The organism is Propionicimonas sp. T2.31MG-18, assembly GCF_964266745.1.
GTDB lineage: Bacteria > Actinomycetota > Actinomycetes > Propionibacteriales > Propionibacteriaceae > Propionicimonas.
The window spans coordinates 341,795-455,699 of sequence record NZ_CAXWGX010000026.1; the positions used below are offsets into that span (position 1 = coordinate 341,795).

Genomic DNA, 113,905 nt, shown 5'->3' on the forward strand with positions numbered 1-113,905 from the left:
GCACGAACACCGGCAGCACGTCGCCGTGGGTGGCCGCCGCACCGAGCGCGGGGTGGTCGGCCCGGCGCAGGTCGCGTCGCAGCCACAGGACGGCGGGGGCGCTCACCGTCCGCGCCTGCGGGGCGGACGCGAGGGAGCGGGGCATCCGGTCATCCCCGCCATGCTAGGTGAGGGCCCGGCACCCGGCCAGACCGCCGCCCGTCCCACCCGTCCCGCCATCCGGCCCGTCCCACCCGTCCCACCCATCGCGTTCGCCACCGATCGCAACCCTCGCTACCGGAATTCCGGTAGCGGGAGTTGCGATCGGCAGCAAACGGCAGCAGGGGACGGGCCGGGCGGGCGAGCGGGGCGACCCGACGGGCGGGCGCGCGGGTGGGTCAGCCGACCACGCCGAGGGACGGGGTGGTCGCGACGAGGTCGTCGGGCTCGGGCGGGGTCTGCGGCGTGCTCGGCACGGCCTCCCCGCGCACGCGTTTGGCGATCCGGCTCAGGGCCACGTCGGTGATGTTCAGGTAGCTCGCCAGGTCGCGCTGGGTGACCCGCTGCACCAGGCCGGGGTGCTCGCGCAGCAGGCTGCGGTAGCGCTGCTCCGGCGTGCTGCGCAGCCACCCGGCGTCCGCCTGGAGCGTGGTGGCGTGCATCAGCGCGATCGTCGTGGTCAGCCGGGCCCACTGGAGGTGCTGGGTGCTGAGGTGCTCGATCACCCGGTAATTCACCCTCAGCAGCAGGCTGGGCTCGATGGCGGTGATCGTGTGGGTGGACTCCGCCTCGACCGCTGCGCGCAGCGTTTCGGCGCGCGGATGGAGGCCGCGCGCGGCGACCCGGCGGACGCCGTCGCTGCCCAGCGCGGACATCGAGGCGAGCACGTCGCCCTCCTCGGGGAAGAAGACCGTGGTCATCCGGTCGCCCTCGGACGGCATCTGCGCCTTGAACAGCCCGCGCTGCACGAAGTAGATGTACGGGTGGTGCTCGCCGACCCGGAACAGCACCGCTCCGGGTTCCACGCGGAGCACACGGACGTTGGTCCCGAAGAGGTCCCACTGCGGCAATTCGCAGCCGGCGTAGGCCTCGAGCAGGAGCCGCAGGCTCCGCATCGCGTGGCCGGTGACCGCACCCTCGGCGTTCATCTGTTCCTCCTCGCCCACCCGGGATGATGGGGCACCCCGGCTACGCAGTTCTCGCTACACCCCGCGCGGAATTGATCCAGGTCAAGCCGTCGTGCGGTGGCTTTGACAAAGGTTAGTCCCTCATTGGCCCCCTCACCGCTCCTCGGGCAAGGTTTGAGCGATACCTGGAGGGGTTTGGGCTTGTCGGCCGCTGTACGAGGGGGTTTTTCGTACGGTCGCCGCCGGTCCGCGGAGCAGGCCAGGGACGGTCGATCGGACGCGTGGATGGGGCCCACGTCCGCGGGATCGCCCCTGCGAGGGCCTGCACGGGTGCAGGCACGGCGACGTGGCGCTGCCCGAACCTCGCGAGGTGTCGCAGAGGGGTAACGACAAACAGGACTGGCCGCGGTGGCGTCGCACGGCGACGGCACGCGGGCTGCGGGGTGCAGGAAGCCCACCGGGTAGGGGCCCGGACGGGCTGGTTCCGCCGGAGTTCGGCCAGAAGCCCGCGAGGGCTTCGGCGGACGCGGATAATGTGCCTGGGTTCGCACCTCCGGGTGTCGGCTGCGCCGGCTCACGGGGGAGGCGGTCCTGTCGGTCGAAAGCTCTCGGCGTCGTTTCGGCCTGGAGGGGTGGCGGCCCTTCCTCGATCGATCGGTGTCGGGTAGCGAACTGAGCTCGGCTCCCCAATTGAGCCGGTTCGCGGGTGGGCGCCCGGGCTTCGGTCCGGGCGTCCGCTTTTTGCGTCCGGACGTGTCAGGAACGGGTCGGACGGCGTCCCGGTCGGGCTGCGAATTCATCACCGCGGGCTCCGGCCGTCCCCTCCGTCGGCGCTGGGGTGGTCCGGGCCGGACGGGCCTCAGCCGAGCGGCACGAGGTTGCGGACGACGGCGAACGCCACCGCCGCGACGCCCAGCGCGGCGTACCACACGCGCTGGTCAGCCAGCCGCCCCCGCGGGCGCGGCCCACGGCCGGCGAGGAGTTCGACCACCCAGAACACGCATGCGACCGCGAGCCCGGCGAGAATCAGAAACACGAATTGATTGGCCGCCCAGGCTGCCGCGAAATCGCCCTGAAGCAGGTGCGCACCCATCGTCGTCGCTCCGCAGAATGGACACAACGTGTGGGTGAGATAGCGCCACGGACACGGAATCCCGAACCCGCTGAAGGCGTAGACAGCGCTCAGGCCGAGCCCCACCGCGCCGAAGGCTGCGGCGGATTTCAGCGCCGTGCGGGCACCGGTCGCTTCGTGGGCGCGGAAATGCGGCACGCCGTCATTATGACCCCATACCCTCTGGGGGCCCGACGGCCCTAGTATCAGGATCACCATTCCAACCAGGGAGAGAGCATGTCCGACCAGAACTCGACCACGCCGGACCCGAGCGACGCTGTTCCCGGCTACCAGCCTCCTTCGGCCTCGGAGCCCGCCGCGCCCGCCACGCCGCCCGCCTACACGCCCCCGCCGGCGTTCACCCCGCCGCCCGCCGCTGAGCCGCCGGCCTACACGCCGCCGCCCGCGCCGACGGGTGGCTACGAGCCGCCCGCCGCCGGTGGGTACGCTCCGCCGCCCACGCCCGGGTACCCCGAGCCCCCGGCCGCCTTCCCGCCGCCCCCGCCCGGGCAATTCGGCGCTCCGCAGCCGCCGTACCCCGTCGCCCCGGCCGCGGCGGCGTCCGTGACCGGCGCCCCGCTGGCCGACTGGCCCAAGCGCGCGCTCGGCGGCCTGATCGACTACGTGGCCGCAGGCGTCGTCATCGGCGTCGTCACCGGCATCCTGACCAACATCTCCTACTGGCTCGGGACCACCGTGCAGTGGGTGCTGATCCTGGGCTGGTACGCCTACCTCGGCTACAAGAGCGGCACCACCGGTGTGACCTTCGGCCGCAGCCTGGCCAAGACCAAGCTGATCAGCGCCGAGACCGGCCAGCCGATCGGCGTCACCAACGGCATCGTCCGCCAGCTGGCGCACATCGTCGACACGATCATCTGCTACATCGGCTGGCTGTTCCCGCTGTGGGACGCGCAGAAGCAGACGCTCGCTGACAAGATCATGAAGACGGTGGTCATCGACAACTCCGCCGACCCGAACGCCAGCACCTACAACTGGGGCTGATCGACAGCGCACCACAGGCAGGCCGGGACGTGATCGTCCCGGCCTGTCGCGCGTCCGGGCACGCCTGCCGCGCCGCAGTCGTGGCGTCGGCCCCCTGGGGCCGCGTCGTCCACCGAGGGCCAGCCCCCCAGCGCCGAGGGCCAGCCCCCCAGCGCCGAGGGCCAGCCCCCAGCGCCGAGGGCCAGCCTTGTCGCCGAGGGCCAGAACGCCGGTGCTGGTCCTCGGCCGTAAGGCTGGCCCTCGGAAGTCGGGCGGGTCTCGGAAGTCGGGCGGGTCTCGGAAGTCGGGCGGGTCTCGGAAGACGGGCGGCCCTCGGAAGTCGGGCGGGCCTCGGAAGGCGAGCAGGGCTCCGGGAGCAGCGACCTCGCAACCAGAGGGACGCAGGCCGTCATGGCTCGAAGCGGTACCCCACGCCGGGCTCGGTGATGAAGTGGCGCGGGTGGCTCGGGGAGTCCTCGAGCTTGCGACGCAGCTGGGCGAAGTAGACCCGCAGGTAGTTGGTCTCCTTCTCGTAGCCGGGCCCCCACACCTCCGCGAGCAGGTGGGCACCGCTGACGAGCGTCCCGGGACGCCGGACGAGGGCTTCGACGAGGTGCCACTCGGTCGGTGTCAGCCGCACCTCCGCGCCGTGCCGGACGGCCCGCTTGGCCGCGAGGTCGATGGTGAACGACGGCGTGGTCACGACCGGGCCCACCGCGAGGTCCTGGACGTCCGCTCGGCGCAGCGCCGCCCGCACCCGCGCCACCAGTTCATCCATGCCGAACGGCTTGGTGACGTAGTCGTCGGCGCCGGCGTCCAGCGCCTGCACCTTCTGCGCCTGGCTGTCGCGCGCGGACAGCACGATGATCGGGACGGTGGACCAGCCGCGCAGGCCGGCGATCACCTCGACACCGTCGAGGTCGGGCAGGCCGAGGTCGACGATCACCAGGTCGACGGGTGCGGACGCGGCAGCGCGCAGCGCGGCGGCTCCCGTCGCGACCGCGTCCACCTCGTAGTGGCGCGCCTTCAGGTTGATGGTGAGCGCGCGACGCAGGGCCGGCTCGTCCTCAACGATCAGCAGCCGTGGCATCGGCCACCTCCAGGGTCACGGTCATGGTCAGCCCCCCACCGGGCGTCCGGGACGGGGTGAGGGTACCGCCCATCGCCTCGGTGAAGCCGCGCGCGATCGCCAGGCCGAGGCCGACGCCGGTGGTGCTGCGGTCGCCGAAGTGCTGGAAGGGCGCGAAGATCTCCTCGAAACGCTCCGGGGCCACTCCCGGCCCGTGGTCGACCACCCGGACGGCGACGTGCGTCGCGGTGTGCTCCGCCGACACCTGCACCTTCTCGCCCTCGGGCAGGTGCCGGTCGGCGTTGGCCACGAGGTTGGCGAGGACGCGCTCGAGCAGGCCCGCGTCCGCCCTGATCAGCGGAAGGTCCTCGGGGATGGCCAGCTCCACGCGTCCCTCGCCCAGGCGGACGACGCCCGCCAGCACCTCCAGCAGCGCGGTGGGCCGGGGATGGACGGACAGCGCCCCGGCCTGGAGCCGGGTCATGTCGAGGAGGTTGCCGATGATGTCGTTGAGGCGCCCCGCGTGCTCCTCGATGGTCTCCAGCAGCTCGGCCTGGTCGTCCGGGTCGAGTTCGATGTCGGTCTGGCGCAGGGTCGTGGCGGCCGCGGTGATCGCGGCCAGGGGGTTGCGCAGGTCGTGGCCGACCGCGGCCAGGAGGCTCGCCCTCAGCTCGTCGATGCGACCCAGCTCCTCGGCTCGGCGGGCCTGCTCGGCGAGCTGGCGGGTGCGCCACAGGCGCCCCGCGGTCAGCGCGAGCGAGGTGAGCAGGCTCCGGTCCTCGCCGATCCGCTCCGGGCCGCTGAGCTCCAGCTGCAGGTTCTCCCCCGCCGGCACGGTGATCAGCGTGTCGTCCGGTCCCGGCGAGCCCGAACCGGCCAGCACCCGGCCGTCCTCCATCAGCCGCACCGCGTGCATGCCGTAGAGGGCGCGCGCCTCGGACAGGGCCAGCTCCACCGACTCCGGTTCGTGCTCGCGGTTGCCGAGCTCCGCCAGCCATTCGGCCTGGAGGAGGGCGCGCTCGGCGTGGCCGCGCGACCGGGCGCCGATCTCTGTGACGACGCCCACGAGCGCGGCGACCGCGAGGAAGATCACCAGGTCGATGAGTTCGGCGTTGTTCGCCACGAGGAGCGTGCCGTAGGGACGGGTGAAGAAGAAGTTCGCCAGCCCGAAGCTGATGGCGGACGCGGCCAGCGCCGGCAGGATGCCGCCCAGGGCGGACGCCCCCACCGAGGCCAGCACGAACAGCAGCAGGACGGTGTCCAGGCCGAGGTTGTCCCGTCCGGGAACCAGGGCGACCGTGAGCGCCGCCGGCCCCAGGGCGGCCACCCCGAACCCGTAGAGCTGCCGTCGCCGGGACAGGCGGGTACCCAGGCCGCTGCGCGGCCCGTCCCCCAACTCCTGGCTCACCTCACCGAGCCTGCCAGACTCCGATCGCCGGCGGCAGGCGGAACCGCGGAAGGAGTGCTCGCCGCGGCCGTCGGACCTCCGGGAGACGGTGCCGGGGGAGCGCTCCCGGCACCCGGCACGGCGGGTGCGTCCGCCGCGGTGCCGGGACGCCCGAGGGCGAACGGCTCGGCAGAGCTCAGCTGGTAGGGGACGCTCGTCACCATCACGCCCGGCATGTAGAGCAGGCGCGACTTCAGTCGCAGCGCGCTCTGGTTGTGCAGCACCTGCTCCCACCAGTGCCCCACCACGTATTCGGGGATGAACACCTGCACCACGTCCCGCGGGCCGATGTGGATCCGCGACAGGTAGCTCAGGACCGGATCGGTGAGGTCGCGATAGGCGGAGGAGACGATGGTCAGCGGAACGGGGAGGTCTCGCGCGGCCCAGTCGTCCACCAGCTTCCGGGTGCGGGCGGCGTTGGTGTCGACCCGGAGCGCCGTGATGGTGCTGGGACGGATCGCCCGCGCGAAGGCGAGCGCCTTCAGGGACGGCTCGTTCAGCTGGCTGATCAGCACCACCGCGTGGATGCGGCTGGGCAGGGTGATCCCGGCGGCGCGAGGTGCCAGCTGGCGCGAGACGCGCGTGTAGTGGCGGTGGATCCGCAGCATCAGGAAGAACAGCAGCGGGATCGCCACCACCACCAGGTAGGCGCCGTGGGTGAACTTGGTGAGCAGGACGATCACCAGGACGACGGCCGTGGCGACCGCGCCGATCGCGTTCACCAGCATCGAGCCCAGCAGTTTGGCCGACCAGCGGCTCTCGGCGGCACGGCGGCGCCAGTAGACGACCATGCCCGCCTGGCTGAGGGTGAAGGAGACGAAGACCCCGAGGATGTACAGCTGGATCAGCCGGGTCACCGAGCCGTTGAACGCCACGATCAGGCCGGCCGCGATGGAGGCGAGGATGATGATGCCGTTGCTGAAGACCAGGCGGTCGCCGCGGCGTCCCAGCTGCTTGGGCATGTAGCGGTCCTCGGCCAGGATCGAGGACAGGATCGGGAAGCCGTTGAACGCGGTGTTCGCCGCCAGCACGAGGATCAGCGTGGTGAAGCCCTGCACGGCGAAGAAGCCGAGGGAGTTGTTGCCGAAGACGGCGGCGGAGAGCTGGGCGAGCACCGTCCGCTGCTCGTAGCCGGCGGGCACGTTGGTGAGCTCGGAGAGGCTGTCGGCGATGTGCAGGTTCGACCACGTGCTCAGCACGGAGATGCCCATCATCATCGCGATGCTCAGCCCGCCCATCATCAGCAGCGTCAGCGCGGCGTTGTGCGCCTTCGGCTCACGGAAGGTCGGGACGCCGTTGCTCACCGCCTCGACCCCGGTGAGCGAGGTGCAGCCGGACGCGAACGCCCGCAGCAGCAGGATCACCAGCGCTGCTCCGGCCGGGCTGGTGCTGGCGAAGCCGAGACCCGCGGACTCCGCGACCGGGGTGTGGCCGGTGAAGGCGTTCCAGAAGCCGACCCCGAGCATCACGAAGACGCTCAGGATGAAGCCGTAGGTCGGGATGGCGAACAGGGTTCCCGATTCGCGGACGCCGCGCAGGTTCATCACCGTGAGGACGACGATGAACACCAGGCAGAGCAGGACGCTGTGCGGGCGCAGCCCGGGGAACGCGGAGACGAGGTTCTCCACGCCGGAGGCGATCGACACCGCGACGGTCATCACGTAGTCGACCATCAGCGCGGCCGCGGCGACGAGCGAGGCGTTGCGTCCGAGGTTCGCGCGGCTGACCGCGTACGCACCGCCGCCGTCGGGGTAGGCGTGGCAGGTCTGCCGGTAGCTGAGCGTCACCAGCGCCAGCAGGGACACCACCAGCAGCGCGACCCACGGAGTGAACAGCACCATGGTGGCGCCGCCGAGGGCCAGCACCAGGACGATCTCCTGGGTGGCGTAGGCGTTGGACGAGATCGGGTCGGAGCAGTAGACGGGCAGGGCGAGCCGCTTGGGCAGCAGGGTCTCGCTGAGCTGGCCGGAGTGCATCGGATTGCCGACGAGCAGCCTCTTGGGCAGCCGGAAGGACGTGGTCACCCCTCCAGCCAACGCCGTGCGGGCGGTGCCGGCGTGCGTCCTTGACGCGTCCTTGGCGCCGGGGCGGTGGACCTTGACGCGTCCTTAGCGGTCGGTCGTCTCTCACCTGCGGCCGTCCGCCTGGCCCTTCGCCCCCCGTCCCCCCGTCCCCCCGCTCTCCCCGCACATCGAGTCCCGCCTCCTTTCCCGAGGGCCGTAGGGCTGGCCCTTGACGTCGGGGGCTGGCGCTCGGGAGGCCGGAATGTCGATAGCGTTGGTGACGGAGGTAGTCATGCGTGCATTGGTGAAGACGGCGCCCGGTCCGGGACTGGAACTCGTCGACGTGCCGGAGCCGTCCTGCGGCCCCGACCAGGTGAAGATCCGGGTGATGAGGGCGGGCCTGTGCGGCACCGACCTGCACCTGGAGGGCTGGGACGACTGGGCCGCGTCCACGGTGGTCGCGCCGCTGGTGATCGGTCACGAGTTCTACGGCGAGGTGGTCGAGGTCGGTGCGGAGGTCACCGGGATCCGCCCCGGCGACCGGGCGTCCGGCGAGGGCCACATCGTCTGCGGACGCTGCCGCAACTGCCGCGCGGGACGCCGCCACGTGTGCATCCACACCGTCGGGCTGGGGGTCAACACCAACGGCGCCTTCGCCGACTACGTCGTGCTGCCCGCCTCGAACGTGTGGCTCCAGCCGGAGTCCATCGACCCGGAGCTCGGCGCGATCTTCGACCCGCTCGGCAACGCCACCCACACCGCCCTCCAGTGGCCGGTGGTCGGCGAGGACGTGCTCGTCACCGGGGCCGGGCCGATCGGGGTGATGGCTGCGGCCATCGTCCGGCACGCGGGGGCCAAGCACGTGGTGGTCACCGACGTGAGCGACTACCGCCTCGACCTGGCCAAGGTGGCCGGCGCCGACCTCTGCGTCAACGTGGCGCGGACGCGGATCGCCGACGCGCAGCGTGAGCTCGCCATGCTGGAGGGCTTCGACATCGGCCTGGAGATGTCGGGCGCGCCGTCCGCGGTCACCGAGATGCTCGCCAACCTCAACCACGGCGCCAAGGTCGCCATGCTGGGCCTGCCCAAGGACCCCTACCCGATCGACTGGGGCCGGGTGATCACCCACATGATCACCATCAAGGGCATCTACGGCCGGGAGATGTACGAGACCTGGTACCTGATGAGCTCGATGCTGGCCACCTCCCCGTCGTTCGCCGACGCCGTCCGCTCGGTCATCACGCACCGGTTCCCCGCCGCGGACTGGGCGGAGGCGTTCGCGACCGCCCGCAGCGGGGAGTGCGGCAAGGTCATCCTCGACTGGAGCTGAGCACGCGTCGCGATCCGGCCCTCGTGGGACGCGCGGCCACCCGGTGAGCGCGGACGGCGCCGCTCGAGTGGCCTGATCGCGCCACGACCCGGGATTAGGCTTCGGGTCATGTACGCCTTCCGTGATGACCTGGCAGCGACCCTCGACGAGATCCGGGACGCCGGGCTGTACAAGAGCGAACGCGAGATCACCACGCGGCAGTCGGCCCACATCGCGACACCGGCGGGGCGGGTGCTCAACTTCTGCGCGAACAACTACCTGGGGCTCGCCGACAACCCCACGGTGGTCGGCGCGGCGAAGTGGGCGCTGGACGAGTGGGGCTTCGGCATGGCCTCCGTGCGGTTCATCTGCGGCACCCAGAGCCTTCACACCCGGCTGGAGAAGCACCTCAGCGAGTTCCTCGGCACCGACGACACGATCCTGTTCTCCAGCTGCTTCGACGCCAACGGCGGCGTGTTCGAGGTGCTCTTCGACGAGCGGGACGCGATCATCTCCGACGAGCTCAACCACGCCTCGCTGATCGACGGCATCCGGCTGTCGAAGGCGCAGCGGTTCCGCTATCGCAACCGCGACCTCGCCGACCTCGAGGCGCAACTCCGGGCGGCGGCCACGGCCCGGCGGAAGGTGGTCGTCACCGACGGTGTCTTCTCGATGGACGGCTCCTTCGCCCCCCTGCCGGGGATCTGCGACCTGGCGGAGGCCTACGGCGCCCTCGTGCTGGTGGACGACTCGCACGCTGTCGGTTTCATCGGCGAGCACGGACGCGGCACCCCCGAGCTCTTCGGCGTCTCCGACCGGGTGGACATCCTCACGGGGACCCTCGGCAAGGCGCTGGGCGGCGCGTCCGGCGGCTACGTGAGCGGCCCGGCGGAGGTGGTCGCGCTCCTGAGGCAGCGGGCCCGGCCCTACCTGTTCTCGAACTCGGTGGCTCCGGCGGTGGTCGCGGGGTCGCTGGAGGCCCTCGACCTGGTCAGCTCCTCGGCCGCCGCCCGGCAGCGACTCGCCGCCAACGCCGCGCTGTTCCGTGACCTGATGTCCGCCGCGGGGTTCGAGCTCCTTCCCGGAGCGCACCCGATCGTGCCGGTGATGTTCCCCGGCGAGGACGGAGCGCGCCTCGCCGGACGTATCGCCGACCGCATGCTCGCCGCCGGCGTCTACGTGATCGCCTTCAGCTACCCGGTGGTGCCGAAGGGCCGGGCGAGGATCCGCGTCCAGCTCTCTGCGGGACACACCGACGACGACATCCGCGCCTGCGTCCGCGCCTTCACCGAGGCGAGGGATGCCGCGGCGGCCGAATCGGCGGGAAACGAGGGCGCGGGCGCGTAACCTCCGAGTGGTCGCGGACGGTTATCCGGGTGGAGAGGTGATCGATGGGTATCGACGAGGTGGACTTCGACCGGCTGGTGGCCGGCGCCGTCCCGACCGACGACCCCCAGTGGGGGAAGGTCTCGGCCTTCCTCGGTGACCTCGAGGCGAACTGCCCGCCGAGCAGCGTGTCCGCCGTCGAGGAAGACCACCTGTCCGTTGTCGCCCGTGAGGTCCGGCTCGTCGGCACCTCACGGCTGCGGGACCATCGGGAGACAGTGCCGAGCAGGGTCCGGACGAGGTTCCGCCGTGCGCTCGCCGCCACGGGCGCGGCGGCCTTGTTCGCCCTCACCGCGGGGGCGGGCGTCGCGGCCGCGTTGGGCGTCAACCCGCTCCAGTTCCTTCCCGACCTGATCCTCACGCCGAGCACGACGCCCGACGCGCCGGCGGCGACGACCGGTCCCACCGGCCCGTCCACCGCGGATCCCACCGACAGCGGGCCGGGCACGCCCACGCAGCCACCCACGACGGTTCCCGTCCGGCCGTCTGGCACCCCGACGGCGACCCACGGCGCCACCGGGAACTGCGGCAACGGCAAGGGCGAGGGCAACGCGTCCTGCACCAACGGCAATTCCGGCAAGGAGAACCCGGGCAGGGACAACACGGCGAAGGCCAACCAGGGGAAGTCGACGTCGAAGCCGACGCCCACCCCGAAGGCCACGCCGAGCAACAAGGGCAAGTCCGGCAAGAGCGAGGCGACCCCGACCCCCACCGCATGACCCCGCGTGGTGACCGCGCGGCGGGCCACTGGCGCGTGGGTGCTTGTGCGCAGGGCTGGACGGTGGGCCCGCGTCGCCCGCGCCCCCACGCCGATCCGGCGCTACCCTGTCGCTGACATGACCCGCGAGTAGAACGACTCCCGCCTTGCCGCTCGGCTCCCGCTTCTCACTGGTCCTCTCCGCCGCTGACGAGGGGGCTGACTGGGCGTGGGCGGAGCTCTACCGCGACCTGGCGCCCACCCTGCTCCGGTTCCTCACCACGCAGGGTGCCGCGGAGCCGGAGGACCTGCTGGCGGAGTGCTTCGTCCACATCGTGCGGAACCTGCACGGCTTCGAGGGCGGGGAGGCGGCCTTCCGGGCCTGGGCGTTCACCATCGCCCGAAGCCGGCTGGTCGACTCCTGGCGGGCAGCGGGACGCCGTCCCGTCTCGGCGACGGGTTCGGTGCCGGAGTCCCTGGACCGGCTCCTCCACCACGAGGCGGCCGACCGCGACATGCTCCAGCGGGCGTCCGTGCTCGAGGTGCTGGACGTGCTCACCCCCGACCAGCGCGCCGTCATCGTGCTGCGGGTGCTGGACCAGTTCTCGGTGGAGGAGACCGCCCAGATCATCGGCAAGTCGGCCGGCGCGGTCAAGGTGCTCCAGAACCGGGCCGTGAAGGCATTGCGCCGGACGCTGGGGAGCGGCGCCGGCCACGAAGGTGCCCTGTAGCGGGGACGCCCGGCTCCGTCCGCCGGCGGCCACTGCGCGGGGACGTCCGAGGGCTGGGCAAGGGCATTTGTCGACATTCGGAGCCGGCCTCTACACTTCTCGCCGAGGGGAGTACTTCCCAAGTCGTCCGGCGGTCAGTACGGGTTCGTGATCGGCCCCCGCGGATGCGCCTCGACCGAGGCGAAGGAGACCTCACGCTGAAACGCAGTGAGAGAGGCCTTTCATGACCTACCCCGTGCTCGAGATCGCCATCGGCTCCCCGGAGCTGTGGGCGATCAGCATCGCCGCCGTCCTCGTCCTCTTCGGGCTGGACTTCCTCATCACCCGCAAGCCCCACGAGGTCTCCATGAAGGAGGCCCTCGCCTGGTCGGCGTTCTACATCGCGCTCCCGCTCGCCTTCGGCGTGTGGATCTGGCAGGCGTTCGGGTCCCAGCGCGGACTGGAGTTCTACGCCGGCTACCTGGTGGAGAAGTCGCTGAGCGTCGACAACCTGTTCGTGTTCATGCTGCTGCTGGCGTCCTTCGCCGTCCCGCGTGAGCTCCAGCAGCGGGTCCTGCTGATCGGCGTCGCCGGTGCCCTGGTGCTGCGCGGCGTCTTCATCGCGCTGGGCGCAGCCATGCTCGCCAACTTCTCGTGGACGTTCCTGCTGTTCGGCGTGATCCTGCTGGCGACGGCCGTCAAGGTCCTGCGGGACACCCTCAACCCCGCCGAGCACGAGATCCACCCCAACGACCTGCGGATCGTGAAGCTCGTGCGACGCTTCTGGCCGGTCACCGACGGCTACCGCGGGAGCCGCATGACCGTGGTCGAGGCAGGACGCCGGGCCATCACCCCGCTCGCCCTCGCCACGCTGGCCATCCTCGCCACCGACGTGGTGTTCGCGGTGGACTCCGTCCCGGCCGTCTACGGCATCACCGGCGACCCGTACCTGGTGTTCGTCACGAACGCCTTCGCCCTGCTCGGCCTGCGCGCGCTGTACTTCGTCCTCGAGGGCGCGCTCGGCGCGCTCGTCCACCTCGGGTACGGGCTGGCAGCGATCCTGGCCTTCATCGGGGCGAAGCTCGTCATGCACTGGGCCCACGGCCTGTGGACCTGGGTCCCCGAGGTGGACACCCTCGTCTCCCTCGGCGTGATCGTCGGGATCCTTGCCATCGTGATCACCACCAGCCTGATCGCGACGCGCAGGGCCGAGCGGGACGCCGTGGATTCCTGACCCCGTTCCGCCGCGGCGGCGTCCACGGGTTGCTCGGGGCGGCGCCCGTCCGCCCGTCCCGTTTGCTGCCGATCGCAACTCCTGCTGCCGGAATTCCGGTGGCGAGGGTTGCACTCGGCAGCGAACGCAGCGGGTGGGACGGGTGGGACGGGGGTCGCTCGGCGGAGGCCAGCGGAAGCTCGCTGATGGAGGGGTCGTGGCGCCGTCCCAGGGACGCCGCCTGCTGCCGATCGCAACTCCTGCTGCTCAGCTACTGACGACGGCCGCGTCCCCCCGTCGTCCCGCCCGCTGTTTGCTGCCGATCGCAACTCCCGCTGCCGGAATTCCGGTGGCGAGGGTTGCGTTCGGCAGCGAACGCAGCGGGTGGGACGGGTGGGACGGGTGAGGGCGCGCGGGCAGGGCCGCGGGCCGGGGGTCGGGGGCCGGGGGTCGGCGGCGAGGGGCCGAGCGCGGGTCTTCAGGCCAGTTGCAGGGCCCGGGCGATGATCAGCACGAGCAGGACGACGGCCAGGGCGGACATCCCCACGACCTGGAAGCGCCGGCGTGACTCCCGCGGCGCGTAGGCGATCAGGGCGGTGACGAGGGCGCCGGCGAGGAGCCCGCCGATGTGTCCCTGCCACGAGATGCCGGCGCCGATGAAGCTGTAGGCGAGGTTGACGCCGAGGAGGATGAGGATCGTCCGCACGTCGCCGTGCACCTTGTACGCGATCACCCCCAGCGCGCCGAGCAGCCCGAACACGATCCCGGACGCGCCGTTGGTCTGCGACTGCGGGTTCGACAGCCACATGACCGCCGCTGATGCCCCGAGGGCGGAGAGCCCGCAGACCGCGAGGAACCGGCCGCGTCCCAGCACCTGTTCCAGGGACGGCCCGAGGAACCACAGGTTGATCAGGTTCAGGCCGATGTGGATCACGTCCACGTGGGTGAAGGCGCTGGTGAGCACCTGCCAGAACCACCCGTCGGCCACGCCGGGCAGCCAGCGCCCGTCCGCCATCGCCTCGCAGACGGCGCGACCGGCGTCGGGGTAGAACGAGTCCGGCTGCGCCACCGAGCCGCAACGCCCCGCGGGCATCAGCGCGAGCGCGTCGAAGAGCCGGCTGCTGAAGCCGCCGGTGAGCAGGATGCCCACCCACACCACCACGTTGACCGCGATCAGGGTGAGCGTCGTGGCCTGCGGGTTCCTGGATCGTGTCCCGCCGTACACGCCCTCGTTCTGCCGGGTCTGGCGTGCGCCCGTCGCCACGCACTCCGGGCACTGGAAGCCGACCGCTGCGCTGATCATGCAGTCGCCGCAGATCGGGCGTCCGCACCGCTGGCACCGGATGTACGTCGGACGATCAGGGTGGCGGTAGCAGCCGTAGGCGGGCGGCTCCTGCGGCTGGCTCATGCCCAGCACGATACCGGGGCGGCCAATGGACGCCGGCGCGGCGTCACCGCAGGCGGCCGCGCAACATAATGGACGCATGAGCGGCAAGCGGGTGGCACTGGTCCTCGGCTCGGGCGGAGCGCGAGGCTACGCCCACATCGGCGCGATCCAGGTGCTGGCGGAGCGGGGCTACGAGGTCGTCGCCGTTGCCGGCAGCTCGATGGGGGCCCTCGTCGGCGGCCTCCTCGCCGCCGGCAAGCTGGAGGAGTACACCGAGTGGGTCACCACCCTCTCCCAGCGCGACGTCCTCCGCCTGCTGGACCCGGCCCTCAGCGGGCCGGGGGCGATCCGGCTGGAACGCGTGCTCGCCCGCATGAGCGAGATCCTCGACGGCGCGCTGATCGAGGACCTGCCGATCCCCTACACGGCGGTGGCGACCGACATCGGTGCCCGCCGGGAGGTCTGGTTCACGTCCGGGCCGGTGGACGTGGCCATCCGCGCGTCCGTGGCCATCCCTGCGCTGATCACGCCGATCATGGTCAACGGCCGGCTCCTGGTGGACGGCGGCGTCCTCAACCCGGTGCCGATGGACCCGGTGATCGGCGTGGACGCGGACCTGACCGTCGCGGTCAACCTCAGCGGCGAGAAGGGACGCCCTCCCGGGACGCCGACCAGGGAGAGCTCGGCCCAACGACCCCCGACGGAGTGGCTCGACCGGTTCCTCAAGGGCGCGTCGGGGGTGTGGGAGAACGACTTCGTCGCCTCGATCCTCGCCCGGTTCGGCAAGGGTCACAACGCCGAGGACCACACGGCAGCGCCGGCCTTCGAGCCGCCGCCGCCGGGCCTGGGCATCGCCGACGTGACCGCCATGTCCCTGGACACGATGGGCGCCCTGATCACCCGCTACCGTCTCGCCGCGATGCCACCCGACGTGCTGGTCAGCGTCCCGGGGGACGCGGCCAAGGCCATGGAGTTCCACCGGGCGGAGGAGCTCATCGCGCTCGGCCGGACCCTCACCGAGGCCGCGCTCGACGAGGCGCGGCGAGACGACCTCGACGAGGCGGGAGCCATCCCCGCACTGGAGCCGGCGCCGGTGGGCGACGTGCCCTGACCTGCCAGCGCGGACGCGCAGTGCTGTGCCGTCCGAGGGCTCAGGCGGCGCCCACGTCGTGCAGGTGGTGGCGCAGGTCGTGGAGCATGTAGCGGCCGAGGGTGTCGAGGGTGAAGGCAGAACCGTTGCTTCGGGTGCCGGGACGCGACCACTCGTGCTCGGCCACGTCCGTCCAGCCGGCGGCGTTCTCCTGTGCGGCGTCGGCGATCTCCGACGACACCGTCGCCGGGTCCTGCTCCCAGTAGCGCTCCTCCAGGGCGGTCGCGTCCTGGTCCCAATTCGGGAACACAGGGTTGTCCTGGGTGCGGATGAGCGCCGCGCGCCCGGTGAAGATGCGCAGCACGTCCCGCACGTGGCACCCGTACTCCAGCGGTGACCACACCTGCGCTGCGGGGCGGGTGGCGACGTCCGGCCGCGCGAGCACCTGCGCCCAGGCCGACGTCGACTCGAGCACGAGCCGGGGCAGGTCGTGGGCGTCCACCGACGCGGCGGTGTAGCCGCACTCGGGGCACGCGCGGTCGAGGACGAACGTCCAGTCCTTGTCGTCCGGTTCGGGGGCCTTCGGCGTCTGCATCGGCTCAGGATAGGCACGCGACGGCATGCGCAACACCACCTGACCGGAGTCGAGGTCGAGGGGTTGCGGACCCGTCCCGCCCTTGTCGGCCTCGACCACGAGCATCTTCTCGAGGTCCTTCTGCTCGCGGGTGTGCCGCAGGCCGGGGTTGAACAGCTCGAAGAAGTCGCTCATGCCCGGTTCAACGCTGGACGAGCTCGGCAAACTCCGCCACGCGGTGCAGCGCGATGCCCTCGCGCTGCTCGTCCGCCAGCTGGTGGTGCGAGCTGGGCGAGATCATCAGCAGCGGCGTCATGCCGGGGTCGCGGGTGTAGATCGTGATCTGGAGGCCGCGCGTGGGCTGCTCGTAGGGCAGCTCCGTGGCCAGCCGTCCACTGAGCGGAGCCGAGGCCGCCCGGTTCGGGTCGCTCCAGGTGTGGGCGATCGCCGCCATCGAGGTCTCGTCCACCTCGACCCAGACCGACCACACGAAGACGTCCGGCTCGGGAAGGGTGACGGGCAGCTGGATGTGGCCGCGGATGAAGTGCCGCGTCTCGCCGCGGAACGGCATGATGCACACGTCGGGGGTCAGCTCGGCCTCCAGGCGCTCGCCCGCCGTGACCGACATCCAGTCGTCCGGGGCGGAGGTGCCGAGCACCCGGGACAGGTCGCGATGGACCTGTCGGCACACCTCGCAAGGCATACCCGTACCCCCAATGACCGGGACCATGGGGCCAATCCTCCACCCCGGGGAGGCGTCGCGTGGCGAAAGCCTCGAATTGTTACCCGTGGGACCGCGTGGCCTCTGGCGGGTCGGCGTGTGGGATTGCCTGCCACGTCCGGAGCGCTCCCACAGAGCCCGCCCAGGTCGCGGGCCGGATCGCGGCCGACCGCCGGCGCGGGTTAGGTTGGCAACCATGCAGCTGGGCGTCGACTTCGGAACCACCCGCACCCTGGTCGCGCGCGCCGACCGGGGCAACTACCCGGTGGTCGCCTTCCTCGACACCGACGGGGACGCCCAGGAGTACTTCCCGTCGCTGGTCGCACTGCGCGGCTCCCGGCTCGTCCACGGCTTCGAGGCCGTCGCCGCCGTGCGGGACGGAGCGCCGCACGTGCGCTCGGTCAAGCGACTGCTCGGGCAGCCGTCCGCCACCGCCACCACACCCGTGGTGATCGGGACGAAGACCTTCGGGCTCCTCGAGGTGCTCACCGGGTACCTGACCGCGTTGCGGACGGCGCTGGGCAACGCGTCCAACATCGCCGGGGAGTTCCGTGCCGCCACGAGCAAACGGACCGTGGTGTCGGTGCCCGCCCACGCGCACGGGGCGCAGCGCTTCCTGACGCTCGAGGCGTTCCGCCAGGCAGGCTTCGACGTGGCCGGGCTGGTGAACGAGCCGTCCGCCGCCGGCTTCGAGTACAGCCACCGGCAGGGGCGGACGCTGACCTCCCGACGCAACCAGGTGCTCGTCTACGACCTGGGCGGGGGCACCTTCGACGCGTCCCTGGTGGAGGTGGCCGGGACCCGGCACGACGTGGTGGGCTCGGTCGGGGTGAACCGCCTCGGCGGCGACGACTTCGACCAGGTGCTCGCCGAGCTGGCGCTGGAGGCCGCGGGACGGCCGTCCGTGCCCGCCGCGGAGCGCGCCGCCCTGCTGGAGGAGTGCCGGGAGGCGAAGGAGCGGCTCAGCCCCCAGTCCAAGCGGATCACCGTCGAGGTCGCCGGCGCCCCGGTGACGGTGTCGGTCGCGGACTTCTACGCTGCGACGGAGGGTCTCGTGCTGGCCAGCCTGGAGGCGATGGCGCCGCTGGTGTCCGAGCTGGCGGACGAGATCGACCAGCTGAGCGGCCAGGTGGCCGGCATCTACCTCGTCGGGGGTGGCAGTGGCCTGCCGCTCGTGCCGCGGCTGCTGCGCGAACGGTTCGGACGCCGGGTGCACCGCTCGCCGTACCCGGCGGCGTCCACGGCCATCGGGCTGGCGATCGCCGCGGACCCGGCGTCCGGCTACTCGCTGACCGACCGCCTCTGGCGGGGCTTCGGCGTGTTCCGCGAGCTCGACCGGGGCCGGGCCATCGGGTTCGACCAGCTCGTCGACCGCAACACCGCGCTGCCGGCGCACGGCGAGCTGGTGGTGACCCGGCGTTACCGGGCCGTCCACAACGTCGGCTGGTACCGGTTCGTCGAGTACGCGGACGTGGACGCCGCCGGCGAGCCGAGCGGTGACCTGGCGCCCATCGCCGAGGTCCGGTTCCCCTTCGACCCGTCGCTCCAGGGGCGTGCACGGCTCGACCACGTTCCGGTGGAGCGCTGGGGACACGGTCCGACCGTCGAGGAGGCCTACCGGATCGACCCGAACGGCATCGTCAGCGTCCGCATCACCGACACCTCGACGGGCTACAGCCAGGTCTACGGCCTGGGCAGCGGCAGCTGACCGCTCCGCCGGCGACCCGCTCCGCCGGCGACCCGCTCCGCCGGCGCCCCCCGCCAGACCCGCTCAGCCAACCCCGCTCACCGTCGAGGGCCAGCGTTATGGCCGAGGGCTCGTGCACAGGTGCTGGCCCTCGACGCTAAGGCTGGCCCTAGGTGCTGGAGGCTGGCCCTCGGTGCTGGAGGCTGGCGCTCGCGTGGGAAGGCTGGCGCTCGCGTGGGAAGGGCCCTCGCGTGGGAAGGCTGACCCTCGCGTGGGAAGGCTGGCTGACGGCGGCGGACGGGTCCCCGGATCAGGGGAGCTCGACGACGTGGCGGGCGCCGCGGTGGCGGAAGGTGAACTTCAGGCGGGTCCACTCCGGCGGCAGGGCGGGGTGGACCTCCCAGCCGTCGCGGGTGAGGGTGAGGCCGGCGAACCCGAAGACGACGGCCTGCCACAGGCCACCGGCTGACGCGCCGTGGATGCCGTCCGACGCGTTGCCGCGCACGTCCTCGAGGTCGGCGCGGGCTGCCCGAAGGAAGTGCGTGTACGCCGTCGCCGGCTCGCCGGCCCTGGCCGCCACCGCGGCGCTGACCGCCGGCCCCAGGCTCGAGCCGTGCTCGTGGTCGGTGCGCACGTCGTAGTACGCGACGTTCGCCCGCAGCGACTCCTGGTCGAACAGCCGTGGCAGCTGGAACGCCAGCATGAGCACGTCCGGCTGCTTGATGGTGCGCGTGTGCTGGACGCCCTCGATGCCCAGCAGCGACTGCATGGACGCCGACCGGGACGGGTTGCGCAGCCGCGCCAGGTCCACGTCCCCCAGGTCGAAGTAGCCGGCGAACTGCTCGATGACGCCCCCCTCCACGCGCCCGCGGACGATCCCCGCAGCCACGCGCGCCCACCGCTCCCGCTCCGCAGCGTCGATGCCGAGGGACGCCGCCAGGGCCGCCGCCCGCCCGGGCACCGTGCGCTCCAGCCAGACCAGCACCCGCTCGGCCGTCGACAGGTGCCAGGCGGCCACAGCGTTGGTGTAGGCGTTGTCGTCGACGTGCTCGTGGTACTCGTCGGGCCCGATCACGTCCCGGTAGTGGAAACCGCCCGCGTCGTCCGGCTCGGCGCGGGAGGCCCAGTACCGGGCACCGTCCAGCAGCAGCTCTGCACCCTCGCGGCGCAGGAACTCGTCATCGCCGGTGGCCCGCCAGTACAGCATCACCGCCAGGGCGATGTCCGCGGTGATGTGCAGTTCGAGGTCGCCGGTCCAGATGCGGACGCGGCTGGCCGGGTCGGCCGGGTCCTCCAGCCACGGAGGGGTCACCTCCTGGCCCGTCCCTGCGCTCTCCCACGGGAACTGCGCGCCGGCGAACCCCCCGGCGGCGGCCTTCGCGCGGGCGCCGGCGAGGCGCCGGTGGCGGTAGGCGAGCATGTTGCGGGCCACGTCGGGCTGGGTGAAGGTGAAGAAGGGCAGCATGAACGACTCGGTGTCCCAGAACACGTGGTGGCGGTACCCGTAGCCGGACAGGCCCTTCGCGCCGATGCTCGCGTCCTCGGTGAACCGCGGGGCCGCACACACCAGCTGGAACAGGTTGAAGCGCACGGCGAGCTGCGCCTCCGGGTCGCCGTCGATCTCGAGGTCGCTGTCCGCCCAGACCTGGCCCCATGCCGCGCCGGAGGCGGCCAGGGCCGAGGCCCAGCCCAGCCCGCCCAGGCGCTCGGACACCTCGCGGGCCAGCGCCAACGGCAGCTCGGTGTCCAGGCCGGGCACGATGCCGACCGAGCGCACGATCTCGACCGGCTCGCCGGCGCGCAGCCGCAGCCGGTAGTCCCCGGACGGCGCGCCGTCCGCGTCGCCCGGAGTGAACGCCGCGGGCTGGGACACCGTCGTCCGGACGACGACCGCCACGGGAATCCCGGTCGCCCGGGTGACCGTGACCAGCGTGATGCCGTCCTCGCTCGCCGACTGGCCGACAAGGCGCCAGTGCAGGAGGCCGGTGTTCTCGACGTGCATGCTCGCCCCGACCCGCACCCGGAGGTCGGCCTCGCCCCCGGCCAGGCGGACGGTGGTGCGCAGCATCGCGCCGTGGGGCTCGACAAGGCTGATGAACCGCTCGTGCCGGACCGCCAGCTCCGCATCCGCGTCGGCCGGCCAGGCGAACTCGCGCGCCAGCAGCCCGCTGCGCAGGTCGAGCACCTGGCGTCCTGACGCGCCCTCCTCCTCGCGCACGCGGCGGCCGTCCAGCCACAGGTCGAGGCCCCACCACCGCGGCAGGCAGGCAAGCTCGGTGGCGTGGACGGGCATGTCGTCCCACACCCGGTGCATGAACGAGCCGGCCAGCTCCTGCGGGTGCCCCTCCTCCAGCGAGCCGCGCAGGCTGAGGTTGCCGTTGCCGATCGTGAAGATGGTCTCCCGGTGGCTGAGGCGGCCGGGGTCGGTGTCGGTGGACGACACCTGCCAGCCGGCGGCGTCGGTGCCGGTCAGGGCGACGGGACGGCTACCGGTCATTGCTCACTCCCAGGGGTCGGGCCCATCGCGGGCACAGCGGGCTGGCAACGTCTCCACCGATGAAACCAGCCCCGCGGGCCCGCTTGACGAAGGACTCGCCGGGATGGTGATACTGGCGGGCGCCCGGGGTACCGGGCGCGCGAGACGGAGGGCCGGCCGATGGGGGACGGGGCGGCGCGGCTGGAGGGCCGTCCGACACTGGGCAGCCTTGCGCGCGAGCTGGGGGTGTCCCGCCAGACCGTCTCCAACGTGCTGAACAATCCCGAGCTCGTCACCGAGAGCACCCGCCGTCGCGTGCTCGCAGCCCTCGAGGGCACCGGCTACCGGCCCGCCCCGGGACGTCGCGTGCCGCACACGCAGCGCCCGATGGCCATCGCCCTGCGCCTCTACCCGGCCGGGGACGGGGTCAACGGCACCCTGATGGACCGGTTCACCCACCGCATCACCGAGTACGCGCAGCAGCGCGGCTACCGGATCAGCCTGCTCAGCGCCCGCGACGCGGCCGACGAGGTGCGGCTGCTGTCGGAGCTCCACCACGACTGGGCGATCGACGCCGCCGTCCTCACCGACACCTACGCCGGGGACCCGCGTCCGGGCCTGCTGGTGCAGCGCAGCATCCCCTTCGTCGCGTTCGGACGGCCCTGGGGTGACGAGGCGGCCACGCACTCGTGGGTGGACGTGGACGGGCGCGCGGGCACCCTCGCCGCGACGTCCCACCTGCGCGCGCTCGGGCACACCCGCATCGGCTACGTCGGGCCGGAGGCGCCCGGCGTCTGCGACGACCGGCGCAGCGGCTGGCGCGACGGGGTGGCCGGCGCCGGACCCGACCCCGAGGACCTGCAGGAGGTCGTCGCGTTCGACACCGCGCGGGTGGGCGCGGAGGCCGCCCGGCGGCTCCAGGCGCGCGGCGCGACCGCCCTCGTCTGCGGCAGCGACACGCTCGCCTTCGGTGCGGTGACCGCCCTGCGGCGGGCGGGGACGACCCTGCCGGTGATCGGCTTCGACGACACCCCGGTCGCCCGCGCGCTGGGCATCTCCAGCGTCGCCCAGCCCGTGGAGGCGGCGGCCCAGCGCCTGATCGACATCCTGCTCAGCGAGGGCCCGGCGACCAGGCCGCGCCAGGTGCTGCTCGAACCGCACCTCGTGCTGCGCAACCTGGAGCCGTTCGTCTCCTGAGGCGACGGCGCTCAGTCGGGAAGGGGGAGGGGGTCGACGTCCACCTCGACGGTGAGGCTGGAGCTCCCGGCCTCGGTGAACACCACGCCGCGCAGGGGGGAGACGTCGGAGAAGTCACGGCCCCAGGCCGTCACGATGTAGCGCGAGTCGGTGAGGTGGTCGTTCGTCGGGTCGAGGTCCACCCACGTCCCGCCGGGCACCGCGACGGCCGCCCACGCGTGCGTGGCGTCCGCGCCCTGGAGCTTCTCCCTGCCCGGCGGGGGTGCGGTCTCGAGGTAGCCGCTGACGTAGCGGGCCGGCAGCCCGGCGGCGCGCAGGCACCCGACGGCGAGGTGGGCGAAGTCCTGGCAGACGCCCTGGCGCAGGTCCAGCAGCTCGGCCAGCGTCGTGCGGACCGAGGTCGCCCCCTGCGCGTAGCGGAAGTCGTGGTGGATGCGGTGCACCAGCGCCCCGACCGCCTCGCCCAGGGGGCGTCCGGGCGCCAGCACCTCCGCGGCGTAGGCGCGCACGGCCGGCCCCAGGGCCACCAGCGGGGACGGCAGCGTGAACTCCGCCCACTCCACCGGGTCGGTGGTGCGGGCCAGCTCGTCCGCGGCGGCGGACACCGTCCACTCGTCCAGGGCGGCGAGGTCCGGGACGGCCCGGTCCACCTCCACCACGCTCGTCGCGGCCACGACGAGCTCCCGGGTGGGCGTGCGGCACTCCAGGTACACCGACGGGTTCCCGAAGTAGTCGAGGTGGGTGGTGACCACCTCAGAGGGCGGGGTGGCGACCACCTCGGAACTGATCACGACCTGGCCGGGCACCTCCCGGGGCTGGAGCAGCCCGCGGTTGTAGCACGCCTCGAGCACGTCGTCGTAGGTGTAGCGGGTGACGTGGCGCACCCGGTAGCGGCGCCGTCCGGTGACGATCATCAGCCCACCTGCCTCGGGGTCGACCAGGTGGCCTCAGCCGTGCGTCGGCTCGCCTGGCGGACGAAGTGGCGCGCCGCGATCCGCTGGCCCAGGGAGGTCAGCGCGGCGGCCAGCTGCCCCAGCCGGGCGTCGGCGTCCGCGGGTGCGGCGTCCGCGACGGCGTCGAGGCCGGCGAGCAGGGCCTCCGCCTGCCCGGCCAGCGGCTCGTCCCCGGCCAGCCGCAGGTCGGAGGCGAGCGCGGCGAGCTGGTGGGCCACCGAGCGCGGGTTGGCCGCGTCGTGCACCAGCAGCGGGCGCACCGACTCCGCAGCGGTCGCCGGGCCGGTGCCGGCTGCCGCGCGGCGGCGATGGGTGATGATGCTCTCGCAGGCCCGCAGCACGGCGTCCGCGACGAGCTCCGCGCCGGGGTCGCCGGGACGGTCCAGCAGCGTGTGCCGCAGCAGCGAGACGGTGTGCCGGGCACGCTCCAGCCTGCTGCCCGCGTCGAGGAAGGCCCAGGACGAGTCCCGCACCATGCTCTGCGCCATGATCCCCGAGTAGGCGAGCAGGGATTCCAGCACGTCCGCCAGCAGGGGTTGCAGCGCCTCGTCGTCCGCCGGGCGCGCGGCGAGCGTCCGCTCCAGCCGGCTGAACACGCTCCAGATGTCCACGCTCATCAGGTCGCGCACCTCCTGCGCCTCCGCCGCCAGCCGGCGGGCGCTGTGGTGCACCCCGCCGGACGAGGCGGGGTCGAGCGCGACCCGGGTCAGGTAGCCCAGCGCCGACTCGGCGTACCAGCGCTCGACGGAGGTGATGCGCGAGACCGTGTCGACCAGCCGGGCGGACGCCGCAGCCCCCGTGGTGCCGGGACGCGAACCGAAGTCCTCGGCGAGGTCGTCGGCCACCTTCACCAGGCGGGCCGTGCCCTCGGCCCGCTCCGCGAGCGCGCCGATCGTCATCAGGGTGCGCGCCACGCGAGGCGGGACGGCAGACTCCCGGGGGGCGACCGCCAGGCGGCGCCGGACGCGCTCCGGCTCGGCCTTCTCCGTGGCCGCCGCCGGTACCCAGACGTCCTTCGCCAGCGTCCCGGCGGCGCTCGAGACCGTGCGCTCCCCCACCGCGGACGCGACCCGGCCCAGCCCCCCGGGGAGGAAGTGGTAGGAGTCGGCGGACGCCGCCCCGAACGCGCGCAGCACGAAGCGGCGCGGCTCCAGGCCCGACGGGGTGACCACCGGGGCCGTCGACAGCTGGACGGGCTCCTGCCCGCACCACGCCCACGGCTCCTCCCGGATCCGGGCGGCCAGCTCCTCCCGCTCGGCGGCCGTCAGCCGCCACCCGTAGCGCACCGCGGCGGCGCCGCTGCGGGCGACCGGCTTGACCACGAGGTGGTCCAGGCCGGACAGCACATGGCTGAGCTCCGCGGGCGTGCCGCACCACCACGTGCGCGGGGAGTCGAGCAGCAGGTCCTCGCCCAGCAGGGCGCGGGCCACGGGCTGCAGGTGGGCGATCAGGGCGGGGTTGTCCAGCACGCCGGCGCCGACCGGGTTCACCACGGTCACCGCCCGCTGCCGCGCGGTCTCGATCATGCCGGGAAGGCCCACCTCCGAGTTGCCGCGGAACTCGAGCGGGTCGGACAGCAGGGCGTCGACCCGGCGCAGCACCACGTCCACGGGTTCCAGGTCGTCGCCGGCGCGCAGCCACACCCGTCCCCTGCTCACCACGAGGTCGTCGGCCTCGGCGAGGGGGAAACCGAGCATGGTGGCCAGCAGGCCGTGGTCGTAGGCGATCTCGCTGCCGGACCCGGGCGACAGCAGGACCACCCGCGGCGTCTCCGAGCCGCCGGGGGCCGCGTCGAGCAGCGCGCCGGTCATCGCGTGGAAGAAGCCGCGCAGCCGCGCGAGGTCGCTGGTGCGGTGCAGCCCGGCCAGGACGCGGCTGACGATCCGTCGGGTCGCCATGGCGTAGCCGGCGCCCGCCGGCGCCTGCGTCCGGTCGGAGATCACCCGCCAGGCGCCGTCGGCGTTCCGCCCGAGGTCGGTGGCGGTGAGCACGAGCTGGCGGCGCTGCGCGGGGTCGAGGTGGTCGGCGGGACGGATGAACCCCGGGTGCGACAGCACGGCTGCCGGTGGCAGGACGCCGCTGCGCAGCAGCGTCCGCGTCGAGTACAGGTCGGTGAGCACGGCGTCCAGGAGCACAGCTCGCTGCACCAACCCGCGCTCCAGGGCGGCCCACTCGCCCGCGTCCAGCGGCAGCGGCAGGGGGTCGACCAGCCACGGCTCACGGACGCCGGAGTGGGCGGCGCCGTAGGTGATGCCCTCGTCCTCGACCAGCCCGGACGCCTCCGCGCGCGCCGCGAGCAGGCCGCCCAGCCCCATGGCCTCAATGGTCGCGGCGAGCGCTTCTGCGTGGGGGCGTGGGCCGGCGTCGGTGATCAGCTCGTCGACCCCGGCGCGGGCGGGATGGCGCCGGTACGCGTCCAGCAGCGCGCTGCTGGTCTCGGACAACGGCACGGACATGGCCGACACCATACCCACGCGATGGGCCGCGGCGAGGGCGTCCGTCCACGCCTGCGGCGGCGCCCATGCGCCGAGGTCCGCGGACGGGTCAGGAGATGAAGGTGACCCCCGCCAGGGCGACCCGGAACCCGTTGCCGGTCTTGGTGTTGGCGCAGGTGACGCCGACCTTCTCGCTGGCGCAGACGTAGTTGCCCTTGCGCAGCGCGCGGCCGTAGGGCAGCACGGCCATCTTCTGGCCGTCGTAGGTGACCGACGGCAGGCCCTTGCCCTTCCACCAGCCGACGTACATCCCGTTGGTCTGCGGCAGGGCCTCTGCGCCGCCGCTGCAGAAGTAGTCGGCCTTGGAGATCACCGAGACGCCGGTCACGTCGAGGTCGGCACCGGGGCACACCTCCTCCGACGGTGGCACCTTCGACATGTCCATGCCGAAGGGGAAGTGGCACAGGGCGTTGTCGGCGTAGATCGCGCACCAGATGCGGCCGGTGGGGCTGGCGAAGTGGGCGCTCTCGTAGGCGTTGGCGTTGATCGCACCCGACACCGACGGCACGGTCGGCGCGGTCGACGACGGCGTCGCGCTCGGCGTCCCGCTCTCCGACGCGCTGGTGGTCGGGGTCGCGCCCGTCGGGGTGGCCGACTCCACGACGATCGGGCCGGGCGACCACGCCGGCGCCGGGGTGCACCCGGCCAGGAGCAGCAGCGACAGCCACACGAGGGCACCGCGTCGCATCGGGAACCTCACTTCCGAGGGGGCCTGCCGACAGTGTGCCGCGCCGGGCGGCCCGGCGGCCACCGATCGGCCCCGACGCGCCGCGGCGGCGCACCCGGCCGGGCCGGGGCAGAATCGTGGGGTGGGCGAGGGAGGACAGCGGGCGCTCGTGCTGGGCAGCGGCGGCGCCACCGGCATCGCGTGGCAGGCCGGGGTGCTGGCCGGGCTGCGGGACGCCGGCGTGGAGCTCGACGCCGGGCTGGTGGTCGGCACCTCCGCCGGCGCCGTCGTGGCCGCGTGGCTGACCGCGACCGGCGACCTCCCGCCGCTGGACGTGCTCGGGACGGGACGCGCCGGGCGGCTCGGGCTCGCCCCGCTCGCCCTCGCCGGCGCCCAGGTGTTCCCCAGCCGCCGGCATGCGCTGGCCTGGCTGGGCGAGCGCGCGCGGCGCGCGTGGACGGCCCGGGCGGAGCGGGACTGGGTCGGCCGCTTCTCCGCCCTGGCCGGACGCCCCTGGCCCGCCGGGCTCGTCGTCGTCGCCACCGACGCGGCCACCGGTCGTCCCGCCTACCTCACCGGGCGTGCGCCGGTCGACCTCGCCCGCGCGGTCGCGGCGAGCTGCGCGGTGCCGGGGGTCTTCCCCGCGGTCACCGTCGCCGGACGGCTGCTGTTCGACGGCGGCCTGCGCTCGCCGGCGAACCTCGACCTCGCCGACGGGGCGGACGCGGCCGTCGCCCTCGCCCCGCTGGCGCCCTCGGTGCGGGCGCACCGGCGCCCGGCGAACCAGGCCGCGGCGCTGGCAGCGTCCGGCACGCAGGTGCTGCTGCTCGAACCCGACGCGGCCGGACGGCGGGCGATCGGCCTCGACGTCCTCGACACGTCCCGGGGACGGGAGGCGCTGGAGGCGGGCCGTGCGCTCGGGCTGCGACGCGCCCGGGACGTCCCCCGGCGCTGGTCGCGCGGCGACTGAGACCCGGGCTGCCCGCGCCGTGCCGCCAGCGAATAGAGTTCCAGAACGCCCATGCACGACAGGGAGGCTCGATGTTCCGCAAGATCCTGGTCGCGAACCGGGGTGAGATCGCCGTCCGCGCGTTCCGCGCCGCCACAGAACTCGGGGTGGCCACCGTGGCGGTGTTCCCCTACGAGGATCGGCACGCCGAGTACCGCCTGAAGGCCGACGAGTCCTACGAGATCGGCGAGCACGGGCACCCCGTCCGCGCCTACCTGGACGTGGCCGGCATCATCGAGGCCGCGCGCCACGCGGGCGCGGACGCGATCTACCCCGGGTACGGCTTCCTTTCGGAGAACCCCGACCTCGCCCAGGCCTGCGCCGCAGCGCGCATCACGTTCATCGGCCCCAGCCAGGGCGTCCTCGAACTCACCGGCAACAAGGCGCGCGCCATCCAGGCCGCCCGCGAGTCGGGGCTGCCGACCCTGCGCGGGTCGGAGCCGAGCAAGGACGTCGACACCCTCGTCGCCGCGGCCGGGGAGATCGGCTTCCCGCTGTTCGTGAAGGCGGTCAGCGGCGGTGGCGGACGCGGCATGCGCCGGGTCGACGACCCCGAGCTGCTGCCGGCAGCGCTGGCCGAGGCCATGCGCGAAGCCGAGTCGGCCTTCGGCGACTCCCGGATGTACCTGGAGCAGGCGGTGATCCGCCCCCGGCACATCGAGGTGCAGGTGCTGGCCGACGGCACGGGCGAGGTGATCCACCTGTTCGAGCGGGACTGCTCGGTGCAGCGGCGCCACCAGAAGGTCGTCGAGATCGCGCCGGCGCCGAACCTCGACCCGGGTCTGCGCCGCCGGATCTGCTCCGACGCCGTCCGCTTCGCCCGGCACATCGGCTACGTCAACGCCGGCACCGTCGAGTTCCTGCTCGGCGAGGACGGCAGCTACGTCTTCATCGAGATGAACCCGCGGATCCAGGTGGAGCACACCGTCACCGAGGAGGTGACGAACGTCGACCTGGTCAGCTCGCAGATCCGGATCGCGGCCGGCGAGACCCTCGTCGGCATGGGCCTCACCCAGGACGCGATCCAGGTGCGCGGCGTGGCCCTCCAGTGCCGCGTGACCACCGAGGACCCGGCGAACGGCTTCCGTCCCGACACCGGGACGATCTCGGTCTATCGCACCCCCGGCGGCGCCGGCGTCCGGCTGGACGGTGGCGTCGTGTTCGCCGGCTCCGCGGTGAGCGCGCACTTCGACTCGATGCTGGTGAAGGTCACCTGTCGGGGCAGCGACCTGCGCAGCGCGGCCCGCAGGGCCTACCGGGCACTGACCGAGTTCCGGGTGCGGGGGGTGTCGACGAACATCCCGTTCCTCGAGGCCGTCATCTCCGATCCCGACTTCCTCGCCGGCAACACGTCCACGTCCTTCATCGACGAGCGCCCCCACCTGCTGCACTACCACATCCCCGCCGACCGCGGCACGAAGCTGCTGACCTACCTGGCGGAGGTGAGCGTGAACCGCCCGCACGGCGAGGCGCGGACGCGCCTGCGCCCGCAGGTGAAGCTCCCCGTCCTGGGGAAGGACCTCGCCGCCGCGCCGCCGCCGTCCGGCTCGCGCCAGCACCTGCTCGAGGTGGGGCCCGCCCAGTGGGCGGCCGACCTCCGCGCCCAGGTGCCGGTGGCGGTCACCGACACCACCTTCCGCGACGCCCACCAGTCGCTGCTGGCCACGCGGGTGCGCACCCGCGACCTGCTGCACGTCGCCCCGGTGATCGCCCGGACGCTGCCGCAACTGCTCAGCGTCGAGGCGTGGGGCGGGGCCACCTACGACGTCGCGCTGCGGTTCCTCAAGGAGGACCCGTGGGACCGTCTCGACGCGCTGCACAAGGCCATGCCCAACCTGCCGCTGCAGATGCTGCTCCGCGGCCGCAACACGGTGGGCTACACGCCGTACCCGCTCGCGGTGACGAAGGCGTTCGTGCACGAGGCGGCGGCGTCCGGGCTGGACGTGTTCCGCATCTTCGACGCGCTGAACAACGTCGACCAGATCCGTCCGGCGATCGAGGCCGTGCTCGAGACCGACCACGCCGTCGCGGAGGCGGCGCTGTGCTACACGGGCAACATGACCTCGCCGGGCGAGACGCTCTACACCCTCGACTACTACCTGCGGCTCGCCGAACAGCTGGTCGAGGCGGGGGCGCACGTGCTCGCGATCAAGGACATGGCGGGCCTCCTCCGGGCGCCGGCCGCGGCGAAGCTGGTGACCGCGCTGCGGTCGAACTTCGACCTGCCGGTGCACCTGCACACCCACGACACCGCGGGCGGCCAGCTCGGCACGCTCCTCGCCGCTGTCGACGCCGGGGTGGACGCGGTGGACGTCGCGGCGGCGTCCATGGCCGGGACGACGTCCCAGGTGTCGATGTCCGCCCTGGTGGCCGCACTGGAGGACACCGAGCGGGACACGGGGCTGAACCTGCGCGCGGTCACCGCGCTGGAGCCCTACTTCGAGGCGGTCCGCAAGCTGTACGGGCCGTTCGAGTCCGGCCTGCCCGGCCCAACCGGGCGGGTCTACGTCCACGAGATCCCGGGCGGCCAGCTCTCGAACCTGCGCCAGCAGGCCATGGCTCTCGGCCTGGGTGACCGGTTCGAGGCGATCGAGGACATGTACGCCGCCGCGAACCGGATCCTCGGCAACATCGTGAAGGTCACGCCGTCCTCGAAGGTCGTCGGCGACCTGGCCCTGGCGCTGGTCGGACGCAAGGCCGACCCGGCCGACTTCGAGGCGCACCCGGAGAAGTACGACATCCCCGACTCGGTGATCGGCTTCCTCAACGGCGACCTCGGCGACCCGCCCGGGGGGTGGCCGGAGCCGTTCCGCACGAAGGCGCTCGCCGGGAGGGCGACGAAGCCGGTGGTGACCGAGTTGTCGGACGAGGACGCGGCCGAGCTGGCGTCCACCCCCCGCCGGACGCTGAACCGGCTGCTCTTCCCTGGCCCGCTGCGCGACTACGAGGAGGCCGTCGAGGCGTACTCGGAGCTGTCGGTGGTGCCGACCGTGGAGTTCCTGCACGGCCTTCGCCAGGGCGAGGAGGTCGAGGTCGAGCTCGAGCGCGGCAAGTCGCTGCTGCTGGGCATCTCGGCGATCGGCGACCCGGACGACCGCGGCATGCGCCAGGTGATGTGCACGGTGAACGGCCAGATGCGGGTGGTCACCGTCCGCGACGAGTCGGTGACCTCGACCGTCGCGGTGGCCGAGCGGGCGAACCCGTCGGTTCCCGGCCAGGTGCCCGCACCGTTCGCCGGCGTGGTGACGCTCACGGTGGACGTCGGAGACGAGGTGTCGGCCGGGCAGCAGGTGGCCACGATCGAGGCGATGAAGATGGAGGCCTCGATCACCACCCCGGTGTCGGGCGTCGTCCGGCGTGTCGCGATCGGCCACGCCCAGGCCGTGGAGGGCGGCGACCTCCTGGTCGAGATCGGCTGACGCGGGGGGCCCATACGGGCCCGCGCGCGGGTCCGCGCCCCCGCGGCGTCCCACCCGTCCCACCCGTCGCCCGCGCCCCCGACTGCAACTCCCGCTACCGGAATTCCGGTAGCGGGAGTTGCAGTCGGGGGCAAACGGCGGTCTGGGGGCGGGACGGGGGTCAGGCCGTGGCGGGCTTGCAGTAGGTCGCGCTGCCGAACCCGAGGATCAGGAGGCCGATCACGGAGAAGATCACCAGCAGGAAGAACGACCACCCGCCGCCCTTGCCGAAGGCCGCGCCCAGCTTTGATGGCCACGACGATCGCGATCACGAGGTTGACCACGGGGATCAGCAGCAGCAGGAACAGCCACCGGTTGAGCCCGGCGATCCGGAACAGGACAGAGGTGTCGTGGAACGGGACGATCGACGCCCAGCCGGGTTCGCCGGCCTTGGTGAGGATCTTCCAGAGGGCGACGACCGTCAGCACCGCGAGGATGAAGCTGGTGATGGCGGCGGGCAGGCCCGCGAGCGCGGCGTGGAGTCGGGTCCGGGTGGGACGCGCCGTCCCACCCGTTGCTCCCGCCCCCGAGCGCAACTCTCGCTACCGGAATTCCGGTAGCGAGAGTTGCACTCGGCAGCAAACGCGGGTTGAGGGGGCGGCGGGTTGAGGGGGGCGGGGGTGCGGGTGGCGTGTGGCCGCTCTCGATCAGCCGGGACGGAAGGCGGAGCCCATGTGGGCGTCGTCCGACATCGGGAGCTTGCCGGACCGGGCGGCGGCGAGCAGGGCGGCGTGGTCGGCCTCGGTCTGGTCGGCGTAGCGGCGGGCGAAGGTCGCGAGCGCGTCTCCCGCGGCAGCACCGTCCCCGAGGTAGCCGGCGATCATCGAGGCGCCGGACGTCCGGGCGTGGCCCTTCGCGAGCAGGTGGCCGACGATGCCGGCGTAGTCGGTCAGCGCCTCCTCCCGGATGGCGTTGAGCGGCACGGTGCCCTTCATGTTCCGGAACTGGCGGACGTAGTACTCGCGCCCCTCGATCGTCGTCCAGCCCAGCAGCGGATCGCTCACGGTCTGCAGCGCCTGCTGGTACTCCACCACCCGCTGGCCCTGATGGGCGTGCCACGCGTCGTCGCCGTGGACGAAACGGGCCAGCACCGAGCGGCGGGCCTCCTTCAGCTGGAGGAAGAGCACGTCGTCCGGCGTCGACCCGACCAGCAGCACCACGTAGGCACGCAGCCCGACCGACCCGACGCCGACCACGCGGTGCGCGACGTCCTCCACGGTGTAGCCGGCGACGACCCGTCGCCAGTGGGGCGCGAGGGTGGCCAGGTAGTCGTCCAGGCCGGCCGCGATCGCCGCCGCCTCCGCCTCGTCCACCGAGGTCGTGATCGGGGGCTCGGGGATGATCCGGCGGTGACCGTCCACCTCCCCGGTCAGCTTGGGCAGCACCCGGTCGCTGGTGCGCTTCCGCGCGGTCCGGGCCGCACGCTTGATCTCCGCCCGGAGGGTGGCGTCGGCCACCGAGGAGTGGAGGCTCGAGACGTCCAGCCGGTTGTAGGAGCGGGCGAGCAGCGGTTGCGTGGCCAGGCCGGCCACCTCGGCCGCGTACGCCACCACGCACGAGCGCACGGACGCGCCGCAGGAGTCCTCGCTGTAGCCGTTCTCGCGCCCGGCCACCCAGACGCTCGCCACCAGCCGACGCAGGTCCCACTCCCAGCCGCCGGGGTGCGCCTCGTCGAAGTCGTTGAGGTCGATCACCTGCGCGCCCTCGGGCGACCGGTAGAAGCCGAAGTTGCCCAGGTGCGCGTCCCCGCAGACCACGGGGTGGATGCCGGTCGACGGCAGGGACGCCACGTCCGCGGCCATCACGACCGCCGACCCGCGCAGGAACCCGTACGGCGAGGTGGCCATCCGGGCCACCCGGATGCCGACCAGGTCGGGGACGCGGCCCACGTGGCTCATCGCGATCAGGGCGATCGGGTCGAAGCGCGCCGAGCTCTCGGCCCACTCGCCGAGCCGCTGGTAGGGCACCTGCTCGCGCAGCGCCCGCCCGAGGGCGAACCGCTCCTCCCTGCTGGGCGGGGCCTGGCGGACGGACCGGAAGCCGGTGGCCGTGGTGGCGGGCAGCACGCTGTGGGACATGGTTCCTCCTGCTCGGCCATCTTGGCCTCCGGCGGGCTCCGCGGCCAGCCCCTCGCGGCGGCGCGGGACGGCGTGGGTCGGATGCGCGCGACAGACGGCCCGTCACCGGGACGGCCTTGCCGCGTGCGGCACAGTGGTGGCGTGAGCGAAACCTGGCCGAGCCCGCCGATCCCCACCCCGTCCCTGGTGCTGCGCGGACGCCGGTTCGACGCCGGGCACCCGGCGGTGATGGGCATCGTCAACCGGACTCCCGATTCCTTCTACGCCGCCGCGCGCTACACCGACCTCGGCCCCGGCCTCGCCGCGGTCGACCGGCTGGTGGCCGAGGGCGCCGACCTGATCGACGTGGGCGGGGTGCGGGCAGGGCAGGAGGGCGAGGAGGTCGGTCCGGCGCAGGAGATCGAGCGCGTGCGCCCGTTCCTGCTCGCGGTCCGCGAGCGCCACCCGTCCCTGCTGCTCAGCCTGGACACCTGGCGGGCCGAGGTCGCCACGGCCTGCGCGGACGCGGGCATCGACCTGGTCAACGACACGTGGGCGGGAGCGGACCCCGAACTCGTGGCGGTCGCCGCGGAGCTGGGCGCCGGCTATGTCGTCTCGCACACCGGCGGGCTCCCGCCGCGCACCGATCCGGTCGACATCAGTTACGGCACCGACCCCGACGACGTCGTCCGTGACGTGCTCGCCGTGCTGGCCGACGGCGCGGCCCGCGCGGTCGCGGCCGGCGTCCCGGCGGAGCGGGTGCTGGTGGATCCGACCCTCGACTTCGGCAAGACCACCCGCAACTCGCTGCGGGTGCTCGCTGCGACGGGGGCGATCGCCGCGTTGGGCTACCCGGTGCTGCAGGCGCTCAGCCGCAAGGACTTCGTCGGAGAGACCCTCGACCTGCCGGTCGACCAGCGGCTGTTCGGCACGCTCGCCGCGACCGCCGTCGCCGGCTGGCTGGGCACGGTCGTGTTCCGGGCACACGACGTCGCGGCCACCCGCCAGGTGGCCGACATGGTGGCCTCCCTCCGGGGGGACCGCCCGCCGGTGGTCGCCGTCCGCGGCGAACCGCGAGCCTGACCGCTGCGCGGTGGCCGGCGCGGGCGGCATAGGCTGCCCGCGTGGACCTCAAGGACCTGCGCAAGAGCTACGAGCACGGCAGCCTGGACGAGGCGGACGCCGGCGGCGCACCGCTGGCGCTCTTCCAGCGCTGGCTCGCCGACGCCGTCGCCGCCGGCGTGCCCGAGCCGAGCGCGATGACGCTGGCGACCGTCGGCGAGGACGGTCGGCCGTCCACCCGCGTCGTGCTGCTCAAGGGCGCGGACGAGCGCGGCCTGGTGTTCTTCACCAACTACGGCAGCAGGAAGGGACGCGAGCTCGCGGCCAACCCGCACGCCGCGCTGCAGTTCCACTGGCCGGAGCGGGAACGGGTGGTGCGCGTCGAGGGCGTGGCCGAACGGACGACCGCGGAGGAGTCCGACGCCTACTTCGTGACCCGCCCGCTCGACTCGCGGATCGGCGCGTGGGCGTCCCCGCAGAGCGAGGTGATCGCGAGTCGCGGCGTGCTGCTGTCCAACGCGGCGAAGGCGTCGGCGCGGTACGGGCTGAACCCGCCGCGCCCGGAGCACTGGGGCGGGTTCCGGGTGGTGCCCGACACCTGGGAGTTCTGGCAGGGACGCCGCAGCCGCCTGCACGACCGCGTCCGCTTCCGCCTCGCGGACGGTTCGTGGCTGAAGGAGCGACTCGCGCCCTGAGCACGTTCGGCGGCTGGCCGGACCGAGGGCCGGACGGCGCGGCCGGCCGCTGCCGGCGGCGTGGCACGATCCGGGCATGAGCAGGGGATTCCAGCTGGCCGAGCGGTTCTCGGGCGTCACGACGTCACCGGTGCGCGACATCCTCGCGGTGGTCAACCGCGGGGACGTGATCTCGTTCGCCGGCGGCATCCCGGACGGCTCGCTGTTCGCCCTCGACGACTTCCGTGCGGCGTTCGACCACGTGCTGTCCACCCAGGGTCGCCGCGCGCTGCAGTACGCGTCCACCCAGGGTGAGCCCGAGCTGCTGGAGCAGGTCGCCGCCCGGATGGCCCGGCAGCTGCCGACCACCCCCGACCAGGTGCAGGTGACCAGCGGTTCGCAGGAGGGTATCTTCCTCGTCGGCCAGGCGCTGCTCGACCCGGGCGATGTCGTGCTGGTCGAGCAGCCCACCTACCTGGCGGCCGTCCAGGCGTTCAGCCTCGCCGGCGCGCGGCTGGTGGCCGTCGCCTCCGACGACCACGGGATGCTGCCGGACGCCCTGGACGCGGCCATCGCCGCGCACCGTCCGCGGTTCGTCTACCTGATCCCGACCTTCCAGAACCCGACCGGCCGCTCGATGCCCGCCGCGCGCCGGCGGGAGGTGGCCGACGTGCTGCTGCGCACCGGCGTCCCGCTGCTCGAGGACGACCCGTACGGCGAGCTGCGGTTCGAGGGCGAGGCGGCCGCGCCGCTGGCCGCGCTGCCCGGCATGGGCGCCCAGACGGTCCTGCTCAACTCGGCCTCGAAGGTGATGGCCCCCGGGGTGCGGATCGGGTGGCTCCGGGCGGAGGGCCCCGTCCTGCGCGCGGTCGAGGTCGCCAAGCAGGCCGTCGGGCTCCAGTCGGCGGTCACCGACCAGCTGGCCGTCGCCCGCTACCTCGCCACCTGCGACCTCGATGCCCACATCGCTCGCGTCGTGGACGTCTACCGCGAGCGCAGGGACGCGATGGCCTCCGGCCTGGCGTCCCGGCTCCCCGCGGGCGCGGAGGTGACCAGGCCCGAGGGCGGCATGTTCCTGTGGGCCCGGCTGGGTGGTGGCGCCGACACCGCCGTCACGCTGCCGGCGGCGGTCGACGCGGGTGTCGCCTACGTGCCGGGCTGGCCGTTCTTCGCCGCCGAGCCCGACCGCTCGACGATGCGGCTGTCGTACGTCACGAACGCCCCGGACGTGATCGAGCGCGGCCTGGACCGGCTGGCGGGCGCGCTGGGCTGGTGACGCCGGGCCTAGGGCCGGCGGCGGAAGAAGCGGGGGCGACGCTCAGGCCAGGCGGGAGCGCAACGTCGCGACGAGGTCGGTGACCGCTCCGCCCGCCCGTCGCGGGATGACGTGCGCGGCGTCCGGGCCGGTGTAGACGAACACGTGGTCGTCGGTCTCCACGACCCGGGAGATGCGTGACCAGGGGACGTGGGTGCTGCGCCGGCCGGCGAGGATCGTGAGGCCGTCCTCGTCGAGTTCGAGCCGGCGGGTCGTCCCGGTCTGCTCCAGCGCCACGCGGGCCTTCGTGCGATAGCGGCGGGCCAGCAGCCACTCGCCCGCCCGTCCGCGCTGCCACTCCCACCAGCCCACCGCGGCGCCGACGAGGACAGAGACCAGCTCGGCCGCCCCGGCGAGCTCCAGCAGCCGGGACAGCAGGAACGGCAGGGTCGCCACCGCGAACATGGCCAGGTACGCCGCACCGCCGACGAGCCACGCGCCCACCAGGCGCATCCGGGCACGCCGCGGATCCTCCTCGCCGGACGCCTTCGCCTGCCAGGCGGCGAACGCGACGAGGTCGTCCACGGTCAGGGTGAACTCGACCACGCGCAGAGGCTACCCGCTCGTCCGGGCGCGCTCACACCCCGGGGACGCCGAGCGCGCGCAGCCGGGAGCGCAGGTGGCCGTAGGTGTCCGTGCCGGCGAAGTGGACGGCCTGGAGGCCCGCGCGACGGGCCCCGCGGACGTTGACGGCCATGTCGTCGACGAAGACCGCCTCCGACGGTGCGATGCCGAGTGTCTCGACGATGTGGGTGAAGAACGCAGGGTCCGGCTTGGCCAGGCCCACCTGGAAGGAGTGGAACTGGTGGTCGAAGTGCTCGTCGTAGGGCAGGTTCGCGAGCATGAAGCCGCCCCGGTAGCTCTGCTGGTTGGTCGCCAGCGCCGTCGTCACCCCGGCCGCCCGGACCCGGTCGACGAGGTCGAGCATCCGCTCGTCGAGTTCCACCCGGTACCAGACCTGGAGGATGTCGTCTGCGGTGCAGTCCCGGCCGTCACGCTCGAGCAGGGCGGTGAGGAGCTCGCGCAGGTCGGCCTGCCCGGTCAGGGTGGTCTTCTCGTGGCGGAAGGCGTCCGCGACGAACCGGGGCCCGCCGAGGCGAGCCATCTCCGTCAGCCAGCCCGCGTGGGGGTACTGGGTGACGCCGTCGGCGTCCATCAGCAGCGCACGGACCCTCGGGCGGTCGCCCACCGAGGGATCGTGCGTCCTGGCGTCGTCCCGGTCCACCTCAGCCGACGGCGGTCGGGGCGGGACGCGGAGCCGGGTTCTCGATCTGTTCGACCGAGCGGGCCGCGCCCTTGTCCGCGCTGAGGGCCATCGCGGCGTAGACCCGCAGCGCCGGCGACACGTGGCGCTCGCGGTGGGCGGGCTTCCAGCCGAGCTCGTCACGCCGCGCCCGTCGCTCGGCGAGCGTGGTGTCGTCCACCAGCAGCGTCACCGAGCGGTCGGGGATCGAGATCTCGATCAGGTCGCCGTCCTCGACCAGGCCGATCGTGCCCCCGGCAGCGGCCTCGGGCGAGACGTGGCCGATCGACAGGCCGGACGACCCTCCGGAGAAGCGGCCGTCGGTGATCAGCGCGCACTGCGGGCCCAGCCCCAGCCCCTTCAGGTAGGACGTCGGGTACAGCATCTCCTGCATTCCCGGGCCGCCCTTGGGCCCCTCGTAGCGAACCACCACCACGTGGCCGGGCTTGACCCGCTTGCCGAGGATCGCCTCGACGGCCTCCTCCTGGCTCTCGGTGACGATCGCGGTACCCCGGAACGTCCACTGGTCGGCCGGCACGCCCGCGGTCTTCACGATCGCGCCGTCCTCGGCCAGGTTGCCCTTGAGGATCGCCAGCCCGCCCTCGACGGTGTACGGGGTCGCGACCGACCGGATGCAGCCGTTCTCCGCGTCGGTGTCGAGGGTGTCCCAGCGGACGGTCGAGGAGAACGGCTCTGTCGTGCGCACGCCGCCGGGGGCGGCGTGGAACAGCTCGACGGCTTCGGGCAGCGGGCTGCCGCCGCGGATGTCCCAGTTCGCCAGCCAGGTGGCCACGTCGGGGGAGTGCACGGCGTGGACGCCGCGGTCGAACAGGCCGCCACGGTCGAGCTCGCCCATGATCGCGACGATGCCGCCGGCGCGGTGGACGTCCTCCATGTAGTACGACGTCGTATTCGGCGCGACCTTGCACAGGCACGGGGTGGTGCGCGACAGCGCGTCGATGTCGTCGGAGTCGAAGTCGACGCCGGCCTCGTGCGCAGCGGCCAGCAGGTGGAGGACGGTGTTGGTGGAGCCGCCCATCGCGATGTCGACCCGCATCGCGTTCTCGAACGCGGGCTTGGTGGCGATCGCCTTCGGCAGCACCGAGGCGTCCTCCTCGTCGTACCAGCGCTTGGCCAGCTCCACCACGAGCTTCCCTGCGGTGGTGAACAGGTCCTTGCGGGCGGCGGAGGTCGCCAGCGTCGAGCCGTTGCCCGGCAGGGCCAGCCCGATCACCTCGAGCAGGCAGTTCATCGAGTTCGCGGTGAACATGCCCGAGCACGACCCGCAGGTCGGGCAGGCGTTCTGCTCGATCTCGAGCAGCTGGGCGTCGGAGACGCTGTCGTCGACGGCCTTGTACATCGCGTCGATCAGGTCGAGGCGGGTCGTCGCCACCCCGTCCACGATGTGCGCCTTGCCTGCCTCCATCGCGCCACCCGAGACGAAAACGGTCGGGATGTTCAGCCGCAGCGCGGCCAGCAGCATGCCGGGGGTGATCTTGTCGCAGTTGGAGATGCACACCAGCGCGTCCGCGCAGTGCGCGTTCACCATGTACTCCACAGAGTCGGCGATCAGCTCACGGCTCGGCAGCGAGTAGAGCATGCCGGCGTGGCCCATCGCGATGCCGTCGTCCACGGCGATGGTGTTGAACTCCCGTCCCACACCGCCGGCCTCCGCGACGGCCCCGGCGACGAGCGCACCCATCTCCTTCAGGTGCACGTGCCCGGGGACGAACTGGGTGAACGAGTTGGCGATCGCGACGATCGGCTTGCCGAAGTCGGAGTCGACCAGGCCGGTGGCACGCCACAGGGCGCGGGCTCCGGCCATGTTGCGGCCGTGGGTGACGGTGCGGGAACGCAGTGCGGGCATGGGCCTACCTCGATTCAGGGAACGCAACCAGCGTAGTCCGCGGGATATTCCGGGTGAACGCTCCGGCCGGGGGCCGAGACCCGGGGCGTCAGGGGCGGAGCCGGGGCCGCCAGTTGCCTCCGAGCGGAATAGCATTGATCCAACCGGTGAGAGCCTACGCACGGAGGCTGGCGATGACGCTACGACGGGTTGATGCGGTCCTTGGGACGGGGATCGCGTTCGGACTGGCGGCCGCAATCCTCGCCGTAGGCGTGCCGGCCGCCTCCGGGGCAGAGCCGGGCGTGGAGCGGCGCCTCACGACGAATACCTCCCAACAGACGTGGCCGGAGGTGTCGGGCACGTACGTCGTGTTCTCCGACGACCGCAACGAGCGCCTCGTGGGCGACCCGAACGACCCGGAGTCGCCCTACGACATCCGCGTGCTCAACCTGAGCACGGGCAGGAGCCGCGTGCTCACCCCGAAGCACACGGCCATGGGGCGGGCGGCGATCTCGGGCAACCGGGTGGTCTGGGTCGACTACGGGAACGGGCGCAACAGCGGTGTCTGGTACCACAACCTGGCCACCGGCACCCACAAGCGGATCAGCAGCGCGGGCGGCGTCGAGGTCGAGATCAGCGGACGCAATGTCTGCTACGAGCGGAGCAACCGCGTGTGGGTCTACAACCTGCGGACGAAGAAGGAACGCGCGGTGTCGCCGAAGACGTCCTCGGCCGCATCGTGCGACATCTCCGGGTCGGTGGTCGTCTGGCAGGACTTCCGTCACGGCAACCACGACATCTACAGCTACAACCTGACCACGAGGAAGGAGCGCCGGCTGACCACGGACCCCGGCGGCCAGACCATCCCGAAGGTCTCCGGCAACCGCGTGGTGTGGACCGACGACCGCAACGGCGGGCTGGACCTCGACGTCTACGCCTTCAACCTGGCGACCGGGGTGGAGACGCGGCTCACCACCGCGTCGGGGAACCAGTGGTTCCCGAACATCTCCGGCACGCGCGTCGTGTGGATGGACGAGCGCAACGGGACCGACAACACCGAGGTCTACGCCTACGACTTCGCCACCGGCACCGAGACCCGGGTGACCGACCACGCGGGCTGGAGCGGCAACCCGGTCGTCGCCGGGACGCGCGTCGTCTGGTCGGACGACCGCGCGGGCAACCTCGACCTGTAGCTCCGGACGCTGGGCTGATCCCTCCGGGCCCGGCTGCCGGGCTCCGGACGGACGGGCCCTCGGCCCCGGGCCGGCGGTTCCCGGCCGCGTGACTACAGGTCGACGCGGCCGTCGACAACCGTCCGCGCCCGGCCACCGATCCAGACGTCGGTGCCGTCGTCGTCGACGAAGACCTCGCCGTGGCGACCGACCTGGGAGCCCTGGGTGGCCACGTAGGTGGCGGGCACGTTTCCGCGGCCGCGCAGCCACTGGGCGACCGCGGCGTTCAGGCTGCCGGTGACCGGGTCCTCGAACCCGGCGAGCACCCCGCGCACCTCGTAGGCGTAGCCGTCCGCGGCGAGGCCGACGAGCCCGAGGTGGTCGTGGACGCCGAGCTGGGTGCGATCCACCCACGCCCGCCGCACGGCGCCGGCGTCCTCGAGCTGGACCATCATCCACGGCGGGCCGTTGTCGCCCCACTCGTGCGCCACCCAGTCGGTGCGGGGGATCCCCAGGGCCGCCTCGGCGATCGCGAGGTGGGCCTCGTCGAGCGGGCCGGTCCGGCGGCGCGGCGGCGCGGCGAAGGAGAGGCGGTCGGCGTCCCTGCGCACCCGGACCAGGCCGACACCGCACTCCTGCACGATCTCGCCCTGCGCCCGTGGCACGCCACCGGCGGACAGCCACGCGTGCGCGCTGCCCAGTGTCGGGTGCCCGGCGAACGGCAGCTCCCCGGTGGGCGTGAAGATCCGCACCCGGTAGTCCGCCCCCGCCGCTGTCGGGGGCAGCAGGAACGCCGTCTCGGACAGGTTCATCCACTCCGCGAACGCCTGCATCGCTGCGTCGTCCAGACCGGTGGCGTCGTGCACCACCGCCAGCGGGTTGCCCGACGGGCCCGGCCCCGCGCCGAACACGTCCACCTGCGAGAAGCGCCTGTCCATGGGGACTCCCGGCTCAGTCGCCGAGCCCGGTGCCCAGCTTGCGGGCCGTCTGCACCCACTCGTGGTCGATGGGGACGAGCTTGAGCTGCCCGGCCACCTCCTCCAGCGGCACGAGTTCGGTGCCCTCGCCGCGTGCGGCCACCATCACGCCGTACTGCTCCTTGCCGACCGCCCAGGCGGCGGCCGTCCCCAGGCGCGACGCGAGCAGGCGGTCCGCGGCGCACGGCGTCCCGCCGCGCTGCACGTAGCCGAGGATCGACACCCGCGACTCCAGGCCGGTGGCCGCCTCCAGCTCGCGGGCCAGCTTGAAGGTGTGCTCGCGCTGGGTGTCCTCGACGTTGGCCAGGTGCGCCTTCGCCGCGCGGACGGCCTCCGGCGTCTTCGCCGCCTTGACCAGCAGCTGCGCGGCCTCGTAGTCGGCCCAGTCCTGCGTGTCCCGCGCACCCTCCGCGACCGCGACCACGCTGAAGGTGCTGCCCCTGTTCAGGCGCTCCTTGATCGTCGCGGCCACGCTCTCGACCGAGTACGGGATCTCGGGCAGCAGGATGATGTCGGCGCCGCCGGCGATGCCGGCACCCAGCGTCAGCCAGCCCGCGCGGTGGCCCATGATCTCGGTGAGGATGATGCGGTGGTGGCTGTGCGCGGTGCTGTGCAGCCGGTCGACCGCCTCGGTCGCGATCTCCATCGCGGTGGCGAAGCCGAAGCTGGTGTCGGTGCGGGCGATGTCGTTGTCGATCGTCTTCGGCAGGGTGATCACGTTCAGGCCGGCCTCGGCCAGGCGCATCGCGTTCTTCGCCGTCCCCCCGCCGCCGAGGAGCACGAGGGCGGAGAGGCCCTCCTTCTCGTAGTTTTCGACCACCTGGGGACGCATGTCGCGCACCTCGCCGTCGATGGTCATGCGGTGCACCTTGTCGCGGCTGGTGCCCAGGATCGTGCCGCCGACGGTGAGGATGCCCGACAGGGCCTTCGAGTCCAGCGGCGTGTGCCGGTTCTCGACAAGGCCGCGGATGCCGTCGCGGAAGCCGATCAGCTGCCAGCCGTTGTTGATGGCCGCCTTCCCGAAGCCGCGGATGGCCGCGTTGAGGCCGGGGCTGTCCCCGCCCGCGGTGAGGATGCCGATCCGTCTGGTCGCCTGTGCCATGGCCGTCCCTTCGGTGGGTGGGGCTTCAGGCTAGTGCGTGGAGGGCGTGGCGGCGCCGATCCCGGGGGACGGGGGTGTTTCACTTGTGCTGACCCGTCCGCCGAGGAGGCCACGATGTCCCGCCGGTTGTCCCTGCTGCTCGCTCCCCTGCTCGTGGTCGGCCTGGCTGCCTGCGCCACGACGTCCCCCGTGCCCGCGGCCACCCCCAGCGCGACGGCGACGCCGTCCGTCACCCCGACGCCCACCGTCACTCCGACCGTGACCCCGACGCCCACGCCCACGCCCACCGACGATCCGGGCACGGCGCTCGAGCTGCGCGGCGACGGCCTCGGCGCATATTCCTTCGGCGCGAAGCAGGTGGACGTCACCGCCCTGCTCGAGGCGCAGCTGGGCGAGCCGGACGAGAGCTACCAGGGCATCCGCTGCCAGCTCGACGAGGGCAGCCCGTGGTCCCAGACGGTGAGCTGGGGCAAATTCTGGGTGGAGTACGACGCGGCGGACGGCTCGAAGAAGTCGCCGCGGACACTCGCGGCGTGGGGCTTCGACCCCACCAAGACCCTCCCGGCGCCGCTGGTGATGCAGGACGACGTGCCGCTCACGCTGACCTTCTCCCAGCTCAAGGCTGCCTACCCGAAGGGGAAGCTGGAGGACCTCGGCCTCGGTGACGGCAGCAAGCGCTTCATCCTGCCGAACAAGATCTTCTTCGTCGGGGCCGGCAACAAGCCGCTGCACGTCCAGGCCGGGGCTTTCGGGCTCTGCGAGTAGGCGGACGCCGCTGCCGGTCCGCGCCCGGCCCGCTCCCGTCCGCGCCTCTCGTCCGAGAGCGGGCGGTCAGGCGGTCGCGCCCCACACCGCCGTGGCGCCGGCATGTCCCACGACGACGATGACGGCGATGCTCGCCAGTGCCGCCACCACGGTGAACAGCGCGGCCGTCATGAGGAGCGGGCGGTTGCCGCCCCGTCCGGCGAGCACGAGCAGGAGCGTGGCCACCACCAGCGCTGCGGCCGGCCAGGGCGCGAGCAGGCCCCAGGTGATGTGCGTGGTCATGACGGGGGTACCGGCGGCGGTGCCCCCGTTGAGCGTCTCGCCGGTGAGCCGTGCCCCGACCACCGCACCGAGCGCCACGACCGCACCGGCCGCCACGAGGGACCCGTAGCGCTTCCGGGCACGCGCGGAGGTCGCGATCAGCAGGGCGCCCAGCGCGGCCAGCGGCAGCAGCACCACGGCGGCGTGGACGACGAGCGGGTGGAGCGGCAGTCCGAAGAGATCCATGGTTGATTGTTCAACTTCCCCGGGGTGCTGCTCAAGGGCGTAGTTGCAGCACCAGCCCGTCCGGGCCCTCGGTGAAGCCGACGCGCAGCAGGTAGGCGCGGTGGGACTCCGTCCCCGGGTCGGCGACGAGGCGGTCGAACCCCGCGTCGGTGAACACCTTGGAGCCCGCGCCGTAGAGCCACTTCCCGATCCGCGAGTCGCGGTAGGCCTGCATCACGTAGTCGAGCCGGACCCGGAGGGTGCGGTCGTCCGGCGTCCCCACCAGCGCGCCGGCCGGCAGGCCGTCCCGGGTGAGCAGCAGCACGACGTCCCCGTCCGAAGGCGCATCGAAACCCGGGTGGAAGCTGCCGATGTCGGCGGCGTGGGATCGCAGGAAGTCGAGCAGGAACGGGGCGTCCGGCCCGATCGGCACGGCGCCGAGGTCGCGGTTGGGCGCGAACTCCTTGCGCAGGAACCAGATGTTCAGGCCCGCGACCGCGGCGTTGGTGAGGATGATCGGAACCGACGGCAGCAGCACGCCGTAGGCCACGAACACCACCGAGCCGATGAGCGACACGATGCGCAGGCGCACCACGGAGGTCATCGCGAGGGAGGCCACCACCAGGGCCGAGGCCAGGTAGCCGACGAGTTCGACGGGCGAGAGTCCCATCGGCCCAGACTAGGGCCCGCCCGGTGACGGCGTGGCCGTTCGGGGCTCGAACGGTGGCGGCTCCGGGCAGGGCGCGCCGCCGTCGGCGCTGCACGGAGTGCCGGCGTGGGTTGCGAGGCTCACGGGGTGTGCAGGGTGGACGGCGCGACGCGCTAGCGTTGGCCCGTGCCCGCACCGTCCGCCCCTCCGCGACCCGCCGCGAACGGCGGACCGGGTTCACTGCGAGCCCGTCTGCGTCTCGGCGCGGCGCTGGCGCTGGGACTCCTCGCCGCGCTCTCGCTGGCGCTGGCGGTCTGGCTCTACTTCTTCGCCCCCGGCTCGCAGGTGGCCGCGGGGATCGTCGGTGTCGGCTTCGGCGTTGCTGCGCTGGTGTACGGGCTGCTCACGCGCGCGGTGGTCGCCCGGTCGCGGGTCGGTCACTTGATCGCCGGCGCCGTGTGCCTGGCCGGTGCGGTGTTCTCCGTGTCGGCCTCGATGGGATGGCAGGAGTGGACCCTGCTCCTGGTGAACCTCGCCGCGTTCGCCATGATCGCCGGCTCCGTCCCCCGCAGGGCGTCCGCCTGATCGCCGGCTCCGTCCCCGCAAGGGCGTCCGAAGGATCGCTGGGCGTGCGGGCGTCACCCGGCCTCGGGTCCGCCGTCGGCGCCGGAGGTTCGCTGACGTCCTCTTCCTGTCCGCCGTCCACCGTCCGCGCGGAGGGGCCAGCCTTGTGCCCGGCACCGTCCGCCGTCCGCGCGGAGGGCCAGCCTTGTGCCCGTCCGCCGTCCGCCGCCCGTGCCGAGGGCCAGCCTTGTGGCCGAGGGCTAGGACGGGGGTGCTGGCCCTCGGCCTTAGGGCTGGCCCTCGGCACGGTGGCTGGTCCTCGATTGCCGGGCTGGTTCTGAGGGGACCGGAGGGCCGTGACCAGCTGGCGCCACGTGGCCGCAGATCCAGAGCCCTCGGGGGTGGCTGCCGTCCCCTTCCCCTTCGGTGAGGGCCAGCCTTGTTGCCGAGGGCTAGGACGGGGGTGCTGGCCCTCGGCGTTAGGGCTGGCCCTCGATCACGTGGCTGGTCCTCGATCACGGAGGCTGGTCCTCGATGACGGGGGTGCTGGCCCTCGGCGTTAGGGCTGGCCCTCGGGCACGGAGGCTGGCCCTCGGGCACGGAGGCTGGCCCACGGTAAGGCGGCTGGTCGTCCGACGGGGAGGCCGGAGCCGGGGGCGGGGCGAGCGTCGGGGCGGGGATCACGGCGCGCCGCGCGCGGGCTCGCCTCGGACGCCGTCGCTGGGTAAGGATGGCGACATGCCGCTTGCCACTGACAACCCGTTCGCCGCGCCGTCCGTCCTGCCGTACGAACTGCCCGACTTCGCGGCGATCCGCGACGAGCACTACCAGCCGGCCGCGGAGGCGGGCATGGCCGAGCACCTGGCGGAACTGGCGGCCATCGCGGCCGACACCTCGGAGCCGACCGTGGCGTCGGTGATCGAGGCGTGGGAGTCGTCCGGACGCCTGCTCACCCGCACGCTGAACGCCTTCTACGCCAAGCAGGCCGCGGACACCAACGACGTCCTCGACGCCGTGGAGGCGGCCATCGCCCCGCAGCTGGCCGCGCACTCGGACGCCATCTACCTCGACCGGGGCCTCTACCAGCGGGTCGCGGCGCTGGCCCGCCGGGTCGAGGCGGGCGAGGTCGAGCTCGACCCGCAGTCGGCCTACTGGCTGGAGCGCCGCCTGCTGGCGTTCGAGCGGTCCGGCGTCAACCTGCCCGAGGCCGACCAGGAGCGGTTGCGCGCGCTCAACCACCGGATCGCCGAGGTGCAGTCCGAGTTCGGACGCCGGGCGCTCGCCGGGCTGAACGCCGCCGCGGTGCTGGTCACCGACCCGGCCGAGCTGGACGGCCTCAGCGAGGCCGAGATCGACGGGGCGCGCGAGCGCGCGTCCGAGCAGGGCCACGACCAGGGCTGGCTGATCGAGCTCGACCACACCTCGGGCCAGCGCCCGCTGGACGTGCTCCGCCACCGCGGGCTGCGCGAGCGCCTCCACCGGGCTGCCGTCGGCCGTGGCCTGGGAGGCGAGCACGACACCCGTCCGCTCGTCGTCGAACTGGCCCGGCTGCGCGCCGAGCGCGCCAACCTGCTGGGGTTCGCCAACCACGCGGCCTACATCGCGGCGGACGCCTGCGCCCGCACCGGCGAGGCCGTCTGGGACCTGCTCACGCGTCTCGCCCCGGCAGCCGCGGCCAACGCCCGCGCCGAGGCGGCGGACATGGAGCCGGTGTGGCGCCGCATCGAGCCGTCCGAGCCGCTCGCCGCCTGGGACTGGCAGTACGTCGCCGAGCTGCTGCGCACCGAGCGCTACAGCCTGGACGCGGGCCTGCTGAGGCCCTACCTGGAGCTCGAGCGCGTGCTGCACGACGGCGTCTTCGCCGCGGCGAACGGCCTGTACGGGATCACCTTCACCGAGCGGGACGACCTCCACGGATACACCGACGAGGCGCGCGTGTTCGAGGTGGCCGAGGCCGACGGCACGCCGATCGGGCTGTTCGTCGCCGACTTCTACACCCGTCCCGGCAAGCAGGGCGGCGCCTGGATGAACAACCTCGTCGACCAGAACCACCTGCTCGGCCAGTTCCCGGTGGTGACCAACAACTCCAACCTCGTGAAGCCGCCCACGGGACAGCCCACGCTGATGACGTGGGACGACGTGATCACGCTCTTCCACGAGTTCGGGCACGCGCTGCACGGGCTGCTCTCCGACACCCGCTACCCGTCCCAGTCGGGCACGGAGACCCCGCGTGACTTCGTCGAGTATCCGTCCCAGGTGAACGAGATGTGGGCGCTCGACCCGCAGATCCTTCGCCGGTACGCCGTCCACCACGAGACCGGCGAGCCCATGCCGGCCGAATGGGTGGAGACGCTGCGCGGGTCGACCCTGTTCCAGCAGGGGTTCAAGACCACCGAGTACCTGGGGGCAGCACTGCTCGACCAGGTGTGGCACCGGACGCCGCTCGAGGAACTCCCGACCGACCCCGCGCAGGTGGAGGAGTTCGAGAAGGCCGCCCTCGCCTCGGTCGGGCTCGACGACGACCTCGTCCCGCCCCGCTACCGCTCGAGCTACTTCCGGCACACCTTCGAGGGCGGGTACGACGCCGGCTACTACTCCTACATCTGGTCCGAGGTGCTGGACGCGGACACCGCGGCCTTCATGCTCGCCAACGGTGGCCTGACCAGGGAGAACGGAGAGCGTTTCCGCCGCCGCCTGCTCGCCAGGGGCGGCTCGATCGACGCCATGGACGCGTTTCGCGACTACCGCGGCGCCGATCCCGACCTGGCGCACCTGTTGGAGCGCCGCGGCCTGGCGCTGTAGCGGCCCCGGCCTCCGCGCGGCGCGGCAGGCTCAGGCGGGGACGCGCTCCGCGATCAGGGTCTTCAGGGCCCGGACGTCGTTGGGCAGCGGGACGACGACGCGGGGTAGGTCCTCGATCCCGGCGAACCGGGGCGGACGCTCGGGCTCGCGGCCGATCGCCTCGGCGATGGTCTCTGCGAACTTCACCGGCAACGCCGTCTCGGTGACGATCATCGGGACGCCGGGCTCGGCGAAGGAGGCGGCCACTCCCACCCCGTCCGCGGTGTGCGGGTCGATCAGCACACCGTCACGCGCCCACACGGCGGCGATGGTGGCCAGCCGGTCGGCGTGGGTGGACGACCCGGAGACGAATCCGAACCGTTCCCGCAGCGAGGCGAACTCGGGGGTCCCGGACAGGTCGAAGAACCCGTCGCGCGGCAGCCGGACGCCGAACAGCTCGCGCACCCGCGCGGCGTCGCGTCCCAGCAGGTCGAAGACGAACCGCTCGACGTTGGACGCCTTCGAGATGTCCATCGAGGGCGAGGACGTGGCGTGGGTCTCCGATGCCCCCCGCACCCGGTAGACCCCGGTGCGGAAGAACTCGTCGAGCACGTTGTTCTCGTTCGTTGCCAGCACGAGGGTGTCGATCGGCACCCCCATCATCCGGGCGATGTGCCCGGCCATGATGTTTCCGAAGTTGCCGGTGGGCACGCAGAAGGAGACCCGCTCGTCGTCGGCGGACGTCACCCGCAGCCAGGCGGCCACGTAGTAGACGACCTGGGCGACCAGGCGCGCCCAGTTGATCGAGTTCACCGCTCCCAGGGAGTAGCGGCGCTTGAAGTCGAGGTCACCGGCCACCGCCTTGACCAGGTCCTGGCAGTCGTCGAAGACCCCGTCGACCGCGACGTTGACGATGGACTCCTCGTCGAGGCTGAACATCTGCGCCTGCTGGAACGGGGTCATCCGGCCCGCCGGCGTGAGCATGAAGACCCGCACCCGGGGCAGCCCGCGCATCGCGTACTCCGCGGCCGAGCCGGTGTCCCCGCTGGTCGCGCCGAGGATGTTCAGCTCCTGATCGCGGCGCTCCAGCTCGTACTCGAAGAGCTGGCCGAGCAGCTGCATGGCCAGGTCCTTGAACGCTGCCGTCGGGCCTCCGGAGAGGTGGGCCAGCCACAGCCCGCCCGAAAGCGGGCTGACGGGCACGATCTCGGGGCTGGAGAACACCGTGTCGTTGTAGGCACGCTCGCAGATGCCGCGGAGGTCGTCCGATCCGATGTCGTCGACGAACAGCGAGAGGACGGCGTGGGCGAGCGCGGCGTACCCGCCGGTCTCCAGCAGCGTCCGCCAGGACGCCAGCGTCGCCGCGTCCAGTCGCGGGTACGACTCGGGCAGGTACAGCCCGCCGTCGGGCGCGAGACCCTCCAGCAGGATGTCGCTGAAGGTCGGCCGGGGGTCGTCCGGAAGGCCGCGGGTGGACAGGTAACGCACGGAGAAGAACTGTACCGACCCCGTTCCGCGGGGCCCCCGGCGAGTCTCACCGGACCCTGCCCGACGGGCGTTCCGGGAGCTGGGAAACACACAGGAACCGGCAAGGCTTGACCTCTCCCTCAGAGAGTCGCCGCGACACTCCGTGCCGGGTTGCCTTTTGCCTTGTCGGCCTTGGATCATGACTGCGTGCTCGATCCTGCCGTGCGTCCCCCCGCCCAGCCGGCCGGTAACGAGCTGACCAGGCAGGCCACCGAAATCCTGACCCAGGCGCAGAACCTGGCTGATCAGCTCCGCACCGAGGCCCAGGCTGAGGCGGATGCCGTGCGCGCCGAAACGGCCCGGAACCGCGAACTGAACGACCAGCTCGCCCGCGAGGTGGCCGAGCACAAGGCCGCCGCGGAGGAGGCGATGGTCTCCGCCGCCGCCCGGCTGGACGAGGCCCGCCAGGACGCGATCACCCTGCTCTCCGACGCCACCGAGCAGTCGGCCCTGATCACCCAGACCGCGGAGCGCACCGCAGCCGAGGTGATCGCCGCCGCGCGCGCGGAGGCCGAGCGGATCGTGCAGGACGGGCAGGTCAAGGCCGCCACCGTGATGAACACCGCCCGGCGCACGGAGGACGAGGTGCGCCAGCGCCTGGACGCCCGGGTGAGCGCGGTGGACGCCGAGCTGTCCGACCGTCGCCGCGCCCAGGAGTCTGAGGAGGCCCAGCGCAGGGACATGCTCGAGGCCGAGCTCTCCGCGATGCGCGGCCACGTCATGGACGAGCTCGCCGCACGCAGGGCGGAACTGGACGAGGAGGTGGCCCACCTCCAGGCGCAGCTGGTGGCCGACCGCAACGAGTTCGAGACCGAGTCGGCCCGCGCGCACGCCCAGGCTCAGGCCGAGCGCGAGGCCCTGGCCGCAGAAGCGCAGGCCAAGGCGGACGAGCAGCTGGCCGCGGCCGCAGCGCACGTGGCCTGGACGGAACAGGCGATGGCGGAGCTGCGCGCCAGCGTGGCCGCAGAGGCCGAGGCCGCCCGCCGCCAGACGCACAACGAGCTCGCCGAGCACGCCCGGCAGGTGCGAGAGCGCGTGGAGCTGGCGCTCACGACCACGACCCACCGCAACCAGGCGATGCTGGCCGAGGCCACCGCCGTGGCCGAGGACCTCCAGGCCCGCGCCCGCGCCGTCCTCGACGCCGCCGAGCGGGACGCCGCCCACACCCGGCGGCAGGTACAGGAGGAGTGCGACCGGCTGCTGAGCAGCGCCCGCTCCGAGGCCCGTGCACAGGTGGAGCGGGCCGAGCGCCGCCTGGCCGAGGCCGAGGCCGGCGCGAAGCTCATCCGCGAGCGCGCCGCCGCCGACCTCGAGAAGCTCCAGCGCGACACCTTCGAGGCCGCCCGCGCCTCGCGCGACGAGGCGGTCTCGCTGCTCAGCCAGGCACGGATCGACGCGGACGCCGTGCGCGCGGAGGCACGCGCCCTGATGGACCGCGCCCGCGCAGAGGTGGCGCAGCTGGCCCGCCGCCGTGACGACATCAACGCCCAACTCGGGCACCTGTCCGGGGTCATCGAGGCGCTCGCCGTCCCCGAACGTCCCCACCAGAATCCCCGGCAAGAAATGGAAGAAGGATCATGACCCAGCAGAACCCGGCCTTCCGGACGGTCATGCGCGGCTACGAGCCGGGCGAGGTCGACAAGGCCTTCGCCGACCTCCACCGCGCGCTCGACCAGGCTCGTGCTGAGTCCGGCAACACGGCCGTCGCGGTCACCAAGCTCACCTCCCAGGTGGCGCAGCTGGAGGAGCAGGCGAACGCGTACCGGAGCCGGATCGCCGCCCTGGAGCAGGAGGAGAAGGAGGCCGCTCCGCCGTCCTTCAGCGACCTCGGCGCGCGCATCGGCAAGATGCTGAAGCTCGCCGAGGACGAGGCCGCCGAGATGCGGGCGAAGGCGAAGGCGGACGCGGACAAGCTGGTCGCCGACGCTGAGGCCGCGGCCGAGCAGGCACGCAGTTCCGCCGACCGGTACGCCGCCGACGTGACGAGCCGCACCGACGCCGAGGCCACCCGGGTGCTGGAGGCCGCGAAGCGGCAGTCCGACGAGATCCTCGACTACGCCGACCGCGAGGCCACCGCCCGCCGCGAGGAGGCCGAGGCGGTCTACGAGCACCAGCGTGCGCGCGCCGCTGCCGCTGCCGCGGACTTCGAGAAGACGCTCGCCGAGCGCCGCGACAAGGCCGCGGAGGAGTTCGCCGCGCAGATGGCGGCCAACGAGCAGGCGATCGCCCGCTCCCTGGAGCGCCAGGCCGCGATCGAGGCCGAGGCCGACCGGACGCTCGCAGAGGCGAAGGCGCAGGCCGAGGCCCACGTCAAGGCAGCCCGCGAGGAGGCCGGCCAGCACGTCGACGCCGCCCGCCTGGCCGCGGAGAAGATCCGTCGCGAGTCCGAGCGCGAGCTCCAGGCCGCCACGTCCCGTCGCGACGCGATCACCGCGCAGCTGACCAACGTCCGCCAGATGCTGGCGACCCTCGGCGGGGCGGCGATCGTCAACCCGCTGGCCGACCCCGAGCCCGCGGACGCCCCGGCGGAGGAGCCGGCCGCGGAAGCGGTGCCCGAGGAGGAGCCGGTGGAGGCCGGGGAGGACCTGGTCGAGGGCGACACCGACGAGGCCGAGGTCGACGCCGCCGGCGACGACGACAAGGTCGAGCAGGAGACCCGCGCGTGAAGTTCCGCTTCCTCGGCAACTCCGGGCTGAAGGTCTCCGAGATCTGCTACGGCAACTGGATCACCCACGGGTCCCAGGTCGAGAACGAGATCGCCGAGCGCTGCGTCCACGCCGCCCTCGAGGCCGGCATCACCAGCTTCGACACCGCCGACGTCTACGCCAACACGGTCGCGGAGTCGGTGCTCGGGCAGGCGCTGAAGGGCCAGCGGCGCGAGTCGCTGGAGATCTTCACGAAGGTGTACTGGCCGACCGGCCCCAAGGGCCCGAACGACTGCGGGCTGTCGCGCAAGCACATCATGGAGTCGATCAACGGGTCGCTGCGCCGGCTCGGCACCGACTACGTCGACCTGTACCAGGCCCACCGCTACGACCACGAGACGCCGCTGGAGGAGACCATGCAGGCGTTCGCCGACGTGGTCCGCTCGGGCAAGGCGCTCTACATCGGGGTCAGCGAGTGGGACGCCAACCAGATCCGGTCCGCCCACGACCTGGCGAAGGACCTCGGCTTCCAGCTCGTGTCGAACCAGCCCCAGTACTCGATGCTGTGGCGGGTCATCGAGGAGTGGATCGTCCCGACCTCCGCCGAGCTGGGCGTCTCCCAGATCTGCTGGTCGCCGGTCGCGCAGGGTGTGCTCAGCGGCAAGTACCTGCCCGGCGAGGCGCCGCCCAAGAACTCCCGTGCGACGGACGAGAAGGGCGGCTCGACGTTCATCCAGCGCCTGATGGGCGAGGACGTCCTCGTCGCCGTCCAGCGGCTGAGGCCGATCGCGGACGAGCTCGAACTCACCATGGCCCAGCTCGCCGTGGCGTGGGTGCTCCAGAACCCGAACGTCGCCTGCGCGATCATCGGGGCCTCGCGGCCGCGGCAGATCCGCGAGAACGTGGCGGCGTCCGGCGTGGTGCTCAGCCCCGAGATCATGTCGCGCATCGACGACGCCCTCGGCGACGTGGTCGTACGCAACCCGATGCTGACCGCGGAGAACTCGCCCAAGGAACGCCCCTGCTGACCGACTTCGTCGCCGCGGCCGCCGCGCTCCCGGAGCTGGAGCTCCACGCGCTGGTGGTGCTGCGCGAAGGCGTCGTGGCCGGCCGCTGCCAGTGGGAGCCGTACGTCCCCGGCGACCTCGCCCTCGTGTACTCGGTCAGCAAGACCGTCACCGCGACCGCCGTCGGCCTCGCCGTGGCCGAGGGGCGGTTCGCCCTCGACGACCGCGTGGGTGACCTGGTGGGGGGCGCGCCGGACGGATCGCCGCTCGACGACCGGGTGGCCTCGATCACCGTCCACGACCTGCTGTCGATGTCGACCGGCCACACCGCCGACACGCTCGAGGCGATGCAGGCCCGTCCCGCCGCGGAGTGGGTGCCGGCCTTCCTCGCACAGCGTCCGCAGGAGCCGGTCGGCTCGGTGCACGTCTACAACAACGGCGCCTCGTTCCTCCTGGGCGAGCTCGTCCGCCGGCACACCGGCCAGGACCTGCTGGACTACGTGCGTCCGCGCCTGCTGGAGCCGCTCGGCATCGAGGCGACGTGGGACACCGACGCCCTGGGCCGGTGCCTGGGCTGGACGGGGCTGCACCTGTCCATCGACGGGCTGGCCACCCTGGGCGAGCTGCTGCGCTGTGACGGCGTGTGGCACGGACGCCGGTTGCTGCCCGAGGGCTGGGTCGCGCAGGCGACGGCCCGGCACGTCGACACCACCGACCCGCACCCCGACTGGGGGCTGGGTTACGGCTACCAGGTGTGGATGGGCCGGGAGGGCTACCGGCTCGACGGCGCCTACGGCCAGTTCGCCTTCGTGCTGCCGGCCCGCGGGCTGGTCGTGGCGATCCAGTCGGCCCAGTCGTGCACGCAGCTGCTCGTCGACCTGGTCTGGGAGCACCTGGTCGTCCCCGACCTCCCGGACGGGCCGGTCGGGGCGACCGCGCGCGTGGCGGTGCCGACGGACACCGGTCGCGGCACCGCATGGCTGGCGTCGGGCGCCGTCCCCCTCGACCCGGCGATGGTCGACCCGGGCGAGGAGCCCGGGCGCGCGCCGGACATCGCCGACGTGCGTGCCGAGCGGGACGGCGGCGAGCTGCGCCTGACCCTCCTCGCCGAGGGCCACCCGGTGGAGTTGGTGGCACAACCAGGGTCGTGGCGCCGCCAGCACCTGCAGCTGGGCGACGTGCGCGTCCCGGTCGCGGCCGCGGCCGGTGCGGATGAGCAGGGCGACCTGCACGTGCGACTCGTCCTCACCGACACCCCGCACACGCTGCGCCTGCGCCTGGGCCGGGACGGGCAGGCGGGCCTGGCCTGGCGCGTCGCGCCCCTCCAGGGTCCGTGCCTGTCGAGGATGCGCGCGCACTGAGCGCCCTGCCGCGGGGGCAGTGGTGACACTCCACGACCGACGCCGGCGGCCCTAGGTTGGGGGCATGGATGAACCGAAGGTCGACCTGCTGCCCGACGAGGACTTCCGGCGGGTGCTCTGCGTCGTGGCGCATCCCGACGACGTCGAGTACGGCACGTCCGCGGCCGTGGCCCGGTGGACGTCGCGGGGCGTCGAGGTGGCGTACCTCCTGCTGACCGGCGGCGAGGCGGGCATGCAGCGTCCGCCGGCGGAGACTCGCGTCCTGCGCGCCGGCGAGCAGCGCGCGGCCTGCGACGCGGCCGGCGTCCGCGCGCTCACGGTGCTCGACCACCCCGACGGCATGCTGGTGTACTCCCTGGACCTGCGTCGCGACATCGCCCGCGAGATCCGCCGGTTCCGTCCGGACGTCGTCGTCACCGGCTCGTGGGACGTCGAGTTCGTGGCCGGTCTCAACCAGGCCGACCACCGGGCGGCCGGCCTGGCCTGCGCGGACGCCGTGCGGGACGCGGACAACACCTGGGTCTTCCCCGAGCTCGCCGCGCAGGAGGGGTTGGCCAAGTGGGGGGCGACCTGGCTGCTGGTCTCCGGCGACAACCGTCCCACCCACGGGGTGGACGTGTCGGGCGAGCCCGTCGAGCGGGGGATCGCCTCCCTCGAGGCCCACGCCGGCTACCTGGGCGACCTGAGCGGCCACCCGTCCCCCAGGGAGCTGATCGGCGGGGTCACCGCTGCGGGGGGACGGGCGCTCGGCGTGGCGAACGCCGTCCTGTTCCGCGCCTACCGCCTGCGCTGAGTGCCGGGAGGGACGGGCTCAGCGCGCGTACCGTCCCACGAAGTTGCGCAGCACGAGGTGCTGCTGGCCGTCGACGCTGCTGGCGTAGGCCATCGCGATCAGCTCGTCGAGTTCTGCGGGGTCGAAGTAGCCGGCGTGCTGGTAGATCCGCATGCGCGCGGCCAGGTCGTCGGCGTCCAGTTCGGGATGGAACTGCGTGACGTACACGTTGGCGCCCACCCGGTACATCTGGAGGGGGCAGTCCTGGCCGGTGGCGAGCACCGCCACTCCGGGCGGGGTTCCGTTGGCGGCCTCCTTGTGGCCGACGAACGCGTGGAAGCGCGGGCTGATGCCGGCCGTCAGCGGGTCCCGCACGCCCTCGTCGGTGAGCGTGATCTCGGTGGCGCCGACCGGCTCGCCGTACGTGCGGTCCACCGTCCCGCCGAGGTGGGTGGTGACCGCGCCCACCCCGTAGCACATGCCCAGGAACGGGTAGTCGGTGTCGACGATCTCGTCCAGCAGCGCCAGCAGGTCGGCCTCGACCCGCTCCTGGATCGCGGTCTTCTGCGCGTCGGAGATGTTGAACGAGCTCCCGCCCAGGATCACGCCGGAGTACTCCGACAGCTCGAGGGCGGGGAGGGGCTCGGACTCCACCCGGATGTGCTGGAGCTGGCCGGGCTCGAGCCCCGCGTGGCGCAGGACGGAGCGGTACTCGGCCGCCGCGGCCTCGTTGTGGTCGCGGGTGGCCAGCAGCAGGAACGGTTTCACGGAAGAGAGGTTAACGGCGAAACGGCGTGCGGCGTCCGGTTTCGTCCAGCAGCAGGCGTAGCGCCTCCTGCGGCCCGCCCGCCGCCCGCTGCCGCTCGTAGCTCGCCCCGTGCGCGGACAGCTCCGCGGCGAAGCGCAGCTCGTCCTCGCAGCCGAGGTCGCGGGCGACCGGCGTGAGCCGTTCCAGCCACTGGGCCAGCCCCTCGCGCAGCGGCACCTCGCGGCGCAGCCGGTTCGGCGTGATCACGTGGGCGTCGAGCCCGTAGCGGGCCGCGCGCCACTTGTTCTCGCGCACCAGCCACGGCGGGAGCGACTCGTAGGTCTGGTCGCGGGAGTAGGTGCGGGACACGTGCTCGGCGAAGCACTGCGTGAGCGCCGCCACGCACGCCAGTTCCGCCAGGGTGGGGACGGCGTCGCCGGTGCGGTTCTCCACCGTGCCGAACCTCGGCGACGGGCGGACGTCCCAGCGGATCTCACCGGGGACGCTGATCATGCCGCACTCGAGCAGCTCCTCCGCGTACGCCTCGAACTCGGTCCAGCGTGACATCGGATAGGGCAGGCCGTTGGTGGGCAGCTGCTGGAACAGCATGGTGCGCTGGGACGCGTAGCCGGTGTCCTCGCCCTCCCAGAACGGTGAGGAGCAGGTGATGGCCAGCAGGTACGGGTAGAACCGGGCCAGGCCCGTGGTGACCGGCAGCGCCTTGTCCTTGTGGTCGATGCCGACGTGGACGTGCGTGCCGCAGATCGCCATCCGGCGTCCCCAGTAGCCGGTGCGCTCGGCCACCACGTCGTAGCGCGGGCCCTCGAACCGCGGCTGGGCGGAGGCCGGGCTGAACGGGTGCGTGCCGGCGCCCACCACGCCCAGGCCGAGCGGGGCCGCGACCCGCTGCACCTCGCGCAGGTGGTGGGCGACGTCCTCGACCGCCGCGGCCACGGTGCGGTGCACGCCGGAGACGATCTCCACCATGTCCTGGAGGTACTCCTTGCGGATCGGTGCGTCCTCGCCCCCGCCGCACGCCTGGAGCACCGTCGGTGCCGCCGGCGTCAGCTCGCCGCTCGCGAGGTCGACGATGGCCAGCTCCCACTCGATGCCGACCGTGGACTGCTCGGACGGGGCGAAGTCGACCTGCATCTGGCGGCTCCTCACTCGGATGGCCCCGATTCTAGGCACCCCCACCTCTCCCCACCCCTCCGCGTTTGCTGCCGATCGCAACGCTCGCCGCCGGAATTCCGGCAGCGAGCGTTGCGATCGGTGGCGGGAACAGGGCGAGGACGGGGTGGGGCGAGGACGGGGTGGGAGGGCGCAAGGTTGCGCGCTGACAGGTCGGGGACGGGGGCGTAATGTTTGTCGGCTATGCATGACTTCCCACCGCACGTCGACGCGTACACCCCCGCGGAGACGTCCCGGCCCGACACCCGTAGCCCGGCCAGGTTCCTGGCCTGGCTGCTGCGCGCGCAGTGGGACGTCGTCGCGGCCATGGCCGTGGCGGGGCTCGTCTGGTTCCTGCCCGGGGCGCTGAGCCCACTGCTGCTCGGCAAGGCCATCGACTCCGGTGTGCTGAGCGGTGACATGGTTGCCACGCTGGGGTGGGCGTCCCTGCTGACGGTGGTGATCCTGCTGGGGGCAGCGGCCGGCATCACCCAGCACACCCTCGCGGTCCGCGGCTGGCTGATCGCGCTGTACGGCACGCAGAAGCTGGTCACCCGGAAGGCCGTCCAGCTGGGCCACGTGCTGAGCCGCCGGCTCCCCACCGGCGAAGTGCTGAGCATCTCGTCATCGGACTCCAACACCTTCGGCCAGACGGTCGAGGTGGTCTCGCGCGGGCTGGGCTCGCTGGCGGCGTTCGCCCTGGTCTGCACGCTGATGTTCACCACGTCCCCGCCGCTGGGCTGGGTGGTGCTCATCGCCGCGCCCCTGCTCGTCGGGGCCGCGTCGCCGGTGCTGCGTCCGCTCAACCAGGCGCAGACCGCCGAGCGCACGCAGACCGGCGAGCTCACGTCGATGGCCACCGACATCGTGTCCGGGCTGCGCATCCTGCGCGGCATCGGCGGCGAGCGGACGTTCGGCGCCAACTACGCCGTCCAGTCGCAGAAGGTGCGCCGGCTCGGCGTCGCCACCGGCACCTGGCAGGCGGTGACCGAGACGATCAGCGTGCTGCTGTCCGGGCTCATGCTGGTGGCGCTCGTCTGGCTGGGCTCGCACGAGATGCTCGCCGGGCGGCTGAGCGTGGGCCAGCTGATCAGCTTCGTCGGCTACGCGCTGTTCCTGGTGTGGCCCCTCCAGACCTTCTTCGAGTTCGCCCAGAAGTGGGTACAGGGCCTGGTCTCCGCGCGCAAGACGATCGCCCTGCTCGCTCCGGAGGTGCCCTTCGCCGAGGGGACGCAGCCGCTGCCGCCGCGCCCGAGGCTCGTGGACGCCGCCTCCGGCGTGGCCGTGGAGCCGGGACGGTTCCTCGCGGTCGTCAGCGCCGTCCCCGAGGACTCGGCCGCCCTGGCCGACCGGCTGGGACGGTACCTGCCGACCCAGCAGTCCGCCCCCGACGCGGAGGAGGACGACGAACTGACCGGACGCGCCGCGCGCCGCGCGCAGCGGGACCGGGACGTCCGCCGGGCACGCGCCGCCGCGGCGGACGCCGAGGTCGCCGGTGCCGAGTGGGGCGTCTCCGCGGACGGCGTCGACTACAGCCGGGTGCCACTCGCTGCGCTGCGGCGGACCGTCGTGGTGAGCGACACGGCGAGCCAGTTGTTCGCCGGCACGCTGCAGGAGGCGCTCGACCCGTGGGGGACCCACTCGCGGGTGGAGGCCGAGGCTGTGCTCCACACGGCCGCTGCGGAGGACGTGTTCGCCGGCCTGCCCGGCGGCTGGGAGGGCCGGATCGACGAGTTGGGACGCGGGCTGTCCGGGGGGCAGCGCCAACGGGTGGTGCTGGCGCGCGCCCTGCTGCTCGACCCGGAGGTCCTCGTCCTCGTCGAACCCACGTCGGCGGTCGACGCCCACACCGAGGCCGCGATCGCCGAGCGTCTCGTGCCGCACCGGCGCGGGCGCACCACCGTGGTGATGACCGCGTCCCCGTTGCTGCTGCACCACGCCGACGAGGTGTCCCTGCTGGTCGACGGGCGCGAGGTCGCGCGCGGTCGGCACGCCGACCTGATGGCCGACCTGCGCTACCGCGCGATCGTCGGCAGAGGCATGGAGGACGACGAATGACCCCGCCGATCACCGGCATTCTCCCCGAGCCGGGGGAGGGCCGGCCGGACGCCACCGACCTGCCCGGACCCGCTGCCGCCGTCCGGGACGACCACCCGGCCGACACCTGGGTGATCCCGGGCGACGACCGGATCCCGCCGGCGCTGCTGGTCACCCCCGGCCTGCCCTGGGGACGGCGGCTGGCGGCGCTGCGCGAACGCCACCGGCTGCGCGGCGAGCGGGCGCGGGCCTTCTACGCCGACTCCCGCAACCCGGAGCGGGGGCTGCCGGTCGCCGGCAACGCGGCGGCCTGGGCGTTCGTCAAACGCCTGCTCAGCACCCGCAAGGGCCTGTTCGCCGTCACCGTCGGCGCCAACCTCGCCGCGGCCGTCGCCGGACTGGTCGTCCCCCGGCTCCTGGGCGACCTCGTGGACGCCGTCACCGGCGGCTCCGCCGCGCTGGCACAGGTCGACGCGATCATCTCCGGCGTGGTCGTGGTGGTCGTCGTCCAGGCCGCCCTCGTGTTCGCCGGGCGCCGCGCGTCCGCCGTCCTGGGCTACGACCTGCTGGCCGCTGCCCGCGAGGAGATCGTCGGCACGGTGCTCCGGCTCCCGCTGAGCCGGGTCGAGTCGGCGTCCAGCGGTGACCTGCTGACCCGAATCACCTCCGACGTGTCGAAGATGAGCCAGTCGGTGCGCTGGGCCTTCCCGCAACTGGTGATGTCGTCGGTGCTGGTGGTGGCGAGCCTGGTGGCGCTGGTGCTCAACTCGCCGTTCCTGGCGATCTCGATCGCCGGGTCGCTGGTCGTCCTCGTCCTGGCCACCCGGCACTACCTGAAGCACGCCGGCGCCGGCTACATCACCGAGTCGGGCACGTACAGCCGCATCAACTCGACGACGACCGAGACGGTCGAGGGTGCGCGGACGGTGGAGGCGCTCGGCATCGGAGAGCGCCGGATCGCCGTCGGCGACGCCGACATCGCCGAGTCGAACCAGGCCGAGCGCTACACGATGACGCTGCGGAACCTCTTCTTCATCTTCCTCGACGTCTCCTACCAGTTGCCGCTGGTCGGGGTCGTGCTGCTCGGCACCTGGGGCTACTCGCAGGGGTGGGTCACGCTCGGCCAGATCACCACCGCGGCCATCTACGTCCAGGGCCTGGTCGAGCCGATGGATCGCCTGATCCAGGTCTTCGACACCCTCCAGGTGGGACTGGCCGCCACCACGCGACTGCTGGGCGTGGCCGAGGTGCCGGAGGACCGCGTCCCCGGGGACGCCCGTCCCGACGGCACCGAGGTAGTCGGCACCGACCTGCGCTTCGCGTACCGCCCCGGGACGGACGTGCTGCACGGGATCGATCTCGACCTGAAGCCGGGCGAGCGGCTGGCGATCGTCGGTCCGTCCGGTTCGGGGAAGTCGACGCTGGGACGGCTGCTCGCCGGCATCAACGGCCCGCGGACCGGCGAGGTCGACATCGGCGGCGTGGACGTGATGGACCTCCCGCTCGACGTGCTGCGCACCGAGGTGGCACTGGTGACCCAGGAGCACCACGTGTTCGTGGGCACGGTGCGTGACAACATCGTGCTGGCCAGGGACAGGCAGCTCGCCGGTGCGGAGGTCGACCGCGCGGTCACCGAGGCGCTGCGGGCCGTCGACGCCCTCGACTGGGTCGAGCGACTGCCCCAGGGCCTGGACACGGTGCTGGGCCACGGGCGGGTGCACCTCACGCCCGCGCAGGCGCAGCAGGTGGCCCTCGCCCGGCTGATGGTCGCCGACCCGCACACCCTGGTGCTGGACGAGGCCACCTCACTGATCGACCCGCGCACCGCCCGCCACCTGGAAGGGTCGATGGCGGCGCTGCTCGCCGACCGGACGGTGATCGCCATCGCCCACCGCCTGCACACCGCCCACGACGCCGACCGCATCGCCGTGGTGATCGACGGACGCGTGGCAGAGCTCGGCTCCCACTCCGAGCTGTTGTCCCGCGACGGCGAGTACGCCCGCCTCTGGCGCACCTGGCGCAGCTGATCCATCCGCTGACCCCCGTCCGCGCCGCCGCTCCCTCCGCCGCTCCCCGCCCGCCGATCTCCGCGTTTGCCCCCGACTGCAACTCCCGCTGCCGGAATTCCGGCAGCGGGAGTTGCAGTCGGTAGCAGGAACGGGGTGGGGGGACGGCGTCAGAGGGTGAGGATCACCTTGCCGGTGTTGTCGCCGGACTCGAGGTGGCGATGGGCGTCGGCGACCTGCTCGAGCGGGAACCGGGTCTCGGGCGCGAGCCGGATCCGGCCGTCGGCGACCAGGGGCCACACGCGTTCGACGACGGCGGCACAGATGGCCGCCTTCTGGTCGGCCGGACGGAACCGAAGGCTCGTCGCCGTCACGGTCGCCCGCCGGGTCAGCAGCCGGTTGAGGTCGAGCGTGCCCTTGCGTCCGCCCTGGAGACCGATGACGACCAGCCGGCCGTCCATCGCCAGGGACGCGACGTTCGGCTCGAGGTACTTCGCGCCCATGACGTCGAGAATCACGTCCGCGCCGCGACGGTCGGTGGCCTCCGCCACGCCGGCGACCCAGTCGTCGTGGTAGTCGAGGGCGACGTCCGCGCCGAGGATGCGGCACAGCTCGAGCTTGGCCGGGGAGCCGGCGGTGACCAGCACCCGGGCGCCGAGGGCCTTCGCGTACTGGATCGCAAAGGTGCCGATGCCCCCTGCGCCGCCGTGGATGAGGACGGTCTCCCCCGCGGCCAGGTGCACGTGGTCGAAGTTGGACGCGACCGTGGCAGCCACCTCGACGAGTCCCGCAGCGCTGACCGGGTCGACGCCCGGCGGCGGGGCGAACACCTGCCCGGCCGGCACGAGGACGTACTCGGCGTACCCGCCGCCGGCCAGGAGGGCGACGCACGCGTCGCCGGGGGCCCAGCCGTCCACGCCGTCCCCGAGCTCGTGGACGGTGCCGGAGACCTCAAGCCCGATCACCTCGCTCGTTCCGGGGGGCGGCGGGTAGTGGCCCTGCCGCTGGAGCAGGTCCGCCCGGTTCACCCCCGCGGCGAGCACGCGGACGACGATCTCGCCCGGCCCCGCGACGGGGAGGGGGGCGTCGGCGACCACCAGGTTCTCGGGGCCGCCCGGCTCGGTGACGGTGACGATGCGCATGCGTCCAGCCTCCCATCCCGCGACGGGCCCGCGCACGGACGGGACGCCGGGTGGCGGCCACAGGGCGCGTCAGTAAGATGGGCCGCCGCGGGCGAGGTCGCATAGTGGACTAGTGCAGCCGCCTTGAAAGCGGCCGAGCTTCACGGCTCCGTGGGTTCGAATCCCACCCTCGCCGCGCCTGCCGACGGACGGGGGACAAGTGGCGGCAACAACCCACCAGGTGCGCCAGCGACCGGCGCTGCGCGCGCTCGCGCTGTCGGCGTTGCTGATGCTGGTCGGCCTGGTGCTGGTGCTGATGGCCGAACTGCTCGACCGTAACCTCGCACTCACCGTCGGGGGACTGCTGGCGCTCGTGCTGGGCGCCGGGCTCTTCGGGGCATCGTGGTGGGTGGCCCGTGCGGCCCGCATGCAGGTGGTCCTGGACGAGGACGGCTACGCGATCCGGGGACGCGACTCCGCACAGTCGGGACGGTGGGCCGACGTCCGCCGGGTCACCAGCGCTTCCGGCCGGCTCAGCCTCTTCCTTGCCGACGGCACCCGTGTGCTGCTGGCCGTGCCCCGTGGGCGGCGCGACGACTTCGACGCGCTGGGTGCCGACATCGCCCGCCGGCTCGACCAGAGTCGCGGCTACCGCGCCTGACGCCGAGCGGGGGGCGGCCAGCGGGATCAGCCCTTCTCCGGGTGGTACCCGCACACCTCTTCGAGGTCGTCGCTCTTGGCCTTCGCCGTGCTGCTCTTGGTGGGCGAGGCCGTCGAGGTGGGCGTGGCGCTGCCGGACGCGGTCGGCGTCCCGCTGGCGCTCGCCGTGGGCGTGGGCTCGACCCCGGCCGCGGTCTCCTTCAGCGCCTTCTTGACGCGCGCCTGGACCTTGGCCCAGTCGGGGTCGTAGGACTTGAAGCCGGCCACCCCGGGGGTGAAGGTGACGCTGCGCAGCTTGGTGTTCTTCACCTTCAGGCCGAGCGTGGCCAGGTTGGACAGCATGTTGCGGGGCACGTCGGTGGTGATGGTGTTCTCGCCCGCCGCGGCGATGGCCTGGAAGTTGGCGAGCACCTTGTCCGGCGTGGTCTGCTGCACCACGGCATTGATCACGCAGCGCTGGCGCTCCATGCGCTTGTAGTCGTCGAGGCCGTAGCGACCGCGGGCGTACCACAGGGCCTCGCGGCCGTTCATGTGCTGGTTCGGCCCGGGCTCGATGTAGTCGGTGGGCTTGATGTGCGCGTCGGTCTGGCCACCGATCGGGATGCGGTAGTTCACGTTCAGCGTGATCCCGCCCATCGCGTTGATGAAGTCCTTGAACCCGTCCATGTTCACCTTGACGAAGTAGTCGACCTGGAGGCCGAGCGCCTCGCCGACCGACACCTTCATGACGCTGGCGCCGAAGTCCTTGGTCTTGCCCAGCACGTCGTGGGGCACCTTCGTCGGCACCACCCGGTACATCGCGTTGAGCAGGAACTGCGAGCGGGTGTAGAGGTCGGTGCTGCCGGAGGTGAAGCCGTTCGGGTAGTACTTGTGGAGCGGCGAGTCCTTCGGGAAGGGCATCTTCTCGGTGTTGCGGGGCAGCGTGAACAGGGTGGTCGCGCCGGAGTGGGTGTCGATGGACGCCACGATCACCGTGTCGGTGCGGTCACCCTGGGACGCCGACCGTCCGGTGCCGGAGTCGCCCCCGATGATCAGGATGTTGAGGCGGTCCTTGTCCTTCCAGGGGTCCTCGACGTTGATCGTCGGCTGGGTCGAGTTCGGGGTGTCGTCGGTGCCGATGATGGTGTCGAGGGCATTGCCGGCGGTCCAGGCCAGGTTGGCGCCGAACGCCATCGGGGCGGCCACGACGAACGACAGCAGGCCCACGACGGCGGCACCGGCGACCCGCTGCCCGATGCCCGGGTTGGCCGGGCGCAACGAGAGATGGGTGAAGCCGATCACCAGCACCCAGGCGAGGGCGCCGACGCCCAGCCCGATCGCCACTCCCTGGAGGACGCCCGGGGCCACCGCGAGCCGGGTGGCGAGGTCCCGGTTGAGCGCGAGGTACACGCCACCGCCGATGAGCAGGAGAAAGGCACCGAGGACGAGGCTGCCGGCGACCCGGCGTCCCGCCTTCAGCAGGCCCAGCCCGGGGATCATCGTGCCCAGCACCGTCCAGCCGAGCGCGCCCGAGAACGACCGGCCGGGCGCCACGCGCCTCGCGGGTCCGGCGGGTTCGCCGGGGGTGTCGTCGACGGCGCGACGTGCGGACACGCCGTCGGGCGCGGGGGAGTCCTGGCTCATGGCAGGTGGCGTCCTTACTACAGATGGTGGGCCGGATCAAGGGTACCGGCTGCGCCAAACTGCCCGGTTACGGTTCACTTTGCCGCTGCGGAGCGCGGCCTTGTAGGCTGGCGTGCGGTCTGGAGGTGTCGCCTAGTCCGGTCTATGGCGCCCGCCTGCTAAGCGGGTTGAGGGCTTCAACCCTCTCCGGGGTTCAAATCCCCGCACCTCCGCCAGTGCCGGACGGAAACGCCCCTCCCGAGGGTCACTCGGGAGGGGCGTTTCCGCGTCCGTGCCTCCCCGGGCACAGGTCAGCAGGGGCCTCAGGACGACGCCCCTGCTCCGGCTCCCAGCGGCCGCGGCACCCCGCAGCTCCGCTCGACGAAGAGCGGCGGCCAGGTGCTGGTCGTGCTGCCGGGATTGGTCACCCGGAAGTCGCAGCGGTCGCAGCCCCAGGCCAGCGTCCCGGTGCGGGTGAGGCCCAGGCCGAGGGCCTCGAACACGACGTAGTCGAGGTCGCACAGGTACGGGGTGAGCTCGTCGGCGGACTGGGCGTGCAGGTAGGTGACGATGGCGCACTGCGTCGCGTCGAGCCCGAAGTCGAACGGCTGGCCGTCGCCGTCGACGAAGGCGTAGACCCAGTTGCCGGGGTATCGGTGTTCGGCGAACCAGCGGGCCTTCCGCCGGGCCCTCTCCCCTGTGGTGGAGCGGCCCATCGACCGGCGCACGCGTTGCGGCAGCCGGCCGTACAGCGACCGGACGGCGTGGTGGATCGCCTCCCCTGCGTCCTCGACGGAGCCGCCGTGCCGCAGGACCACCCGGTACAGCGCCAGTGCCCACGGGGCCAGGACCATGGACATCGCCTCCGGGTTGCGGCGACCTCCGAGGTCGGGCAGTCCGGGAACGAGGGACCGGTACTCCTGGAGCATCTCGTGCCGGATCGTGCGCGCGGTCGCGGCACCGAACCGTCGGGTGAGGACATCGGTGTGGGCCGTCGCGAGCCGGAACAGGAGTTCCCCCGGGAGGTTGCGCAGGTCGACGGGCCGGCGGCCCTTCCCGGGCCCGGCCACCGACGGGTCGCCGTGCTCGACGCCGTTCCGGATCGCTGACAGCATGCCCTGCATGGTCTTCGCCATCACCGCCGCGCTCACCGACTCCAGCGCGCTCTCCCACCGGGGGAGGCCCTCCTCGAGGACGACGAGGGTGAGCCTCGTGCCGGCCCCCTCTGCCGCGAACAGCCAGGTGAAGACGGGGCCGTTGGCGACCTCCCTCGTCCGTCCCGCGAAGTCAACCGTCGCGTGCGCCCGGCTGACGATCCGCTCCCCGGGAACCACCTCGGTGAACTCCCGCTCGATCCGCTCGACCATCAGCCCGTTGAGGAACCTGCCCGTGATGCGCGCGGTGGTGCCCACGCCGTCCGGCGTGATCACGACCTCGGTGACCTCGAGCTGCGGCCATCCGGCGAAGAGGTGCCGCGGATCGCGGCAGTACTCGAAGACGTCGGGGACGGGAGCGTGGATCACGACATCGAAACGACGAGTGAAATCGGTCATCGCCTGGCCTCCCTCGGACCCGCGGGGCGACAACAACTCCGCACTTCCAGCCTACGACCGGCGGGGCCGGCCGCGGACCCGGGACGGCGATCAAGGGACGCCGATCACGGACCCGCGGGCGGCGTCCCGTCAGCCCACCCGGAAGCCGTCCCCGGTGACCACCACCGGCAGGGGATCGATGATGGTCCCGCCGAAGCTTCCGTCGCCGGCTTTGTTGACGAACGCGAGGAACCTCCATTCGTCGGTGCCGCGGAGCCGGACGAGCCGGCCGACGTACAGGCCCGGTGGCGACACCACGGTCGCGCCGGCGATGTCGTAGGGCCCGAGCGGGGAGTCCGCCCTCGCCGCCCAGGTGCCGCCCGCCACAGAGCCCTTGCGGGCCTCGGCCAGGTCGCCGTCCAGGCAGCTGAAGAGCAGGTAGCGCCGTCCCCCGATCTCGACGTCGAACATCACCTCGAGCTGGCCGAAGCCCTGGCCGACCTCGGTCAGCGGTGCGCGGACCTCCCAGGTCCGCAGATCGGGGCTCCAGGCGTGCCCGACGACGCCGCGGTCGTCGAAGGGCCCGGTGTTCCCCCGTGCCGTGACCAGCATGTGCCAGCCGTCGCCGTCCGGGTCGGCCATCACCCACGGGTCGCGGAACGCCTCGTCGTGCCACCCGTTGTCCTCGAGCCGCTCGTACCAGCGCGGGTCGGCCCGGGCGACCTGGCCGTGCTTGGTCCAGGTGAACAGGTCGTCGGACGTGGCGTAGCCGATGGACTGGATGTTGCTGCCGCCGGGGGCCGGGCGCGACCCGGTGTAGAACTGGAACCAGGTGCCGTCGGGGTGGCGCACGATCGAGCCGGTCCAGGTCGCCAGCTCGTCGAATTCCCCCGGCTCGCCGTGGGCCAGGGCGTCCTGCACCCGCGTCCAGGTCACGAGGTCGTCGGAGACGGCGTGCCCGATGCCGGCGCTGTAGTGGCGGGCGTCCGGGTCGCCGAGCGACTTCGGCGCGTGGAGGAAGAAGAGGTGGTACCGCTCCCCGTCGTCCACCGTCCAGAAGTCCCACACCCAGTCGTGGTCGAAGGCGAGCATCAGCCCTTCACCCCCGAGGACGCGATCGAGTTGATGAACGCGCGCTGGAAGCCGATGAACAGCGCGAGCACGGGGACGGTGATCATGGTCGCGTACGCCATGATCTGGCCCCAGGCGGTTCCCGAGCTCCCGGTGGCCTGCTTGAAGTAGTCGATGCCGACCATGACCGGTCGCAGGGACTCGGACTGCACGACCATCAGCGGCCACAGGTAGGAGTTCCAGGCGGGCAGGAAGGTCAGGATGGCGACCGTCGCGACGGCCGGCCCGGACAGCGGCATCACGATGCTGCGGTAGATCCTGAACCAGCCGGCCCCGTCCACCGTTGCGGCCTCGTCCAGCTCCTTCGGGATCGAGTCGAAGTACTGGTAGAAGAGGTAGATCGAGAAGGCGTTGGCCAGGAACGGGATGATCTGGACGGCGTAGGTGTCCAGCCATCCCTGCGAGCCGTCGAAGTAGGGGATGGTGTTCACCCACCACAGCAGGGGCAGGGCCATCGTCTCGAACGGCACGATCAGCGTCGCCAGCACGATGCCGAGCACCACCTTCTGGCCCCGGAACTCGATCCGGGAGAGCGCGAACGCCGCCATCGAGTTCACCAGCAGCCCGAGCACGACCGTGCAGACGGAGATGAAGACCGAGTTGACCATGAAGGTCACGAACGGCACCCGGTCCATCAGGCCGGTGTAGTTGGCGAGGCTCACGTCACCGACGGGCAGGAATGCCGACCATGAATCCAGGTCCGCGAAGATCTGGGTGTCCGGCTTGAAGCTCGAGACGATCATGAACACCAGGGGCAGCCCGAAGACCAGGCACAGCACGACGCGGAGCGCCATCACGAGGGCGCCGGACAGCCGGTTGTCGCGCGAGCCCGCCGTCCGGGGCTCGGTCGTGGTGGTGTCGGCGACGTGGGCGAGGTGGTCGCTCATCGGATGGCCTCCTTGTCGCGGGTGAGGTAGCGCTGGATGAGCGAGACGGTGAGAACGAGGGCGAAGAACACCAGCGAGATCGCCGCGGCGTAGCCCGTCTGCTGCTGCTGGAAGCCGGTGAAGACGGCCATGTAGACGAGCGTCGACGTCGAGTCCAGGGGTCCACCCTGGGTCATGATGTTCACCTGGGTGAACAGGGAGAACGCGGCGATCGTGATCGTGATCAGGATGAAGATGCTGGTCTGGCGCAGGCCCGGCCAGGTGACGTGGGCGAACTGCTGCCACTTCGACGCGCCGTCGATCGAGGCCGCCTCGTAGAGCTCGCCGGGGATCGTCTGCAGGCCGGAGAGCCAGATGACCATGTGGAAGCCGACGGCCTGCCAGATCGACAGCACGATGATCGCGAACAGCGCCGTGTTGGGGTCGCCCAGCCAGTCGGGGCCGGTGATCCCGACCTTGGCCAGGAGGACGTTGATCAGCCCGTCCGGCTGGTACATGAACAGCCACAGCATCGAGACCACGACCATCGAGGTCACCACAGGCAGGAAATAGACCGTTCGGAAGAAGTTCGTGCCGCGCACCTTGGCGTTCACCAGCAGGGCGAGCCCGAGCGCCAGCCCCGACTGCACCGGGACGATCACGATGGTGAACACCACCGTGTTCAGCAGTGACCGCCAGAAGGTCTCGTTCTCGAACAGGCGGACGAAGTTGTCCAGCCCGACGAACCGGGCGGGGACGGGGGAGATCAGGCGCGCGTTGGTGAACGCCAGCCCGAAGGTCAGGAAGATCGGGATGATCAGGAACACGACCATCAACACGGCGGCCGGGACCAGCATGGCCAGCGCCACCGAGGTGGAGCGCTTGTTCCGCTTGTGGCTGCGGCCACGGGCGACCGGTGGGGCGGTGTGCTCGGCTGCTTCGACGACGCTCACTGCGGCTCCTCTCTGAGGGCGGATCATGCGACGAGGGAGGGGGGTGGCCCGGGAGGGGGCGAGGATCCCCTCCCGGGCCGGCTGGGTTCACTGCTGGAAGAAGTTGTTCGCCTTCTGGTTGTCGTCGATGTCGGCGACCATCTGGTCCAGCGTCTTCTTCACGTCTGCGCCGTTCAGGATGTCCTGCGCCCCCTTGGTGAAGGCCGTCGCGAGGAACGGGTAACCCGGGGTCTCGGGCCGCATCACGGTGAACTTCTTCGAGTACTGGCGGAAGACGTCGTTCTCGCCGCCGGGCTCGAAGCCGGGCACCATCGCTGCCGCGGCGTCGGTGGTCGGGATGTTGTTGGTGTCCTTGGCCACCTTGGCGACGTACTTGTCCTGGGCGGCGAACTTCAGGTAGTCGAGCGCACCCTCGGGACTGGCGCAGCCGGTGGAGTAGCCCCACGTCCAGGAGCCGCCGCCCACCTTGGGCCCGTTGCCGAAGTCGACCGGCGGGGCGAAGACGACGTCCTTGACCTTCTCGCGCACCGGCACGGCGGTCCACGAGCCGTTCCAGAGGAAGGCGGTCTTGCCGTTGATGAAGTCGGCCGTCGGGTCTGCGCTCGACTTCTTGGAGATCATCCCGTCCTTCGCCAGACCCTGGAACCACTCGCCCCACTTCACGGCGGCGTCGCCGTTGAGGACGCCCTCCGCGCTGGTGAAGTCGGTGCGGTTGATCAGGTCGCCCCCGAAGCTCTGCAGGAAGGGCGAGTACCCGTAGGGCCACCACTCACCGGTCCAGCCGGTGGCCAGGTCGGCGGGATAGGTGAAGTCGCCGGACGCCTTGACCTTCGCCAGGGCGGACGCGAACTCCTCGCCGGTCCAGGGCTGGTCGATGGTCGGCACGCGGATGCCGTACTTCTTCAGGATCGACTCGCGGGTGACCCAGGTCAGCGACACGTCGTAGTAGCCGTACGCGTAGGTCTTCCCGTTCCACTTGGCGACGGTGGAGGGCAGGTACTTCGACAGGATGTCGTCCATGCCCTCGATCGGGGCCAGGTAGCCAGCCCAGGCCCAGTTGGCCACGTTCGGCTGGTCGATGTCGAGGATGCAGGGCAGCTTCTTCGCCGCGGCCGCGGCGACGACCGACTGGTTGTAGGAGTCCTGCGGGAAGGCCTGGAGGTCCACCTTGTAGGCGGTCTGCGAGGCGTTGTAGTCGTCGACCACGCTCTGGATGGCCGCGAGCTCGCCCTTGTTGCCGGCGTTGTGGGTCCACAGGGTCAGGGTCTGGGTGCCGCCCGAGGCGGCCTGGGTGCTGGTGGCTCCGCCCTTCGAGCACGCGGTGACCGACAAGGTCAGGGATGCGGCGACGAACGTCGTGGCGAGCAGCCGTGCTGTGCGCTTGAGCACTCTTCCTCCGTTGGATGTGCCCGGGAGAGCCCGGGGAGTTCGAGGTGCTAAAAGGATTTAGCACGACGAAGGTAGCATGGCTCGTAAGGGCTCGCAAGAGCCTGCTAAAAGGATTCTGCTGGTGGTACCGGTATCATTCGGTCGTCGACGAGCTGAACGTGGAGGAACGATGGCGAAGCGAGCCACCCTGGCCGACGTGGCCCAGCTGGCCGGGCTGTCCATCACCACGGTCAGCATGGTCCTGAACGACCGCCCGAACTCGAGGCTGTCCGCCGAGGCCGCGGAGCGCGTGAGGGCCGCGGCCGCCAAGCTGAACTACCGGCCGAACCCCGCCGCCCGCGGCCTGCGCCTGGGCAAGACCCGCACCGTCGGGTTCATCTCCGACGAGGTGACGATCACGCGCTACGCGTCGGCGATGATCCGGGGCCTGCTCGAGGCGGCGGAGGAGCGCGACCACACCGTCCTGATCAGCGAGTCCGGGCGGCGGCTCGACCGGGTCGCGAGCTCGCTGGAGCTGATGCTCGACCGCCAGGCCGACGGCATCATCTTCGGGCTGATGGGCGCAAAGCAGATGGAGGTGCCGCCGGTGCCCGTGGACGTCCCCGTGGTGCTGGTGAACGCACGCTCCACCACCGGCCACGCCTGCGTCCTGCCGGACGAGTTCCGTGCCGGCTACGACGTGGCCGGCCACCTGCTCCGGCGCGGGCACCGGCGGATCGCCTTCGTCGGGCGCTCCGAGGCGCTCCTCGACCCCGCACTGTCGGTGACGATCGGCAGCCGGTACGCGGGGCTGGATGCGGCGATGGCCGAGTACGGGCTGCAGTTCGTCCACCAGGTCGACGGCATGTACTGGGAGCCCGACCTCGGCTACCGCGGGGCTGCCGAGATCCTCGACAACGTCGAGGTCACCGCCATCGTCGCCGCCAACGACCGCGTGGCCTTCGGCATCTACCAGGCTGCGCAGGAGCGGGGCGTGCGCATCCCGGACGACCTCTCCGTCGTGTCCTTCGACGACGAGTACCTCGCCAGCTACCTCCGGCCGCAACTCACCACGATGCAGATCCCGTACCTGGAGATGGGACGCACGGCGATGGAGCTCGTCCTCGACGGTGCCCCGCCCGCCGAGACCCTCGTCCCGATGCCGCTGATGGCCCGGGGCTCGGTGCGCGACCTCCCGCCCCCCACATCCTGAGCCCGCTGACCCGGCGCGGAGGAAACGCCCCTCCTGGGGATCTGCGGGAGGGGCGTTTCCGGTTCCTGGGCGGCGCTAGGGTCCCGCTGCCGCTGCCGCTGCCGCTGCCGCTGCCTGGCCCGGGATGCGCACCCTCGTCCAGCTCACCACGGGCCGCGCATGGCGCCGGGCGGTCACCGACAGGTAGCTGGTGGCGCCGGCGCCACCGTCCACGGTGACCCTGGTGAACGTGTCGAGCGGAGCGACGTCGTAGGCGTCCGGCCAGTGTGAACCGCGCGCCAGCGGTGCGTCCGTGACGTGGGAGCGGCGGTCGGCGGTGAACAGGTACACCTCGCCGCGGAAGCCCCGAGCGCCCGCCGCGATCGCCCGGACGACCGGCCGGTAGGCGCGGACCGTCGCCGTGTCGGGCTCGCCCGGCGGGAACAGGTCGGCGTGGGTGAGCAGCACCACGGCCGCGCTCTGCATGGACGCCGCGGAGCGGAACCCCTCCCGGATGAGCCGAACCGCGGCCTCCGAGCGCCGCGCCTCCTCCGCCACCAGCGAGGGCAGCGGACGCGGCGAGTGGCCCGGCACCGCGTCGAGCTCGGCCTCGACCGTGTGGAACGCGGCGAAGGTCACCGGCGGCCGCACGAGGACGAGGTTCTCCGGGAAGCCCGTCCCGGCCTGTGAGGCCACCGGCACGGGCCGCCCGAGGGTGTACCCCGGGCGCGGCACGAACGTGTGCCGGAGCGCGGCCAGCCGGTCCTGCGGGTCGAAGCCCCCGTTCTCGCTCCGGCCGCACTCGAGCCACTCCTCGCCGCCGAAGGTGTAGGCCAGCGGCACCCGGGACCGGTCGAAGGCCTCGCGGACCTGCCGGTAGTAGCCGTCGCTGCACGGCCTGAGCCCCTTGATGCCGCCCAGGTGGAACGCCATCCGGACACCGGGCGCCGCACTCAGGCGGTCGATCACGTCCGGAAGCTGCCGGAGCTGGCCCACCCCTTCCGGGACGTCGCCGAGCACCGCCCAGGTGAATGTCGTCCCGGCGCGGACAGCGCTGTCCGGGCTGTCGCGCTGCGCCGGCGCGCACCCCCCGAGCGCCGGTAGCAGCAGGGCGGCCACCAACAGGCCCCACCCGGGGCGCGGCCGGCGGGCCCGCTGCTCGCGCAGCGCCCCGTGGCGCCACCGGCCGCACCACCCCCCGGTGGCCGGCGCGACGCTCCCTCGTCGCCGGCCGCCACCTGTCCCTGTCGTCACACATCCCAGACCGCACCGTGGGGCGCTGTGGTTACGCCGTCCCGCGGCGCACACCTACCACGTTTGGGACGCGGGGATGGGGCTAGCTGCGTCGGCCGGGGTCCTCCTCCGAGCGTGCGCGGACGGTGGACGCCTCGCGGAACGCGCCCCGGCGGGAGCCCGGGCACGCCATGATTGCGACGGCCGGTGGCGAGCCCGTCTCCGCCTGGTCCTGCGATCGAGAGGCGAGTCCGTGGCCGCGCTCAGCTACCCGCGTCCCTACCGTGGTGCCGGCACCACCGGCGACGCGGACTTCGCCGCCGTCCGCGCCTTCCTGCTCGGGCTGAACTCCCGCGATCCGGTGTGCTCCCCGGAGTTCCTCTGGGCGCGCTGGGAATGGGCGTTCTGCCTGCCGTACCTCGATCGCGGCCACCTCGACCGGATCGGGGTGTGGGAGGCGGACGGACGCGTCGTCGCGCTCGCCACCTACGAGAGCGTCCTCGGCGAGGCGTACCTCGCGGTCGACCCCGCTCACCGGGCCGAGCTTCTGCCCGACCTGGTGGCCCACGCCGAGCGCGCCCTCGCGGCGGAAGGGACGGTGGCCATCCCCGTCGGCGAGGACGAGCCCGATCTCGCCGCGCTGCTCGCGGCGCGCGGCTACGAGGCGATGCCGTGGACGGAGGACATGTCTGTGCGCACCCTCGAGGGCGTCCCCGCTCCCCGCCTGCCCGAGGGCTACCGGCTCAGCAGCCTGGCCGAGGGGGTGGACCTGCACCGGCTCAACCGTTGCCTGCACCGCGGTTTCGGCCACGCCGATCCGGTGCCGGAGGACGAGGAGACGCTGCGGTGGCGCAAGGAGTCGGTCAGCGCGCCGTCACTGGTGCCGGAGCTCAACACGATCGTGGTCGCGCCCGACGGCGAGTACGCGGCCTACTGCGGGATCTTCCTCGAGCCGTCCGCGGGCCTGCTGATGGTCGAGCCGGTGTGCACCGAGCCCGGTCATCGCCGAAGGGGCCTGGCCCGGGCGGCCGTGCAGGAGTCGCTGCGCCGGGCGGCCCCGCTCGGCGCCCACACCGCGTACGTGGGATCGGACCTGCCGCTGTACCGGGACCTGGGCTTCGCGGCGTTCCACCGGTCCCACTGGTGGCGCGGCCGCGTCGGCTGAGCCGGAGCCGGCGATCCCTTCGGCGCTCAGGCCGGCACGCCGCAGGACACGCTCGCGGGCAGCAGCTCCAGCAGGTGGACGGCCGCCGCAGACGCGGCGCCGTTGGTCGGGGTGACCACCGACACCACCCACTCCCCGGCCTGCTGGGGGAGCGGGACGACCGAGAGCCCGGCCGCCTGCGGCTTCGCCGCGATGGAGTTCGGCACCATCGCCACGCCCAGCCCGCGGTGCACGAGGTCGAGGAGCGTGTGGATGTCGTTGACCGTGCACCGGACGACGCGATGGAAGCCGCGGGCGCGCGCCACCTCGTCGTTGATCGCGCGGACGGCCCACGACTCGTGGAAGTCCACGACGTCGGCGCCGTCCAGATCGGCCCACTGCACGCGTCCACGCCCGGCGAGGGGGTGCCCGGGCGGGCACAGCAGCACGAACGGCTTGCGCGCGATCTCGGTACGGGTCAGTGAACCGAGGTGGTCGGAGGTCGCCACGAAGGCCGCGTCCAGCTCGTTGGCCCGCAGCATGTCGAGCAGCTCGTAGGAACCGGCCTGGGTGAAGTGGATGCTCACCTGCGGGTAGCGGTGGTGGAACCGCTCGAGCAGTTCGGGCACGTCGACCACGCCCAGGCACTGCTCGGCACCCACCCGCAGCTGGCCCGACAGCGTGCGGGTCACGCGCACGACGGCGTCCCGTCCGGCCCGGGCCTGGAGCAGGAGCTCGCGGGCGTGGGGCAGCAGCGCGAGGCCCGCGTCCGTGGGCTCGACCCTGCGCGTCGTGCGCGCGAAGAGCTCGCTGCCGAGCTCCTCCTCCAGCGCCCGGATCGACGCCGACAACCCCGACTGGGACACCCCGCACAGGGACGCCGCCCGGGTGAAGTTCTGCTCGTCGGCGAGCGCGAGCACGTACTCCATCTGACGCAGATCCATCAGTCAACCTTCTGAAACAGAGAAGAAACAGTTGTTGGACTTCTAGGTTAGGCCACGCCTATGGTGGCAGTCGAGCGCCGGCACCCACCGCCGACGCCGCGAGGAAGGTGTGTGCATGATCCAGAGGAACCTCGGCCCCCGCACGGTCGGCGCGATCGGGCTCGGCGGCATGCCGATGTCGATCGAGGGACGCCCGGACGCCGAGCGGTCGCTCGCGACCATCCACGCCGCGCTGGACGCGGGCGTGACGCTGATCGACACCGCCGACGCCTACCACCTGCACGCCGGCGAGGTGGGCCACAACGAGGAGTTGATCGCGAAGGCGCTGAAGAGCTACGGCGGCGACACCTCCCAGGTCCTGGTGGCCACGAAGGGCGGGCACCTGCGTCCCGGCGACGGCAGCTGGACCCAGGACGGGCGTCCGGAGTACCTGAAGGAGGCGGCGAAGGCGTCCGCCCGCCGGCTCGGCGTCGAGGCGATCGGCCTGTACCAGTTCCACCGTCCCGACCCTCGCGTGCCGTACGCCGAGTCGGTCGGCGCGCTGGCCGACCTGCTGGAGGAGGGCGTGATCCAGCTGGCCGGAATCTCCAACGCCGGCGTCGCGCAGATCGACGAGGCCAACCAGGTGCTCGGCGGGCGGCTGGTGTCGGTGCAGAACCAGTTCTCCCCGGCCTTCCGGTCGAGCCTGCCCGAGCTGGAGCACTGCGCGAGGCTCGGCATCGCGTTCCTGCCGTGGAGCCCGCTGGGCGGCATCCGGAACGCGGCCGGGCTCGGCGAGCGCCACGACGCGTTCAACCGGGTCGCCGCCGACCACGGGGTCAGCCCCCAGCAGGTGGCGCTGGCCTGGGAGCTCGCGCTCGCCCCCGTCGTCATCCCCATCCCCGGGGCTTCCCGTCCGTCCAGCATCACCGACTCGGCGCGCGCCACGGAGCTGGTGCTGTCCGCCGACGAGCTGTCCCTGCTGTCCCACGTCGCCTGAGGAGGCACACATGAAGACCTTCCCCCTCGGCGGGAGCGACCTCGCGGTCCCCGCCGTCGTCACCGGAGTGATGCGCATCCAGGAGAAGTCGGACGCGGAGGTGCGCGCCCTGTTCGACGCGTCGCTGGAGGCGGGCATCGACTTCTTCGACCACGCCGACATCTACGGCACGCCGGTGCACGGGTGCGAGCGCCGGTTCGCGGACGCGCTGCGCCTCACCCCGTCCCAGCGCGCGGAGGTGACCCTCCAGACCAAGGCGGGCATCGTCACCGACGGGCCGTACTTCGACTTCTCCCACGACCACCTGGTCGAGGCGGTCGAGGGCTCGCTGGAGGCGCTGCGGACCGACTACATCGACGTCCTGCTGCTGCACCGCCCGGACGCCCTGGTGGAGCCGGAGGAGGTGGCCCGGGCGTTCGACGAGCTGGAGGCCGCAGGCAAGGTGCGCGCCTTCGGCGTCTCCAACCACACCCCGGCGCAGATCGAGCTGCTGAAGAAGTACGTGCGCCAGCCGCTGGTGGCGAACCAGCTCCAGCTGTCGATCACCCACGCCCCGATCATCGCCCAGGGCGTGGCGATGAACATGGCGGCCCTCGACCAGTCGATCAGCCGCGACCTCGGTGTGCTCGACTACTGCCGCCTGCACGACATCACCGTGCAGGCGTGGTCGCCGTTCCAGGCGGGCTTCTTCACCGGTGTCTTCCTCGGCAACCCCGACTACCCGGAGCTGAACGCCGTGGTCGACCGCCTGGCGGCCGCCCACGACGTCCCCCCGGAGGCCATCGCGACCGCGTGGATCACCCGTCACCCCGCCCGGATGCAGGTGGTGCTCGGCACCACCACTCCCGAGCGGGTCCGGGCCGCGGCGCTCGGCGCCGACGTGGAGCTCACCCGTCCGGAGTGGTACGAGCTGTACCGCGCGGCGGGGCACCTCGTGCCCTGACCGCTCCGGCCACTCCGGTCCGGGCCACCCGGGACCGGGCTCAGGACGGGTCCGACGCGAACCAGCCCAGCTCGTCCCACACCGTCGCAGGGATCACCTGGTCGAGCCGCTCGAGCACGAAGCGCGGCGCGAGCCGCGGCGGCAGGGAGGCGACGTCGGTGGGCGTCGCCTCGCCGGTGAGCACGACGGCGGACGGCATTCCGGTGTCGATCGCCATCCGGATGTCGGTCTGGAGGCGGTCGCCGACCATCAGCGCCCGCTCCAGCGACACCCCGGGAAGGCTGTCCATCACCGTCTGGAGCATGATCGGGTCGGGCTTGCCGAAGCTGTGGCGGCAGGTCGTCCCGGTGCTGGCCTCGATGGCGGCGGTGATCGCCGCGCAGTCGGGCTCGCCCCGGCCACCCGGGAAGGGGCAGAACCGGTCGGGGTTGGTCTGCACGAGGAACGCCCGCTTGTGGAACCAGATCGCGTCGAAGGCGATCTGGAGCTTTCGGTAGTCGAAGGCGCGGTCGTAGGAGGCCACGACGATGTCGATCTCCGCCGGGTCCTCGCTCAGCCGGAGGCCGGCGGCCGTCAGCGCCCGCACCAGCGGGGCCTCGGCGATCGGGAAGACCACGGCGTCCGGGTGGTGCGCGGCCAGCCAGGCGGCCGTGGTGACGACGGTGTTCGCAATGTCGGCCACCGGGGTGGGGACGCCGAGGGCGGCGAGCTTGGCCGCGTACTCGTCCGGGTCACGGGTCGGGTTGTTGGACAGGAAGCGCACCGGGATGTCCCGCCGGCGCAGTTCTGCGATCGCCCGCGCCGCACCCGGCATCAGCTCGTCACCGAGGTAGACCGTGCCGTCCAGGTCGAACACGTAGGCGTCGAAGAACTCCGTCGGGAGCGGCCGTGTCCCGGCCGTCATCGTGGACCCACCCTCACCGCAACTCCCCCAGCCGGTCGCCGTCGCCCGGCGCCCTCGCCGACCGCCGTTCCGCCTCGTCGGCGGTCATTCTCGCACAGCGCCCCCGGCCCCGCGCCGGCGGAGCCCGTCCGCCCGCGCGCGCCCCTTCCGTGCGCCGCCCGCGCGGCGCACACTCGAAGGCAGGGGCCGGCTCGCCGGCCGACGACGTCGAGTGGAGGAGCACACATGAACCAGCGCCTGGCGGACCTGTCCGCGGCCGGCGTCTCGATCTGGCTGGACGACCTGTCCCGGGGACGGATCGCCAGCGGCAACCTCGCCGGGATGATCCGCGACAACGCCGTGGTCGGGGTCACCACCAACCCCACGATCTTCGCCGCGGCCCTGGCGCATGGCGCCGACTACGCCGCCCAGCTCGAGGAGCTGGGCCAGGTGACGGTGGCCGAGGCCATCACGGCGCTGACCACGACGGACGTGCGTGACTCCTGCGACCTGTTCGCACCCACCTACGCGCGCACCGGAGGGTTCGACGGCCGCGTCTCGATCGAGGTCGAGCCCGGCGTGGCCCATGACACCGCCGCGACCACGACCCAGGCGGCGGAACTGCACCGCATCGTCGACCGCGAGAACGTTCTGATCAAGATCCCCGCGACGCAGGCCGGGCTGGCCGCGATCGAGGAGACGATCGCCGCGGGCATCTCGGTCAACGTCACCCTGATCTTCTCCGTCGAGCGCTACCGCGCCGTGATGGACGCCTACCTCGCCGGCCTCGAGCGGGCTGCCGACGCCGGCCGCGACCTGTCCCGGATCCACTCGGTGGCGTCCTTCTTCATCTCCCGGGTCGACACGGAGGTCGACCGCCGGCTGGACGCCCTCGGCCGTGCCGACCGCGGGGGCGCGCGGCGATCGCGAACGCGCAGGTGGCGCTCGCCGCGTACGCGGAGGTGTTCTCCGGGGATCGGTTCGCGGCCCTCGCCGCCCGCGGCGCGAACGTGCAGCGACCGCTGTGGGCGTCCACCGGGACGAAGGACCCGGCTTACCCCGACACGCTCTACGTGGCCGGGCTGGTCGCCCGGGGAGTGGTGAACACCATGCCGGAGAAGACGCTGCTGGCCTTCGCCGACCACGGCGAGCCGGGCGAGCCCATCGAGGGCCGCGGGGCCGAGGGACGGGCGGTGCTCGACGAGGTCGCAGCCGCCGGGGTGGACCTCTCCGACGTGTTCGAGGTGCTCGAGGTCGAGGGCGTGGAGAAGTTCGCCGCCTCCTGGGACGAACTGGTGGCCACCGTCCGGGACGCGCTGGGGGCGCGGTAGCCCGTCCGTCCGAGGGCCAGCGAGATTCTCCGGGCGGCCTCTTGCGGCGGGATCCCGAATGCTGCTAGCTTTTCGGACCAGGAACCTGAGCGGTTCCCCAGGGTTGTTACTCGCAAGAGGCAAGGCCTGAGCCAGCTTCGGCATGCTCGCCTTGTGCAACCTCCGGGGTATCGGCTCGGGTCTTTCTGCGTTCTCGGCCCTGAACAACGTGGTTCGAAGGAGAACAGATGCCCGCTGTCGATTACCGGACGTTGGCCGGTGACATCCTCGAGAAGGTCGGGGGCGAGTCCAACGTCGCCTCCCTGGCGCACTGCGCCACCCGCCTGCGCTTCCGCCTGAAGGACGCCGCGAAGGCGGACAAGGCCGCCGTCGAGCGCCTGCCCGGCGTGATCACCGTGATGGAGGCCGGCGGCCAGTTCCAGGTCGTCATCGGCAACAACGTGCCCGTCGTGTTCGCCGAGATCGGCCAGATCTCCTCGCTCGGCGGCGAGAACGCGGGCGACGGCGCCGCCGAGAAGGGCAACCTCCTCAACCGCTTCATCGCCCTGATCTCGTCGATCTTCCTGCCGTCGCTGTGGCCCCTGGCCGGCGCCGGCCTGTTCAAGGCCTTCCTCGCCGCCGCGACCCAGTTCGGGTGGCTCGACGCAACGGGTACCACCTACGTCATCTGGAACGCCGCGGCCGACGGCCTCTTCCTGTTCCTGCCGATCTTCCTCGCGGTGAACGCAGCCAAGCGGTTCAGGACCAACCAGTTCACGTCGATGGCGATCGCGGCGGCGCTGTGCTACCCGGCGATCGGCGCCCTGGCCAGCGCAACCGATCCGGTCACCTTCTTCGGCATTCCCGTCGTCATGGTCACCTACACCTCATCGGTGATCCCGATCATCGTCGCCGTGTGGCTGCAGAGCTATCTCGAGCGCTTCCTCAACGCGGTGCTGCCCAGCTGGCTGCGGAACTTCACCACCCCCCTGCTCGTGCTCGCGATCATGGTGCCGCTCACCCTCCTGACCGTCGGCCCGGTGACCAGCTACGCCGCCAAGGCGATCTCCAGCGGAATCGTCTGGCTCTTCGCCGCAGCACCCTGGCTCGCCGGCGCCCTCATGGGCGGCCTGTGGCAGGTGTTCGTGCTGTTCGGGCTGCACTGGGGCTTCGTGCCCTTCATGGTGAACGACTACACCACGCTGGGCTACTCGATCATGACCGGTCCGCTGCCGGCCGCCGTGCTCGCCCAGGCCGCCGCGGCGCTCGGTGTCATGATCAAGACCAAGAACGCCGACCTGAAGAAGCTCGCCGGACCCTCCGCACTGTCCGGCTTCGTCGCCGGCATTACCGAGCCCGCGATCTACGGCGTCAACCTCCGCCTGAAGAAGCCGTTCTACTACGGCATCGCCGGCGGTGCCATCGGCGGTGCGATCGCAGCCATCGGCGGCTCGGCGTCCAACGCCTTCGTCTTCCCCTCGCTGCTCGGCCTCACCGCGTACATGCAGGTCGGCTCGTTCACGATGCAGCTGATCGGTGTGGGCGTGGCGGTCATCATCGCGCTCACCGCCACGCTGGTGCTCGGCTTCGACGACCTGCCGGCCGCTGAGGCCCAGCCGGAGCTGATTCCGCCGGCTCCCGGCGCGCTCGAGGTGGCCGCCCCCGTGAGCGGCCGGACCGTTCCGCTGGCGCAGGTCAAGGACAAGGTGTTCGCGTCCGGCGCGCTGGGCAAGGGCATCGGCATCGTCCCGAGCGCCGGCACCGTGTACGCCCCGTTCGGCGGCACCGTCGTGAGCGCGTTCCCCACCGGGCACGCCTTCGGGATCAAGTCGGCCGACGGCGTCGAGGCGCTGATCCACATCGGCATCGACACCGTCCAGCTCAACGGCACGGGCTTCACCCCTGCGGTCGCCCAGGGCCAGGTCGTCGAGGCCGGTGACCTGCTGGCCACAGTCGACCTGGACGCGGTCACCGCCGCCGGCTATGACCCCACCACCGTGATGGTGATCACCAACACCGCGCAGTTCGCCGGCGTCCTGCCCGCGGAGGGGCACAGCCTCGTCCACGGCGACACCGCGATCGTCATCGAACGCTGAACCCCGTCCGGCCCGTCCCGCCCTGCCGGGCGCCGGACGGGCCGGACACCCCACCCAGACCAGAGGGAGAGACACAACTCATGCCAGACACCACGACGCCGTTCCCGCAGGGATTCCTGTGGGGCGGAGCGACCGCAGCCAACCAGATCGAGGGCGCCTACGCCGAGGGCGGGAAGGGCCTGTCCATCCAGGACGTGCTCCCCGGCGGTGGCATCGCGCCCCGCACCGACGCCCCGACACCGGACAACCTGAAGCTCGAGGCCATCGACTTCTACCACCGCTACGCCGCCGACATCGACCTGTTCGCCGAGATGGGGTTCTCGGTGTTCCGGATCTCCATCGCCTGGAGCCGGATCTTCCCCAACGGCGACGACGCCGAGCCGAACGAGGAGGGCCTCGCCTTCTACGACCGCGTCTTCGACGAGTGCGCACGCCACGGGATCGAGCCGCTGGTGACCCTCTCGCACTACGAGACCCCGCTGCACCTCACCGAGGCCTACGACGGCTGGGTGAGCCGTGACCTGATCGGCTTCTACGAGCGCTTCGCCCGCACGGTCTTCGAGCGGTACCGCGACAAGGTCACCTACTGGCTGACCTTCAACGAGATCAACTCGATCCTGCACCTCCCGCTGATGAGCGGTGGCATCGGGACGCCCAAGGCGGAACTGTCGCCGTCCGCACTGTTCCAGGCGGCTCACCACGAGCTGGTCGCCAGCGCGCTGGCCACCAAGGTTGCCCACGAGGTGAACCCGGACGCCAGGGTCGGCTGCATGGTGATCGCGGCGCCGATCTATCCGCTCACGCCCGACCCGGTCGACGTCGTGGCCGCCATGGAGGCCGACCACGCCAACCTGATGTTCAGCGACGTGCACGTGCGTGGCGCCTACCCCGGCTACGCGCTGCGGTACTTCCGTGAGCACGGGATCGTGCTCGACATCACCGACGCCGACCGCGAGATCCTTCGCCACACGGTCGACTTCGTGTCGTTCAGCTACTACATGAGCGTGTGCGAGACCGGCGACCCGGCCAGGAAGACCGCTGGGGAGGGCAACATCATGGGCGGGGTGCCCAACCCCACCCTGCCGGCCAGCGAATGGGGCTGGCAGATCGACCCCAGGGGCCTGAGGGTCATCCTCAACCAGTTCTGGGACCGCTGGCAGAAGCCGCTGTTCATCGTCGAGAACGGCCTGGGCGCCCGCGACCAGCTGGTCGAGGTGGACGGCGTGAGGACCGTGATCGACGACTATCGGATCGCCTACCTCAACGACCACCTCGTCCAGGTACGCGAGGCGATCTCCGACGGCGTGCAGGTGATGGGCTACACCTCCTGGGGCCCGATCGACCTGGTCTCGGCCAGCACGGCGCAGATGAGCAAGCGGTACGGCTTCATCTACGTCGACCGCAACGACGACGGCACCGGCACCCTCGAGCGCTACCGGAAGAAGTCGTTCGGCTGGTACGCCGACGTCATCCGCACCAACGGGGCCAGCCTGCGCTGACCCCCGTCCGCTTCGCTACGCGATGTTCGTCCCGCTGCGTGAGTTCGGGCAGCGTCGTCGACCCGCGTAGCGAAGCGGGGACGGGTGCAGACTGGGCGCAGAGCCGGAAAGGCCGCACATGGAAGTGCTCAAGGTCTTCAACAACAACGTCGTGCTCGCCCGTGACCACGACGCGAGCGAGGTCGTGCTCACCGGGCGAGGGCTCGGCTACCAGGCGCGCCGCGGCGACCCTGTGGACGAGTCGCGGGTCGCCCAGCGGTTCCGTCCGGACGCAGAGCACGACGTCCAGCAGCTCACGGCGTTCCTCACCGAGATCCCGCCCGAGCACCTCGCGCTGGCTGCCGAGATCCTGCATGACGCGCAGGACGACCTGGAGACGACCTTCACCCAGGGCATGGTGATCCCGCTCGCCGACCACATCAGCTTCGCGATCAAGAGGGTGCGCCAGCACATCGCGGTCGAGTACCCGCTGCGTTCGGAGGTCGCGCACCTGTATCCCAGGGAGCTGCGGGTGGCGCGTCGGGCCGTCGCGCTCGTCGCCGCCCGCACCGGGGTGGACCTGCCGGCCGACGAGGCGGTGCCCATCGCCCTGCACTTCGTCAACGCGCTGTTCGCCACCGACGACCTGTCGCGGACGTTCCGGATGACCGAGCTCTTCCGGCAGGTGTTCGAGATCCTCGACTCCGCCTACGACCGGCACTTCGACACCGAGAGCATCAACGCCGCGCGGTTCATCACCCACCTGCGCTACTTCTTCGTCCGGGTGGACACCGACCGGCAGCTGATGGAGAACCCGGAGACCTTCACGACCACGATCCGGCAGTCGTTCCCCGACGCCTACCTGTGCGCAGAGCGGGTGAAGGCGCTGCTCGAACTGCGGCTGGAGAAGCCGATCAGCACCGACGAGGTGGTCTACCTGACCCTGCACGTCGCGCGCCTCGCCACCGAGGCGGCCCGCTGATCTCGCCCCGCGGTCACCACGCTCGCGTCGTCGGGTGGCCGCGCGCCGCCAGACCAGGGCCGCCCTCCGTCCGTCCGAGGGCCAGCCTCCGCACTCGAGGGCCAGCCTTGACGCCGAGGGCCAGCACCGGCGTCCCGGCCCTCGGCAACAAGGCTGGCCCTCGGCGAGGGCGGGGGGCGACAGGGGCAGGGGCGGCGAGGGCGGTCCGGGGCCCGGGGGACGGGGGACGGGCGCCAGACTCAGGCGGCGGGACGGACTGCCTCGACCACGTGGTCGATCGCGGTGTGGACGCCGACGTCGCCCGGGACCTGGCGGCGGACGACCTCCGCCCGCCGCACCACCAGTCCGAGAGCGCCGAGCAGCGAGGCGAGGTGGTCAGGGGTGGTCAGCAGGTCCGGGTCCCTGGGCCCGCCCCAGCCGCCCTCGAGGTTCGCCGCGTCGTGGCCGACCACCAGCACCATCCCGCCCTCGGCGAGGCCGGTGGCGCAGTTCGCCAGCACCCGCCTCAGCTGGGGATCGGGGAGCTCGAGGTAGCTGAGCAGGATCAGGTCGTAGCGGCCCGGCGACGGGCGGTAGGCCACGGCGTCGGCCACGATCGCGTCCACCGGACGGTTGAGGAGCGCCGAGCGCCCCTGGAGCCGACCCACCGCCACCGAGGCGCGGTCGAGCGCGGTCACCCGCCAGCCCCGCCCCGCGAGCCAGATCGCGTTCGCGCCGTCGCCGGCGGCGACGTCGAGCGCCGCGCCCGGGCGCAGGCGCCGGCACGCCGCCACCACGACCTCGTCCGGGGTCATGTCCCAGGCGGTCGCCGCGGCGGCGAGACGTTCGCCCCAGCCCGCTGCGTCGGTCATCGCCCCACCTCTCCCGGCGAGGCTAGGGCCGGTTGGCGGACGGCACGCCGGGCGCAACAGGGCCGTCCCTAACCTGTAACCATGCCGTCCCTTTTCGACCCGTTCACGCTGCGGGACCTGACCATCCCGAACCGGATCTTCCTCGCGCCCATGTGCCAGTACCAGTGCGAGGCGCGCGACGGCGTGCCCACCGACTGGCACCTGGTGCACCTGGGAGCGCGGGCGTCCGGCGGCTTCGGGCTGCTGATCGCCGAGGCGACCGGCGTGGTGCCGGAGGGACGCATCACCCCCGAGTGCCCCGGGCTGTGGAACGACACCCAGGCGGCCGCGTGGAAGCGCGTCGTCGACTTCTGCCACGGGCAGGGCGCCGCCATGGGGATCCAGCTCGCGCACGCCGGACGCAAGGCGTCCACCTACCGCCCCTTCGCCCACCGCTCGGGCTCGGTGCCCGCCGACGACGGCGGCTGGGAGACCTTCGGGCCGTCCGCCGTGCCGTTCCCCGGCCTGGAGACCCCGACCGAGGCGACGCCGGGCTACCTCGCGCACGTGGTCGAGGCCTTCGCGGCCGCCGCGCGCCGGGCCGACGCCGCCGGCTTCGACGTCGTCGAGGTGCACGCCGCGCACGGCTACCTGCTGCACGAGTTCCTGTCGCCGCTGTCCAACCAGCGCACCGACGGCTACGGCGGCGACCTGGCGGGCCGCTCACGCCTGCTGCTCGAGGTCGTGGACGCGGTGCGCGCGGCCTGGCCGGCAGGGAAGCCGCTGTTCGTGCGGATCTCCGCGTCGGAGTGGACCGACGGCGGGTTCGGTGTCGAGGAGGCCACCGAGGTGGCACGCCTGCTCGGCGAGCACGGCGCCGACCTCGTGCACGTCTCCAGTGGCGGCAACGTGCTGGCCCCGATCCCGGCCGGCCCCGGCTACCAGGTGTCGCTCGCGGCCGCCGTGCGCTCGGCCGGGCTGCCGGTGTGCGCCGTCGGCCTGATCACCGACCCGCGGCAGGCGCAGAAGGTGCTGGACGACGGCAGCGCCGACGCCGTCGCCCTCGCCCGGGTCGCGTTGCGCGAGCCGGCGTGGCCGCTGCGGGCCGCCGCGGAGCTCGAGTGCGACGACTGCGCCCGCTACCCCGACTCCTACCTGAGGGGACGCTGGCCCGCCGCCGAACCGGTCCGCTGAGACGCCACCGCGCGGCCGGGCCGCTCAGCCGACGACCAGGCGCCCGTCGACGACCGAGACCGGCAGCGGGTCGATGATCGTGCCGCCGAAGCCGCCGTCCGGGGTCTGGTGGACGAAGGCCAGGAATCGCCACTCGCCGGTGTCCCGCAGCGGCACGAGGCGGCCCACGTACAGCCCGGGCGGTGAGATGACCGACGCGCCGGCGAGGTCGTAGGGTCCGAGCGCGGACCCCGCGGTGGCGGCCCACGTCCCGCCCTCCGCGCCGGCAGCCCTGCGCGCGGCCGACAAGTCGCGGCCGGGGCAGCTGAAGACCAGGAAGCGGTGGCCGTCCACCTCGACGGTGTGCAGCACCTCCAGGTGCCCGAACCCCTGGCCGACCCGGCTGAGCGGTTCGCGCACCTCCCAGGTGCGGAGGTCGGGGCTCCAGCAGTGCCCGACGACGCCGCGGTCGTCCACCGGCCCGGTGTTGCCGCGGGCGGTGACCAGCATGTGCCAGCCGTTCCCGTCCGGGTCGGCGAACACCCACGGGTCGCGGAACGCCCAGTCGTGCCAGCCGCCGTCGAGCGGCTCGTACCAGCGGTCGTCGGCTTCTGCGACAGGGCCCGGGTGCCGCGTCCAGCTGTACAGGTCGGGGGACGTGGCCAGGCCCACCCGCTGCTCGTTGCTGCCGGACGCCGCCAGCGTCGCGCCGGTGTAGAACAGCAGCCAGGTCCCGTCCGGGTGGCGGACGACCGATCCCGTCCAGGTGGCCAGGTCGTCGAACGCGGGGGACGCGGCGTGGGCAAGGACGTCCCCGGCCCGCGTCCAGTGCGCGAGGTCGGTGGACACCGCGTGACCGATCCCCGCCCGGTAGTGGCGCCGTTCGGGGTCCTTCAGGGCCTTCGACGCGAACAGGAAGAACAGGTGGTACCGCTCGCCGTCGTCGGCCGTCCAGAAGTCCCAGACCCAGGAGTCCGGAAGCGCGAGCACTAACCGGCCCCGGCGATCCGCGCCCGCAGCGCGGCCAGCTGGTCGGTGAGCTGAGCGGGCAGCCGGTCGCCGAACTGGGCGAAGTACTCCTCGGTCAGGTCGGCCTCCGCGGCCCAGGCCTGCGGGTCGAGGGCGAAGAGCGCGGCCAGGTCGTGCTCGCTCAGGTCCAGGCCCTCGAGGTTGAGGTCGCCGGGGACGGGGATGCGCCCAGAGAGCGCGTCCACGGCGTCCACCTCGCCGGCGACCCGGCGCAGCGCCCACTCGATCGCGCGCGCGTTCTCGCCGAACCCGGGCCACAGCCAGTGGCCGTCCTCGTCCTTGCGGAACCAGTTCACCTGGAAGATGCGCGGCGCACCCTCGCCCAGCGACGCACCCATCCGCAGCCAGTGCGCCCAGTAGTCGGCCATGTTGTAGCCGCAGAACGGGAGCATCGCGAACGGGTCGCGGCGCAGCGCCCCCACGAGGCCCTCGGCGGCCGCGGTCTGCTCGCTCGACACCGTGGCGCCGACGAACACGCCGTGCTGCCAGTCGTAGGACTCGCTGATCAGCGGGACGTTGGTCGCCCGGCGTCCGCCGAAGAGGATGACGTCGATCGGGACGCCCGCGGGGTCCTCCCAGTCCGGGGAGATCGACTCGGCCTGGGAGGCGTGGACGGTGAACCGCCCGTTCGGGTGGGACGCGGGACGCCCGGAGCCCGGCGTCCAGTCGTTGCCCTGCCAGTCGATGAGGTGCGCGGGGGGCTCGGGGGTCAGTCCTTCCCACCAGACGTCGCCGTCGTCGGTGAGCGCGACGTTGGTGAAGATCGTGTCGTGGCTGATCGCGTGCAGGCAGGTCGGGTTGGTCTGTTCCGAGGTCCCCGGCGCCACTCCGAAGAAGCCGTTCTCCGGGTTGATCGCGTACAGCCGGCCGTCCGGTCCGGGCCGCATCCACGCGATGTCGTCGCCGACGGTCTCCACCGTCCAGCCGGGGATCGTCGGCCGCAGCATGGCGAGGTTGGTCTTGCCGCACGCCGAGGGGAAGGCCGCGGTCAGGTGGAAGACGCGCCCGTCGGGGCCGGTGATCCGCAGGATCAGCATGTGCTCGGCCAGCCAGCCCTCGTCCCGGGCGAGGACGGACGCGATCCGCAGCGCGAAGGACTTCTTGCCCAGCAGCGCGTTGCCGCCGTAGCCGGAGCCGTAGGACCAGATCTCGCGGGTCTCGGGGAAGTGGGTGATGTACTTCGTGTCGTTGCACGGCCACGGGACGTCCGGGCGGGTGACCCCCGCCTCGTCGACGAGCGGGTAGCCCGTCGAGTGCACCGCCGGCACCCATGGGGCACCGGAGGCGATGGCGGCGAGGGCCGGCGCGCCGATGCGGGTGGTCAGGCGCATGTTCACCACCACGTAGGGACTGTCGGTGATCTCGACGCCCAGCCGGGTCAGCTCGCCGCCCAGGGGGCCCATCGAGAACGGGATCACGTACATCGTCCGCCCGCGCATGCTGCCCGCGAAGAGCCCGGCGAGGGTGCGCTTCATGGCCTGCGGCTCGGCCCAGTTGTTGGTGGGGCCGGCGTCGGCCTCGTCCACGGAGCAGATGAACGTCCGCCCCTCGACCCGGGCGACGTCGGACGGCGCCGAGCGGGCGAGGTACGAGCCGGGACGCAGGTCGGGGTTCAGGCGGATGAAGGTCCCGGAGGCCACCATCTGGTCGTACAGCCGGTCCCGCTCCTCCACGGAACCGTCGCACCAGTGGACGGCGTCGGGCAGGGTGAGCTCGGCCACGCCGGCGACCCAGGAGACCAGCTCGGGGGGCGCACCGGCGGGTGCGGTCTGTGCGATGGTCGGAGTGTCCAGGGCCACGAAGCCTCCTCGAATCGTGTCGCACGGACGGGGTCCGTGGCGGATAGCACATCCTGCGCGCCGTGAACGTCGTGTGGCACGCGCGTGGACATTCGTGCAGATCTTCCCCAGCCCCTTCCCAAGCAGCCTGGGATGGACTGAAAATACGCGCCCGCGCACGAGCCGTCATTCGCGGTGCGGTCATCTTCGAGTCTGCCACACGGCAAAATGAACAGTGTTAAGGTCCCGACGAGGGGCAGGTCTCCCGACGCTGACGCCCTCGACGCCCGCAGCGCAGCGGGTCGTCGCGGGGTGCCAGGGCGGAGTTGGCCGGTCTCCGGGCGTCTTGGGGGTCGTCCGGGACGCGTCGGGGGCCTCCCCGTGTTTCCGGGCCGGTTTGGACGGTTCCGGGGCGGTCAAGTAAGGTTGAGGACGCTGTCCGGCGCCCGTGGCTCAACGGATAGAGCATCTGACTACGGATCAGAAGGTTGGGGGTTCGAGTCCCTCCGGGCGCGCAAGGCTGAAGTGCCGTCGGTCTCCACCGGCGGCACTTCTGCGTTCCCGGCACGGGGCCGCTGCGAAACCCCTCCTCGGCAGCCGGTTGCGGGACGCAGGGGCCCGTCTGGCACCCTTGAGGTGTGAGTCGCCACTTCGCCTCCCCGACCGAGCCCTGGTTCCGCATCGGCCGGCTCGAGGTGTCCACCGTCGTCCTGGCCTGCCTGATCGCCGTCGCGTCCGGGATCGCCTGGGTCGTCGTGCCCGGCCTGGCGTCCGCGCTCTACTTCAACTCCCAGCTCGTGGCGGCGGGCGAGGTGTGGCGCATCGTCACCTGGCCGCTGGCCAACGACCTGTGGGTGGTGATCACCGCCCTGGTGCTGTGGTATTTCGGGTCCGACATCGAACGCCTCGTCGGGCGCACCCGGATGGCCTGGCTGCTCGTGGGCACCTGGGCGGTGCTGACGGCGGCGTCCACGGTGGTCGAGCTGCTCCCCGCCCTGCGCGGCGCAGCGCTCGCGGGCCTCGGCCCGATCGAACTGGCCATCCTGCTGCTGTGGATCGCCGAGTACCCCAACCGGCCGTTCTTCTTCGGCATCCCGGCGTGGATCTTCGGTGCGATCATCCTCGGGCTCCAGGTCGTGACGATGCTGGCCGGGCAGCGGTACGGCTCGCTGCTCAGCCTGCTCCTCGGGTTCGCCTTCGTCGCGATCCTCGGGCGCCGCTTCGGGCTGCTCGGCGCGTACGAGTGGGTGCCCGGCCGGCCGGCAGCGCCGCCCTCGCGGGCACCCCGGGTGTCGCGGGCCACGGCGCGGCAGGAGTCGCGCAACCGCAGCGATCGCGAGCAGCTCGACGCGCTGCTCGACCAGATCAACGAGAAGGGCATCCAGAGCCTCACCAGCGGGCAGAAGCGCGAGCTGATGCGGTTGCGCGAGCGCCTGCGCCGCGGCTGACGGCCCACCGACGGGCGTCGTCGCCAGGACGCGACGACTCAGCGGCGCAGCGGCGCCGCCCCGGCGCGGACGGCGTCGGCGACCGCGTCGAGGCTGGTCGTGTGCAGCGCCCACTGCTGCCAGTACAGCGCCACGTCCACCGTGCGCAGCGCCGAGCCGGGCACGGAGGACAGGTCGACCTCCTGGCCGGTGCGCCGCTCGAGGTCGGGCAGCATCCCCCAGCCGTACCCGAGCTGGACCGCCTCGGAGAACTGGGTGCTCGCCGGCACCAGGTGTACCGGAGGGGCGTCGGCCGCCACTCCCGCCTCCGCGAGCCGTTCCGACTGGAGCTGGTCTCGGGAGTCGAACACCACGACCGGGGCGCGGCGGAGGGCCTCCGCGTCCACCCCGGCGGCGAACCAGCGCTCGGCGAAGGCGGCGGAAGCGATCGGCCGGTAGCGCATCGCGCCCAGCGGCTCGACCGTGCAGCCCTGCACCGGCGTGCGCTGGCTGGTGATCGCGGCCATCGCCGTGCCGTCGCGCAGGAACTCCGTGGTGTGTGCCTGGTCCTCGCGCAGGAACGTGACCCGGACCTGCCCCGCGACCGGGGCGAGCGCGCGCAGCGTCCAGGTGGCCAGCGAGTCGGCGTTGACGGCCAGTCGCACCTCCGGCGGGCCGGCGGACGCCGTGCCGAGCGAGGCTTCGACGTCCGCGGCGAGCGCCTCCAGTTGCCGCGCCAGGCGTAGGACGGGGCGCCCCGCCTCGGTGGGGACGACCGGCCGGCTCCGCCGCAGCAGGACGGCGCCGACGGATCGTTCCAGCGCCTTGAGCCGCTGGCTGATGGCCGACGGGGTCAGGTGCAGGGCGGTCGCGGCCGCCTCCAGCGTCCCGTGGTCGACGACGGCGGCGAGGGCGCGCAGCTGCGGGAGGTCCCAGTCCATGGGCCAAGGTTAAGTCACGCTAAGGAACCCGGAGAAACATTCGTTGGACTTCACAAGGCCGCGCCCGTAGCGTCGGAGCCGTGCTTCCCACCGCCCTCTCCGGACTCGGCTTCGGGCTCAGCCTCATCGTGGCGATCGGCGCGCAGAACGCGTTCGTGATGCGGCAGGGCCTGCGGCGCGAGCACGTCGGGGTCGTGGTGGTGATCTGCGCGCTGAGCGACATCGTCCTGATCGCCCTCGGCACCGGCGGCGTCGGCGCGGTCATCTCCGCGCACCGGCCGGTGCTCGCCGGGGTCACGGTCGTCGGCAGCGCCGTCCTCCTCTGGTACGCCGCGACGGCGGTGCGTCGTGCGGTGCGCCCGGTCGCGCTCGTGGCGGACTTCGGCGGCGAGGCGGGACGAATGGTCCCGGTGGCCCTGACCGCGCTCGCGCTCACCTGGCTGAACCCCCACGTCTACCTGGACACCGTGGTCCTGCTGGGCTCGGTCGCCTCCGCACAGGCCTCTCCGTGGACGTTCGCCGCCGGCGCGATGGTGGCCAGCGTGGCCTGGTTCGCCGGGCTCGGCTACGGCGCGCAGGTGCTGCGTCCGCTGTTCGCGCGGCCCGCGGCGTGGCGCGTGTTCGACCTCGGCGTCGCCGCCGTCATGACGACGGTCGCGGTGGGCCTGCTGCTCGGGCTCCGGGGGGACGCCGGCTGAGGCGACCCGCCCGGGCGGTCACGAGCGCCGGTCAGCCCTGGCAGAGCGTCGCGAAGGCGGTCATCTCGGTCTGGAACGCGCTCAGGCTTCCCGCCATGTCGGCGGCCTTCGTCGGGTCCTGGATGGTCGCGTTGAGGGCGTCGACAAGCGCCTTCACCGCGGCGACAGCCTTCTCGCCCTGGGCCTTGACCTCGGGGTTGTTCACGGCGGCGATGGCGCCCTCGAGCGAGCCGGCGAAGTCCTGCAACGCCGCCACGGCCTTCGCCGGGTCGGTGCCCATCTCGGACACCGCGCTGTTGAGCGTGTCGCTCGCGGTCGACATGGTGGCGCTGAGCGCGTCGCACGCCTCCGCCTTGGTCTGGGTCGAGCCACCGGCCGCCGCCGTGGTGGCGGGGGCGGACGCAGCCGGGGCCGAGGAGGCGCCGGACAGGCCGGGCACGGCGCAGCCGGCCAGGAGCAGGGGAACGGCCACGAGGCCGGTGACGAGGCGGGCGAGGGTGCGCATGGGTCCTCCTGGGACGGGAGTCGTTGCCGAGACTGTAGCGGGTGCGGCCCGCGCCGCCTGCCGGTGCCGCGCCCTCGGGAGGCGACGCGCGCGGCTACCGCGCCAGCGCCCGGACGGCGTCCACCGTGTCCGCGTCCTGCGCTGCCTTGTCCTCGCGGTAGCGCACCACCCGGGCGAAGCGCAGCGCCATGCCCGACGGGTACCGCCGCGAGCGCTGCACGCCGTCGAAGGCGACCTCGACCACCTGCTCGGGGCGCAGGTGCACGACGTGGCCCTCTCGGCCGGTCTCCAGGCCGAGGAACCGCGCGGTCTGCCAGGCGAGCATCTCGTCGGTCATCCCCTTGAACGTCTTGCCGAGCATCGCGAAGCCACCGGTGCGGGGGTCCCGCGCGCCGAGGTGGATGTTCGACAGCCATCCCTGCCGTCGTCCGCTGCCCCACTCGACGGCGAGCACCACGAGGTCGAGGGTGTGGACGGGCTTGACCTTGACCCAGCCCGCCCCACGGCGGCCCGCAGCGTAGCCCGCGTCCAGCGCCTTGACCACCACGCCCTCGTGGCCGGCGGCCAGCACCTGCCGGGAGAAGTCCTCGGCCTCGCCCGCATCCGCCGTCACCAGCCGGTCGACCATCAGCCCGGACGGGAGCAGCGCGGCGAGCCGCGCCTGGCGGGTGGCCAGCGGGTCGTCCACGAGGTCGAGGTCGTCGAGGTGGAGCAGGTCGAAGAAGAACGGACGCAGCCGCGCCCCGGCCGAGGCGGTGTCCTGGAAGGCCATGGGACGCCCGTCGGGGCCCAGCGCGAGCGCCTCCCCGTCCAGCACGAGGCGCTCGGCGGGCAGGGCGGCGACGGCGTCCACCACGTGCGGCAGGCGCGCGGTGATGTCGTCGAGGCTGCGGCTGTAGACCGACACGGCCGCGCCGTCGCGGTGCACCTGGATGCGGATGCCGTCGAGCTTGGCCTCCACCGACACCGGCGCCGCGGCGAAGCGGCCCAGGGCCTCCGCCACGGTGGGGGCGCTCGCGGCCAGCATGGGCAGCACGGGCCGCCCCACCTCGAGGCCGACCGCGGCGAGCGCCGCCTCGCCGCCCTGGTGCGCGGTCACGGCCACGACGGGGATCGAGCCGGAGAACATGGCCGCCCGGCGCGCCGCCTCCAGCGGCACGTCGAACGCCTGGGCGATCGCGGCGAGGAGCACTCCCTCCAGGGCGCCCTGCCGGGTCTCACCGGTGAGCAGGCCCACCAGGAACGACTGCTCGGCGCTGGTCGCGCGGGCCAGCAGACCGGCGAGCACCTGCTGCCGGGCGGACTGGGAGCCCGCTCCGGCCAGCGCGGCGAGCTCGGCGAACGCCGCGTCCACCTCGGAGACGCCGAGGGCTGGCGTGGCCGCGGGCTCGGGACGGGTGGCCAGTGAGCGCCAGCCGACGCCGGTGCGGCGCTGCCGCAGCGATCCGGAGAGGAAGTGCGCGACCACGTCGAGTTCCCCGGCGTCGGCCGCCCGGAGGGTCCGGGCCAGCGCGGCAACCTTGGCGGTCCGCGAGCCGGTGGCCGCGACCCGGGTGGAGGTGTCGACGAGCTCGTGGAACAGCATGGCCCCACTATCGGCAGCCCGCGGCGGGCTTGTCGAGCCTTCCGCCGCGGTGACTGTCGGGGCGCCGGGCTACCGTTGCGGCGTGAGCGAGCCGCGCACCCGTGACTGGCGACCGGCGTGGCCCTGCCCGGTCGGCGAGGTGTGGGGGCCGGGCAGGCGCGGCGTGGCCGACCCGACGCACCGGGTGCTCCAGGGCGTCCACTGGCGCGCGGTGGGCACGGTGGACGGGCCGGCGACGCTCGCCGTGTCACCGCTCGACGGCACCGGCGTCGTGCACGCCGAGGCCTGGGGCCCCGGCGCCGAGCGGGTGCTCGACCGGCTCCCGTCCCTGCTGGGGGCCCTGGACGACCCGTCGGGCTTCCGCCCGCTGCACCCGGTGGTCGCCGAGCTGCACCGCAGGCGTCCGCACTGGCGGCTGGCGCGCACGGCCAGCGTCTGGGACGCGCTCGTGCCGGCGGTGATCGAGCAGAAGGTGACCGGCCAGGAGGCGACCATCGGCATCCGCTCGCTTCTGGCGCGGTACGGCAGCCCGGGCCCCGGCCCCGGCGCGTCGCTGGGCCTGCGCACGTTCCCCACCCCGGAGGAGGTCCGGCTGGTGCCGTCGTGGGAGTGGCTGTCGCTGGGCATCGACCCGGCCCGCTCCCGCACGCTGGTCGCTGCGGCGCGGGTGGCGCCGACCCTGGAGCGCGTCCTGCCCGCAGAACCCGACGCCGCGGACGCGCGCCTGCGCAGCCTGCCGGGCATCGGGGTGTGGTCGAGCGCGGAGGTCCGCGCCCGTGCCCTCGGCGACGCGGACGCGGTGAGCTTCGGCGACTACCACGTGCCGCGCGACATCGGCTGGGCGCTGGTGGGCACCGAGCTGGACGACGACGGGCTGGCCGCGTTGCTGGAGCCCTACCGTCCGCACCGCCTCCGCGTTCAGCGGCTGGTGGCGCTGGCCGGGCTGCACCGGCCGCGCCACGGGCCCCGGCTGGCCCCGAGGACGCATCTTCCGGCCCGCAGGGGTCGCGCCTAGTCTTGGACCCGTCCAGGTGGAGGCAGCGATGACGCAGATCCAGGCTCGGGAACGGGCATCGGTCGACGACGCCCTCGCGGCTGTCGCCAACGACCTCGCCGGTGAGTTCCGGCTGCAACCCCTCCTGGAGAAGATCCTGCGCAGCGCGGTCGAGCTGCTGGGCTGCCACAGCGGCTCGTTGTGCCTGATCGACCAGGTGAGCCACACCTATCGCAAGGAGATCGACCTCGACGAGGGGTGCCAGACCGGCATGGTGTTCTCGCTCGAGGAGGGCTGCACGGGGGCGGTCGCCCGCGCGGGCAAGCCGGTGATCTTCGAACGCTACGGCCAGGTGCGCAACGGTCACATCCGTCCCGACGAGCCCCGCTACGGCCGCGCGGTGATCGGCGTCCCGATCACCGTGCGCACGAGCATGATCGGCGCCTGCATCGTGTTCGCCGCCACGGACGAGCAGCGGTTCGGTGCCGCGGACGCCCAGCTGCTCCAGCGCTTCGCGACCCACGCCGCCATCGCGATCGCCAACTCCCGGCTGCACGAGGAGGCGTCCGAGCGGGCGAAGGCAGCCGCGGTGGCCTCCGAACGCGAGCGCTCGATGCTCGAGGTGCACGACAGCATCGGACGCGGCCTGGCCACCGTCGCCCTGCGTATCGCCGAGGCGCACGCCGCCGTCAGCCACGGCGAGGACCCGCTGCCCGCGCTCACCCAGGCCCAGCAGGCGGCGCAGGAGACGATGAACTCCGGACGCCGGGCCGTCTGGGGGCTGGGGCCGGCCGGGCTGGCCGGCCGTCCGCTCGAGGAGAGCATCGGGCTGGAGCTGGAGTGGGTGCAGGCGACGTCCGACCTGGCCGCGACGTTCCGGGTGTTCGGCGATCGCCAGCCCCTGTCGCGCAACGTCGAGACCCAGGTGCTGCGGATCGTCCAGGAATCGCTGACCAACGTGGTGCAGCACGCCCGCGCGTCCGGCGTGCGGGTGGGGCTGGTGTATGGCTCCGACGGCATCGCCGTGATCGTGGAGGACGACGGCTGCGGCTTCGACCCCGACAAGGGGCGCCGGCAGGGGGTCGGGCTGCCGGGGCTCGTGGCGCGCGCGGCCCAGGTCGGTGGACGGGTGCGCATCGACTCGACCCCGGGCTGGGGCACCCGGATCAGGGCCGACCTGCCCTACCGCGCGGCGTTGAGCGGGGTGGCCGAGAGCCCTCGCCTGCGGGTGGTGCTGGTGCACCCGTTGCCGGCGATGCGGGCCGGGCTGGTCCGCATGCTCGACGCCAGCGAGCCGGGGGTGCAGGTGGTCGCGGAGGTGGCCGACGTCGGCCCCGCGGTGGAGGCCGTGCGGTTGCTGCGTCCCGACGTCGTGCTGGTGGGCACCCGCCTGCCGGGCGCCGGCGGTCCGGAACTGGTCGCCGCGCTGCGGGCCTCGGCCGCTTCCGCCGGGGTGGTGGCGGTGATCGACCCGGGCACACCCGAGTCGGAGCTGCGCGACTGGGCCGCCGCGGGCGTCCGTGGCTTCGTCCAGGCCGACGTGGACGCCATGACGCTGGGCCGCGCCGTCATCGGGGTGGCGCGCGGCGACGTCCTGGTCTTCGGCGGGATGCTGGCACAGCTCGGCGGCCTGCCCGCCGTCGACGCCGACCGCCTCACCGGGCGCGAGGTCGAGGTGCGCAGCCTGCTCGAACAGGGCCTGGCCGACAAGCAGATCGCCTCCCGCCTGGGCATCTCGGTGAAGACCGTCGAGAAGCATGTGAGCGCGATCCTGCGCAAGGGCGGCGTGCGCTCGCGCACCGAGCTGCTCGCCCGCGCCTGAGTGCTCCCTGCGCCGGGGCGACCGGCCCGGCTCCCGGACCCCCATGCCACCCCCCACACGGCTGTGGGGGGATTACCCCATACCTGCTCCCGGGGGGCCCGACCTAGCGTGAGGGCGTACCTGACGAGAGGAGCCAATGGTGGCTGTCCAGTCCTTGGCGGACATCCTCAGGCCGGCCTTCGCCCAGCGCTACGGCGTCCCGGCCATCAACATCCTCAACGACCTCACCATGGAGAACGTGCTCGCGGGGGCGGTCGAGGCACGGTCGCCGGTGATCCTCCAGACCTCGGTGAAGACCGTCCGTTCGATCGGCGTGAACACCCTGTTCCAGATGTGGAAGGCCATGACGGCGGGCATCGAGGTGCCCTGCGCGCTGCACCTCGACCACTGCCCCGACCGCCAGGTGATCAGCGACTGCCTCGCCGCCGGCTGGAACTCCGTGCTGTTCGACGCGTCGCAGCTGCCGGTGGAGGAGAACCAGCGCCAGACCGTCGAGGTGGTCGCGGAGGCGCGCCGCTACGACGCCCACGTGGAGGGCGAGATCGAGTCGATCACGGGCCAGGAGGACGGGATCGGCTCGGACGAGGAGTCCAAGCGCCAGACCCTCGAGGTGACGCTGCGCTACCTCGAGGCCACGAACGTGGACGTGTTCGCCCCCGCGATCGGCAACGCGCACGGCACCTACAAGCGGGCGCCGGTGCTCGACTTCCAGCGCGTCTCCGACATCGTGGACGCCCATCCGGTGCCCATCGCGCTGCACGGCGGCAGCGGCCTGAGCGACGAGCAGTTCCGTGACTGCATCGCCCGCGGCTGCGCCAAGGTGAACATCTCGACGGCGCTGAAGGAGACCTTCATGCAGTCGAGCCTGGCCTTCCTCAAGGACGCGGAGGCGAAGGCGAAGTGGGACCCGCCGTCGCTGTTCACCGCCGTCGGTGCGGACGTCCGCGCGATGACCAGGCACTTCGCAGAGGTGTTCGGCAGCGCGGGCAGGGCCTGACATGCCGGCCCTGGTCTTCGACTGCGACGGCGTGCTGGCCGACACGGAGAAGGACGGCCACCTGCCCGCCTTCAACGACGCGTTCGCCGAGTTCGGCGTGCCGGTCCGCTGGGACGTGCCCACCTACGCGGAGAAGGTGAAGATCGGCGGCGGGAAGGAGCGGATCGCCTCCGACCTGCCCGACACCGACGGTGCCGCCGACCTGATCAGGCACCTCCACGCCCGCAAGACCCAGCTGTTCCTCGAGCGGGTGCGTGACGGCCAGCTCCCCGGCCGTCCCGGCATCGCCCGGATCGTCGCCGACGCCCTCGCCCACGGGTGGACGGTCGCCGTCGCGTCCACCTCCGCCGAGCCGTCGGTGCGGGGCGTCCTCGAGCACGCGGTCGGTGCGGAGCTCGCTGAGCGGTGCCACGTCTTCGCCGGCGACATCGTGCCGCGGAAGAAGCCGGCACCGGACATCTACCTCAAGGTCCTTGACGACCTCCGCCTCGACCCCGCCGAGTGCCTGGTCGTGGAGGACTCCGGGATCGGCGTCCAGGCGGCCCGCGGTGCGGGGCTCGCGGTGGTGGTGACGGTCAGCACCTTCACCGCGGACGACGACTTCACCGGGGCGTCCCTTGTGCTCAGCCACCTGGGCGACCCGGGCGACCCGCTGGCCGTGGTGTCCGCGCCGGCGGGCGTCCGCCCCGAGGGGATGGTCACCCTGGCCGACCTCGAGCAGCTGCTCCCAACCAACCAGGAGGAATCCAGATGACCGGATCCATCACCGACGTCGAGTTCGTGATGCGGAACATCGCCGAGAACATCGTCGCCAACGAGACCTACTTCGGGGAGCTGGACGCCGTCGTCGGCGACGGCGACTTCGGCTACTCGCTGGCCCGCGGCTTCGAGATCGCGCTCGAGCAGTGGGACAGCTTCGACCGCAGCGACCCCGGTGTCTTCCTCACCAAGATCGCCGCGGCCGTCTCCGCACGGATCGGTGGCACCTCCGGCCCGATCTGGGGCACCGCCATGCTCCGGGCCGGGGTGCAGCTGAAGGAACACCCCCAGATCGAGGGCGCGGACGTGGTGCGCGCGCTGCGCGCCTCGGTCGAGGGGATCAAGGCGAGGGGGCAGGCCGACCTCGGTGACAAGACCCTGCTGGACGCCCTCGTCCCCGCCATCGACACCCTCGAGGCGGAGTCGGCGGCCGGCCACGGCGCGGCCGAGATCGTGCGCGCCATGGCCGTCACCGCGCGGGCGGCGGCGGAGAACACCAAGACGATGCAGGCCATGCGCGGCCGCGCGTCCTACACCGGCGAGCGCAGCATCGGGTCGGTCGACGCCGGCGCCATGGCGATCGCCGTCCTGCTGGAGGCCCTGGCCGAGGCCTGGTCGAAGCGCTAGCCACCCATCCGTCCCACACCACAACCCGAACCCGAGGAAGGGAAACCCATGAAGAAGTTCGTCAACGATCCCAAGCAGTTCGTCCCCGAGATGCTGAAGGGCATCGCCCTGGCCAACCCGGACACCATCAAATACGTGCCCGAGTACAACCTGATCATGCGGGCCGACGCCCCCAACCACGACAAGGTGAGCATCGTGCAGGGGTCGGGCTCCGGCCACGAGCCGGCCCACGTGATGGTGGTCGGCCCCGGCATGCTCGACGCGGCCTGCCCCGGTGACGTGTTCGCCGCCCCGCCGAGCGACTACGTGTACCAGACCGCCAAGCTGGTCGCCTCGGACAAGGGCGTCCTGCTGCTGGTGAACAACTACACCGGGGACCGGATGGCGTTCGAGATGGCGCAGGAACTTGCCGAGGCCGAGGGCCTCAAGGTGACCACCCTGTTCATCAACGACGACGTCGCGGTGCAGGACTCCACCTGGACCGTGGGCCGCCGCGGCGTGGCCGGCAACTTCTTCGTGATCAAGGCCGTCGGCGCGAAGTCCGAGCAGGGCGCCTCGCTGGAAGAGGTGAAGGCGATCGGCGAGAAGGTGAACTCGGTGACCCGCACGATGGGCATCGCGCTCAGCTCCTGCACCCCGCCGGCCAAGGGCGTGCCGCTGTTCGAGATCGCGGACGACGAGATGGAGGTCGGCGTGGGCATCCACGGCGAGCCCGGACGCCGTCGCGCCAAGCTGGTCAGCGCGGACGAGATCGTCGACGAACTGCTCGGCGCGGTCGTGCCCGACCTGCCCTTCACCGCCGGCGACCGCGTCGCGCTGATGATCAACGGCCTGGGCGGGACCCCGATCAGCGAGCTCTACCTGCTGTTCGGCATCGCAGCGCAGAAGCTGGCCGACCAGGGCATCACGGTCGCGAGGAGCTACGTCGGCGAGTACTGCACCAGCCTCGAGATGGCCGGTGCGTCGCTGACGCTGGTCAAGCTGGACGACGAGATCGAGGCGCTCCTCGAGGCCCCGGCGTCCATCGTGAACCGCATCTTCTGACCGGCTGCGGTTCGTCCGTCTGACCCGTCCCCGTCCGCACGCGGGGAGTCCCGCGGTGGCGACACCGCCGGACCCACCGCGCCGGGCGGGGCGGGCCGGGATTCGATCCCCGTCGAGAGGATCCCGATCATGGCCACCTCCTGTGGCATCGCCTTCGAGGTCGCATCGCTCGGACTGCCCCCGGTGTCCGGCGAGGAGGAGCTGGTCGGCCGGCTCTCCCGCCTCCCCCTGACGGAGGAGACGTTCGCGCAGGCCCTGCGCTACGGCCGCCAGCTCGGCGTCACCGCGGAGTTCTCCCGCGTGATCGACTACTTCGCGGTCCCGCCGGGCCACCTGCCGGCGGGCTTCCGCGTGGTGTGGAGGCTGGCGGCGGACGGCCTGCTGTCCGCCGACCTCGTCCGTGACATCGGCCAGGACGCCGACGGCGTCCCGCGCCCCACGCCGATGCTGTTCTCCGCGGACACCGCGAACCCCTACGAGCTGGAGCCGGTCGCACCGCTGATCGCCAATCTCACCTGCAACCCCGGCATCATCTACGACCTGTTCATCAACAACCCCCGGGCCAACGTCGAGCACCGGTACTCGACCCGGGACGAGGTGATGACCGAGATCGCCCGGATCCTGGGGCCGGGATGTGACGTGTCGGTGGAACTCGACGACCCGTTCGAGCCCGACTTCGGCAGGGTGCTGGCCGAGTGCGAGCAGATGCGGGACATCCTCGGTGAGTGGCGGACGGTGATCAAGGTGCCGCACACCGGGCCGGTCAGCGCCGCGAACGCGGGGGAGCTGCTCACCGGCGACAAGCGCCTGCGCCGCCGCTGGGACACCGCGTCCCCGGAGGAGGCCTTCGCCGGCCACCGGCTCGCGCTGCGGCTGCGCGAGCACGGCTTCCGGGTGAACTTCACGCTGATGTTCGAGCCCTACCAGGCCCGGCTCGCCCTCCAGGCCCGGCCCGCGTTCATCAACAGCTTCATCCGCAACCGGCTGGCCCAGACCCGGCGGATGGCCGAGCTGCTCGAACGCGGACGCGACGACGCCGAGGCGCTGGTCGAGCTGCGCGACTACCTGGTCGGCGTCGACGCGCTGTCCGGCGACGAGGTGGACGCGCCGGTGGAGGTGGCCGTCGCCATCGCGCGCCGGGCGGTCATTTCCCGGCGCATCGACGACCACGAGGGCGCGGACGGGCTGGACGGCGTCCGGCACAACCTGCGGGTGCTGCGGCAGGCCGACCTGCCGGACACGCGGCTGATCGTCTGCTCGCTGGAGGGCGAGGCGATGTACCCCGACATCGACCGGCTGCTCACCGAGCCGGAGTTCGCCGACATGGCCGGACGCGTGGTGGTCACCGCCGAACCCGGCTACCTCGCCCGCTTCGCGTCCGCGAGCCAGGTGGTCAGCTACCAGCGGCGGTTCCTGTCGGCGGCTCGCGGGCAGCGCTGAACTCCGAGCGGCGTCCGGGCCCGGCGCGCGTCAGGAGGTGAGCTTGATGGTGGGAACGCCGAAATGGGTGGCGTTGACGTCGATGGTGTAGTTGCCGGTGAGGTCGACGTAGTTCGTGAACGTGCCTTTGACCTGCTTGTCCGCCGGGCACTTGGTGACGTTCCACTTCGCGCTCGAGGAGAAGCAGTAACCGGTGATGGTGAAGGCGGCCAGGCCCTTGATCTTGTACTGGGCGTTGCTGCCGGTTCCGCTCACCGCGTCGAAGATCGGCACCAGCACGGTCTTGTTCTGGATGGTGGTCCAGTCGAAGTCCTTGCACGACGTCGAGCCGTCATTGCCGGGGTCGCTGAGCACCCACTCACCGGAGACGACCATGGACACGCACTTCACGCCGGTCAGCCAGCCGAAGCCGCCCGGAACCTCGTTGTGGGCCGGCGGGGTGCAGCTCTTCTCGATCAAGTGGACGGTGGTCTGACCGGCAACGAGCGGCTTGCCCTGGTCGTCCCAGCCCCCGGTCGCCTCATAAAAGGCGCACCAGGAGAAGGTCAGGGGAAGGGTCGCGCCCGCCGAGGGCCAGCCCCACTGCGCGGTGGCCCGTGCGGTGAGGTCCGTGGTGGGGAACCCGAGGATCCCGGCGAAGTAGTTGGTCCTGGTGGCCTGGGCAGAGACGGTGACCGTCGAGGGCCCGATCGGTCCCTCGACCGTGCCGGAGGCCTTCCCGTCGAGCTTGTTCGCCTTCACGTAGGTGTCGGCGCTGTCGACGCAGGCGCCGCGGGCGCAGGACTCCGCGATCGCGAGCGCGGCCGCGTCCGCGCCGTTGCGGAGCTGCTGCTGCTCGGCGTAGGCCATCCCCAGGTCGACCGAGAGCGCTCCGCCCGCCATCAGCACCAGCATCAGCAACGCCATCGTGACCGCGGTGGCGCCGCGCTGCGATCCACGCCGTCCGGTCAGCCGCCGCATTGCATGCTCCCGATGCCCTTGAGGCTGACCTGGCTGCCGAGGATCCCGTCGAACCAGCCGGTGATCGACCGGTACCGGTAGGTCAGGGTGAGGGTCGTCTGGCCCATCGGGGTGCACGGTGCGGAGAACGTGCCGGAGACCACCGCGCCGGGAGTCAGGGCGGACCTGGCCAGGTCGATGGCGGCCTGTTGGGCTCCCGGCGTCGTGTAGTTGATGGCGTAGTTGCGGACACCAAGGCGCGCCGCGTTGGAGACCGACGCCTGGACCAGGAACGCGTAGCTGAACTCGATGATGCCGAGCAGCAGGATCATCAGGACCGGAAGGATCAGGGCGAACTCCACGGCGACACTCCCGCGCTCAGATCGCCTGGTCCGCATGATCGTCCCCCACTCGGTCCGGTGGAGGCGAAGCACCTGCTCGGACGCGGGGGCACGTCTCCACACCTGCTATACCGCGCGCGATGGCCCGAGGGTTACGGGTAGGAGCAGCAATTCGGCGAAAACACCCGTGGATCCGCTGCCGGACCCACGGGTGTGCCGCGGCGGAGGTCAGGGTTCGAGGCCGAGCGCCTTCGGGAAGACGGCGAGCGGGACCGAGCCGAGGTTGAGCGCGCGGGTGTGGAAGTCCTTCAGGCTGAACTCCTCACCGGCGGCGCGCGCCGCGGCCTCCGAGCGGGCGCGGTAGCCTTCCCACAGCCGCTGGCCGATCTTGTAGGACGGGGCCTGGCCCGGCCAGCCGAGGTAGCGGTTGAGCTCGAAGCGCAGGAATGCCTCGTCCATGTTCACGTTGGCCTTGAAGCACTCCCAGGCCTTCTCCGCGTCCCAGGTGCCGCCGCCCCACTGCGCGGGGGCGGGCTTGCGGCAGTGCACGCCGATGTCGAGCACGACGCGCGTCGCCCGCATGCGCTGGCCGTCCACCAGGCCGAGGCGGTCGCCGGGGTCGTCCATGAACCCGAACTCCTCCATCAGCCGCTCGGAGTACAGCGCCCAGCCCTCGCCGTGCCCGGAGCTCCAGCTGACCAGCCGTCGCCACGAGTTCAGCTGCTCGCGGTTGAGCACGGCCTGGGCGATCTGCAGGTGGTGGCCCGGGACGCCCTCGTGGTAGACGGTCGTCTTCTCGCGCCAGGTGCTGAACTCGGTGACGCCCGGCGGCACCGACCACCACATGCGGCCCGGACGCGAGAAGTCGTCGGACGGGCCGGTGTAGTAGATGCCGCCGTTCTCGGTCGGCGCGATCATGCACTCGATCGTCTTCAGCGGTTCGGCGAGGTCGAAGTGCACCCCGTCGAGGGCGGCGATCGCGGCGTCCGCGGTCTGCTGCATCCAGCGCTGGAGGGCCTCCTTGCCGTGGAGCCGGCGGGACGGGTCGGCCTCGAGCGCGGCGACGGCGTCGGCCATCGTTGCGCCCGGACCAGCGATCTCGGCCATGATCCGCTCCTGCTCCGCGGTCATCCGGGCGAGCTCCTCCAGGCCCCACTCGTAGGTCTCGTCGAGGTCGACGGCGTCGCCGACGAACTCCCGCGACCACAGCGCGTAGCGGTCCCTGCCGACGGCGTCGTCGGAGGGCGCCTGGCCGGCCAGCTCGTCGCCGAGGAACGCGACCAGCTCGCCGTAGGCCTGGGCGGCCTTGCGTCCGGCCATCGCGAGGTCGTTGGCGAGCGCACCCTCGGCGGGGCTGCCGTCCGGAGTGGCGCCGGCGAGGAAGGTCACGAAGAACGACGAGGACGGGTCGGCGAGCTCCGCGGCCTGCTTGATGCCCTCCTGCACCTGGAGGGCCGCGGGCACGAGACCGCGCCGGGCGGCCGACCGCAGCGACTCGATGTAGCCGTGGACGGCCCACGGCACCTTCGACACGCGCGCGGCGATGTTGGCCCAGTCGTCGGTGGTGGCGGTGGGCATCAGGTCGAGGACGTCGCGCAGCGCCTGGAGCGGCGAGGCGATCACGTTCAGCTGACCCTCGAACTCCCCTGCCTCGTGCAGGTCGAGGGCGAGCTGCAGCCGGTCGGTCATGGCGGCGACGGTCACCGCGTCGACGTCGTCGGCCGGCTCTGCCGTGGCGAGCCGGGCGAGCGTCTCCCGGCTCAGCCGGGCGAGCTCGGCGTGGCCCTCGGGGGAGAGGTCGGTCATCTGGTGGTCGTGTCCGGGAATGCCCATCTCGGTCGCGGCGAGCGGGTCGAGCTCGGCGAGGCGGTCGGTGTAGGCGTCGGCGATGGCGTCGATGGCAGTTGCTTGGCGTACAGTCACGATCCCGACCATAGCCCGCCAGAGCCCGGGCGAGGTACATCCGACCAGCCCGTCGTCGAGGAGTGTCATGACCCAGATCTGGGGCCACCGCGGCGCCCGTCGAGAGGCCCCGGAGAACACCGTCCCCGCGTTCCGGCGGGCGCTGGAGATCGGCGTCGACGGGGTGGAGTTCGACGTGCAGCTCACCGCGGACGGCGCGATGGTCGTGATCCACGACGAGACGGTCGACCGCACCACCGACGGACACGGCCCGGTGGTCGGGTTCACCCTCGCACAGCTCCGCCGGCTCGAGGCCACCGACGGCATGGACGGGTTCGCCGGCGTCGGCATCCCCACGCTGGCCGAGGTGCTGGACGTCGTCGCGCCGGCCGGCGTGGCCATCAACATCGAGCTGAAGAACTCCGTCGAGGCCTACCACGGGCTGGAGGAGCGGGTCCTGGCCGCGGTCGAGGCCTACGGGATCGCCGACCGCGTGGTGCTGTCGACGTTCAACCACTACTCGCTGAAGCGGCTCCAGGAGCTGGGGGCGCCGTCGGAGCTCGGCATGCTCTACACCGACCCGCTCTACAAGCCGTGGCGGTACGCGGCGCGGCTGGGCGTGGGTGCCATCCACCCGCCGGCCCGTTTCGTGATGGGCAGGGGCTACGTCCGCCGCGCGCACGCCGCGGGGCTCGCCGTCCGTCCGTGGGTGGTGAACGGCGAGCGGAAGCTGGCCCGCATGATCGGCTGGGGGGTGGACGCGGTGTTCACCGATGTGCCCCGCCTCGCCCTCGAGGTGCGCGAGCGCCTCGCGCCCGCTCGGGCCTGACCGGTCAGGGCACCGTGTCGAGCGCGGCGCCGGCGAGGCCGTCCGCCGGGTTCGGCGCAGGGGTGAAGTCCCACATGCCGCGGTGACGGAAGGCGAGCGCGGCGGGTACGAGAAGGCCGGCGGCCGCCCCGACGAACAGCCCGGTCGCGCTCACCTGCAGGACCGCGCCGGCGATCACCTGTGACACCGGGCCGAGGCCGTACATCGACAGCATGAGCAGGGCCATCACGCGTCCCACCAGGTGCGACGGGGTCATCCGCTGGAGCAGGCTGATGATCGTGATGGACAGGTACCCGTTGCCGATCCCCCCGACGACCATCAGCGCGACCGCGACCCCGGTGGACGTCACCAGCCCGAGCGCGGCGTAGATCACGGCGAGGAACGGGAAGATGGCCACACCCAGCACACCGAGCACCCGCGGGGACGGGGTCGCCACCCCGGCCACCGCCATGCCGGCCAGGTTGCCCAGGGCGTAGCCGGACAGGATCATCCCGAAGGCCGCCGCGCCCTCGGCGAACCGGGTGGACGCGAGCACCGGCAGCCCCACGAGCAGCGGCCCGGTGAGCAGGAAGTTCGCCAGGGCGATGACGATGACCATCGTCCGGGTGGTGTCGTGGTGCCACGCGTGGCGCAGCCCGTCCGCGACGTCCCTCAGCGGGTGGTGCTCCGAGCCGAAGCCGGCCAGCGGGCGCATCAGCGCGAGGGTCAGTGCGGCGAACGCGAACGTCGCGGCGTCGACGCCGAAGGCCACCGCGATGCCGGTCAGCCCGGAGCGGCCGTCGGCCGCCCCGCCGAGGAGGGCGACGATGCTGCCGGCCAACGCCGGGCCGACGAACTGCGCGACCTGGTCGGCGATCATCATCAGGGAGTTGCCGGCGGCGAGTTCCTCGCCGGGAAGGACGCGGGGCGGCGTGGCCTCCGCCGCGGGCAGGAAGAACCCGGAGACCACGCCGAAGGAGACTGCCACGCCGTAGACCATCCACAGCTCGACGGTGCCCCCGGCCACGGCGACCACGAGGAGCACGGTGATCGCTAACCGCACGAGGTTGGAGGCGAGCATCAGGGTGCGCGGCGAGAACCGGTCGGCCAGCGCGCCGCCGAACAGCATCAGCACGGCGCGCGGCACTCCGGCCGCCGCCAGCACGAGGCCCAGCTGGAGGGGGTCGCCGGTGACGGCCAGCACCAGCCAGGGCAGGGCGATCAGGTGGAACTGGTCGCCGAGGTGGCTGACGGCCTGGCCGAGCCACAGCAGGCGGTACTCGCGACGGGACAGCACGGTGCGCATGGGGGTTCTCCTGGGGACGGGCGGGCGGTCACGCCTGCACGAGGGGGACGGGGGTCGCGTCGGCCGGGATGAGCGTGCCGGCGGAGCGGGCGGTGAGGATGCCGGTGACGAGTGCCCCCACCGTGATCGCGAACTCGGTGTCGAAGCCCAGGTAGGCGCCCTCGGCGAGCATCCGGCGCACGTGCGGGAAGCGCTCGACGGGCAGGTCGCCCCACGGCTGCTCGGGCTCGTCGGCCTCGAGGTGGGCGGCGTGGATGCTGGACAGGCCGATGACCGTCTGGCCGATCGCGTCGAGGGCCACCATCGCCTCGACGGCGGAGAAGCCGGCGTCGTAGAGGATGCCGAGGATGACCTCGACGCCGGCGAGCTGGGCGGGGGTCCGCAGTGAGCGGGCGGCGACCAGCGGCAGCGCCCTCGGGTGGGCCATGAGCGCCCGGCGGAAGGCGTGCGCGGCGGTGAGGAGCCGCTCGGCGGTCCCGTGCGTGGGGTCGTCGACCCCGGCGTCCAGCCCGGCCATGACGCGGTCGACGATCAGGCTGAACAGTGCAGCCTTCGAGGGCACGTGGTAGTAGATCGTGCTCGCGTCCACGCCCAGGCGCGCGGCGAGCGCGCGCATGTTGTGCCCGTCCAGCCCGGTCTCGTCGATCAGCTCCAGTGCTGCGGTGACGACCTGCTCCTGGCTGAGGCTGGGACGGTTCGCCGTGCGGGGGGACATGCGGTTCTCCTCGGGTTTGTCCAACAGTGTTGGATACTATTCCAACACTGTTGGATACCGCAAGGGAGGGTGTCCTCCCGTTGGCTCCCGCCCGGTCGTCCGAGCGGCCACGCGCGAGTCGCAGGCGCTCGTGCGTCTGTCGGCCCTTGTGAGCCCTCCACCGAGCTTGGGGGGACTCCGCGGCCTTCCTCCCCACAGCTCCTGGCAGGGAGGCAGTCCCCCTCGGCGTACTGGTCTACCCGATCGCGATCATCTGCGTGACCGCCGTGCTCAGGAGAGATTGGTGCCGGCGGCTCCCGTAGTGCCAGCGCATCGGAGGTTCTGTCGGGGCGATCGCTTCTGGGGTTCAGAGCATGCTGCCGTGTACGTTCCAGTCGCCGGACGTGTCCATCTGGTTGGCGGCGGCGAGGCGGCGGCGTCCGACCGGGTGGTTGGCCAGGAAGTTGACGACTGCGACCCAGAACCCGTTGATGTGGTGCAGGTCGAGGTTGGCGTACTGAGCCAAATCCATGGACTGGTAGTTGCGCTTGCCGGCGTACAGGATCGACAACGAGCGCGCGGCGGAGACCTCGGGCACGAGCAGGGCTGCGGCGATCCGGTCCGCAGAGTACTCCTGGGCGCGGGTGAAGGTGTTGCTCAGGTAGAGCAGTTGGACCGCAGAGCGAAGGATGATCCGGCGGATGTTGATGTGGCCGAGCTTCACGTGCCCCAACTCGTGGGCGATGATGAAGCGGAGCGTGTCGTGGTCACCGAGCTCGTAGAAGGTGTCAACCACGTCGCTGTAGACCACGATGAACGTCTTGCGGAGGCCGCGCTTCGCCGCGTGGGCGTTCAGTTCTCCGTTGCCGTTCTTGATGTAGAGCCTCGGCGGGTTCGGCACCTCCATCCGGGCGAGCAGGTCCTGGTAGACCGCCCAGACCTCCGGGTACTGGTGTTCAGAGACCTCGACCGACTGCACGATCTCCTCCCAGTACTTGAACGGAAGTGTGACCAGCATCACGAACGGCAGCCCTATCACCGCCATGACCACGCTCGACAGCCAGCCGGGGATGTCGAACCGGCCCAGGGCCAGCGCGCCGAACAACAACACCCAGAACACGGCAAAGGCGAAGCTGAGATACACCATCGGCATCTCCCACCGGTGCCGATAGCGGTTACCTGCACGAAGGTCACGCTGAGACTCGAACATCAGAACCCTCCGGCGGATTGACCGACCATGGTTTCAGTGGACGTTTTCGAGCGTCGCATGATCTGTACATACCCACAAGGCGGGACTTCTCTGGGGCAAATCGTGCCCGCTGCTGCCGATCGCCAACCTGTCCAGCTCGGCGGTGATCCTGCTTCGTCCTGGGGCGAGTAGCCGAGAAGACGCACCCAGGCCGGCGCCCGGTGAAGACGCCGCGTCCTCGGTCCGAACCGGCGCCGGCCGCTCTGTCTGCGTGTTCCTCGCCGGCCCGCGCCCTCGGCGGATGGGCACACAGTCAGCATCCTCCGTGTCAGTAGTAGTAGGGGAACTATCAAGGCAGTCTACGGCCTGTCTCGGAAGCAGCTGATAGCGTTGGTAAACGCAGTTTGACTAGGGCTTATGGCGTTGGCTGGCGTTGGCATTGATCGGACGGGTTCGGTGGTCCTGCGGACTTCTTGCGGACTTCTTGCGGACTTAACTGCCAGCCGCCACGGGGCTGTCTGCGATCTCCTGCGCACCGCCGGTCCGTTCGGTCCGTGTCGCCGCGGACTACCCGCCCCGACAACTCCCGCAAACGATCACGGCGACTCCCGTTGCGGTGCCCCCGCGCCGACGAACTTCCGACTTCACGAGCGACGCTTCTAGGATTTCAGGCCCGATGGATCTGGGATTTCGCCATCGAGTCAGCCTAGACTGAACCGGTGACCAGCTACCGTCCCCGCGTGGCCGACGCCGAACTACGGGATCTCATGAGTTTCATGGGTGCTGTCCTCATCGACGGCCCGAAGGCCGTCGGCAAGACCGCGACGGCGTCCCAGGTAGCCCGGACCGTCTTCCGGATGGAGATTGACCGGGCCGCCCGCGCAGCGCTGGAGACGTACCCCGACCAGTTGTTCGCCTCCCCGACGCCGATCCTGTTCGACGAGTGGCAGGACACTCCGGACATCTGGAACCTCGTCCGGCGCGCGGTCGACGACCACAGCGACAAGGGCCTCTACCTCCTCACCGGCTCGTCGCGGCCCCGCGACAATGCGCGCCTGCACTCCGGGGCGGGCCGGATCGGTCGCCTGCGGATGCGTCCGATGAGCCTGTTCGAGTCCGGCCACTCGACCGGCGCGGTCAGCCTGGCCGCGATCCTGGGTGGCGCCGAGCCGAGCGGCTCGCCAGCCACGTTGTCCATACCTGAGTTGATCGAGCGCATCGTTGTCGGCGGCTGGCCCGAGACCGTCGACCTCCACGAACGGGCGGCGCGGGCGTGGGTCGCCGCATACAACCGCAACGTCGTCGACGTCGACGTTCCCGCGCTCGGGCCACGCCGCAACCCCGGCAACCTCACACGGCTGCTCGCATCGCTGGGTCGTGCCGTGGGCACGCCGCTACGTAGGTCGGCGGTCACGATCGAGGTCGGCGGCCAGAACGGCCCGATCGACGACAAGACCCTCACCAACTACCTCGACGCACTGGACCGGCTCATGCTCATCGAGCCGCTGTCCGCCTGGCAGCCCCACATGCGCTCGCGTACCCGTCTGAGAACGACCCCGGTGCACCACTTCGTGGACCCGTCGATCGGCGTTTCGGCACTCGGCGTCGGCACCGCCGAGTTGCTCGCAGACCTTGAAGCGGCAGGATTCCACTTCGAGTCGCTCGGACTGAGAGATCTCCGCATCTACAGCCAGCCCCTCGGCGCATCCCTGTCGTCTTGGCGAGACACGCAGCTGAACCGGGAGATCGACGCCATTCTCGAGCTCCCCAACGGTCGCTGGGCCGGGTTCGAGTTCAAGCTCGGCGAGACCCAGGCCGACACCGCAGCCGAGTCGCTGCTCCACATGGCGAGCAAGGTCGACAAGGAGCAGCACGGCGAGCCTGCCGCGCTCGTCGTCGTGACGGGTGGACGTTTCGCCTATCGGAGGCCGGACGGCGTCCTCGTCGTGCCGATCACGTCCTTGGGCCCATAGCGCCGTCGTCAGACATCGTCGCGCTCCGCGTGGTCCAGCCTTCGAAGGCCGCGGGCCTCACCAGCCAGGGCTGAGGTCGGGGCCGGGTGGGCTGAGCCGTGGGGGTTCTCGGTGGGGGTCGATCCGGGTCGGGGTTGTGGGTGGCCGGTCGGGTCTGAGCTCGGCATGCATTGTCTCGGCGGCCTGGTGGATGGTGGTCCAGCGGTTGGCGAGCTGGTCGGCGTGGTCGTGCCATTGGGGGTCGCTGGCGAGGTGTTCCGCCTGCTGGCCCAGCCAGCCCGGCAGAGGCCGACGCAGACCTCGTAGCCAGGGCTTGTCACTGTCGGCCTCCCACACGAGGTCACCGGGCAGAGCTGCGTCGGCGAGGGTGTGCCACTGGCTTGGCGTGAGGACGTCGGCGAGTTGTCGCTCGTCGTTGACGAGGTCGATGATCTTCCGGACCGGGTCTGCTGTGTCGCGGGGCTGGGGCTCCGTGAGCCAGGCGTCCCGCAGTGCCTCGAGGTCGGCGCGGCTGTACCTCTGCTGGTACTCCACGCCGGGAAGGGGCAGGAGCTCGAGAGTGAGCTGGTGCCGCTCGTCGCGCAGCCAACCGAGGTAGCGCTCGGCGTGTTCAACCTCGCCGGCGAGCTGACGGGAGGTTCCCACGTGCCGTCGGGCGTTCTCGGTGAGCTCGGCATGACGGGCGCGTCGGCCGGCCTCGGTCTGCTGGACGTCCCATAGCGCGTGGCGGGCTGCGGCGAGATCACGCTCGCGGCTACCGCGGTTGAACGGGTTCGCGTGCTGTGCCCGGTCCTCGGCGGCCGAGACGGCTTCCTGGGCAGCCCGCGTGGCCTGAACAGCCTGCCCGACCCGCTGCGCCGCACTGTCCACCCGCAGGGCCACCTGTCGTTCGGTCTCGACGGCCTGGGCGAGCTTGCTCCGCAACTGCTCCTGGCTGGCCTCCCGCTGGGCGATCTCGAGTGCTCGACGCTGCTGGAGCCGGTCGACGTGGGCGAGCGCCTTGTCGAACAGGTGGGGGTCGCGAACCTCGTCGGGCCACTCAGCGTCCCGGGCGATCTGCTCTGCCGCCTCGGCGACCTGCCCGGTACCGATCGGCGGGAAGTGGCGGCTGGGCATGTCGACCAGATCGCCCATCCGTTCCCGATCGGCGGCCGCGGCCAGGTCGGCGGCACGCCAACCGGTGTCGGCACCAGGCTGGGACAGGATCTCCTCAACCTGGGCCCGAGCCAGGCCCGGGTCCCCGTCGGGGGCGAGGATCGCGGCCTGGTTGGCGTAACGGCCGCGGGTCGAGCCGACATAGAACGAGGGACGGTCCATGCCCTCGTCGACCAGCAGCACGGCCTCGTTCACCGTGACCCCTTGGGCGCCGTACCCGGTCACCGCGTACGCCAGCTGCAGCCGTTCACGCGCCGCATTCCCCGACAGCCGCAACTCCCGGCGGCCGTCGAGACTGATCAGGTACGCGCCCGCATCGTCCAGGGCGTCGACCCGCCAGCGTTCCCTGTTCGCGTACCGGTGGCCGGCCTCGTCGACTCCGTTGACCCGGGTTGCGACGATGTCGCCCTCGCTGATCGTCTCCGAGGCCCACTCCCCCCGCGGCGCGGTGGCGAGCGTGTCACCGGTCACGATCCCGACCGTGCGCAGCCGGTCGGCGATCAGCCCGTTCAACTGCTGCACGTCGGGATTGGTAGCGGCGATCACCAGCCCCACTCCGGCGTGAGCCCGCTCGGCCCACCCGTGCGCGATCGACGTCTGACGCTCGGCCTCGGAGGCGTACAACGTCGCGCGACCCATCACCTCCGCCGCGGTCGCCTCCGGGTCGGCACCGGTCCGGATCGCGACACTGTGCGCCGCATACGCCTCATCCTTCTCCCCCGTGCGGAGCCGGAAACGATGGACGTCATCGGCATCGTCCAGCAGGGCCACTCGTTCGGGACGCGCCGTGCCCTTCGCCAACTCCATGACACCGCCCACCCCGACCGCGGAGAACTGGAACGAGTCACCCTGGACCCGCACCTGCCAACCGCAGACGCCGGCGAGAGTCACCAGCGCCCGCGCCGCATCCTGGGACACCATCCCGGCCTCATCCACCACGAGCCTGCTACCGGCAGGCAACGACTCTTGTGGACGCCGGTTGGGCTCGGCCCATACCCAGCCGCCCGCCGTGTTCTTGTCCCAGCCATACCGTCCCAGCAGGGAATCGACCGTCGACGCTTCGACCCCAGCCCCAGCGGCGGCGATCGCGGCCGCCCCGGTCGGCGCCACCACCGCGACCCGCTGGCCGGCCGCAGCAGCCTCCGCCAGGTACCCGGTCAGGCTGGTCGTCTTCCCGACCCCCGCGGCACCCTCGACCACACTCAACCGATCGCGATCGGCCAGCACGGCCAGCCCGGCCCGCAACTCGTTCTCCCGTGACATCACCGAGGGGCTGGTCCACCACTTCACCGCCGCCGACGGCCTACCCTGCGCGACCGACGGCAACAGCCGCGACTCCCCCAACGCCCGCGCCACGACATCCATTGCCAGCTCGTCCAGCGCCGCAGCAGCCCCCCGCACCCGGCCCTCGACGGCCAAGATCGCGGCCGCCTCGAGATCAGCCCGCGACCACGCCGACCGCTTCAACCCCTGCGCTTCCACCAACTCGGCCGCGAGGGCATCCCGGTCCAGCCGAGCCACACTCACACGACCGTCCAGCACCACCAAAGCCGGCTCCGGCAACCTGAGGTGGTGCTCAGCGAGCACCTCTCGGATCCGGGCCGCCCATACCGCCAACTCGTCGTCCAGCACCCCGGCCTCGGCCTTGTAGGGCCGCTGCTGCTCCCACGCCTGCACATCCCACAAGCGGGCCAACCGGGCGGTCGGCTCCTTGCCGGGGTTCTCCGCCCGCCACTCGGCCTCGATCCGGGCCAGGTTCCGCTCCAGCTGCGCCGAGCGTCGGCTCATCGCCTCCACCACCGGCCGCAGCAACCGGATCTGACCCAGCTCGTCGACCTGGTAGCCAAAACCTTCCAGCACCGGCCGCAGTTCGCGGAGCTGCTCACGCTGGAAGATCGCCTGCACCGCTACGTTCAGATTCCGTGCGCCGAGCGTGTCCAGCGCCCGCCACTTCCCGGCCGCCCACACCCTGGCCGAGATCTCCATGTGCCGGTGGAAATGCGGATCCCCGGCACGGGACGAGAAATGTTGCACCGAGGCGATCTCGATCCGCTCTACCCGTACCCGCACCACCTGGCCGGCCTGCTTCACCTGCACCGTCCCGTTCTCCCACAGGTACCGCAGCACCGCCCGCTCGGCGTTCACCTGTCCCCGCAACAGCGCGGCCCGGACGCCGGGGTCGAGGACGGCGAGAATGCTCCACTCCTTCGGCCCGTTCACCAGGAAGTCAACGGCCGCGACATGCTCCGGCTCCACCGCTTGGGCCCACCGCGACTCGCCAGTGAACGGGTCCAGTCCGGCCATGAACCGGGCGAACTGGTCTGCGTCCAGCTGCCGCTCCACCAGCTTCCCGTCAGCGCCGATCCCCCGCCACGTCACCACAGCGTGACCATGCTCCGACAGGTACTCATCGGCCCGCGAATGACCACAGGTCGACAGGTAAGCAACCATGCCGGCAGCCCCCGCCGCCCGCACGATCCCCATCGACGTCATCGCCACTCAGCCATGGTACATTGCGTGCTTCATGGGCAGGCTTGACTGGGCTCAAGTCTGCCTTGGTCCTTGACTGGAGATGGGGGAGACGGGGGAGGAACAATGCCGGGCGGATCGGCAATGTTCCACCTACAGTTGCGAAGCGACGCGACCGCTCCTGCGACACGGCGATCTCAGATACCCGGGGCACTCCCAATTTGGGGGCCTGGGCAGGAAGGATCCGGGCCTGCTTCCAGGCGTTGATCGTGGCTCGGCCCGGGCGCCACGGGGCATCATTGTTGCCCTCCGCTCAGCCGGGCGAGACGCCGGCCGGCCTCGGTGAGCACG

At 72.2% G+C, this 113,905-nt stretch carries 95 protein-coding genes, 3 tRNA genes and 2 pseudogenes (2 of these 100 cut by a window edge); 51 read left to right on the plus strand and 49 right to left on the minus strand.

Features of this window, described 5'->3' with window-relative positions:
• The 3 genes from ACFQQJ_RS12165 to ACFQQJ_RS12175 form a co-directional block, all read right to left on the minus strand.
• Nucleotides 1-145 carry the start of a cryptochrome/photolyase family protein gene (locus ACFQQJ_RS12165; protein ID WP_377106813.1) on the minus strand. Its footprint begins 1,244 nt before the window's first position, so the window shows 145 of its 1,389 coding nt (coding positions 1-145); it begins with the start codon at nucleotides 143-145; its stop codon lies off the left edge, out of view.
• A gap of 232 nt (nucleotides 146-377) precedes the next feature.
• Complete coding sequence (locus ACFQQJ_RS12170; protein WP_377106814.1) at nucleotides 378-1,127, minus strand: Crp/Fnr family transcriptional regulator; 750 nt, start codon at nucleotides 1,125-1,127, stop codon at nucleotides 378-380.
• An 838-nt stretch (nucleotides 1,128-1,965) separates the two neighbouring features.
• Nucleotides 1,966-2,376 carry a DUF2752 domain-containing protein gene (locus ACFQQJ_RS12175; protein WP_377106815.1) on the minus strand — a complete coding sequence of 137 codons (411 nt, stop codon included), beginning with the start codon at nucleotides 2,374-2,376 and terminating at the stop codon, nucleotides 1,966-1,968.
• A gap of 78 nt (nucleotides 2,377-2,454) precedes the next feature.
• Here ACFQQJ_RS12175 and ACFQQJ_RS12180 point away from each other — a divergent pair, with 78 nt between their 5' ends.
• Nucleotides 2,455-3,219, plus strand: a complete 765-nt coding sequence (locus ACFQQJ_RS12180) for an RDD family protein (RefSeq protein ID WP_377106816.1) — start codon at nucleotides 2,455-2,457, stop codon at nucleotides 3,217-3,219.
• A 388-nt stretch (nucleotides 3,220-3,607) separates the two neighbouring features.
• Here ACFQQJ_RS12180 and ACFQQJ_RS12185 read toward each other — a convergent pair whose 3' ends face one another.
• Genes ACFQQJ_RS12185 through ACFQQJ_RS12195 form a run of 3 tightly spaced genes read right to left on the minus strand, consistent with a single transcriptional unit; the run spans nucleotide 3,608 to nucleotide 7,738 of the window.
• The gene (locus tag ACFQQJ_RS12185; RefSeq protein WP_377106817.1) at nucleotides 3,608-4,288 is read right to left on the minus strand and encodes a response regulator; all 681 of its coding nucleotides are present in this window, start codon (nucleotides 4,286-4,288) and stop codon (nucleotides 3,608-3,610) included.
• Entirely contained in the window at nucleotides 4,266-5,675 is a 1,410-nt protein-coding gene (locus ACFQQJ_RS12190; protein WP_377106818.1) for an ATP-binding protein, read from the minus strand. Before ACFQQJ_RS12190 ends, ACFQQJ_RS12185 begins: the two co-directional genes overlap by 23 nt.
• On the minus strand, nucleotides 5,672-7,738 hold the full coding sequence (locus tag ACFQQJ_RS12195; protein WP_377106820.1) for an APC family permease: 2,067 nt from the start codon (nucleotides 7,736-7,738) through the stop codon (nucleotides 5,672-5,674). Before ACFQQJ_RS12195 ends, ACFQQJ_RS12190 begins: the two co-directional genes overlap by 4 nt.
• 271 nt (nucleotides 7,739-8,009) lie before the next feature.
• Between ACFQQJ_RS12195 and tdh the strand changes: the two genes are divergently transcribed.
• From tdh to ACFQQJ_RS12225, 6 genes are all read left to right on the plus strand, one after another.
• Complete coding sequence (tdh, locus tag ACFQQJ_RS12200) at nucleotides 8,010-9,047, plus strand: L-threonine 3-dehydrogenase (RefSeq protein WP_377106821.1); 1,038 nt, start codon at nucleotides 8,010-8,012, stop codon at nucleotides 9,045-9,047.
• 108 nt (nucleotides 9,048-9,155) lie between these two features.
• Nucleotides 9,156-10,373, plus strand: a complete 1,218-nt coding sequence (locus tag ACFQQJ_RS12205) for a glycine C-acetyltransferase (protein WP_377106822.1) — start codon at nucleotides 9,156-9,158, stop codon at nucleotides 10,371-10,373.
• A gap of 44 nt (nucleotides 10,374-10,417) precedes the next feature.
• Nucleotides 10,418-11,131 (plus strand): hypothetical protein, encoded by a 714-nt coding sequence (locus tag ACFQQJ_RS12210; protein ID WP_377106823.1) that lies wholly within the window; start codon nucleotides 10,418-10,420, stop codon nucleotides 11,129-11,131.
• 145 nt (nucleotides 11,132-11,276) lie between these two features.
• The gene (locus tag ACFQQJ_RS12215; RefSeq protein WP_377106825.1) at nucleotides 11,277-11,840 is read left to right on the plus strand and encodes an RNA polymerase sigma factor; all 564 of its coding nucleotides are present in this window, start codon (nucleotides 11,277-11,279) and stop codon (nucleotides 11,838-11,840) included.
• A gap of 223 nt (nucleotides 11,841-12,063) precedes the next feature.
• On the plus strand, nucleotides 12,064-13,053 hold the full coding sequence (locus ACFQQJ_RS12220) for a TerC/Alx family metal homeostasis membrane protein (RefSeq protein WP_377106826.1): 990 nt from the start codon (nucleotides 12,064-12,066) through the stop codon (nucleotides 13,051-13,053).
• 98 nt (nucleotides 13,054-13,151) lie between these two features.
• Entirely contained in the window at nucleotides 13,152-13,310 is a 159-nt protein-coding gene (locus ACFQQJ_RS12225) for a hypothetical protein (protein WP_377106827.1), read from the plus strand.
• A gap of 200 nt (nucleotides 13,311-13,510) precedes the next feature.
• On the opposite strand, the gene ACFQQJ_RS12230 is transcribed toward ACFQQJ_RS12225, so the two are convergent.
• Nucleotides 13,511-14,440, minus strand: a complete 930-nt coding sequence (locus ACFQQJ_RS12230) for a rhomboid family intramembrane serine protease (protein WP_377106828.1) — start codon at nucleotides 14,438-14,440, stop codon at nucleotides 13,511-13,513.
• 76 nt (nucleotides 14,441-14,516) lie between these two features.
• On the opposite strand from ACFQQJ_RS12230, the gene ACFQQJ_RS12235 reads away from it, so the two are divergent.
• Nucleotides 14,517-15,530: a patatin-like phospholipase family protein gene (locus tag ACFQQJ_RS12235; protein ID WP_377106829.1), complete on the plus strand. Its 1,014-nt coding sequence runs from the start codon at nucleotides 14,517-14,519 to the stop codon at nucleotides 15,528-15,530.
• A gap of 40 nt (nucleotides 15,531-15,570) precedes the next feature.
• On the opposite strand, the gene ACFQQJ_RS12240 is transcribed toward ACFQQJ_RS12235, so the two are convergent.
• Together ACFQQJ_RS12240 and ACFQQJ_RS12245 are read right to left on the minus strand one after the other, a co-directional pair.
• Entirely contained in the window at nucleotides 15,571-16,278 is a 708-nt protein-coding gene (locus tag ACFQQJ_RS12240; protein ID WP_377106831.1) for a DUF6191 domain-containing protein, read from the minus strand.
• A gap of 7 nt (nucleotides 16,279-16,285) precedes the next feature.
• Nucleotides 16,286-16,774 (minus strand): DUF2199 domain-containing protein, encoded by a 489-nt coding sequence (locus ACFQQJ_RS12245; protein WP_377106833.1) that lies wholly within the window; start codon nucleotides 16,772-16,774, stop codon nucleotides 16,286-16,288.
• Nucleotides 16,775-17,000: 226 nt separating this feature from the next.
• Between ACFQQJ_RS12245 and ACFQQJ_RS12250 the strand changes: the two genes are divergently transcribed.
• Nucleotides 17,001-18,512: an Hsp70 family protein gene (locus ACFQQJ_RS12250; protein WP_377106834.1), complete on the plus strand. Its 1,512-nt coding sequence runs from the start codon at nucleotides 17,001-17,003 to the stop codon at nucleotides 18,510-18,512.
• A gap of 289 nt (nucleotides 18,513-18,801) precedes the next feature.
• Here ACFQQJ_RS12250 and ACFQQJ_RS12255 read toward each other — a convergent pair whose 3' ends face one another.
• Entirely contained in the window at nucleotides 18,802-20,988 is a 2,187-nt protein-coding gene (locus ACFQQJ_RS12255) for a hypothetical protein (protein ID WP_377106836.1), read from the minus strand.
• A 159-nt stretch (nucleotides 20,989-21,147) separates the two neighbouring features.
• Between ACFQQJ_RS12255 and ACFQQJ_RS12260 the strand changes: the two genes are divergently transcribed.
• Nucleotides 21,148-22,164 (plus strand): LacI family DNA-binding transcriptional regulator, encoded by a 1,017-nt coding sequence (locus tag ACFQQJ_RS12260; protein WP_377106838.1) that lies wholly within the window; start codon nucleotides 21,148-21,150, stop codon nucleotides 22,162-22,164.
• An 11-nt stretch (nucleotides 22,165-22,175) separates the two neighbouring features.
• Here the strand turns inward: ACFQQJ_RS12260 and ACFQQJ_RS12265 are convergent, their stop codons facing one another.
• From ACFQQJ_RS12265 to ACFQQJ_RS12275, 3 genes are all read right to left on the minus strand, one after another.
• The gene (locus tag ACFQQJ_RS12265) at nucleotides 22,176-23,078 is read right to left on the minus strand and encodes a transglutaminase domain-containing protein (RefSeq protein ID WP_377106840.1); all 903 of its coding nucleotides are present in this window, start codon (nucleotides 23,076-23,078) and stop codon (nucleotides 22,176-22,178) included.
• Nucleotides 23,078-25,573, minus strand: a complete 2,496-nt coding sequence (locus tag ACFQQJ_RS12270) for a circularly permuted type 2 ATP-grasp protein (protein ID WP_377106841.1) — start codon at nucleotides 25,571-25,573, stop codon at nucleotides 23,078-23,080. The genes ACFQQJ_RS12265 and ACFQQJ_RS12270 overlap by 1 nt, the downstream gene beginning before the upstream one ends.
• Before the next feature lie 88 nt (nucleotides 25,574-25,661).
• Entirely contained in the window at nucleotides 25,662-26,300 is a 639-nt protein-coding gene (locus ACFQQJ_RS12275; protein ID WP_377106843.1) for a hypothetical protein, read from the minus strand.
• A 121-nt stretch (nucleotides 26,301-26,421) separates the two neighbouring features.
• On the opposite strand from ACFQQJ_RS12275, the gene ACFQQJ_RS12280 reads away from it, so the two are divergent.
• A complete protein-coding gene (locus tag ACFQQJ_RS12280) occupies nucleotides 26,422-27,249 on the plus strand; it encodes a patatin-like phospholipase family protein (protein WP_377106844.1) in 828 nt (275 codons plus the stop codon).
• 71 nt (nucleotides 27,250-27,320) lie between these two features.
• On the plus strand, nucleotides 27,321-30,707 hold the full coding sequence (locus tag ACFQQJ_RS12285) for a pyruvate carboxylase (RefSeq protein WP_377106845.1): 3,387 nt from the start codon (nucleotides 27,321-27,323) through the stop codon (nucleotides 30,705-30,707).
• Between the two features lie 287 nt (nucleotides 30,708-30,994).
• On the opposite strand, the pseudogene ACFQQJ_RS12290 reads toward ACFQQJ_RS12285, so the two are convergent.
• Nucleotides 30,995-31,174, minus strand: a pseudogene (locus tag ACFQQJ_RS12290) (DUF5684 domain-containing protein); the annotation flags it as partial.
• A gap of 219 nt (nucleotides 31,175-31,393) precedes the next feature.
• Nucleotides 31,394-32,824 carry a DUF2252 domain-containing protein gene (locus ACFQQJ_RS12295; protein WP_377106847.1) on the minus strand — a complete coding sequence of 477 codons (1,431 nt, stop codon included), beginning with the start codon at nucleotides 32,822-32,824 and terminating at the stop codon, nucleotides 31,394-31,396.
• Between the two features lie 141 nt (nucleotides 32,825-32,965).
• Between ACFQQJ_RS12295 and folP the strand changes: the two genes are divergently transcribed.
• The 3 genes from folP to ACFQQJ_RS12310 all read left to right on the plus strand — a co-directional run bounded on the left by folP (nucleotide 32,966) and on the right by ACFQQJ_RS12310 (nucleotide 35,815).
• The gene (folP, locus tag ACFQQJ_RS12300) at nucleotides 32,966-33,886 is read left to right on the plus strand and encodes a dihydropteroate synthase (protein ID WP_377106848.1); all 921 of its coding nucleotides are present in this window, start codon (nucleotides 32,966-32,968) and stop codon (nucleotides 33,884-33,886) included.
• A 41-nt stretch (nucleotides 33,887-33,927) separates the two neighbouring features.
• The gene (gene pdxH / locus ACFQQJ_RS12305; protein ID WP_377106849.1) at nucleotides 33,928-34,560 is read left to right on the plus strand and encodes a pyridoxamine 5'-phosphate oxidase; all 633 of its coding nucleotides are present in this window, start codon (nucleotides 33,928-33,930) and stop codon (nucleotides 34,558-34,560) included.
• A 76-nt stretch (nucleotides 34,561-34,636) separates the two neighbouring features.
• Nucleotides 34,637-35,815 carry a PLP-dependent aminotransferase family protein gene (locus tag ACFQQJ_RS12310; RefSeq protein ID WP_377106851.1) on the plus strand — a complete coding sequence of 393 codons (1,179 nt, stop codon included), beginning with the start codon at nucleotides 34,637-34,639 and terminating at the stop codon, nucleotides 35,813-35,815.
• Nucleotides 35,816-35,857: 42 nt separating this feature from the next.
• Here the strand turns inward: ACFQQJ_RS12310 and ACFQQJ_RS12315 are convergent, their stop codons facing one another.
• Genes ACFQQJ_RS12315 through ilvD form a run of 3 tightly spaced genes read right to left on the minus strand, consistent with a single transcriptional unit; the run spans nucleotide 35,858 to nucleotide 38,964 of the window.
• Entirely contained in the window at nucleotides 35,858-36,400 is a 543-nt protein-coding gene (locus ACFQQJ_RS12315; protein ID WP_377106852.1) for a YcxB family protein, read from the minus strand.
• 31 nt (nucleotides 36,401-36,431) lie between these two features.
• Nucleotides 36,432-37,043: an HAD family hydrolase gene (locus tag ACFQQJ_RS12320; protein ID WP_377106853.1), complete on the minus strand. Its 612-nt coding sequence runs from the start codon at nucleotides 37,041-37,043 to the stop codon at nucleotides 36,432-36,434.
• A 37-nt stretch (nucleotides 37,044-37,080) separates the two neighbouring features.
• A complete protein-coding gene (gene ilvD / locus ACFQQJ_RS12325; protein WP_377106855.1) occupies nucleotides 37,081-38,964 on the minus strand; it encodes a dihydroxy-acid dehydratase in 1,884 nt (627 codons plus the stop codon).
• Nucleotides 38,965-39,110: 146 nt separating this feature from the next.
• On the opposite strand from ilvD, the gene ACFQQJ_RS12330 reads away from it, so the two are divergent.
• Nucleotides 39,111-40,136, plus strand: coding sequence for a TolB family protein (locus tag ACFQQJ_RS12330; protein WP_377106856.1), 1,026 nt, complete (start codon nucleotides 39,111-39,113; stop codon nucleotides 40,134-40,136).
• Between the two features lie 92 nt (nucleotides 40,137-40,228).
• Here the strand turns inward: ACFQQJ_RS12330 and ACFQQJ_RS12335 are convergent, their stop codons facing one another.
• Both ACFQQJ_RS12335 and ACFQQJ_RS12340 read right to left on the minus strand, forming a co-directional pair.
• Entirely contained in the window at nucleotides 40,229-41,053 is an 825-nt protein-coding gene (locus tag ACFQQJ_RS12335; RefSeq protein ID WP_377106857.1) for a PhzF family phenazine biosynthesis protein, read from the minus strand.
• 13 nt (nucleotides 41,054-41,066) lie between these two features.
• Nucleotides 41,067-42,194 (minus strand): ATP-dependent 6-phosphofructokinase, encoded by a 1,128-nt coding sequence (locus ACFQQJ_RS12340; RefSeq protein ID WP_377106858.1) that lies wholly within the window; start codon nucleotides 42,192-42,194, stop codon nucleotides 41,067-41,069.
• A gap of 114 nt (nucleotides 42,195-42,308) precedes the next feature.
• Here ACFQQJ_RS12340 and ACFQQJ_RS12345 point away from each other — a divergent pair, with 114 nt between their 5' ends.
• Nucleotides 42,309-42,959 (plus strand): hypothetical protein, encoded by a 651-nt coding sequence (locus ACFQQJ_RS12345; protein ID WP_377106859.1) that lies wholly within the window; start codon nucleotides 42,309-42,311, stop codon nucleotides 42,957-42,959.
• A gap of 66 nt (nucleotides 42,960-43,025) precedes the next feature.
• On the opposite strand, the gene ACFQQJ_RS12350 is transcribed toward ACFQQJ_RS12345, so the two are convergent.
• On the minus strand, nucleotides 43,026-43,466 hold the full coding sequence (locus tag ACFQQJ_RS12350) for a DUF2231 domain-containing protein (RefSeq protein WP_377106860.1): 441 nt from the start codon (nucleotides 43,464-43,466) through the stop codon (nucleotides 43,026-43,028).
• Nucleotides 43,467-43,497: 31 nt separating this feature from the next.
• Nucleotides 43,498-44,115, minus strand: a complete 618-nt coding sequence (locus tag ACFQQJ_RS12355) for a hypothetical protein (RefSeq protein WP_377106861.1) — start codon at nucleotides 44,113-44,115, stop codon at nucleotides 43,498-43,500.
• Nucleotides 44,116-44,280: 165 nt separating this feature from the next.
• Between ACFQQJ_RS12355 and ACFQQJ_RS12360 the strand changes: the two genes are divergently transcribed.
• Nucleotides 44,281-44,679 (plus strand): hypothetical protein, encoded by a 399-nt coding sequence (locus ACFQQJ_RS12360; RefSeq protein WP_377106864.1) that lies wholly within the window; start codon nucleotides 44,281-44,283, stop codon nucleotides 44,677-44,679.
• Nucleotides 44,680-45,396: 717 nt separating this feature from the next.
• Nucleotides 45,397-47,460 (plus strand): M3 family metallopeptidase, encoded by a 2,064-nt coding sequence (locus ACFQQJ_RS12365; protein ID WP_377106865.1) that lies wholly within the window; start codon nucleotides 45,397-45,399, stop codon nucleotides 47,458-47,460.
• A 30-nt stretch (nucleotides 47,461-47,490) separates the two neighbouring features.
• Here the strand turns inward: ACFQQJ_RS12365 and thrC are convergent, their stop codons facing one another.
• Nucleotides 47,491-48,927: a threonine synthase gene (gene thrC, locus ACFQQJ_RS12370; RefSeq protein ID WP_377106866.1), complete on the minus strand. Its 1,437-nt coding sequence runs from the start codon at nucleotides 48,925-48,927 to the stop codon at nucleotides 47,491-47,493.
• Nucleotides 48,928-49,113: 186 nt separating this feature from the next.
• On the opposite strand from thrC, the gene ACFQQJ_RS12375 reads away from it, so the two are divergent.
• From ACFQQJ_RS12375 to ACFQQJ_RS12395, 5 genes are all read left to right on the plus strand, one after another.
• Nucleotides 49,114-50,547, plus strand: coding sequence for a hypothetical protein (locus ACFQQJ_RS12375; protein WP_377106867.1), 1,434 nt, complete (start codon nucleotides 49,114-49,116; stop codon nucleotides 50,545-50,547).
• Nucleotides 50,544-51,632: a hypothetical protein gene (locus ACFQQJ_RS12380; RefSeq protein WP_377106868.1), complete on the plus strand. Its 1,089-nt coding sequence runs from the start codon at nucleotides 50,544-50,546 to the stop codon at nucleotides 51,630-51,632. Before ACFQQJ_RS12375 ends, ACFQQJ_RS12380 begins: the two co-directional genes overlap by 4 nt.
• Nucleotides 51,629-52,639, plus strand: coding sequence for an aldo/keto reductase family protein (locus tag ACFQQJ_RS12385; RefSeq protein ID WP_377106869.1), 1,011 nt, complete (start codon nucleotides 51,629-51,631; stop codon nucleotides 52,637-52,639). The genes ACFQQJ_RS12380 and ACFQQJ_RS12385 overlap by 4 nt, the downstream gene beginning before the upstream one ends.
• Before the next feature lie 53 nt (nucleotides 52,640-52,692).
• Nucleotides 52,693-53,979, plus strand: coding sequence for a serine hydrolase domain-containing protein (locus ACFQQJ_RS12390; RefSeq protein WP_377106870.1), 1,287 nt, complete (start codon nucleotides 52,693-52,695; stop codon nucleotides 53,977-53,979).
• 64 nt (nucleotides 53,980-54,043) lie between these two features.
• Nucleotides 54,044-54,772: a PIG-L deacetylase family protein gene (locus ACFQQJ_RS12395; protein ID WP_377106871.1), complete on the plus strand. Its 729-nt coding sequence runs from the start codon at nucleotides 54,044-54,046 to the stop codon at nucleotides 54,770-54,772.
• Between the two features lie 18 nt (nucleotides 54,773-54,790).
• Here ACFQQJ_RS12395 and ACFQQJ_RS12400 read toward each other — a convergent pair whose 3' ends face one another.
• On the minus strand, nucleotides 54,791-55,519 hold the full coding sequence (locus tag ACFQQJ_RS12400) for a glutamine amidotransferase (protein ID WP_377106872.1): 729 nt from the start codon (nucleotides 55,517-55,519) through the stop codon (nucleotides 54,791-54,793).
• A 10-nt stretch (nucleotides 55,520-55,529) separates the two neighbouring features.
• Nucleotides 55,530-56,666 (minus strand): glutamate--cysteine ligase, encoded by a 1,137-nt coding sequence (locus ACFQQJ_RS12405; RefSeq protein WP_377106873.1) that lies wholly within the window; start codon nucleotides 56,664-56,666, stop codon nucleotides 55,530-55,532.
• Nucleotides 56,667-56,873: 207 nt separating this feature from the next.
• Here ACFQQJ_RS12405 and ACFQQJ_RS12410 point away from each other — a divergent pair, with 207 nt between their 5' ends.
• Nucleotides 56,874-58,727, plus strand: coding sequence for an ABC transporter transmembrane domain-containing protein (locus ACFQQJ_RS12410; RefSeq protein ID WP_377106874.1), 1,854 nt, complete (start codon nucleotides 56,874-56,876; stop codon nucleotides 58,725-58,727).
• Nucleotides 58,724-60,733, plus strand: a complete 2,010-nt coding sequence (locus ACFQQJ_RS12415) for an ABC transporter ATP-binding protein (RefSeq protein ID WP_377106875.1) — start codon at nucleotides 58,724-58,726, stop codon at nucleotides 60,731-60,733. Before ACFQQJ_RS12410 ends, ACFQQJ_RS12415 begins: the two co-directional genes overlap by 4 nt.
• A gap of 149 nt (nucleotides 60,734-60,882) precedes the next feature.
• Here the strand turns inward: ACFQQJ_RS12415 and ACFQQJ_RS12420 are convergent, their stop codons facing one another.
• Nucleotides 60,883-61,854 (minus strand): NAD(P)H-quinone oxidoreductase, encoded by a 972-nt coding sequence (locus ACFQQJ_RS12420; RefSeq protein WP_377106877.1) that lies wholly within the window; start codon nucleotides 61,852-61,854, stop codon nucleotides 60,883-60,885.
• A 90-nt stretch (nucleotides 61,855-61,944) separates the two neighbouring features.
• Between ACFQQJ_RS12420 and ACFQQJ_RS12425 the strand changes: the two genes are divergently transcribed.
• A tRNA-Ser gene (locus ACFQQJ_RS12425) sits at nucleotides 61,945-62,029 on the plus strand.
• Between the two features lie 24 nt (nucleotides 62,030-62,053).
• Nucleotides 62,054-62,494, plus strand: a complete 441-nt coding sequence (locus tag ACFQQJ_RS12430; RefSeq protein WP_377106878.1) for a hypothetical protein — start codon at nucleotides 62,054-62,056, stop codon at nucleotides 62,492-62,494.
• 26 nt (nucleotides 62,495-62,520) lie between these two features.
• On the opposite strand, the gene ACFQQJ_RS12435 is transcribed toward ACFQQJ_RS12430, so the two are convergent.
• Nucleotides 62,521-64,116: an LCP family protein gene (locus ACFQQJ_RS12435; protein ID WP_377106881.1), complete on the minus strand. Its 1,596-nt coding sequence runs from the start codon at nucleotides 64,114-64,116 to the stop codon at nucleotides 62,521-62,523.
• A 121-nt stretch (nucleotides 64,117-64,237) separates the two neighbouring features.
• On the opposite strand from ACFQQJ_RS12435, the gene ACFQQJ_RS12440 reads away from it, so the two are divergent.
• Nucleotides 64,238-64,331, plus strand: a tRNA-Ser gene (locus tag ACFQQJ_RS12440).
• A gap of 87 nt (nucleotides 64,332-64,418) precedes the next feature.
• On the opposite strand, the gene ACFQQJ_RS12445 is transcribed toward ACFQQJ_RS12440, so the two are convergent.
• The 5 genes from ACFQQJ_RS12445 to ACFQQJ_RS12465 form a co-directional block, all read right to left on the minus strand.
• Nucleotides 64,419-65,648, minus strand: a complete 1,230-nt coding sequence (locus tag ACFQQJ_RS12445; RefSeq protein ID WP_377106883.1) for an L-2-amino-thiazoline-4-carboxylic acid hydrolase — start codon at nucleotides 65,646-65,648, stop codon at nucleotides 64,419-64,421.
• A 129-nt stretch (nucleotides 65,649-65,777) separates the two neighbouring features.
• Nucleotides 65,778-66,719, minus strand: a complete 942-nt coding sequence (locus ACFQQJ_RS12450; RefSeq protein WP_377106885.1) for a family 43 glycosylhydrolase — start codon at nucleotides 66,717-66,719, stop codon at nucleotides 65,778-65,780.
• Entirely contained in the window at nucleotides 66,719-67,645 is a 927-nt protein-coding gene (locus tag ACFQQJ_RS12455; protein ID WP_377106887.1) for a carbohydrate ABC transporter permease, read from the minus strand. The genes ACFQQJ_RS12450 and ACFQQJ_RS12455 overlap by 1 nt, the downstream gene beginning before the upstream one ends.
• Nucleotides 67,642-68,577, minus strand: a complete 936-nt coding sequence (locus ACFQQJ_RS12460; protein ID WP_377106889.1) for a carbohydrate ABC transporter permease — start codon at nucleotides 68,575-68,577, stop codon at nucleotides 67,642-67,644. The genes ACFQQJ_RS12455 and ACFQQJ_RS12460 overlap by 4 nt, the downstream gene beginning before the upstream one ends.
• Before the next feature lie 87 nt (nucleotides 68,578-68,664).
• Complete coding sequence (locus tag ACFQQJ_RS12465; RefSeq protein WP_377106890.1) at nucleotides 68,665-69,966, minus strand: extracellular solute-binding protein; 1,302 nt, start codon at nucleotides 69,964-69,966, stop codon at nucleotides 68,665-68,667.
• Between the two features lie 169 nt (nucleotides 69,967-70,135).
• Here ACFQQJ_RS12465 and ACFQQJ_RS12470 point away from each other — a divergent pair, with 169 nt between their 5' ends.
• On the plus strand, nucleotides 70,136-71,158 hold the full coding sequence (locus ACFQQJ_RS12470) for a LacI family DNA-binding transcriptional regulator (RefSeq protein WP_377106892.1): 1,023 nt from the start codon (nucleotides 70,136-70,138) through the stop codon (nucleotides 71,156-71,158).
• Between the two features lie 75 nt (nucleotides 71,159-71,233).
• Here ACFQQJ_RS12470 and ACFQQJ_RS12475 read toward each other — a convergent pair whose 3' ends face one another.
• Nucleotides 71,234-72,256, minus strand: coding sequence for a hypothetical protein (locus ACFQQJ_RS12475; protein WP_377106894.1), 1,023 nt, complete (start codon nucleotides 72,254-72,256; stop codon nucleotides 71,234-71,236).
• A 367-nt stretch (nucleotides 72,257-72,623) separates the two neighbouring features.
• Between ACFQQJ_RS12475 and ACFQQJ_RS12480 the strand changes: the two genes are divergently transcribed.
• Nucleotides 72,624-73,535 carry a GNAT family N-acetyltransferase gene (locus ACFQQJ_RS12480; RefSeq protein ID WP_377106896.1) on the plus strand — a complete coding sequence of 304 codons (912 nt, stop codon included), beginning with the start codon at nucleotides 72,624-72,626 and terminating at the stop codon, nucleotides 73,533-73,535.
• Nucleotides 73,536-73,561: 26 nt separating this feature from the next.
• On the opposite strand, the gene ACFQQJ_RS12485 is transcribed toward ACFQQJ_RS12480, so the two are convergent.
• Nucleotides 73,562-74,458 carry a LysR family transcriptional regulator gene (locus ACFQQJ_RS12485; protein ID WP_377106898.1) on the minus strand — a complete coding sequence of 299 codons (897 nt, stop codon included), beginning with the start codon at nucleotides 74,456-74,458 and terminating at the stop codon, nucleotides 73,562-73,564.
• Between the two features lie 115 nt (nucleotides 74,459-74,573).
• Here ACFQQJ_RS12485 and ACFQQJ_RS12490 point away from each other — a divergent pair, with 115 nt between their 5' ends.
• Together ACFQQJ_RS12490 and ACFQQJ_RS12495 are read left to right on the plus strand one after the other, a co-directional pair.
• Nucleotides 74,574-75,437: an aldo/keto reductase gene (locus ACFQQJ_RS12490; protein WP_377106899.1), complete on the plus strand. Its 864-nt coding sequence runs from the start codon at nucleotides 74,574-74,576 to the stop codon at nucleotides 75,435-75,437.
• Between the two features lie 10 nt (nucleotides 75,438-75,447).
• Nucleotides 75,448-76,380, plus strand: a complete 933-nt coding sequence (locus tag ACFQQJ_RS12495; RefSeq protein ID WP_377106901.1) for an aldo/keto reductase family oxidoreductase — start codon at nucleotides 75,448-75,450, stop codon at nucleotides 76,378-76,380.
• A gap of 40 nt (nucleotides 76,381-76,420) precedes the next feature.
• Here ACFQQJ_RS12495 and ACFQQJ_RS12500 read toward each other — a convergent pair whose 3' ends face one another.
• Complete coding sequence (locus ACFQQJ_RS12500; RefSeq protein WP_377106903.1) at nucleotides 76,421-77,284, minus strand: HAD-IIA family hydrolase; 864 nt, start codon at nucleotides 77,282-77,284, stop codon at nucleotides 76,421-76,423.
• A gap of 225 nt (nucleotides 77,285-77,509) precedes the next feature.
• Here ACFQQJ_RS12500 and ACFQQJ_RS12505 point away from each other — a divergent pair.
• The 5 genes and pseudogenes from ACFQQJ_RS12505 to ACFQQJ_RS12525 form a co-directional block, all read left to right on the plus strand.
• Nucleotides 77,510-78,100 (plus strand): annotated as a pseudogene (locus tag ACFQQJ_RS12505) (transaldolase family protein); the annotation flags it as partial.
• A 125-nt stretch (nucleotides 78,101-78,225) separates the two neighbouring features.
• A complete protein-coding gene (locus ACFQQJ_RS12510; RefSeq protein ID WP_377106904.1) occupies nucleotides 78,226-78,594 on the plus strand; it encodes a transaldolase family protein in 369 nt (122 codons plus the stop codon).
• A 227-nt stretch (nucleotides 78,595-78,821) separates the two neighbouring features.
• Nucleotides 78,822-80,669 carry a beta-glucoside-specific PTS transporter subunit IIABC gene (locus tag ACFQQJ_RS12515; RefSeq protein WP_377106906.1) on the plus strand — a complete coding sequence of 616 codons (1,848 nt, stop codon included), beginning with the start codon at nucleotides 78,822-78,824 and terminating at the stop codon, nucleotides 80,667-80,669.
• An 80-nt stretch (nucleotides 80,670-80,749) separates the two neighbouring features.
• A complete protein-coding gene (locus ACFQQJ_RS12520) occupies nucleotides 80,750-82,168 on the plus strand; it encodes a glycoside hydrolase family 1 protein (protein WP_377106907.1) in 1,419 nt (472 codons plus the stop codon).
• A 118-nt stretch (nucleotides 82,169-82,286) separates the two neighbouring features.
• Nucleotides 82,287-83,129, plus strand: a complete 843-nt coding sequence (locus ACFQQJ_RS12525) for a PRD domain-containing protein (protein ID WP_377106908.1) — start codon at nucleotides 82,287-82,289, stop codon at nucleotides 83,127-83,129.
• A gap of 239 nt (nucleotides 83,130-83,368) precedes the next feature.
• On the opposite strand, the gene ACFQQJ_RS12530 is transcribed toward ACFQQJ_RS12525, so the two are convergent.
• Nucleotides 83,369-83,980 carry a class I SAM-dependent methyltransferase gene (locus ACFQQJ_RS12530; RefSeq protein WP_377106910.1) on the minus strand — a complete coding sequence of 204 codons (612 nt, stop codon included), beginning with the start codon at nucleotides 83,978-83,980 and terminating at the stop codon, nucleotides 83,369-83,371.
• 81 nt (nucleotides 83,981-84,061) lie between these two features.
• Here ACFQQJ_RS12530 and ACFQQJ_RS12535 point away from each other — a divergent pair, with 81 nt between their 5' ends.
• A complete protein-coding gene (locus ACFQQJ_RS12535) occupies nucleotides 84,062-85,153 on the plus strand; it encodes an NADH:flavin oxidoreductase/NADH oxidase (protein WP_377106911.1) in 1,092 nt (363 codons plus the stop codon).
• A gap of 24 nt (nucleotides 85,154-85,177) precedes the next feature.
• Here ACFQQJ_RS12535 and ACFQQJ_RS12540 read toward each other — a convergent pair whose 3' ends face one another.
• Nucleotides 85,178-86,122 (minus strand): family 43 glycosylhydrolase, encoded by a 945-nt coding sequence (locus ACFQQJ_RS12540; protein WP_377106913.1) that lies wholly within the window; start codon nucleotides 86,120-86,122, stop codon nucleotides 85,178-85,180.
• A complete protein-coding gene (locus ACFQQJ_RS12545) occupies nucleotides 86,122-87,960 on the minus strand; it encodes a phosphoenolpyruvate carboxykinase (GTP) (RefSeq protein WP_377106915.1) in 1,839 nt (612 codons plus the stop codon). The genes ACFQQJ_RS12540 and ACFQQJ_RS12545 overlap by 1 nt, the downstream gene beginning before the upstream one ends.
• A gap of 421 nt (nucleotides 87,961-88,381) precedes the next feature.
• Here ACFQQJ_RS12545 and ACFQQJ_RS12550 point away from each other — a divergent pair.
• Nucleotides 88,382-88,454: transfer RNA gene (locus tag ACFQQJ_RS12550), tRNA-Arg, on the plus strand.
• 123 nt (nucleotides 88,455-88,577) lie between these two features.
• Complete coding sequence (locus ACFQQJ_RS12555) at nucleotides 88,578-89,387, plus strand: rhomboid family intramembrane serine protease (protein ID WP_377106916.1); 810 nt, start codon at nucleotides 88,578-88,580, stop codon at nucleotides 89,385-89,387.
• A gap of 38 nt (nucleotides 89,388-89,425) precedes the next feature.
• Here ACFQQJ_RS12555 and ACFQQJ_RS12560 read toward each other — a convergent pair whose 3' ends face one another.
• A complete protein-coding gene (locus ACFQQJ_RS12560) occupies nucleotides 89,426-90,307 on the minus strand; it encodes a LysR family transcriptional regulator ArgP (RefSeq protein WP_377106918.1) in 882 nt (293 codons plus the stop codon).
• Between the two features lie 80 nt (nucleotides 90,308-90,387).
• Here ACFQQJ_RS12560 and ACFQQJ_RS12565 point away from each other — a divergent pair, with 80 nt between their 5' ends.
• Entirely contained in the window at nucleotides 90,388-91,005 is a 618-nt protein-coding gene (locus ACFQQJ_RS12565; RefSeq protein WP_377106919.1) for a LysE/ArgO family amino acid transporter, read from the plus strand.
• 31 nt (nucleotides 91,006-91,036) lie between these two features.
• On the opposite strand, the gene ACFQQJ_RS12570 is transcribed toward ACFQQJ_RS12565, so the two are convergent.
• Together ACFQQJ_RS12570 and ACFQQJ_RS12575 are read right to left on the minus strand one after the other, a co-directional pair.
• Nucleotides 91,037-91,510, minus strand: coding sequence for a hypothetical protein (locus ACFQQJ_RS12570; protein WP_377106920.1), 474 nt, complete (start codon nucleotides 91,508-91,510; stop codon nucleotides 91,037-91,039).
• A 94-nt stretch (nucleotides 91,511-91,604) separates the two neighbouring features.
• Nucleotides 91,605-93,095, minus strand: a complete 1,491-nt coding sequence (locus tag ACFQQJ_RS12575; protein WP_377106921.1) for an ATP-dependent DNA ligase — start codon at nucleotides 93,093-93,095, stop codon at nucleotides 91,605-91,607.
• A gap of 82 nt (nucleotides 93,096-93,177) precedes the next feature.
• On the opposite strand from ACFQQJ_RS12575, the gene ACFQQJ_RS12580 reads away from it, so the two are divergent.
• The 7 genes from ACFQQJ_RS12580 to ACFQQJ_RS12610 all read left to right on the plus strand — a co-directional run bounded on the left by ACFQQJ_RS12580 (nucleotide 93,178) and on the right by ACFQQJ_RS12610 (nucleotide 100,778).
• Nucleotides 93,178-94,110 carry a DNA-3-methyladenine glycosylase family protein gene (locus ACFQQJ_RS12580; RefSeq protein ID WP_377106923.1) on the plus strand — a complete coding sequence of 311 codons (933 nt, stop codon included), beginning with the start codon at nucleotides 93,178-93,180 and terminating at the stop codon, nucleotides 94,108-94,110.
• A 28-nt stretch (nucleotides 94,111-94,138) separates the two neighbouring features.
• Nucleotides 94,139-95,911, plus strand: a complete 1,773-nt coding sequence (locus tag ACFQQJ_RS12585; protein WP_377106925.1) for a GAF domain-containing protein — start codon at nucleotides 94,139-94,141, stop codon at nucleotides 95,909-95,911.
• Nucleotides 95,912-96,050: 139 nt separating this feature from the next.
• Nucleotides 96,051-96,908, plus strand: coding sequence for a class II fructose-bisphosphate aldolase (locus tag ACFQQJ_RS12590; protein WP_377106927.1), 858 nt, complete (start codon nucleotides 96,051-96,053; stop codon nucleotides 96,906-96,908).
• A 1-nt stretch (nucleotide 96,909) separates the two neighbouring features.
• Entirely contained in the window at nucleotides 96,910-97,662 is a 753-nt protein-coding gene (locus tag ACFQQJ_RS12595; protein ID WP_377106928.1) for an HAD-IA family hydrolase, read from the plus strand.
• Complete coding sequence (dhaL, locus tag ACFQQJ_RS12600) at nucleotides 97,659-98,294, plus strand: dihydroxyacetone kinase subunit DhaL (RefSeq protein WP_377106929.1); 636 nt, start codon at nucleotides 97,659-97,661, stop codon at nucleotides 98,292-98,294. The genes ACFQQJ_RS12595 and dhaL overlap by 4 nt, the downstream gene beginning before the upstream one ends.
• A gap of 48 nt (nucleotides 98,295-98,342) precedes the next feature.
• A complete protein-coding gene (gene dhaK, locus ACFQQJ_RS12605; protein WP_377106930.1) occupies nucleotides 98,343-99,338 on the plus strand; it encodes a dihydroxyacetone kinase subunit DhaK in 996 nt (331 codons plus the stop codon).
• Between the two features lie 129 nt (nucleotides 99,339-99,467).
• Complete coding sequence (locus ACFQQJ_RS12610; RefSeq protein ID WP_377106931.1) at nucleotides 99,468-100,778, plus strand: transaldolase family protein; 1,311 nt, start codon at nucleotides 99,468-99,470, stop codon at nucleotides 100,776-100,778.
• 30 nt (nucleotides 100,779-100,808) lie between these two features.
• On the opposite strand, the gene ACFQQJ_RS12615 is transcribed toward ACFQQJ_RS12610, so the two are convergent.
• From ACFQQJ_RS12615 to ACFQQJ_RS12625, 3 genes are all read right to left on the minus strand, one after another.
• Complete coding sequence (locus tag ACFQQJ_RS12615; RefSeq protein WP_377106932.1) at nucleotides 100,809-101,738, minus strand: pilus assembly protein TadG-related protein; 930 nt, start codon at nucleotides 101,736-101,738, stop codon at nucleotides 100,809-100,811.
• Nucleotides 101,726-102,079: a TadE/TadG family type IV pilus assembly protein gene (locus ACFQQJ_RS12620; protein WP_377106933.1), complete on the minus strand. Its 354-nt coding sequence runs from the start codon at nucleotides 102,077-102,079 to the stop codon at nucleotides 101,726-101,728. The genes ACFQQJ_RS12615 and ACFQQJ_RS12620 overlap by 13 nt, the downstream gene beginning before the upstream one ends.
• Before the next feature lie 207 nt (nucleotides 102,080-102,286).
• A complete protein-coding gene (locus ACFQQJ_RS12625; protein WP_377106935.1) occupies nucleotides 102,287-103,981 on the minus strand; it encodes a DUF885 domain-containing protein in 1,695 nt (564 codons plus the stop codon).
• 67 nt (nucleotides 103,982-104,048) lie between these two features.
• Between ACFQQJ_RS12625 and ACFQQJ_RS12630 the strand changes: the two genes are divergently transcribed.
• Entirely contained in the window at nucleotides 104,049-104,789 is a 741-nt protein-coding gene (locus ACFQQJ_RS12630; protein ID WP_377106936.1) for a glycerophosphodiester phosphodiesterase, read from the plus strand.
• Between the two features lie 4 nt (nucleotides 104,790-104,793).
• Here ACFQQJ_RS12630 and ACFQQJ_RS12635 read toward each other — a convergent pair whose 3' ends face one another.
• From ACFQQJ_RS12635 to ACFQQJ_RS12645, 3 genes are all read right to left on the minus strand, one after another.
• Nucleotides 104,794-106,074: an MFS transporter gene (locus ACFQQJ_RS12635; RefSeq protein WP_377106937.1), complete on the minus strand. Its 1,281-nt coding sequence runs from the start codon at nucleotides 106,072-106,074 to the stop codon at nucleotides 104,794-104,796.
• Between the two features lie 28 nt (nucleotides 106,075-106,102).
• Nucleotides 106,103-106,789, minus strand: coding sequence for a TetR family transcriptional regulator (locus ACFQQJ_RS12640; RefSeq protein WP_377106938.1), 687 nt, complete (start codon nucleotides 106,787-106,789; stop codon nucleotides 106,103-106,105).
• Between the two features lie 346 nt (nucleotides 106,790-107,135).
• Nucleotides 107,136-107,915 (minus strand): M48 family metallopeptidase, encoded by a 780-nt coding sequence (locus ACFQQJ_RS12645; protein ID WP_377106939.1) that lies wholly within the window; start codon nucleotides 107,913-107,915, stop codon nucleotides 107,136-107,138.
• Between the two features lie 761 nt (nucleotides 107,916-108,676).
• On the opposite strand from ACFQQJ_RS12645, the gene ACFQQJ_RS12650 reads away from it, so the two are divergent.
• Entirely contained in the window at nucleotides 108,677-109,930 is a 1,254-nt protein-coding gene (locus ACFQQJ_RS12650; RefSeq protein WP_377106941.1) for an ATP-binding protein, read from the plus strand.
• 57 nt (nucleotides 109,931-109,987) lie between these two features.
• Here the strand turns inward: ACFQQJ_RS12650 and mobF are convergent, their stop codons facing one another.
• Together mobF and ACFQQJ_RS12660 are read right to left on the minus strand one after the other, a co-directional pair.
• Nucleotides 109,988-113,578 carry a MobF family relaxase gene (gene mobF, locus ACFQQJ_RS12655; RefSeq protein WP_377107060.1) on the minus strand — a complete coding sequence of 1,197 codons (3,591 nt, stop codon included), beginning with the start codon at nucleotides 113,576-113,578 and terminating at the stop codon, nucleotides 109,988-109,990.
• A gap of 272 nt (nucleotides 113,579-113,850) precedes the next feature.
• A protein-coding gene (locus ACFQQJ_RS12660) for a pyridoxal phosphate-dependent aminotransferase (RefSeq protein ID WP_377106942.1) crosses the window boundary here: on the minus strand, nucleotides 113,851-113,905 show its end. Its footprint extends 1,106 nt past the window's final position; the window shows 55 of its 1,161 coding nt (coding positions 1,107-1,161); the start codon falls outside the window, past its right edge — the gene reads right to left on this strand; its stop codon occupies nucleotides 113,851-113,853.

Bases quoted from the DNA above. Each gene is read 5' to 3' on its own strand.
- ilvD (WP_377106855.1), bottom strand. From the start codon at position 38,964: ATGCCCGCACTGCGTTCCCGCACCGTCACCCACGGCCGCAACATGGCC.
- ACFQQJ_RS12180 (WP_377106816.1), top strand. From the start codon at position 2,455: ATGTCCGACCAGAACTCGACCACGCCGGACCCGAGCGACGCTGTTCCC.
- ACFQQJ_RS12570 (WP_377106920.1), bottom strand. From the start codon at position 91,510: ATGCGCACCCTCGCCCGCCTCGTCACCGGCCTCGTGGCCGTTCCCCTG.
- ACFQQJ_RS12365 (WP_377106865.1), top strand. From the start codon at position 45,397: ATGCCGCTTGCCACTGACAACCCGTTCGCCGCGCCGTCCGTCCTGCCG.
- ACFQQJ_RS12635 (WP_377106937.1), bottom strand. From the start codon at position 106,074: ATGCGCACCGTGCTGTCCCGTCGCGAGTACCGCCTGCTGTGGCTCGGC.
- ACFQQJ_RS12490 (WP_377106899.1), top strand. From the start codon at position 74,574: ATGATCCAGAGGAACCTCGGCCCCCGCACGGTCGGCGCGATCGGGCTC.
- ACFQQJ_RS12535 (WP_377106911.1), top strand. From the start codon at position 84,062: ATGCCGTCCCTTTTCGACCCGTTCACGCTGCGGGACCTGACCATCCCG.
- ACFQQJ_RS12335 (WP_377106857.1), bottom strand. From the start codon at position 41,053: ATGGACAGGCGCTTCTCGCAGGTGGACGTGTTCGGCGCGGGGCCGGGC.
- tdh (WP_377106821.1), top strand. From the start codon at position 8,010: ATGCGTGCATTGGTGAAGACGGCGCCCGGTCCGGGACTGGAACTCGTC.
- ACFQQJ_RS12240 (WP_377106831.1), bottom strand. From the start codon at position 16,278: ATGAGCGACTTCTTCGAGCTGTTCAACCCCGGCCTGCGGCACACCCGC.
- ACFQQJ_RS12285 (WP_377106845.1), top strand. From the start codon at position 27,321: ATGTTCCGCAAGATCCTGGTCGCGAACCGGGGTGAGATCGCCGTCCGC.
- ACFQQJ_RS12415 (WP_377106875.1), top strand. From the start codon at position 58,724: ATGACCCCGCCGATCACCGGCATTCTCCCCGAGCCGGGGGAGGGCCGG.
- ACFQQJ_RS12295 (WP_377106847.1), bottom strand. From the start codon at position 32,824: ATGTCCCACAGCGTGCTGCCCGCCACCACGGCCACCGGCTTCCGGTCC.
- ACFQQJ_RS12585 (WP_377106925.1), top strand. From the start codon at position 94,139: ATGACGCAGATCCAGGCTCGGGAACGGGCATCGGTCGACGACGCCCTC.
- ACFQQJ_RS12645 (WP_377106939.1), bottom strand. From the start codon at position 107,915: ATGGTGTATCTCAGCTTCGCCTTTGCCGTGTTCTGGGTGTTGTTGTTC.
- ACFQQJ_RS12445 (WP_377106883.1), bottom strand. From the start codon at position 65,648: ATGACCGATTTCACTCGTCGTTTCGATGTCGTGATCCACGCTCCCGTC.
- dhaK (WP_377106930.1), top strand. From the start codon at position 98,343: ATGAAGAAGTTCGTCAACGATCCCAAGCAGTTCGTCCCCGAGATGCTG.
- ACFQQJ_RS12265 (WP_377106840.1), bottom strand. From the start codon at position 23,078: ATGATCGTCACCGGACGGCGCCGCTACCGGGTGCGCCACGTCACCCGC.
- ACFQQJ_RS12560 (WP_377106918.1), bottom strand. From the start codon at position 90,307: ATGGACTGGGACCTCCCGCAGCTGCGCGCCCTCGCCGCCGTCGTCGAC.
- ACFQQJ_RS12210 (WP_377106823.1), top strand. From the start codon at position 10,418: ATGGGTATCGACGAGGTGGACTTCGACCGGCTGGTGGCCGGCGCCGTC.
- ACFQQJ_RS12205 (WP_377106822.1), top strand. From the start codon at position 9,156: ATGTACGCCTTCCGTGATGACCTGGCAGCGACCCTCGACGAGATCCGG.
- ACFQQJ_RS12520 (WP_377106907.1), top strand. From the start codon at position 80,750: ATGCCAGACACCACGACGCCGTTCCCGCAGGGATTCCTGTGGGGCGGA.
- ACFQQJ_RS12435 (WP_377106881.1), bottom strand. From the start codon at position 64,116: ATGAGCCAGGACTCCCCCGCGCCCGACGGCGTGTCCGCACGTCGCGCC.
- ACFQQJ_RS12380 (WP_377106868.1), top strand. From the start codon at position 50,544: ATGACCCAGCAGAACCCGGCCTTCCGGACGGTCATGCGCGGCTACGAG.
- ACFQQJ_RS12275 (WP_377106843.1), bottom strand. From the start codon at position 26,300: ATGCGACGCGGTGCCCTCGTGTGGCTGTCGCTGCTGCTCCTGGCCGGG.
- mobF (WP_377107060.1), bottom strand. From the start codon at position 113,578: ATGACGTCGATGGGGATCGTGCGGGCGGCGGGGGCTGCCGGCATGGTT.
- ACFQQJ_RS12230 (WP_377106828.1), bottom strand. From the start codon at position 14,440: ATGAGCCAGCCGCAGGAGCCGCCCGCCTACGGCTGCTACCGCCACCCT.
- ACFQQJ_RS12185 (WP_377106817.1), bottom strand. From the start codon at position 4,288: ATGCCACGGCTGCTGATCGTTGAGGACGAGCCGGCCCTGCGTCGCGCG.
- ACFQQJ_RS12220 (WP_377106826.1), top strand. From the start codon at position 12,064: ATGACCTACCCCGTGCTCGAGATCGCCATCGGCTCCCCGGAGCTGTGG.
- ACFQQJ_RS12345 (WP_377106859.1), top strand. From the start codon at position 42,309: ATGTCCCGCCGGTTGTCCCTGCTGCTCGCTCCCCTGCTCGTGGTCGGC.
- ACFQQJ_RS12615 (WP_377106932.1), bottom strand. From the start codon at position 101,738: ATGCGGCGGCTGACCGGACGGCGTGGATCGCAGCGCGGCGCCACCGCG.
- ACFQQJ_RS12485 (WP_377106898.1), bottom strand. From the start codon at position 74,458: ATGGATCTGCGTCAGATGGAGTACGTGCTCGCGCTCGCCGACGAGCAG.
- ACFQQJ_RS12610 (WP_377106931.1), top strand. From the start codon at position 99,468: ATGGCCACCTCCTGTGGCATCGCCTTCGAGGTCGCATCGCTCGGACTG.
- ACFQQJ_RS12500 (WP_377106903.1), bottom strand. From the start codon at position 77,284: ATGACGGCCGGGACACGGCCGCTCCCGACGGAGTTCTTCGACGCCTAC.
- ACFQQJ_RS12640 (WP_377106938.1), bottom strand. From the start codon at position 106,789: ATGTCCCCCCGCACGGCGAACCGTCCCAGCCTCAGCCAGGAGCAGGTC.
- ACFQQJ_RS12355 (WP_377106861.1), bottom strand. From the start codon at position 44,115: ATGGGACTCTCGCCCGTCGAACTCGTCGGCTACCTGGCCTCGGCCCTG.
- ACFQQJ_RS12350 (WP_377106860.1), bottom strand. From the start codon at position 43,466: ATGGATCTCTTCGGACTGCCGCTCCACCCGCTCGTCGTCCACGCCGCC.
- ACFQQJ_RS12340 (WP_377106858.1), bottom strand. From the start codon at position 42,194: ATGGCACAGGCGACCAGACGGATCGGCATCCTCACCGCGGGCGGGGAC.
- ACFQQJ_RS12525 (WP_377106908.1), top strand. From the start codon at position 82,287: ATGGAAGTGCTCAAGGTCTTCAACAACAACGTCGTGCTCGCCCGTGAC.
- ACFQQJ_RS12455 (WP_377106887.1), bottom strand. From the start codon at position 67,645: ATGAGCGACCACCTCGCCCACGTCGCCGACACCACCACGACCGAGCCC.
- ACFQQJ_RS12515 (WP_377106906.1), top strand. From the start codon at position 78,822: ATGCCCGCTGTCGATTACCGGACGTTGGCCGGTGACATCCTCGAGAAG.
- ACFQQJ_RS12260 (WP_377106838.1), top strand. From the start codon at position 21,148: ATGGGGGACGGGGCGGCGCGGCTGGAGGGCCGTCCGACACTGGGCAGC.
- ACFQQJ_RS12495 (WP_377106901.1), top strand. From the start codon at position 75,448: ATGAAGACCTTCCCCCTCGGCGGGAGCGACCTCGCGGTCCCCGCCGTC.
- ACFQQJ_RS12450 (WP_377106885.1), bottom strand. From the start codon at position 66,719: ATGCTCGCCTTCGACCACGACTGGGTGTGGGACTTCTGGACGGTGGAC.
- ACFQQJ_RS12595 (WP_377106928.1), top strand. From the start codon at position 96,910: ATGCCGGCCCTGGTCTTCGACTGCGACGGCGTGCTGGCCGACACGGAG.
- ACFQQJ_RS12270 (WP_377106841.1), bottom strand. From the start codon at position 25,573: ATGTCCGTGCCGTTGTCCGAGACCAGCAGCGCGCTGCTGGACGCGTAC.
- ACFQQJ_RS12250 (WP_377106834.1), top strand. From the start codon at position 17,001: ATGCAGCTGGGCGTCGACTTCGGAACCACCCGCACCCTGGTCGCGCGC.
- ACFQQJ_RS12530 (WP_377106910.1), bottom strand. From the start codon at position 83,980: ATGACCGACGCAGCGGGCTGGGGCGAACGTCTCGCCGCCGCGGCGACC.
- ACFQQJ_RS12470 (WP_377106892.1), top strand. From the start codon at position 70,136: ATGGCGAAGCGAGCCACCCTGGCCGACGTGGCCCAGCTGGCCGGGCTG.
- ACFQQJ_RS12630 (WP_377106936.1), top strand. From the start codon at position 104,049: ATGACCCAGATCTGGGGCCACCGCGGCGCCCGTCGAGAGGCCCCGGAG.
- ACFQQJ_RS12170 (WP_377106814.1), bottom strand. From the start codon at position 1,127: ATGAACGCCGAGGGTGCGGTCACCGGCCACGCGATGCGGAGCCTGCGG.
- dhaL (WP_377106929.1), top strand. From the start codon at position 97,659: ATGACCGGATCCATCACCGACGTCGAGTTCGTGATGCGGAACATCGCC.
- ACFQQJ_RS12395 (WP_377106871.1), top strand. From the start codon at position 54,044: ATGGATGAACCGAAGGTCGACCTGCTGCCCGACGAGGACTTCCGGCGG.
- ACFQQJ_RS12410 (WP_377106874.1), top strand. From the start codon at position 56,874: ATGCATGACTTCCCACCGCACGTCGACGCGTACACCCCCGCGGAGACG.
- ACFQQJ_RS12575 (WP_377106921.1), bottom strand. From the start codon at position 93,095: ATGCTGTTCCACGAGCTCGTCGACACCTCCACCCGGGTCGCGGCCACC.
- ACFQQJ_RS12255 (WP_377106836.1), bottom strand. From the start codon at position 20,988: ATGACCGGTAGCCGTCCCGTCGCCCTGACCGGCACCGACGCCGCCGGC.
- ACFQQJ_RS12235 (WP_377106829.1), top strand. From the start codon at position 14,517: ATGAGCGGCAAGCGGGTGGCACTGGTCCTCGGCTCGGGCGGAGCGCGA.
- ACFQQJ_RS12310 (WP_377106851.1), top strand. From the start codon at position 34,637: ATGAGCAGGGGATTCCAGCTGGCCGAGCGGTTCTCGGGCGTCACGACG.
- ACFQQJ_RS12420 (WP_377106877.1), bottom strand. From the start codon at position 61,854: ATGCGCATCGTCACCGTCACCGAGCCGGGCGGCCCCGAGAACCTGGTG.